This is a genomic window from Rhodomicrobium lacus (genome assembly GCF_003992725.1).
GTDB lineage: Bacteria > Pseudomonadota > Alphaproteobacteria > Rhizobiales > Rhodomicrobiaceae > Rhodomicrobium > Rhodomicrobium lacus.
Genome location: NZ_RZNF01000012.1, coordinates 1,192,474 through 1,297,500 on the forward strand (window position 1 = coordinate 1,192,474; position 105,027 = coordinate 1,297,500).

Here is a 105,027-nt window from a genome sequence, read left to right on the forward strand (position 1 = left end):
CAGCGGGCGGCGGATCGACCGCATCGTGTTCGCCGCGACGAAGGCGGATCACCTGCACCACACGAACCACGACCGGCTCGAGGCGATCCTCGGCCTCATCGCGAAGAAAAGCGCTGCGCGGGCGAATTTCAGCGGCGCGGAGGTGAAGGCGTTCGCGCTCGCGAGCGTCCGCGCGACGGGCGAGGCGGAAGCGCGGCAGGGCAACGACCGGCTGCCATGCATCGTCGGCGTGCCGCTGAAAGGCGAGCGCCTCGGCGCCCGCGTCTTCGACGGCAAGGAGCAACTTGCGATCTTTCCCGGCGACCTGCCGGAAGACCCGGCGCTCGCGCTGTCGCCCGAATGGCTGAAAATGGGACACTCGGCGGCGCATTTCGTGCGTTTCCGGCCGCAACGCCAGCGCGCGCTCGGCTTCGGTGAAAGCCCGGTGCTGTCCCACATCCGGCTCGACCGCGCGTTGAACTTCCTTATCGGCGATAAACTCTCATGACCGGCGAACCGAAAGGCCGCGCGCCCGCGGCATTCAATCTCGACGATCCCAGGCTCTCGGCGGATCTGCCGCTGCGGGATGAAGCGCCCGCGCCCGGGCCGGATGCGCCAAAAGCGCCGCCAGCATCGTCTCGCGTGGAACCCGAACAGAACCGGCCCGCTGCCGCCGCCTCGCAGGGCGCACAGCCGGGCGCGAAGCCGCGCGCTGCCGGGCCGCAGCCGAACGCGGCGGCGCCCGCCCCCGCGCCTTCGGATCAGCCCACCGCAACGACGGCAGAGCCGCCCGAAAAGGCGATCTCGCGTACGCGGAAATGGGGCGGCCTCTTCCTGTCGGCGGTGGGCGGGCTCGTCGTGCTCGCCGTCCTCATCTGGGTGCAGGACACATTCCTGACGCTTCTCGGACGCCAAGACTGGATCGGCTGGGCAGCAACGATCCTGCTGGCGGTCGCCGTCTTCTCCTTCGCCATGATCCTCGCGCGCGAAATCGGGGGACTTGCCCGGCTGTCGGCCATGACGACGGTCCGCAAGCGCGCCGACTCCGCGCTCATGGTCGAAGACACGAAGCAGGCGCGCGTCGCGGCAGGCGAAATCCGCGCGATCTTCGCCGAACGGCGCGAACTCGCCGACGGCCTCGCGCGGCTCAAGAAGCACGAGCGCGACATCATGGACGCGAAGCAGGTTCTGAGCCTGACGGAGCGCGAGCTGCTGGTGCCGCTCGACAAGCTCGCGCGCGTCACCATCGGCTCGTCCGGCCGCCGCGTGCTGACCGTGACGACGCTGTCGCCCGCCGCGATCATCTCGGTCGGTTTCGTCGCCTACGAAAATTTCCGCATGCTCCGAAATCTCGCCTCGATCTATGGCGGTCGGCCCGGCTTCTTCGCGATCCTGAAGCTGATGCGGCTGATCGCGGGACACCTCGCGCTCACGGGCGGCATCGCCTTTACCGACGACATCCTGTCTCAGGTGCTCGGCCACGGACTGACCGCGCGCGTCTCGAAGCGCCTTGGTGAGGGTCTCATCAACGGCGGCTTCACCATGCGCATCGGCCTCGCGGCGGTGGAGGTGCTGCGGCCGCTGCCCTATGTGGAGGCGAAGCAGCCGCGCTTCCGCGAGTTCGTGTCCGAGTTCCTGAAGGTCGGGCACCGCTTCGCGGGGGAGATCACGCCGGAAGGGAAAGAACGAGGGCGAGGCTGAATGCCGCGATGAAAACGCTCGCGCAGGCGGCCAAAGCCAGAGGACGCAGCCCCTTCGCCGCGAGCTTGCGGAAACTTGTTTCGAGCCCCATCGCGCCGAGCGCCATGGTAAGCAGCACCATCGTCAGCGTGCCGAAACCGCCCCGCACCTCCGCCGGAATATCCACTACGCTGCTGAAGAGCGTGAGGGCCACGAAGCCGAGCACGAACCAGGGCATCGGCACCGAGGCACGCGCGCCATCTTCGCCCGCCGAGGCGCGCCGCGGGACGATGAAACCGAGCGTCAGCACGAGAGGAGCCAGCATCATCACGCGGCTCAGCTTGGCTATGGTTCCATACTCGCCCGCTTGCTGGCCGGCCTGGAACGTAGCGGCGACCACCTGGGCGATCTCGTGGATCGACGCGCCCGCCCATAGGCCATAGCTCTGCGGACCCAGGCCGAGCATCGCTGGCAGCATGGGATAGACGAACATTGCGATGGAGCCGAACAACGTGACGCAGGCGACCGCGTAGGCCACGTCTTCGTCATGCGCGTTCGTGACCGTGTTCGTGGCGATGACCGCCGAAGCGCCACAGATTGACGTGCCCGCTGCGATCAGTTCCGCGAGCTTCTGCTCCACGCCGAGCATGCGGCCAAGCCATTTCGTGAAGACAAACGTCGCGACGAGCGATGCTGCTATGATCGCGACACCGGCACCGCCAACTGCCGCGACCTGACCGACCGTGAGTTGAAGGCCGAGAAGCACGATGCCCATGCGCAGCAGCTTGCGCATGGAAAACTGCACACCTTCCCTTGCCCGCGATGGCGTACCGAACAGATTGTGAAACGCCATACCGAGCACGATTGCGAGGATCAGCGGGCTGAAGGTTTTGACGCCCGGAATTTCCCACAGCGCGAAGGACGCGCCCGTGATCGTTCCGACGAGGAACAACCCCGGCCAGATGGTTTGACCGGCGTGATGCCGGAGGCTGCGGTGCAAGCGATGAAAGCGACGCGCTTTGCGCAAATCGCCTTCATCTTGAAATACAATTTCGGTATTCGCCACGATTGACCTCAGGAATTTCCTTAATGGTCGCCCATGCGAAATGATCATTCCAACAAATTGTTGATGTCGTTTTGATCTGAAAATGAGAATGATCAGTGGGAAAGGAGTTTCTACTCGACCAGATCCAGCAGCGCGCGTTCCGCCCGGCTGATACTCCGCTCCTTGTGCCGGGCGACGTAGAACGGGCGTTCCGGTAACGGCAGAGATACAAACGCGAGCGTACCTGCGCTCAGGAGCGGCTCCGCCACAAGGTCGGATATCGCCGCCGCCCCCCGCACCGGCACGGACTGCCGCACACACGGCTTCGTTCGATGGCAGTTCCATCGCCACCTTGAGAGACGTGGAGTCCACACCAAGCCCCCGCAAAGCATCCAGAAAGATCGCGCGCGTGCCGGAGCCCGGCTCACGCATCACCCACGGACCTTGCATCAGATCTTCCGGGGCCACGTTTCGACCACTCCATTCGTGCCGGGGACTGACGACGACCACCAGCCTGTCACCCTTCACAGCCTTCAGCCGCAAGGCCGGATTGTCGATGTTGCCTTCCGCAAAGCCGATATCGGCAAATCCCTCGCTCACAGCCGCAGCCACCTCTTCCGTGTTACCGATTGCAAGCTGGACCGAGACCCCTGGATACGCCACGCGAAAGCGGTGGAGTAACGGCGGCAGCCAGTAATTCGCAATGGTCTGGCTTGCAAACAATGACAAGGTGCCCGCCATGCACCCTGCAAGATCGTGCAGCACGCGTTCTGCTGCGGCGCTTCGCGCGAGCACTGCGCGCGCCTCGGAGAGGAAAAGACGCCCCGCGTCCGTCAGTTCGATGCGCCGTCCGATGCGATGGAAAAGCCGGGTATCATAGCGGGCCTCCAGCGCCGCGATGGCCGCGCTTGCCGCAGACTGGGTGATATGAATCGCCTCGGCTGCGCGCGTCATGTGCTCCCGCTCGGCCACGGCGACGAAAATGCGTAATTGCTCAAGTGTCATGTCAATGCCGCCGCTTTCCGTTGCCGGGCCATTGTATGGTGCTCCCGGAAACAGATACAGCGGCAACGGGGAACGAGGCTGAACCCCGCCCGTTCACTCTCCAAAACGCCGCCCTGCGGTGCACACCGAGGAGAGATTCCAAATGAAACGTTTTCTGATCGCCGTCGCGGCTTTGCTGGTCGCCGCTGGCTTTGCCGCCCCTTCCTTTGCGCAACTTGCGACGCCGAAGCTCACCGCCGACGAGGCATTCATCCGCGAACTGAGTGCGAGCGGCATTTTCGAGATTCAGGCCGCCTACATCGCCTTGCAGAAGTCGAACAACGAGGAGGTGAGGCAGTTCGCGAAAAAAATGGCCGAGGACCACAGCGCCGCCGACGCCAAGCTCAAGGAAACGCTGGCTCAGGCCAATTTGAAGGAGCCTGAGATCAAGATCGATGGGCCGCGCTTGCAGAAGCTTGACTATCTGAAGGTGGCGGACCGCGATTTCGACCGCCAGTATATCCAGTCGGAGCGCGAAGCGCATCGAGACACGGTAAAGCTTCTGGAAAATTACATACAGCGTGGCGACAACGCGCAATTGAAGCAGTTTGCGACCAATCTGCTGCCGACGATCAAGCATCATCTCGAAATGGCCGACACTCTGAGGCCCAGGGAGTCCGCGCGACGCTAGAGCCGGCCGTTGCCGCGCGAAAGACGCCACGCCACGAACAGGAAAAAGCCGCTCTTGGCGGCTTTTTCTATGCGCCGGAAGCCTTGCGTGCGATCAGTTGTTGAAAGCTGAAGCCGGATGTCTTGCCTTGGGGGGCGGGCATCGTGAGGGTAGCACTGACGGAAAGGGATTCGCGCCATGACCTCGCATCCATCCTATCGCCAATCGATCGAAGGCAGTCTCTCCACGAAGATCGGAGACGCCGGGTTGAGCCGGGGGCGCCTTACGCAATGGCTGACGCTGCTCACGCCGCGCTTCAAGGCCCTTGAGGAAGCCGCGCAGGCCGACAGCTTCGCGCATTTCCGCATCCTGAAGGACACCGCCGACATCGAGGAAACCCGCGCGGCCTACGACAAACTCGCTGCGGGCGCGGAAACCGTCGTCATTCTCGGCACGGGCGGTTCGAGCCTCGGCGGCCAGGCGCTTGCGCAGGTCGGCGGCTGGGGCATCCCCGGCGACGGTGGCGATGCGGCGGGCAAGCTGCCCGAACTTCGTTTCTGCGACAACCTCGACTCGCGCTCCTTCACCCGCGGCCTTCTGAGCCTCGACATTCCGAAGACACGCTTCATCGCCATTTCGAAATCAGGCACCACGGGCGAGACGCTGTCGCAGGTGCTGACCGCGTTCAAATTCATCGAGGATGCGGGCCACGGCGCGCTCATCCCGCAGATCTTCCTTGGCGTGACGGAGCCCGCGAAGCCGGGCGTCGCGAATGGCCTGCGCGAGCTTTTCTCCGCGCGCGGCATCCCCCTTCTGCCGCACCCGACCGACATCGGCGGGCGCTATTCGGCGTTCTCGGTCGTCGGCCTTCTGCCCGCGCTCGCGCGTGGTCTCGACGTGGCTGCCTTCCGCGCCGGTGCGCTCGACGTCGTGAAACAGCTCTCCGCCGCCACCATGCCGGAAGACCATCCCGCCGCTGTCGGCGCGGCGCTGTCCATCGGCCTCGCGAAGGATCTCGGCGTCACGAACTCCGTGCTCATGCCGTATTCGGACCGGCTTGAACGTTTCAGCGCGTGGTATGTGCAGCTCTGGGCCGAAAGCCTCGGCAAGAAGGGAGAGGGCACGACCCCCATCGGCACGCTCGGCCCGGTGGATCAGCATAGCCAGCTTCAGCTCTTCATGGACGGCCCAGCGACGCACCTCATGACCATCGTGCGCGTAGCCGAGGCGGAAGGCACGGATCGCGGCCTCACCATCCCGGCGGCACTCGCTGCCGAGGCGGGCGCGCCCTATCTCGCGGAAAAGAGCATCGGCGATCTCGTTGCCGCGCAGCAGAAGGCCATCGTCGACGCGCTCATCGAGGCAAAGCGCCCCGTGCGCACCATCGACGTGCCGAAGCTCGACGAGCGGGCGCTCGGCGCGCTGATGATGCACTTCTTCATCGAGACGATCCTCGCGGGCGACCTCCTCGGCGTCGATCCGTTCGACCAGCCCGCCGTGGAACTCGCCAAGAAGCTCACGCGGCAATATCTCGCCGCCTGACAGGTCCGACGCACGGGGACGAAGGGTGACGATCCGCGAACTGAGCCAGGTCGAAATCAATCGCATCGCCGCGGGCGAGGTGATCGAGCGGCCGGCCAGCGCGGTGAAGGAGCTTGTCGAGAACGCCATCGACGCGGGCGCGACCGCCATCGAGGTGATCGCCGAGAATGGCGGTCTGTCGCTGATCCGCGTCTCCGACGACGGTGTCGGCATGGACGAGGCGGACCTCGCGCTGTGTGTTCGGCGCCACGCCACGTCGAAGCTGCCGACCGGCGATCTCATGGCGATCCGCACGCTCGGCTTTCGCGGCGAGGCGCTGCCGTCGCTCGGTTCGGTCGGCACGCTCTCCATCGTGACGCGCCCGCGCCCATCGACGCGCGGGCATGAAATCGAGGTGCGCGGCGGGGAGACCTCGCCCGTACGCCCCGCCGCCGCACGCCCCGGCACTTGCGTCGAGGTGCGCGACCTGTTCGCAGCCACACCCGCGCGCCTCAAATTCATGAAGTCGGAGCGCGCCGAAAACGCCGCCATCTCCGATGTCGTGAAGCGGCTCGCGCTCGCCTGCCCGCATGTCGGCTTTTCGCTGACGGTGGGCGAACGCGCTTCGCTTCAGCTCGCGCGCGCCGCCGAAGGGGACGAAAACGCGGTCCGCGCCCGTCTCGCGCGCATCATGGGCCGCGAATTCGGCGAAGACGCCGAGCCGGTGCACCTCGAACGCGACGGGCTGGCGCTGACGGGCTACGCCGGGCGGCCGACGCTCAACCGGCCCGACGCATCGCTGCAATATGTGTTCGTGAACGGCAGGCCGGTGAAGGACCGGCTGCTGTTTTCGGCCATTCGCGGCGCTTATGTGGATGTGGTGCCGCGCGGACGCTTTCCGCTGGCGGTGCTGTTCCTCACCGTGCGCGTCGAGGATGTCGACGTGAACGTGCATCCGGCAAAGGCGGAGGTGCGATTTCGCGAGGCGAGCCTCGTGCGCGCGCTCGTCGTCTCGGCGCTGCACGACGCGCTGCGGCGCGCGGGCGCCATGGCGGCGCGGCCAACCGGCGTGCTGACACCCGCTTCCTCTGCGCCGGAGCCGGTGCAATATCGCGCGCCGCTGCGCACCTGGCCGCAAACGCCGTTCTCCCCGGCATATCAGCAGCCGATAGCGGCGCCTCGGGGTGGCCTGGCTGAAGCCGCACTTGCGTTCGATGCCGAGGAGGCAAGCCAGTCATTCGCTGACGGAGCCGCGCGCGAAGCCTCGAACCCCGAACCCGACAATGCGAATTACGAACGCCTCGGCGTGGCGCGGGCGCAACTCCATAACACCTACATCCTCTCCGAGACGCCGCAGGGCGTGATCCTCATAGACCAGCACGCGGCGCATGAGCGTATCGTCTATGAGAAGCTCAAGGCGGCGCTTCTCGGCGGCCGGATCGCGCGGCAATTGCTGCTCATCCCCGAGATCGTGGAGATGTCTGAAGACGATGCCGCGCTCGTCGCCGAGCACGCGGAGGCGATCGCGGGAAGCGGCCTCGCGCTGGAGAGCTTCGGGCCGGGCGCGGTCATCGTTCGCGAAGTACCCGCGCTTCTCGGGCAATGCGATTTGCAGACGCTTGTCCGGGACCTCGCTCACGAACTCAAGGACAACGCGAACACGGTCGAGACGCGGCTGCACGCGATCTGCGCGACCATGGCCTGTCACGGAAGCGTCCGTGCCGGCCGCCCGATGCGGCTCGACGAGATGAATGCGCTTCTGCGCGAGATGGAAACCACGCCGAACGCCGCGCAGTGCAATCACGGTCGCCCGACCTATGTCGAGCTGTCGCGCGGCGACCTCGAACGGCTGTTCGAGCGGCGTTAGCGCCCGTCAAGTCTGATCGAATCGCAGGTCCGGCTGCAAAGAGACCGTCGCGCTTTGCGGGCCGCGATCAGCACGCGATTTGCCTCTTCGTTTGGCCGTTTTCGAACACGACCCGATTGAAGCTTCTCCACACGCAATCAAATCGACGGGAAACGCGGTCGCCGGCGCTTCGAGTGTGTTCTATAGCCGCGCGTGGCATTTGACGAAGGGCCAGCGTGACCTTAGATTTAGCAGGTTTGGAACAAGGACGCGAAGCATGTCGAAGCGGCAAGAGTTGCGCGCGCCCGCCCTCGAATTGAGTCAGGCAAACGGGCTGCGCGAATTGAATGAGCGCTACCGGGAAATCTTCCGGAGCATCGTTGAAACCTATCTCGAAACGGGCGAGCCTGTCGGATCGCGCCATCTGTCGCGCCAGCTGCCGATGACGCTGTCGCCCGCATCCGTGCGCAACGTGATGTCGGATCTTGAGGCTCAGGGGCTGATTTACGCGCCGCATGTCAGCGCGGGCCGCATTCCGACGCAGACGGGCCTGCGCCTGTTCGTCGACGGCCTGCTCGAAGTCGGCAGCATCGAGGAAACCGAGCGCGAGCAGCTCGAACGGCAGCTCTTGCGCGACTATCATCGTGAGCACGCGGTGACCTCTGAAGTTCTGGCCGAGGCGGGCGATCTGCTCTCGGGCCTTTCGCGCTGCGCGGGCGTGGTCCTTGCCGAGAAGCAGGTGAGCCGCCTCAAGCACATCGAATTTGTCAGCCTCGATTCAAAACGCGCGCTGCTTGTGCTGGCGGGCGACGACGGGAGCGTCGAAAACCGCGTGCTGAATTTGCCCGAGGGTCTGCCGCCGCAAGCGCTGGTCGAGGCGACAAACTATCTCAACGCGAAGATCCGCGGCGTGACGCTGCCCGAGGCGCGCCAAAAGATCGAAGGCGAACTCAAGGCGAGACAGGCGGAACTCGACGCACTGACCGCGAAGCTGGTCCGGTCCGGCCTCGCGCAATGGTCTGGCGGACGCGAGGACAATCGCAGCCTGATCGTGCGCGGCCAGTCACGCCTCCTGAACGATCTCAAGGCGGTGGAAGACCTCGAACGCATCCGCCTTCTTTTCGAGGATCTCGAATCGCAAAAGGCGCTGATCCACCTGCTCGACCTTGCGGAAGAAGCCGATGGCGTCCGCATTTTTATCGGTTCCGAGAATAATTTGTTCTCCCTGTCCGGATCTTCCCTGATCGTCGCACCGTTCCAGGATCATGAGCGCAAGATCGTGGGCGTTCTCGGCGTCATCGGTCCCACGCGGCTCAATTACGGCCGCATTATCCCCATGGTTGACTTTACAGCCAAGCTCGTCAGCCGCGTGCTCGCTTGATTATCCCGGCGAAACCGCCGATATAGCTTCAAAAATCGGCGCATCGCAGGTCGAGGATTGCGGCTGATCCTCATCGTAACGGAAACGGCAAAATATCATGAACGATACCCCGGACGGGCCCTCGGACGCGAACGGGCCGGAAAATAACGATTCTCTTGGCCGCGACCAGAACCCGCAAGCCACCGAAGAGCAAGTGAAGGCGCTGGCGCAGATGCTGGCCGAGGCGAGGGCCGAAAACGCGGATCTGCGCGACCGCCACCTGCGCGTCGTCGCCGAGATGGAAAACTATCGCAGGCGCAGCGAGCGCGAAAAGGCGGAAACCGCGAAATACGCCTCGTCCGAGTTTGGCAAGGATGCCATCGTCATCGCCGACAATCTTCGCCGGGCGATCGAAGCCGCGCAAAAGGAAGCGACGGACCAGACTCCGGCTCTCAACACGCTGCTTCAGGGCGTGGAAGTGACGGAACGCGAGCTTCTCAAGGTTTTCGAGCGCCACGGCATCACGCGCTTCGAGCCGCTCGGCGAAAAATTCGATCCGCATACATCGGAGGCGATGATCAAGGTGGACGTGCCCAACGTGCCCGCCGACGTTGTCGTGCAGGTGCTGCAAGCAGGCTACAAGATCGGGGAGCGCGTGTTGCGCCCTGCCGCCGTGATCGTCGCCAAGGGCGGCACCCCGGTCAAGCCGGAGCCTCCCCAGACCGAACATTCGGCTGAACCTGCCGGCGAGGCGCCTTCAGCCGTGCATGCGGGGGCGCATCATGACCATCACGCCGTCGAGCCCGCGCACGAACACGATCCCGATGTTTTCCGCGATCCCACCGGCGCGCCCCTGCGGCGCGACAGGCACGGCGGCGAGAAGCGCTCGTCGTCCGTTACCCAACCCGTGACGGAGAACAGCGGCCCGGCGGGCGTGGACGACCTGATTTCGTCCTTCGGAAAGCGCCTCGAAAACGGAAACTGACACCGCGAGGCGCTGCCTCGCCCCGACGAACCGGCAAGGCGCGGCGATCAATCCGCGCCTTTTCCTTGCGCGGCGACCGCCAGAGCATCGCGCAGACGGCCGCCCGAGCGTTCGAGCAGCGCGCGGGCCTCGTCGAGCGCGCATCCTTGAAGGACAAGCACCGCAAGCTTGATGTTGCCGCCCGTTTGCGAAAGCGCTCCGCGCACGGCGCCCAGATCCTTGCCGGTCAGATGCACGAGCATCTTTTCGCGACGCCCGACAAGCTTCGCATTCACGGCCTGTACCTCGACCATCAGCCCTTCGTAAACGCGGCCGAGCCGGATCATCACCAGCGACGAAAGCATCGCGAGCGTGACGCGTTGCGCGGTGCCCGCGTTCATGCGTGTCGACCCGGCGATGGGCTCCGACCCGGTTTCAAGACAAATCGGGCAATCGGCTTCGGCCAGCAGCGGCGTGCCGGGGTTGTTCGCGATACCCACCGCAAGCGCGCCGAGCTTTTTCGCCTCGCGCAGCGCCGACAGCGTGAACGGCGTCTTGCCGCTGGCGGCAACCGCGACCAGCACATCGTTCGCGCAAATGCCATGCTCGACGCGGATGAGTTCGGCGGCGCGGTGGGTCTCGTCCTCCGCCCCTTCCACGGCCTGCACCATGGCCTCGTCGCCGCCCGCGAGCAGCAACACGAGCCGGTCTTTCGGCCAACTGAAGGTTGGCATGAGTTCCGCGCCGTCCTGCACGGCGAGGCGGCCGGACGTGCCCGCGCCCGCATAAACGAGCCGCCCTCCGCTGGCGAGGCGTTTCTCCATCGCAAGCACCGCGTGGAGGATGTCGCGGCGCGCCGCGCGCACGGCGGCGACCGCGGCAAGCTGGCCCTCGATCATCGCGTCGAGCGCATCGAGCGGCTCCCAGACATCGATACCGGAGAAGCGGGGGGATGGCCGTTCAGTATCCATAACAACCGAAAACGCGTTCAAGTGGCGCTGGACTTTGCATCATGCAACCTTAAATAAGCATGCGTAACAAGGGCATAAAGAGTGAACGTCGAAGTGTTGTTTCTCGCGGTGGACGGCGGCGGCACGAAATGTCTGGCGCGCCTCGCCGATGCGAAAGGCCAGACGCTGGGCGAAGGGCGCTCCGGTCCGGCAAATGTCCGGCGTGGCCTTCCGCAGGCATTCGCGGCCGTCATGGAGGCCACGGCTCAATGTTTCGAGCAAGCGGCGCTCGCGCCCGATTACCGCCGCGTCGTCGCCTGTCTCGCGCTTGCGGGAGCGGGCGAGCCGGACATGCAGGCCGAACTGTCCCGCTTCGCTCACCCCTTCAAGGCCGCGATTTTTACCACGGATTCGCATGCGGCTTGCGTCGGTGCACATCGTGGCGAGGATGGGGGGGTCATCATCGCCGGAACCGGCAGCATCGGTGAGGCCATCGTGCGCGGCGGGCGTCATCGCGTCGGCGGCTGGGGTTTCCCGGTCTCCGACGAGGGCAGCGGCGCATGGCTCGGCCTCGAAACCGTGCGGCGCACGCTTTGGGCGCTGGATGGGCGGGCGTCGGCATCACCCCTGCTCGATGAGGCGGCGAACCGCTTCGGCCATGACCCGAACGCCATCACGCGTTGGGCAAGCGAGGCCGCGCCCGCCGATTTCGGGACGTTCGCGCCGCTCGTATTCCGGCATGCCGGAGAGGGAGACACGGTCGCACGGAAACTTGTTACCTCGGCGGCAGGCCACGTGGAACGAATTGCCGAGGCGCTGCTTGTTTCAGGTGCGAAGAGGCTCGCACTCATGGGCGGTCTCGCGCAGCCCTTCGAGCCGTGGCTGTCTGAGAACATGAAGCGATCGCTGGTTCGCCCCGCCGGCGACGCACTGGACGGCGGGCTGCAACTCGCTCGAAATTCGGTTTCGGGCAGGAGGATTCATGAAACATCCTGAGGTGCCCGACGTGTGCATGGCGCAGGAAATCCGGGAAGCACCGCATGCGGTGAGCCGCCAGCGCGATGCGCTCGCCCGGCCCGTAGAGGAGCTTGCCGCGCGGCTGAGGCGGAAGCCGCCTCGGGTGATCGTCACCTGCGCGCGCGGCAGTTCAGCCCACGCCGCCACCTTCGGCAAGCACCTTTTCGAGCGGTATCTGGGCATTCCCGTAGCTGCCGCCGCGCCGAGCATCGCGAGCGTCTACGGCGGCGAACTGAAGCTGAAGGATCAGCTCTTCCTCGCGATCTCGCAATCGGGAAGCAGCGCCGACATCGTCGCCATGACCGAGGCGGCGCAACGCTCAGGCGCGCTGGCGGTAGCAATCGTCAACGATACCGAGAGCGCGCTCGCCCGCGTAAGCGACATCGTGCTCCCCATGAGCGCCGGGCCGGAACTCTCGGTCGCCGCAACGAAAACCTTTGTCACGACGCTGGCGGCATTGGTTCGTCTTGCGGCGGCATGGAACGGGCATTCGGCGCTCGATGCGGCCGTCGCCCGTCTGCCGGAACGTCTCGCCGCCGCTTCCGATCTGGACTGGAGCGCGGCGCTTCCCGCGCTGGCAGGCGCGCCAAGCCTCGTCACCATCGGGCGCGGGCCGACGCTTGCCATCGCCCGCGAGGCCGCGCTGAAGCTCAAGGAAACGGCCAACCTTCACGCCGAAGCCTTCAGCGGCGCCGAATTTCTGCACGGGCCGGTGGCGCTCGTCTCGCCTGAATATCCGATCCTGATGTTCAACCCGACGGATGAAGCCGCCCCCGGAATGGAAAAGCTCGCCGCCGACCTGCGCGGCAAGGGCACCGCGCTTTTCGCAACCGGCACCGCGGATGACGAAAATTTAATCACCCTGCCGCCGGATCAACCCGAGACCGACGCGGTTTGCCTCATCCAGAGCTTCTACATGATGGCCGTCCGGCTCGCGGAGCGGATCGGAACCGACGTGGACCGCCCCCGCCATCTCCGCAAAATCACAAGCACACGATAATGCTTCGCAAACGATACGCCATAGCTGCTTCCGTCATCTTCGATGGCACGGAAGTTCACAAGGATCGCGCGGTCTTCATGCGAGGCGGGCGCATCCTGGACATCATGCACCCCGGAAATCTGCCCCACGGGGTGCCCGTGCGGGCTCTGCCGGAAGGTGCCTGGCTTGCTCCGGGCTTCATCGATTCGCAGGTGAACGGTGGCGGAGACGTGCTCCTGAACGACGAGCCGGGCGCCGGGGCAATGGCCGCCATCGCGGCGGCGCACCGGAAATACGGGACGACGGGCGTCATGCCGACGCTCATCACGGACGCCCGCCAGAAGATGGTCGATGCGCTCGAAGCCGTAGACCGCGCGGCCACGCTCAATCCGGGGGTGCTTGGGCTTCACCTCGAAGGACCGTTCATCTCGCCGGAAAAGCCGGGCATCCACTGCCGCGACTACATTCGCGAGCCGACGGCTGAGGATCTGGAACTCCTTATCGCGCCGCGCGAGACGGCGACGCTCGTCACACTCGCTCCGGAGCGCGTCGGGGCCGGGGTGATCGCGCGGCTCGCCGACGCGGGCGTGCGTGTCTCGCTCGGCCATTCGATGGCGACCTACGAGCAAACGAAGGCGGCGCTGGATGAAGGGCTGTCCGGCTTCACCCATCTTTTCAACGCGATGCGCCCTCTCGGCGCCCGCGATCCCGGCCCCGTGGCTGCGGCGCTCGAAGCGCCGAACGCATTTTTCGGCATTATCGCGGACGGCGAGCACGTCGCGCCTGCCATGCTGCGGCTCGCGCTTCGCGGTGCCGCGCATCCGATGCTCGTCACCGACGCTATGCCGCCCGTGGGTGGAAAAGAGACGAGTTTCTCGCTGAACGGACAGGACATCAAGCTCAAGGACGGTCGCCTCACCAATGCGGCGGGCACGCTGGCGGGATCGGCGCTCGATATGGCGTCGGCGGTGCGGAACGCGGTGGAGATGCTCGGTACGCCTCTGACGGATGCGCTTCGCTTTGCGTCGACCGAACCGGCTGCATTCCTCGGCTTCGGCGACCGGTTGGGGCGCATTTCGCCCGACTTCCGCGCCGATCTCGTCGCGTTCGATCCGAACGACATGAGAATCCATGAGACGTGGGTGGATGGCCGCTCGACGGACATGCCGACACCCAACCCCGCAGCGTGACTTCTATTCGCTGACGCGGGGAAGCTCGTGCGCCAAGGCGTCCAGCATGTCGCTGACGGTGGCCTCGCTCGTGTTGAGGGTGAGCGAGATTCGCAGCCGTGCGGTCTTTTCCGGCACCGTCGGAGGCCGGATGGCACGGATGTCGTAGCCGTAGCTGCGCATGGCTGCCGCAAGCGCCGTTGCGCGCGTGTCCGCCCCGACGATGACGGGCACGATCTGCGAGCCGCTGCCCTCAATCCCGCAGCGCTCCTTGATGGCGGCGTTTGCGAAGGCGATCAGCCGTGTCAGCTTCTCCCGCCGCTCCGGCTCTTCCTTGCACAGGCGCAGCGCGGCGCGAACGGCGGCGGCGATCAGCGGCGACGGCGCGGTGGAGAAAATGAATGGACGCGAGCAGTTGACCAGATAATTGCGGAGCGTGCGCGACAGGCACACGAGCGCGCCAGCCGAGCCGAGCGCCTTGCCGCAGGTGTGGAGCGAAACGACGTTCTCCCGGCCTTCGAGATGCGCGCCGAGGCCGGCACCGTCCGGCCCGAAGACGCCTGTCGCGTGCGCCTCATCGATCACGAGCACGCCTTCGTTGCGGTCCGCGATAGCGGCGAGGTTGTCGAGCGGCGCGCGGTCGCCATCCATGCTGTAGAGGCTTTCGACCGCGATCCAGGCGCGCCCTTTGCCGCCCCCCGCCCGCCACGCGCGGATGCGATCTTCCACCGCGTTCGCGTCGTTATGCGCGGCTTTTGCGATTTCAGCCTTGCCCGCACGCATGCCGTCATGCGCGCTTGCATGGATCAGCGCATCGTAAACCACAAGGTCGCCGCGTTTGGGCAGCGCCGCGAAGATCGCGTAATTCGCCTGAAAGCCGTTCGAGAAGAACAGCGCGCTTTCCGCGCCGAAGAACTTCGCCGCGTCGGCTTCGAGACTCTCATGTTCGGAGTAATTGCCGCGGAGAAGCCGCGACCCGCCCGCGCCGATGGCAATGCCGCGTTCGAGCGCGGCAAGCACGGCATCCTTCAGTTCATGCGATTCAGCCAGGCCCAGATAGTCGTTTGACGTGAAGTCGTAGCCGGACGGAAGGGTGAGCTGGCGAAGCCGCCCCCGCTCCTCCAACCGTGCCAGCGCGTCTTCATAGGGCCGCAGCATGAACCGTTTCCCGGCCAGCGCACGTTTCGGTGCGATCCTCTCGTTTCAGTTCCATCGGCGACAGGCCGAGCTTTGCAAACAGTTGCGCGTCCGAGCCTTCTTCCGTGTTCTCCGTGGTAAGCAGCGTGTCGCCCATGAAGATCGAGTTCGCGCCCGCAAAGAAGCACAGCGCCTGCGTTTCGTCGCTCATTTCCGCGCGGCCAGCCGAAAGCCGGACCATGGAGCGAGGCATCATGATGCGCGCGAGCGCTATCGTGCGAACGAAGGCGATCGGATCGACGGGCGGCACGTTTTCGAGCGGCGTTCCCTCGACGGGCACGAGCTGATTGATCGGCACGCTCTCCGGGGCCTGCGGCAGGTTCGCAAGCGTAACGAGCATGTCGAAGCGGTCTTCCGGTTCCTCGCCCATGCCGAGAATGCCGCCGCAGCAGATCTTGATGCCCGCCGCGCGCACGCGGTCCAGCGTCTCCAGCCGATCCGCGAAGGTGCGCGTCGTTATGATTTCCTTGTAATAGCGCTCGGACGTATCGATGTTGTGGTTGTAATAGTCGAGCCCGACCGCGGCGAGGCGCTTCGCATGCGCGTCCGACAACATGCCGAGCGTCATGCAGGTTTCGATGCCGAGCGCCTTCACGCCCGTCACCATGGCGCAGATCATGTCGAGATCGCGCTCCTTCGGACTGCGGAAAGCCGCGCCCATGCAGTAGCGCGACGCACCCGCCGCTTTCGCCTTGCGCGCCTCTTCGATGACGCGCTCGACCTCCATGAGCTTCTCTGCCGAAAGCCCGGTCTTGTGATGCGCCGACTGGTTGCAGTAAGCGCAATCCTCCGGGCATCCGCCCGTCTTGATCGACAGAAGGCGGCTTATCTGGACCTTGTTCGGCTCGAAATAGCGGCGGTGCAGGCTGTGAGCCTGAAAGATGAGATCGTTGAACGGCTGGTCGTAAATTTCCTGCGCTTGCGAGCGCGTCCAATCGTGCCGTTCGTCACTGGTGCGGGACACTTGAGGCGAACCCCCTTTTTTGAATTCCCGGCGTTTGTAGCCCTCCTGACCGTCCCGCGCAACAAACCGGGATGACGCGCCGCGCGATCAGGACGCGATCTTGACGGGAACCGTCTCGGCGAAGCGTTGCTTCGACACGCGCTTGTCGAAAACGACGCGCTTGGCGGGAAAGCGAATGGATACCTCGGTACCTTCGCCGGGCGTGCTGTCGACCGTGAGCGTGCCGCCGTGCAGTTCGGTCAGCCGAACCGCGAGCGGAAGGCCGAGCCCCGCTCCCTCATAGCGGCGAGACAGTCCGTTTTCCACTTGCCGGAACAGTTCAAGCGCCTGCCGGATTTCGTCGCAGCTCATACCGATGCCGGTGTCGCGGATCTTGATGCAAAGGCCTCCATCCCATTCGGGTGTCGCGGAAACCACGACGCGGCCGCCCTGAGCGGTAAACTTGATGGCGTTTGAAAGGAGGTTGACGAGGATCTGCTTCAGCTTGCCCTTGTCGCCCCTCAGCACGACGCCCAGATTGCGGGCGGGCGCGGCAAGGAGGACGCCTCCCGCCAGCGCCTGATTTTGCACCGCCAGAAGGCTGCGGTGAATGAGCGTGTCAAGGTTGATCTCATCCTCGTGCAGTTCGAGCTTGCCCGCCTCGATGCGGGTCACGTCGAGAATGTCGTTGACGATGTTGAGAAGGTGCGTGCCCGACTTGTGGATGTCGGCAGCATAGGACGCGTAGCGGTCGATATCGTTGCCGATCATCTTGTCGCGAATGATCTCCGAGAAGCCGAGGATGGCGTTCAGCGGCGTTCGCAGCTCGTGGCTCATATTCGCGAGGAAGGCCGATTTCGCTTCGTTCGCCTGTTCCGCGCGCCTTTTCGCGGCGACGAGTTCCGCGTTGGTCCTGCGGAGCTTCACGCGTTCGTTCGCCAGTTCCTCGCTGATGGAAAGAAGCGCGGCGTGCTCCATCCGCACCTTGTCGCTTTCGCGGTCGAGGGCGCCTTCCTGGGCGACGCGCTTGTTGATCTCACGATTGAGCATGATCGCCATGAAGAACGGGAGGCACAGCGCCGCAAGGCCGAGGCCGACGAAAGTAAGCTCCTGCCGGCGCGCCGGCGCCAGAACCTCATCGCGGCCGACCCCGGATACTATGGTCAGCGGAAGATCCGGAAACTTGCGAAAATGCTGGATGCGAACGATACCGTCAGGGGAGCCGTTTCCCATAAAGTAACCGGTCCGCGCGTCCGCCGAATGGGAAATAACATCAAGCGTCTCGGGACTGAGCGAGGGAAAGGAAATGTCGAGCCCACCGGCTTTCGTATATCGCGCCAAACGCACGCCGTCGGCGCGGATAAGGCTTATGGCCGTCGTTTCGCCCATATGGATCTTGCGATGCAGCGTTGTGAGAAGACTAGGTGTCAGAGACGCAACCACCACGCCCGCGAATTTGCCGTTCTTCTCAAGCCGCAGCGATAACGGGATGACGGCTCTTTCAGACAGTCTGCCGCGGACTGGGGCACCGATATAAAGGTCCGCATCGCCGTCTTTCTGCACTCGAAAATAGTCGCGGTCTGCCAAACTCGGCTCGGCCTGACTGCGGGGAACGGTCGTCGACACGATGTTGCCCTCGGCATCCGTGACGGTGAGGTCGATCGAAGGCGCGCCGTAAACGGGCGCGGCGGACCTTGTTTTTTCGAGATCGAGGGGGGTGCCCCCTTCAAAACTGCGCTTGACCTCGACTGCGGCATTCGCCGCGGCCTCGAAATTGGTGCGGATCTGCTCTTCGAAGCTCGCCGACATATTGGCGGCATCGACCTTGGCGCGCTTCAGCGCGTCATGTCGTTCATTGATGATCGCCTCGCCGACGAGCACGCAGATCGCCACCATGATCGCAAGGCTGAAGGCTACGATCCGATGCTTGGCCTTTCTTGCCGCAGCCCAGCGAGACGCTTCACGCGGCGTAATGGGGCCCGGGTCTTTGGGAATTGATCGCCATATCACGAAAGACGTCCCTAAACTGCCATAAAAATGGGTTAAGTCCGGTAATAGTTTCTCACGCGACAGGTATAGATCATAAAATACAACTTCGATGCGCAAAATCAATCAAGCCATTACCACAAAGTAAATAGCATATCTTGTCATTTAGACAAATAATACAGATCTCTGCCCTTGACCTCAAAGCTGCCGGTCCACGAAAACTGCTTTGATGGAAACAATTGAGGCGCGCCTGGTCTTGCGCGCCTCCTTAAAGGTTACGCAGCGAGCTTGAGCGCCCCGGAGATCTCGGACAGCGTTGCCTTTTCGGCGTCGCTCACCTTCACCCCTCCGAAGCCGAGAAAGTTGCCGCCTTCGGAGGCCGCATCAGCGACTTTCTGGCTTATATGATAAAGCCACTCCTTCACCGCCGGAGCATCCTGCGGCGCTTTCGCTTCTAGGATCGCCGCGACTTCCCGAAGCGTCTCGATGGATTTCGCCTTGAGGACAGAGGCGTCGACGTTTGCGCCGAGCCGCGCCTTGAGAGCTTCCCGCGCGTCGGTGCGACCTTGCGAAGTTTCGAAGTCCTCGACAATCGAGCGGATCAATTCGTTCGGCCCCCGCCGCCCCTCGATCAGGGCCTGACTGGCGGCGAAGCTCTCCTTGACCAGGCCGATAATGCCGTTCGGTTCGGCAGCCGTGACCGCCAGCCCCGAGAGGACGGCGCCATCGAGCAGAGTTTTCCATTCTTCCGGCGTGAAGTCATTTTTCGTGGCCATGTCCGGTCTCTCTTTCCTGAGCGAATAGCGGGATTGGCGAGACGAGAACACGTATTCTCTCGTCCCTCCGGTTATTTCAGGAAACGAGCTTAGCAAAAACAGACGCAGCATAAATAGCGCAGGATTAGTTCGTTTAATATTCGGTATATTATTGCATACCGGTATAACTTATTTGATTGCGCTTTTGGATACAATAAGAGGGCAAGTCTTCGATCGATCAGGAGCTGCGCCTCTTGTCGATAAGCCCGGCCTCGATCGCCACCCGGATCAAGTCGGCGGTGGTTCTGACGTTGAGCCGTTTGAGCGCTCTCGCCCGATGTGCTTCCACGGTTTTCGTGCTGAGGCCAAGAATACGCGCCACACCCTTGTTGGGCTGACCGGAAGCCAGAAGCCCGACGACCTCCCGTTCTCTCGCTGAAAGTTGATCCACGAGCGCCGTGGTCTGGGCCGCGCCCGCCTGCCTGGGAGGCTCCGGGCTCATCGCCCCGCCGGTCCGGATGATTTCGTCCGAAATTCGCCTCAGGCGCAGACTCCCTGCCAGTTTCTTTTCGGAATCATCATGGGAGGGATAGCAATAGATCGTGTAAAGTCTCGATTCCGCATCCCAGGAAATCAGCAGCGACGATTTCTCAACCGGCGAAGCGTCGGTGACGACCGACACCGACGGAAGCGTCAGCTTGCCCGCCGCTTTTTTCTGGAGGGCGGCGATCTTGGGAGCCAGCCCCCTGAATGGAGAGAAGGTGTCGCAAACGGCCGTTCCTGCGGGTAGGCAACTCGCGAGCTTCCCCGTGGAGAAGATCACCGCCTGCCCCGCATCGGCGAGGGCCAATCCAAACCCGCTCTGCTCGAACATGGCCAACGTCGCCGTATCCGTATCGATTTCGGTCATAAGGCAAGCCCCCGCTCAACGCAGTGCCGCGCGATTTCGGCGAACGCGTCAAGCACCAGATATCCCGTCTTCGCGCTGGTCCAGACAAAATCGACGCCGATAGCCGCCGGCATCAGCGTGCTGGCTGGGCTTGTCAGAAGATCGGCCTTGTTCATGACGATCTTGGCAGGACGTCCCGGAAACTCGCGCTCGAAGCCGCCCCAGAGATCTACCGCAGCCTTCTGGGTCAAGGGGCGCGACACGTCGGACACGATGAGCGCACCGGTGGCGCCTTCAGAATAGATGTGGCGATAGATATCCTGCGAATAGTCGCCGTCTATATCCCAGATCAGGAGGTTGACGTCCACGAGCAGGCCGGAGACACGGGCCTTGAGGGTAAAATCGAAAATGTCGACTCCGATTGTCGCTTTGTAGCTTGAATCGAAGGTTCCAAACACGAGGCGCCTCGCGAGCGACGTTTTGCCAACCCCGACTTCGCCCAGCAGTAACAGCTTTATCGCCTTATTCTTCATGAGGCATGCTCGCGTTTAATTTTCCGATCGCGCATACCACTTGGCGCGCCCTGAGGTGGAACCCTCACCGAACCCTTCATAAGATCGTTTAAAGTCAAGCAAGCGTTCAACATAATCCTTTGATTTTCTATGATGTTCCACAACCCTTCCCCTAACGCCCCTAATGTGACATCTAGGGAATTCTCCTTAGTCGACTTGGTAGTGACGGCATGCTCTTTAGGGGTTTCCTTTTGCAGGAGCCCAGTCATGCGCAATAATACGCCGAGCTATATCGTGCTAGCAGAATATCTTGTCGAAGACGAATATTCACGAATTTCTGCCGTGAAGCTGGCTCGGCTGCTTTCGTTTGCTATGGCAGATTTCGAGCAGCTCGGCATGGCGGATTGGAACGAAAAGATCGAGGAGTGCATCAGAGCCTTGATGCTTAGATATAAGCTCAGCCCCGAGGAGCTTTTCCGCGACGCGCGCGATTCGCTTCAATAGCGACCGATCCAAGCGCCCACAGCGACGGTAAGGTAAACAAACGATCTTTTTTTGACCCACGATTTTATGTGGTATTGAATCATATTGCATAGATGCCGGGCAGGTGGGTGACATGCTCTCAGATTCGACCGAGACCGCCGACGACGGGTCGGCGCCGGAAATACTTATCATAAAAGACATCATATTACGCGATCTACGCCGCGCGCACGAAGCGCGCATGGCGGGCATCGAAGAGCGCCTTTCGATGTTTGAGCAGGAGTGCCGCGCTCGGTTCCAGTCCATCGAAAAGCGGATCGACAGCCTTGCGGCGGCGTCCGAGCACTCGCAGAAAGAGGCCCTTTCCGATCTCAGCAAGGCAATCGGCGACATTGCCGGCCGCTTGCGGCTTGAGCGGGCGGCGGACGATGTCGGTTAAGAATGACTACCTCGCGCTCAAGGACGTCCTTTTCGGGCGGGAAAGCGCTGTCCTTGAAGACGTGCGAGCGCTCGTCGCTGCGCACGATCAGAGCATAGGCTCGCCCGAGCAACTTCGCGAAAGCGTTGCAGAAGTCCTGGCGGGTGCCATGCGCTCCGCCGGCATCAGGGACCGTACGGGTCTCGCCACCTCGATGGCGCCTGTCATCATCGACGGCATCCGCAGCGAAATCCGCAACTCCCGCAACGAAATCGTCGACGCGCTTTATCCCATCCTCGGGCGGCTGACGTCTGCCTATGTGATGAGCGCCTTCCGCGATTTCATGGAGCAGACGAACCAGCGCCTGGAAGGAGGGCTGTCGGGCCGTTTCATCTGGCTTCGGCTGTATTGCCTCGTCACCGGCAAGTCTTATGCGAAAGCGCTTCTGCGGCGGCGCACTGCTTTCCGCGTGCAAGAAATCCTGCTGATCGATGCCGAAACCGGCGCGCTCGTCGACTCATGGCAGGCGCCCAATCTCGCCGTAAGCGAGCCTATCGCCAATGACGGACCGCGCGTCACCGGCATGCTCGCCGCCGTGAACAAGTTCGCGTCCGAGGCGCTGAAGGCGAAACGCCAGTCTCTGAAGTCCATCGATCTCGGCGAAGAGCAGCTCTATCTGCGCATGACGGCCAAGATGCTGTTTGTGCTCCGATGCGAGGGATATGCGAGGGCTTCGCTGCTGGATGTCTTGGACAAGACGATCGTCGATGTTCTCGACGTTCAAGAATCGCGCCTCAGCTCGCCCGACCCGTATACCGCCGCGCATTCCGCCCGTGAGACGCTCGCCGCGCTTGCGGACAAGGTGCAGGAAACCCTGACCCGGCGACGGCGCAGGCCGGTATTCGCCATCGCGCTTTATAGCGCGCTCATCCTCGCGATCCTCGCATTTGCGGGCGTTCGATATTGGCAAAGCGAGCGCATGGAAGCGATCCGCGACAGAGCCGCAAGCATCGCGAGCGCGTTTCCGGGCGTGGCGGGCTTCCCCGTGGACGTACGCTTCGACGGCGACGGAAAATCCCTGATTTTGTCGGGTCTGGTGCCGAGCTACGCCATCAAGGAGGGGATCGAAAATCAGGTTTCGAGCCGTGTCACAGAACTGCCCATCAAAAGCCGGCTTCTGGTTCTCCCCGATGCGCACAAGGTCGACGATCTTCAGAACGCGGTCTCAACCGTCATGGACAAACTGGCTGCCATCGAGGCGCGGATCGAAGTCGGAAATGCGAGCCTCGCCGACCTGAAAGCGAGCGTTGCCGAGCAGGGCGAGTCGCTGAAGACGGTGAGCGCTCAGGTGTTTTCGCCGCAGCAGCGCTTCACGGAATGGGCGCGCAGGAACGCCATCTTCTTCGGGGAAGGCACGAAATTCCGAAACCCGGAGATAGCGGGCAGGAAGATAGCGGAACTGGTCCGCATCATGGCCAATTCGGATATCCGCCTGCTTGTCATAGGTTTTACGGACTCTCTTGGCCAGAGCGAACGAAACCAGGAACTCGGCATGGAGCGCGCAAAGGCGGTTGTCGACGAATTGGTCAAGCTCGGTATTGCCGAAGACCGTCTCGCCACTGTAAGCCGCAGAACGGAAACAATCGTCACGAGCGAGACGGGCACCACGAGCAAAAATCGCCGCGTGGAATTCCAGCTCGCTCTCGATGGCGAGTGAAGCACACGGCGTCTTGTTCTGGGCCGCCCTCCTGCCTCTGCCAGATCCTGTCGAGCGAAGAAGGCGCGACACGCTCGCCTGTCAAGCCACGCGCCAACCTCGGTTTTCAGTCGCCGGACCTCGCGCGCGGCAGCGTCACCCCTTGATGAAGGCGAGCAGGTCGGCGTTGATTGTCTCGGCCTCGGTAGTGGGCATGCCGTGCGGAAAGCCCTGATAGGTCTTCAGCGTGCCGTTCTTCAGCAACTTAGCCGAAAGCGGACCCGCGTCGGCATAGGGGACGATCTGGTCGTCCTCGCTGTGCATCACCAGAACCGGCACGGTAATCCTTTTCAGATCCTCGGTGAAATCGGTCTGCGAAAAGGCGACGACACCGTCATAATGTGCCTTCGACCCGCCCATCATGCCTTGCCGCCACCAGTTCCAGATTACACCCTGCAAAGGTTTCGCGCCTGGGCGATTGTAGCCGTAGAACGGTCCCGCCGGGATATCATGGTAGAATTGCGCGCGATTGGCGGCGATCTGCGCCTGAAAACCGTCGAAGACTTCCTTCGGAAGACCGCCCGGATTGGCTTCCGTCTTCACCATGAGGGGCGGCACGGCGCTGATGAGCGCGGCCTTCGAGGCGCGGCTTTCGCCGTGGCGCGCAAGGTAGCGGACCACCTCGCCGCCCCCGGTGGAGTGCCCCACGTGGATGGCATCGCGCAGATCGAGATGCTCGGTCAACGCCGCGAGATCGTCGGCGTAATGATCCATGTCGTGACCTTCGCTCGTCTGGCTTGAACGGCCGTGGCCGCGTCTGTCGTGAGCGATCACCCGGAAGCCCTTGCCGAGAAAGAACAGCAACTGCGCGTCCCAGTCATCCGCAGAAAGCGGCCAGCCATGGCTGAAAACGATGGGCTGACCGGAACCCCAATCCTTGTAATAGATCTCGATGCCGTCTTTTGTTGTGATGGCAGGCATGTGCTTTGATCCCGATTGTGGACGTCCACCGGAGATCACACAGCCCGACTTTAAGTTCCCGCCGCTTGAACCTTGAAGCGAAGAAGGGGCCCAAGCAGCGCTTCAAAATCCGGTGGCCGCCTGCCTTCCCCGGTTGAGCCGGCCGTCGGAACGAGATGAGAGCGGCGACATGAACCTTGAGCCGGGCTCCCCTTGCTCGGGGTGAAGATACAACCATTTTCTATTCCTGGTTGACGCCGCGTTAATTTCGCGCTTCCCTTGGCATACCTTGGGAAGGGCATGAGACATGGATTTTGTAGAAAAGTGCAAACTGCGCCAGGCCGCGCTACGAGATGCCGTGAAGGAAATGGATCAAATTCCCCTATTCGGCGGCGACGAGTTGCAGGCCGCCCGTTTCAAGCAAAACGCGTTGAAGACGATCTCGCTCTACGAGAAGATCATCCACCTCTCCAAGGGCGACACGATCGGTCACGCCTGACGACTGCGACGCGGACGGTGGCGTCACAGCACCGCGCTCGCCGTCAGTTCGACCTCGGATCAGCCTGCGTCAAAGTCGGCATCGATTCGACGCAAGGACAATCGGATCGGCAGCACAATTTTGCAGCGTCGTCAGATCAGGCATGACACGTCAGACTGGCTTTGGCGGTTTGCACCACGACGGTCGGCTTATCCGGGGCGGCACTCCCATCGAGCGTTTCTGACAGGAGTCTCAAAGACCCGCCTTGTCGAGGGCGGAAATCAGCCGTTCCCGATGCTGCGCCACGGCGAACAGGATGGTGGCGACAAGCACCGGCCATCCCACAAAGGGCACATACCTCGCAGCGGTCGCGCTGAGGATGCCTCGGGTAGCCTCCGGGCCGATCGCCTCCTGGATGGCGGGGACCGCTTGCCAGACCGCCGCGAGCCGGGACAGGAGCGTTCTCAATACCTGCGCTGCCAAGGCCCACTCGCCCGAACGGATCAGCGAACCAAGTTGTACGAGTACGTCTTTAAGCGAAAACTGTGCTGCGAGGCTTGCAAGACCGGCTTCATTGATGTCCCGAAGCCCGAATGCGGTCTTGATCACCGCAGCCACGGCCGCGCTGAGGTCATCGCCGGGGGCATCGGAGTTGACGAGGGGGACGACGCCACTTGCCGAGGCTGGCACCAGCGGGATTCCCCGCTCGTTGATTTGCGTGGCGAGGACCGCCTGAGCGGGCTCGACGTAGACTTCCGCCTCGGCCGCGGGAACACCTCCCAACAGGGCGAGCGAGGCGAAAATTCGCTCGTTCAGCCCTTCCAGAACCGACGCGTTCTCCGGCGATAATTTGGCGTATAACGCGAGCGACAGGAGGTTTTCCGCTGCTGCCTTCGCGTCGGCCACGGACAGGATGACGTCTCGACTACGGTCGGAAGACTGCGCTCCCGCCTTGCCTGACAAGATCGGCAGGGTGCTCAGGGCGACACCGATACCAAGCACAGACCGACGATGGAGCATGAATTACCTCCTGCATGCTTCATGAGCCAGCGCACCATGGCAACGGCATGCAGGCAAGGCAAGCCTCAACAGAGGCGTTAACCAGCCTGCGCGGTGAACCCGGCCATCTGTGTCTTGATACTCGCTCCGGCCGGCCGACGCGCAATTCCGCTCTGACCAAGATCGCACCAGGCTTTTTCGATATCGCGCGCGGAAATCCGCTCCCCAAAAAAGACCATGACAATCGTCCGCAGCACGATTTCGATATCGAGACGTAAATTCGCGTTTTGCACGTACCAGACATCCAGCGCCGCCTTGTCGTCCGACGATATATCGCGCCCGCCGATGACCTGAGCCCATCCGGTAAGACCTGGCCTGACCATCAGTCTGGCGCTCTGTGCCTCTGTTTGCTCCCAGTGCAATAGCGGCCTCGGCCCGACGATAGCCATGTCTCCCCGAATGATGTTGAACAATTGCGGAAACTCGTCGAAGCGCAGGCGCCGCATCAAGCTTCCGAGACGCGACACCCGTTCAGCGTCTGACAGCCGAGTGCCGTCTGGATCGTGAGCGGCCTTCATGGTCCGAAATTTGTAGAGCCTTAGAGGCTTGCCGCCGAGACCGGGCCGCTGCTGCCAGAAAAGGACCGGGAATCCGATGCTTGCCGCCACGCACGCAGCCGATACGAGCAGAAAGGGAGAGAGGATAATGAGCGCCGAAAGGGCGAGAAGAAAATCGACGCCGCGCTTGAATTTCCAGTATCTGCGTCTGGCGATCTTCTCCAGCGTCTCCGGGGCGATATGGAAACTGACATTCTGGGAGCCCGAATCCGAGGGGCGCGGCGCCCGGTTCTTTTTGCCATGCGAAACCGCGCCAGGCTTTTCGAGACTGAAGCCGAGATCCTGGACGAGAAATTGCAGCCGAATGCTGCGAGACTGTTCAATGCGAAGCAGCGTTTCGCGTTCCGGGTTGCGCAGAGACTGGACGGGGGAGGCAACCACGATACGGTCGATGGTTATGCCGTGAACTTCCAGATCATCGAGGATGCTCTCCAGTTCCTCCGTTTCTCCCAGTACAGGGTGCGATGCCACGAGCCGACCTACATGCCGATCGGTGCTTCCCACGAGGCCGACGACCCTTACGCGCCCCGGAGCGAGTTCCGACACCGCCTGCAGGTATGCCTCCGTCAGTTTGGAAATTCCCACGACCAGCAACGCGATCTGCGGCGACGGTGAAGCCGGTTGAAGAAAAGCGCCAAAAGCCTTGCGATGCTGCCGAAAGTCATGGCTGATTTTATGCAAGGCACGCGCGCCCACGAGCAACGCTACTCCGAAGATCAGTTGAATGAAGGGCAGTGACCGTGACGTTCCTTCAAGACGATTCCACGCAAAGGTCAAGGCAGTCGCGCCAACGACCGCGGCCGCGACAACCGTCATCACGCGCAGATAGTCCGGACCGCTACTGAACCGCCAGATGGTTCGGTTGACGCCACTGACGGAAAAGGCAACCAGGGACGCGATCGTCGTGGCAAGGAGATAGGGAACGAATTCAAGGAAACGCGGCACGGTAATCTCGAAATTCTCCCTCAGGATGAAAGCAAAAGCGGTCGAAATGCAGAGAAGGCTGACATCCAGAATGAGCAAAAATGGGCGGCACATCGACATAGCTCCACAGATAAACCAAGCGATCACAAGAGGCCGCAAACTACTGAAGCGAACTTGGAATTTGAGCCCTGGCTGCAGGCTCTCGCTCAAATATCAAATTCGAAAACCCCACCTGCCTTTAAAGACTTGCCCGTGGTCCCTGTTATTCCGACCTTTGCTCGCAGCGTGCGGCACCCTGGATGCGCATGTCGAAATCGGATCACGAACTCGCCCCAGTCCTCCGCCAGTCTTCTGGCCAGGCAATCTCGCTGGCCCAAGCCTCTCGCTTCACCTCCCCGCGGGAATGGTGCCGCCCTCGCCGCGGCTTAGGCTTGGGCTGGACCTCGTACGTCGCCGGAACAGCAAGTATCCCGCAGAACAGCGCAAAGATGGCAGCCAGCGCTGTCGTTCTGAGGGGATAGTCCACAATCGAATGGGCTAGCAGCAAGGCGAGGATCACGACCGCAGTCCGGTTCAGCGCCGTCACATCCCGCGCCTCGCCAACCGGAGGCGCCTTCCAGACAGTCCAACTCCGGTTCGAGAACCAAGCCAGGAAAGCCAGGATAACGAATGCACCGATGACGCCGGTTTCAAGAAAGATTTCGGCGAAATCATTATGGGCGCGATTGGCGTACCCCGGGTGGACGTCATCGCTCTTTTCGACCGCACTATACACCGGCACGAAAGAACCTAATCCCGTGCCGAAGGGCAGCGATTTGATCGCCGTTTGGAGCGTTGCACCGGCAAAACGGAGGCGAAGATCGTCGACGAAATCGCCTTCGAAGCGTGTCAGCAGGCGACCGATGCCGAACTGGACTGCAAAAAGCATCGCAATGATTGCGACAGTGGCAACGGCCTGAGACGAGGCTCGATTCTCCCGACCGCCCATATCCTCCCGCGTTCGAGCAGCGAAAAAGATGGCCGCGCCGCCTCCGATCGCCAGCATGGCCAAAAAGAAGCCGGCGCGAGATCTCGCCAACATCACCCCGGTTACCAAAGCGACGAAAGTGAGCGCTATGACCGCCCAAATGAGGAGGCTGGAAGCTGGGGGCCGCGCTCCCACCCTTGGCATCGTCGACCAATAGCCGACAAGCACCAGACTCACCACTATGAGGGCCGCGAAGTGATTGCGGTTCGCGAAGAAACCGACGGCCTCCGTCAGATTTGTGTAACTGTAAAATCGAAGCCCGCTGCCAGGCCCCTGGGCCACTTGAAGGAAGCCAATCACGAGAGACAGGACGCCAAGCCCAAGCACGATCCAGCAGAGCAGGCGTCTTTGCTGAAAATCCAGGCGAACGACCGCGGAAAATACCGCGATTGGCACGAGGAGCGACACAGCGGCTGCCCAGGTTGCCTGCGGCGTCAGCGAAAATGTGTCCCAGGCTGTCGACGGCGCAATACCAGCTGTACCGCTCCGACTGAGTAACTTTTCGCCGCCGGACCAGATATGGAACGGCAAAGGGAAAAGCTGCAGCGCGACAATCGCCAGGGCGGAAAGAAACACGACTGCAATCGCGCGGCGCTGCGCATCCCAGCCGGATCTCTCCATCAACGGCCAGAGCGCTATACACAGTAGCGGAACCGCCGCTGCTTGTGCGACCGCGTCCCCCAGAAAGCCGATACTCGTGCCGCCTCCAAAAAGAACCGCCAGCACCAAGACAGCGACGCAAGACCCGAACAACATCGGAGCACTCCGACGACGGATTACGGGCTGACCCCACCGATGAACTCGTTACCGCTATCGTTGGTCGCCAATGCGACACCGACACCGATGCCGACGCCGAGCGTGGCGCCGATCAGGGGCAGGTTATTTGAAAAGCTTCCCTGTCCGGGAACACCGCCGGCGGGCTGCCCATTCGAAAGGACCGCAACGGTCTGAGATTGCGCAACCCTCTGGATCATGCCGCTGTCGTAGACAATGTCCGCACTGCCCGCGACGGCGCGAATGCGGTCACCCGCAACAACCGGCGACGTCACCGAGACCGGCTGGAACCCGCCTCCGCGATCAACCATCACGGAGCCCTGGATATTCGTCAAAATGGTCGCATGAGCTGCCGTAACCATGAAGACAGTACCGGCAGTTACCACGGTTGACCATTCGACGAGCCTCTTCAGACCGCGCATTTGGCACTTCATAGCATTCTCCAAGATATCGTTCGACGCACTGAAACACCGGAAATCATTATAATGATCATAGGATTTTGACAATTTTATAAATTAGTGGATAAGCTCTTTTTCCAATCGGTGCAGCCAATTAACCACAGATTGCGATTCGGACCGTGCGAGACAATTAAAGATTGTGGAAAACGCGCAATGTTGCACACCGCGTCGCTTGCATAGGTTACGCCGATTGATGCCATTCTCAGTTGCGATCGGCACGAGAGCGTCCGGGATTCAATGCAAGTCTTTTGAAGAACGTAGCGGTGGGTTCGATCCGCGAATGGCGACCGGCGAATTTGGGTAGCGAGTCAAACTATGCAGGATAGCTTCCGGGGTGGAGCCGATGATCGTTCACGCGAGGCTCAAGCGCTCATCCGGGCCGATTCTCACGCAATAGCGACAGCAAGGCTCGGCTATGTGCCCGTTGGATACGGAGCCGAGCCGGAAGAAGAAGAGAAGCTGGCGGTGTCGCTGCGGCGTTACGTCCACCTCCTTCTCAAGCATAAGTTCCTCGTTCTGGGAACCGCTTTCGTATTCTGCGTTCTCGGCACGATTCAGACCTTGATGAAGACGCCTCTTTACGCAGCAAATGTCAGTATTCAGATCGAGAGAGAGGGAGCCAAAATCGTCGAAAGCGGAACGACAAGCCCCACAGAAACGGGCAGCGTCGACTTCCTGCGCACGCAGCACGAGCTTTTGAAAAGCCGGTCCATGGCGGAACGAGTCGTATCCGCACTTAATCTTTACAAGGACGATACATTTTTCAAGCCTCGCGACGTTTCGGCGCTTGGACTTATTACGGGCTACTTCTCGAAAACTCAGACGCTCTCCCCGGCGTCGAAGATAGCGAAGGCCAGCGATATCCTGATCAGCAACGTCACGGTCATGCCGGTTCCCGGCTCACGCCTCGTCGATATCCGCTACCTTGATCCCGATCCGCACCGTGCTCAGATGATAGCGAATGGATATGCAGACGCCTATGTGGCCTCCAATCTGAACCGGCGATTCGAGGCGAACGCTTACGCGAAGACATTTCTTGATGATCAGATCAAGCAACTGCAGATAAGGCTACAGGAATCCGAGCAGGCTTTGATCGATTTCGCCGAGAAAGAGCGGATGGTCGAGGTCAACGATAAAACGTCCATCGCGGAAAACAGTCTCGCCGCCGCGAACGCTGCCGCGGGCCAGCTGATTTCCGAGCGCATCAAGAACGAACAGCTTTGGCGTCAAGTCGAAAGTTCGACTGCCATCAATTTACCCCAGGTCCTTAGCAATCAGGTGATAGACACCCTGCGCGGTCAGCGGAAGGCCTTGGAAACCCAGTATCAGGAGAAGCTGGAGAACTTCAAGCCAAGCTATCCCGAGATGGTTCAAATCTCGAACAAGATCAAGGAGGTGGATCGGCAAATCAATGCCGAGATAAAAACGATTCGGAACTCCTTGAAAGCAGGCTATCAATCATCGCTCGCGCAGGAAAATGAGATGAGGGCGAGAATTGAGGAGCTCCGCACGGAAGTTCTCGATCTCCAGAAAAAAGGCATTCGCTACAATATATTAAAAAGGGAAGTCGACACCAATCGCAATTTGTACAATAGCCTTCTTCAACGTCTCAAGGAGGTCGACATTGCCAGCGGCGTTGGAAGCAACAACATTTTCATCGTAGACAGAGCAATCGCCCCGACCTCTCCTTCCGAGCCGAACCTGAGCCGCGCACTGTTTCTCGCCCTTGGTCTGGGGCTCGTTACCGGCATCGTAATTTCCTGTCTGCTCGAGATGATCGATGATCGCGTGCGGGCCCCCGAGGAGGTGGAACAAATTTCCGGGCTGCCGACCTTGGGCATCATTCCGCGCGATCAATCCGACATGGAATTGAGCGTCGTTATCAAAGACCACCGTTCCCATGTGGCGGAAGCCTACCGGTCCTTCGCGACGGCGCTACAATTCTCCACCGATAGCGGACTGCCGCGCTCGATCGCGGTGACGAGCGCGGGCGCGGGCGAGGGGAAGTCGACGACAGCACTTGCGATGGCCCGTCATTTCGCGCACATCGGTCTGAGAGTTCTGCTGATCGACGCGGATCTCAGGCGGCCATCTCTGCACATCAAGCTGAACCTCGATAATTCGATGGGCTTCAGCAACTATCTGACCGGCGCTTCCATGCCGCCGGATCTGGTGCAAAGGACCGATCACCCCAACCTCGCGTTCATGGCGTCGGGGCCGCTTCCGCCGAACGCCGCCGATCTCCTCAGCGGCCCCCGGGTTTATTCGCTGATATCGCTCGGGTCGGATGTGTTCAATGTCATCATTTTCGACTCGCCTCCGGTATTGGGGCTCGCGGACGCGCAGCTCCTGTCGGGCGCTGCGGCAGCAACCGTTTTCGTCGTGGGCGCTGGCGACAGCAGAAAAGGCGCGCTCCGCGCCGCACTGCGCCGAATGTACATGGCCCGCGTCACTTTACTCGGGACGCTGGTGACAAAGTTCGATCCGAAGACAGTGGGATACGCGTACGGACACGGATACGACTATCAGTACGGGTATCATATGGACACGGAAGACGCAGATCGCAGCACGCAAAAGCCGCAGCTAGCCCGGTATTGACCGATGCGAAGTCCCGATGCCATCGCCGCTGCTCTTGGCATGCTGTCTTATCCACGCATGGCACATAAGGCGCGCCGGTTTCCCTTGCCGAAGGGCATCACGTTCCTTCTCGAAATTGCAGCTGCTGAGCCCGACGCCCTTCGGGAGGCGGTCTCCATCACCGGGCAGTCGGAACCCACGCTCAGGAAAGCAGCCGGTTTCTTCATCGAACAGGTCATGCTCGACGAAAAGGCCGATTACTACCGGATGCTCGGTGCGAGCCCTTCCGCCCCGAACGAAGACATCCGACGGCATATGGCGCTCATCATGCGCTGGCTTCATCCCGACCTGGTGATGGATCACGAGCGGGACGGCGGTTTCAACCGAAGTCTTTACGCGAACCGCGTCATCGCCGCTTGGGACGCCCTCAAGTCGCAATCCCGCCGTTCTGCCTATGATTCGACCCGCCTCAGGGGCGAGCCCGACACCGCACCGCCGAAGCCGAAAGATCGCCAGCCGAGCCTCCAACCTCAGTCGAGTGTCCCGACCGGTTGGCAAGCAATGCGCCCCGATTCCCCGGCACGTCGACGTGCCGCCGGTTTGAGCCAAATTCTTAATCTGTTCGGATTTCGCCTATGAGTAGAAACGTCTCGAACTTCGGGCGCGCAAAGGTATTTCGGGTTGCGATCAACAAACTGTCGCATGTCATCGCGAGTCCAGCCCGGTTTGCGTTTTTCAGCGCGCTCAGCCTTCTTCTCTTCTGGCTGATCGCCACAAAAAGCCTTCCCTATGCCCTGGCACTTAATGATCCCGATCTGGCGTTGCGTCTCAATGCGTCGAACCCCGCTGCCCTCATCGCGAAAGCGGAACGGCTGCGAGTGCAGTTTCTCAACTTGAACCAGGGCAGCAAGACAGGCTCTCGCCTTCCCGAAGCGTCCGAAGATACCATAGGAAAGCTTCCGCCTGCGCGGCAGGCAGGAGCGCCGGAAAGCGTCGATCGTCGCGGCCTGCGTGAGGAAATCCGTTCGCTCGCCTTGCGCACTCTGGAAAATGATCCGCTGAACGCGACGGCATACCGCTTGCTCGGTGAAATCGCCGATACGCCCGATCACGCTCGCATTCTGATGCGGGAGGCCGTTAGACGCTCGCAACGCGAGGCAATTGCACAATTCTGGCTCCTGAACGACAGTTTCCTGCGCAGCGATTTCAAAAGTGCTCTCGGTCACGCGGAAATACTTCTACAAACCCGTCCAGACCTGACCTTGTACGTCTTCAGCTATCTGACGCTTCTCGCTGACGAACCGGAAGGCAGGCGCTTCCTGACTGCCCGACTCGCGCGAAACCCGGCCTGGCGGCAAGGCTTCTTCGAAGCCCTGCCAAAAAACGTGCGCAAGATGGATACGCCGCTGCAGCTGGTGGTCGCCCTGAAGGGAACGGCGAAACCGCTCACCAATCGTGAGATTGCTCCCTATCTGGATGTGCTGATCGAGAAAAACCTCGTCGACGTTGCTTACAATGCCTGGCTTCAATTTCTGCCACAAGCCGAACAGGATACGATTGGCCTTATAACGCATCCCAGTTTCGAGCGTGAGCCGAGTGGCGTTGCTTTCGACTGGATGATTACCCCAGGCACCAACGCGAGCGTCGAATTCGCGCCCCTGTCGCCCGATGCCGGGCACGCCTTGCATTTCAATATGGGAGAGGGGCGCATTCAATTTCCTGTAGTCAGGCAGTTCGTTCTGTTTTCCGCCGGCAGTTACCGGATCGACGGGAAACTCAGGGGCCACATTACCGGCAAACGTGGCCTGCGCTGGCAGATCCGCTGCGCCCACGGCAACCAGCGCATCCTTGGCGAAACGGAACAATTGCTGGGGCGGTCGGAGCAATGGCGGAACTTCGCCTTTTCTTTCGATGTCCCGCGAACGGATGAGTGCAAGGGGCAGATGCTGCGTCTCTACCACGATGCGCGATCCCCGTCCGAAGAGTTCGTATCGGGCGAGGTCTCGTTCGCGGAACTGCGGCTCACGCGTCTCGACGCCACGGAGAGCCTCAGCGCCGAGATGTTCCCCGAGGCTGGTTCACCTGAACCGACCGACGATACCTCGACGTTGCGATGGACCTCCACCGTTGCCGCGCCCAAGTAAACGCCAGTGCAGCCCCGGTTTCTGCCGTCACGCTGCCGTTCCCCTGCTCGGCGCGGTTTGCGCCGATGTCTTCGAGGAGTCTACCTGTACACGCGAAGGGCAAGCTTACCTGATCGCACCGTCCAGCGTCGCAAGGTCATCAAATCTCGTCAGCGGGTCAATCTGCGCCGCTCTCCCCTGCACGTCATTGCGCCGCCGGTGCCACGGGCGCGGGTAAAGCCGGAGCCGCGACGGCCTCAGCAGCAGGCGCGTTAGGCGGTGGCGCGGTGTTTTTCGTGCTCGCCCCTGGAGCCTCGGAGACGAGAGCCACCTTCGTAAACCCGGCGGTACTGATCTGACCCATCACTTCGAGGACTGCCCTATAAGGAAGTTCCTTGTCCGCGCGGACGTGTATCCGGCGGTCGAGCTCGTTTTCGGCGTGGTTCTTCAGCGTGGAAGCAAGCAGGTCGGCGGGTATTTCCTCATTGCCGATGAAGTATTTGCCGCCGGCGTCGATGCTGACAGCGAGCGGCGGCTTCTGGTCGTTGAGCGGCTTCGCCTGCGTCTTGGGCAGATCCACCGGCACGCCGGATGTCATCAGCGGCGCGGCGATCATGAACACGATGAGCAGCACCAGCATGACGTCGACGAGCGGCGTCACATTGATGTCGGTCATCGGCGCGTCGTCGTCCTCGTCGTGGCTACGCAGCGAGGCGCCCATGAGGCTCTCCTTTCGAAAGCTGGCGGGACAGTTCCACGCCGTAGACTTCGATGAATGTTTTCAGGCTTTTCCCGAACTGGGCTATGTTGCCGGTGATGCGGTTGTAGAAGACGACTGCCGGGATCGCCGCCACAAGGCCGAGCGCGGTCGCGAACAGCGCCTCCGCGATGCCCGGGGCGACGACGGCGAGGCTCGTGTTATTCGACGCCGCGATGCCCTGGAAGCTGTTCATGATGCCCCACACAGTGCCGAACAGCCCCACGAAGGGCGAAACGGACCCGATTGTCGCAAGGCTCTGGAGACCGCCCTTGAGCTGGTCCAGCGTGTTCGCGCTGGCGAGTTGACCCACGCGGTGCACACGGTCGAGCAGGCTTTCCTGCTGCGCCGGACTGTTTCGGATATCCGCGGATCGCCTGTTCTCGTCGACCATCGCCTGGTATATGAGCCGCAGGGGATCGGACGGTTTCACACGCAGAAATGCCTCTGAAAGGTCTGAGAGGGGAACGCCATGCGCAAGGCTTCTCAGAAGGGTCTTCGCTCGCCTGTTGAGGATGGCAAGCTGGATGGTTTTCGCCGCGATGATGCCCCATCCCCAGGCCGAAGCCAGGATGAGCAGCCCCATTACCGCCTGAACGACGATGTCGGCCTGCTGGAAGAGTTCCAGCGGCGAGAGAAGATGAGCGGCGCTCGCGGCACCGCCGGAAATGGCTGTATCGGCCATTCGGATTTCCTTCCATGGTTGCAGGTGGCGCGATCACTGGGCTCTGTAGACGATTGCGCCTGAAATCTTGTATGTCCGCGAGCCAAGCGCAGGCGGTGTCGGGAACGGCGCGGAACGCGCCAGGGCTTCCGCTGCGGCGCGATCCATCACGGCGTTGCCGGAGCTTCCTACCGACTTGGAGATGAGTTCCCCGCCTGAGCCGATTACGATTGAATAACTGATGCGAACCGACTGTCCGCGCGAGAGCGCCGACTTCGGGAAGCTTCCGCTCGCGACGCGATTGATCCGCTGGTACACCTTGTTGGCGTAGTCAGTCGGGATCGCGCCCGGCGTCGGCGTGGCGGACCGGGGCTTAGGTTTCGCGACGGGCTTCGGCGGTTCCACCGGCTTGGGCTTGATCTCCTCCTTGACCGGCTCAGGCGGCTTCTCGGGCTCGGGCAGAGGCTCAGGCAACGGCTCCGGCGTGGGTTCCGGAATGGGCTCCGGCTGGGGTTCCGGTTCTGGCGGCGGAGGGGGCTGCTCGGGTTCCTCCGGCGCTGCCGGTTCTTCATAGACCATGTCCACCGGCGCTTCGAGAACAGCGGGTGGCGAGCTGAAGTCGATCGTGAGAAGGGCGGTCAGGGCGGCCACGTAAACGCCAATACCGAGTATGGTCAGCGTTACCGGTGGTCGCCGCGTCCCGATGCCGAGCAGCACGGCTGGAACCGCAGGCGACAACTCCCCTTTCTCCGTAGCGCCAAGCGGCTGGCTATCGTACAGGCTGCCAGTAATTTCAACATTCATGCTCTGAACCCCGATCGGACGAGCCGACCGCTCACGCACGCATCCGCCCTGCGATGTGCCGCCATTTCGTCATCCCTTCCGAAGCACGGCGTGAGCGATCCAGCTTGCCATTTCGTCCGTCGCTATTTGAGGTCGAGCGTGACTGTTTCGATCTTGCCGGTGAACTTGAACGGCACGCTGTAATTGTCGCTGATCGGGGTGCCGAGATCGGCCCCGACATCCAGCGTCTCATGATAATTCGTGAAAAGGTTCGAGATCTTCGCCTCGCCGACAGACGCCCCATTCACGGAAAGGCGAGCCGTTCCCGGCTGGGGGATGCGTCCGAACCCTCGCGCCACCTTGATGAGCGGATTGGACTCGTCGCCATCGACATTGAAATCGAGCGTGACGGTCGCCTTCCCCGGCGGCACCGCGGCGGCCGAGACGATCCGGCCGGTTACGCTTCCGTGTGCGTTCGTCTCGTAGACTGCTCGGCCCTGGTCGTCGAGATAGATGACATAACCGCCGAGATGGCCGCCTTCGGCAATGATCACGCCCTTGGCGCCGGCTTGGGGAATGTCCACTTGCGCCGTGATCGTGTGCGAGCGCGAACCAGTTCTGGGACCGATCAGAACCGGGATGCGGTTTGTGCCCTCACGGAACACAAGCTGCTTCCTTTCGGTCGAGCCGGACGTCAGAAGCGCCGGCACCGGAGCGAGAGGATAGATGTTGGTGCGCTTCGCCTCCTGATCGAAGAGGGCCTGAAGCTCTTTCAGCTTCTCGGGGTTCTCCTTCGCGAGATCGCGCGCCTGGCTATAGTCCTTGTCGAGATTGTAAAGCTCCCACGGATGTTCGCCGATGGGCGTGCCAAACCGCTCGAACGTCTTCCACGGAACGATGTGGCGCGCACCTGCCCACCAGCCATCCTTGTAGATGCCGCGATTGCCGACCGTCTCGAAGATCTGCGTGGTGTGTTTGCTTTTCGCCTTTCCGTCGCTGAAGCTGTCGACGAAGCTCTTGCCCTCAAGTGGCGTCTGCTTCTCCCCGTTCACCTCGTCGGGCGGCGTGATACCGGCGGCCTCATAGATCGTGGGTGCGATGTCCGTGACGTGCCGGAAACCGCCGCGGATCGCGCCCTTGTCGGTGATCTTCGACGGCCATGACACGACCAGCGGATCACGCGTGCCGCCGAGATGCGAGGCGACCTGCTTCGTCCACTGGAACGGTGCGTTCAGGCCCCAGGCCCATGCCGCCGAGTAGTGATTGTAGAAGGAATCGGTGCCCAGCTCGTCGGCCCTTTCAAGCCGTCCCTGGATGCTCACAGGGCTGCCGTCCGCATTGCGAGCGTCGAGCCCCTCGGGACCGCCCTCGGCGCTGGCTCCGTTGTCGCCCACGATGTAGAGAACGAGCGTGTTGTCGCCTTTGCCTTCCTCGCGAATGGCATCGAGCACGCGACCGACTTCGAAATCGGTTTGGGCAAGGAAGCCCGCATAAACCTCGGCCTGTCGTGCCAGCAGCTTTTTCTGCTCGGGCGAAAGGCTATCCCAGGCGGCGATTTCTGCCGGGCGCGGCGTCAATTCGGCGTCGGCCGGGATGATGCCCAGAGCTTTCTCGCGCGCGAAGGTTTCTTCCCGCAGCTTGTCCCACCCCTGATCGAACTTGCCCTTGAACTTGTCGATCCATTCCTGGGAAACGTGGTGCGGTGCATGCGTCGCGCCGGTGGCGAAGTATACGAAGAACGGCTTGTCGGAGGCCGCCGCATCGTGCTGATGCAGCCAGTTGATCGCTTCGTTGGCAAGATCCGTGGTCAGATGGTAGCCCTGTTTCGGGGTGCCCCAAGGCTCCACGGGCGTTGTACCGCGCCAGAGCTTCGGCTGCCACTGGTTGGTCTCGCCGCCCTGAAAGCCGTAGAAGTACTCGAAGCCGCGACTTGTCGGCCAGCGGTCGAACGGACCGGTCGGACCGGCTTCACCGATCGGCGTATTGTGCCATTTGCCAAAAGCGGCGGTCGAATAACCGTTGAGGCGAAGCACCTCGGCGATGGAAGCCGCGCTTTTCGGCCAGCGCGCATTGTAGCCCGGATAGTTGGCGGCAAGCTCCGCGACCGTTCCGAAGCCGACCTGATGATCGTTGCGCCCTGAGAGCAGCGCGGCGCGCGTCGGCGAGCAGAGCGCATTGACGTGGAACTGATTGTAGCGGAGCCCTTCGCTGGCGAGCTTGTCGAGCGCCGGCGTCGGAACGGGACCGCCCGTAACGGATGTCGCTCCAAATCCCACATCGTCGAGCAGAATGAGGACAATATTCGGCGCGCCTTTGGGCGCGGTGACATTTTTCGGCGCGTCGGGTTTCGACTTGTTTGCGTCAGCGTCGACGACCCCAGAAAAGGGTTGCTCGGGTTTCGGCAAAACTTCGGCCGCGATTACATGGCTGCTCATGCCCGCAAGAAGTGCCGCCCCGGCGACGAACCGCCAGGATCTGGATTGACTCATTTGTCTCTCCCAAAAGGACTTCGGAGTTATTCAGATCAAGGGGTATTGCGCCCGCAATCGGTTGTCCGGCATTCCCCACCAGATGCCGCAAAGAGGGGCTTGAAGGCCCCTCTCGCGCTCCTGAAGAGTATGTCGACTATGTCGATAGTCAAAATATTTTTTACGACTGGCGGCGCGCTGAGCGTGCGAAAAAGAAAATAGTTCTACCTGCTATCAATCGTTAAAAATCCCGGCCCTTCTCTGCAACTTGTGCGAGGCTTGAGCCCAAGCATTTTAGACAAAATTCGCACACGGATTTCAGCGGCCTTCCGGCCCTGCTTTCTGCTCCGTGCGGGAACCCGGGTTGTCGGGAGCAAGCTGCGCAAGCGAGCGCGCATGATCCGCCGCTTCCTCGGTGCGGCCGCTCTCCCGCGCGAAACTCACGAGCGCTTCGAGAAGCAGGCGATCCCCCGGATGGCGTCGGCTCGCCTCCCGCAGCACCGCCATGGCGCGAGCACGGTCGCCGTCTTCCCAGAGGGCAAGTCCGTAAGCGTAGTCGAACCGTGGCTCTTCGGGACTGAGGGCCGCCGCGCGCTCAAGCTCGACGCGGGCTTCGGCGCGCCTGCCTTGCCGGATGAGCGTAAGCGCCAGCGCATAGCGCACATCGCCCGCCCCCGGAGCGGACGCGGCGCTTTTCCGGAGTACCCGCTCCGCTTCGCCGTTTCGCCCTTCCGCGCGATAGAGATCGGCCAGCGTAATCGCTCCGGCGGTGAACGACGGATCTTCCTCGATCGCGAATCGCAATGTCGCTTCCGCTTTCTCCGCATCGCCGAGTTCGGCCCACAGAACGCCGAGGTTCAGCGCGCTTTCGGGTCGCTCGGATGCGAGTTGCTCCGCTTCGACCCACTCCTTGAGAGCGCTCCTGAACGGCTCGCTGCGTTCGGCGGGGCTGGCGGAAGCCAGAAGCCGCGCCGCTTCGATCCGCACAGCACGTGCCGGATCGCCGACGACGGGAAAGAGAAGCTCTGAAAGCGTCGCGGGGGGATAGGGCGCCAACCCCCGAACCGCGCCGAGACGTACGAATGGCTCGCTGTCGGCAAGCCCCTTACGGAGCGCTGCAAGCGCCGGAGCACCGGGAAAGCGGGCGAGGAGTGAGAGCGCGGTCGCGCGCGCTATCGGCGGGTTGCCCGGATCTGACACCGTCTCGACAAGAAGCTTCTCCGCTCCGGGAAGCCGTTTGCGGCCAGCATCGAGCGCTTTCGCAAATTTCGAGCCTGTTCTATGGCCGCCACCGCCCCAGCGGTTCAACGCCTCTTCGGACCAATCTGCGCCGCGCTCCGCATGGCATGTGAGGCAGGGATCGGACGATCCCAGCGCCGCTGCTCGGGCCGGTGCGGGAAGCCTGAAGCTGTGATCGTGGCGGACATGAACGCCCATATAGGTGCGCCCCGGCATATGGCAGGTGACACACCGCGCGGCCTCTGACCCCTGCGTGTGACGGTGATGCGAGGAGGTGTCGAAGCGGCTGGCGTCATGGCATTGCGCGCACACGCCGTTGCCTTCCGCCTTGAGGCCGTCGCCATGCGCGCTGTGGCAGTCGGTGCAGACGACGCCCGCATGCGCCATGCGGCTTTGCAGGAATGAGCCGACCTCGAACACTTCATCTCGAAATTGTCCGTCCGCGAAATAGAGCGTGTCGTCCAGCAGCGCCGGGGAGTGGCTGTCGAGGAGAGGCTGGCCGGACGCCCACCCATCGGTCAGGGCTCGGCGTCTGGCATGGCAGGGCGCGCATCGGTCGACCTCCCGATGCCTTGCCGGGCCGACGAAGCGGCGGATGCCTCGTTCGTCGAAATCGCCCCAATAGGCGCCGCGCGCGCCCGAGCCTTCCGGCGCCAACCCCTTGTGCGGGATGGCCGCCGGACGCCCGCTCTCCGCCCACGCGACGTGGCTCGCGCCGGCACCGTGGCACGCTTCGCACGCCACATTGATGTCCGACCAGGTGGTGCTGTAGGTGCGCGTTGCGATGTCGTAGTTCTTGCGCAGGCCCGTGGAATGGCAATCGGCGCACATGCTGTTCCAGGTCTGGTTGCGGCTCGTCCAGTGAAGTGCGTCGCCCGGCTTGATGCCGGCTTCCGGATAAAGGCTGAACCAGCGCTGCCCGCCCTCCGAAGCTGGCCGACTGTCCCACGCGAAGGGGAGAGCCTGATAGCGTCCGTTTCCGAAGGGAACCAGATATTGCTGAAGTGGGAAGACGCCGATGGTGAAAGCGATCGGAAACTCGGCCTGCTTTCCGCTGGCGTCTTCGAGGCGCGCCAACGCCGAAGATTGACGCATGAACGCGACGAAGTCGCCGCCAACTGCTGCCGCGCCACCGAAACCCGCGAGAAGCGTCGAGGGCGACGCCACCTGCAGCGATTTCGCATGAGACGAGCCGGCCCAGTCCCGGCCCTGCGGCTCGTGGCAGGCGACGCATCGCTCCTGCCCGACATATCCCGGCGGGTGCATGCGTGCGATGCCTTCGCCGGCATCGGTCGTCCCGGTCGACTCCAAAGCTACGCCACCGGCCAAAAAGACGGCGAAGATGACGACGATGAAACGGAGTGCCGGATGAAGGCGTTGCATGGCTGCTTTCTTCGTTGGCAGATCGGGCAAAGCCGATCCACCTCATGCGGACGGTCACCTATTGCCACGCTTGCGTCCGGCAGCTTTTTTGTCAATGAAATCGATATATGTCATCATCTATCCGTCAACGTTCCTCGCTCCCGAAACCGCCTGAACGGTTTCATAACGGTCGGAATCCGCTCTAAGGTGTGGCGCCGACTGCCCGGTTTGTACGATTCCCCCACGAACGTTCCCGATCCGTTTGCCAGTCTGCATCCCCGACAACGCCAAAGTGCGCCTTCGGTCGGAGCCGATTATGCGGCGCAGCCATGTCGACGGGTAACGCCTGAACCCCAAGCGTCCGACTTCCGCAACGTGGCCTTCCTGCAACGGTCTTTCGCCGTGAGCTTGTGCTTTCACGAATTTCTGGCGGTCTCCGTCGCGCCCGCGGCTCTCAGAAGCGGAGACCCCATGCGATGGGCATCGCAAGTGGGCGTTTCATCGTAGGGGCACTGGTTCTGGGGGCGTTGTGAGTTTTGGGCAAAAAAGGCGAGGGCGGAGCGCTCCGCCCCGAAAAGCTGCGTGCCTGATGGCCGCAGTCGCGATTGTTGGCGGGATGTCGCCGGAGTTGGGGATTGCCGCTGAAAAGGCGCAGCTTCCCGTCGGGAAAGGCGCAGGAAACACAGTTTCTCCTTCGGCGCCATCTGCCGAGCCGCAGAATTTCGATATCGATGAATTCCGCGTCGATGGGGCTGAAAAGCTTCAGCAAATCGAGGTCGAGGAAGCGATTTATCCGTTTCTTGGCCCCGATCGCACGCCGGCAGACGTCGAGAAGGCGCGCGCTGCTCTCGAAAAGCATTACCACGAGAAAGGCTTTCAGACCGTCAGCGTCAGCATTCCGCCGCAGAACGTTTCAACACGGATTGTGGTGCTCAAGGTTACCGAGGGCAAGGTGGGACGCCTCCGGGTCACCAACTCGAACTACCACGATATTGAGAAGATCAAGAAGAAGGCGCCGTCGCTGAAAGAAGGCACGCTGCCGAACTTCAGTGACGTCACGCAAGACATTATAGCGCTCAACCAGTGGCCGGATCGTCGCGTTACGCCTGTGCTAAGGGCGGGTGTCACGCCCGGTACAGTGGATGTCGATCTCAATGTCGAGGACAAGCTGCCGCTGCATGGCAACGTCGAGTTCAATAACCGAGCTTCCCCCAACACCACGCCAACCAGGATCAATACCACACTCAAATACGATAATCTTTGGCAACGCGGGCATTCGCTGAGCGTCACATATCAGGTAGCTCCCGAGCGTCCAGACGATGCGGAGGTCTTCTCCGGCTCCTATCTGGCGCGCGTTACAGACTGGACCAGCATCCTCGTTTACGGCGTCAAATCGAGCAGCAACATCTCCACGGTGGGTGGCATGACCGTCATTGGGCCCGGCGAAACCGTCGGCGCACGCGCCATTCTGACACTCCCACCGCGCGAGAATTACTTCCATTCCTTTTCAGCGGGCTTCGATTACAAGCACTTCGCGCAGATGACGTTGCTCGAAAAAGAGGGGTTCTCGTCACCGGTCTCGTATGTTCCGTTAAGCGCGACCTATAGCGGAACGCTGCAAACGGACGGCGGCCTGACTCAGTTCAGCATCGGAGCGGTGGGCAATCTCCGCGAATTGAGCAGCGATTGGGAGGAGTTCGCCAATCGGCGCGCATACTCGAATGCCAACTTCTTCCATTTGAACGCCGAACTCTCCCATACCCAAGACATATGGGAAGGGTTCCAGCTCTATGGTCGCGTCAAGGGGCAATATTCCGATAGCCCGATGGTTTCCAGCGAACAGTTCAGCATCGGCGGCGCCGACACCGTTCGCGGCTATCTCGAAAGCCAGGCCATTGTCGACAACGGTGTGGTTGGCTCATTCGAGCTGAGAAGCCCCGACATCGGGGCGATCCTGCAAAGTTACATCAAGGACAGTGCAGGCAAGGATGAGGCTGGCAAAGACCAGCTTCCGTTCACGGTTTTCAACGAGTGGCGGCTGTTCGGTTTCGTCGATGGGGGCGCGGGGTACATCCATAACCCGCTCGCCGAGCAGGAAGCCAACTTCGACCTGTGGAGCTACGGCGTAGGCTCGCGCTTCAAGATTTTCGATCATCTGACTGGCGTGGCGGCCCTCGCCGTGCCGATGACAAACCAGGGCGAAACGCGAAAGGACGGCAAGACCGTCCTCTTCAGCGTAAGCGGCGAATTCTAGAACCGAGGAAAGTTTCCATGTTTTGCAAGAGATTACTCGCGGCAGTTTCGCCAACTCACAAGGCTGGCCTGAGAATGCGCATCGCGCGCCTGAGCTTCGCTATCGCCGCAGCCACCTTGACGCTGACGAACCAGGCGGCAGCATGGTGGAACGACGAATGGACGATGCGCAAGCAGATCACCGTCGATACCAGTGCAAGCGGCGCGAACATTACGGATGCGATCGGAACCAGCCCGGTCCTGATACGCCTCCATGCCGGCAACTTTCGCTTCGCCGCGTCAAAAGCGGATGGCAGCGACCTGCGTTTCGTTGCTGGCGACGACAAGACGCCCCTCAAATATCACATTGAAAGATACGACTCGCTGCTTGGCGAAGGGTTGGTTTGGCTGAATCTTCCGAATGTTCAGCCGGGATCGAAAATTAACGTCTGGCTCTATTATGGAAACCAGAAAGCCCTTGCCGCGCCGGATGCCAAAGGTACTTACGACGCCGATACGGTGCTCGTGTACCACTTCGCCGAGAGGGGCATACCCGCAACCGATTCCTCCGCATGGGCCAACAATTCCCAGGACGCGGGCCAAGCTGCCAACGGGTCTCTCATCGGCTCGGGATTGCGCCTCGACGGCAAAGCAACGCTGACGCTTCCGGCTACGCCGTCGCTCGCGCTGGCGGAAGGCGCCTCCTTCTCCTGGTCTGCGTGGATCAAGCCCGCTGCGCTTCAGCGCAATGCAGCTATCTATAGCCGCAAGGACACCCGAAACGGCGTCGTTATCGGTCTGGATGATGGCGCGCCTTTCGTAGAAATCACGAAGGATGGAGTTGGGCAGCGTTCGTCGGCAGGCGTCCCTGTTGCGCCGGGCGGCTGGCATCACATCGGCGTCTCGGCAACGCCCGGTCTTATCACGCTTTATCTTGACGGCGCTCCTTATGCGACTTTGAACGCGTCTCTTCCCGCTTTGAACGTCGTTGCGAAACTCGGCGGCGATACGGCGATAGCCGTGCCGGCCGTAACGCCTGAGGTCGCGTCTGAACCGGCAGCGGCCGCTCCCGCTGCGGATGGAACGGCGGCAGAAGGAACCGCTACCGCCGAAGCGACTGCGGAAACCACCGCCCCGGCTGCTCCGGTCGTTCCTGCCCCCGTTGCTCCTGCTCCCGTGGCGGCAGCTGGATTCATCGGCGATATCGATGAACTGCAGATCTCCAAGAATGCGCGCGGCGCAGGCTTCATCAAATTCGCTGCCACTCAGCAGGGCCCAGCTCCTTCGAAGCTTCTTTCCTTCAGCGTCGACGAGGAAACGTCGAGCTGGCTGTCGGGCTACTTCGGCATTCTTCTGAAGGCTGTCACGCTCGATGGATGGGTCATCATCGGCTTCCTCGGCCTCATGGCGCTGTTGGGCTGGATCGTGATGATCGAAAAGCACGGCTACCTGAAGCGTCAGAGCCGCGCGAACGACATCTTCTCTCCGGCCTTCCGTAACCTCGGCGAAGACATCACCGCGATGGTCGAGAGGGAGGGGTTGGCCGTGTTGACGGGCGAGAACGCACGCGAGAATGTGAAAAAGCACGCAAAGGCTCGCGCCTACGTGCAAAAGAACTCGTCGCTTTGCAGGCTGTATGAAACCGGCGTCGCCGAAATCCGCAAGTTCGTCCCCGAGGGAGACAACGGGACAACCCTGAACGCGGAAGCGATTGCGTCTATTCGAGCCACGCTGGACGGCTGCGTCATCCGCGAAATGCAGGCGTTGAACCGGCAGATAGTCGTTCTTACGCTATCGATCGCGGGCGGCCCGTTCCTCGGCCTGCTCGGCACGGTCATCGGCGTGATGATTACCTTCGCTTCAATCGCGATGACCGGTGATGTGAACATCAACGCGATAGCGCCTGGCATCGCGGGTGCGCTGATGGCGACGGTTGCAGGTCTCGCCGTCGCGATCCCAGCGCTGTTTGGCTACAATTGGCTGACGCTGCGCATCAAGAACCTGACCTCCGACATGCAAGCCTTCGTCGACGAGTTCGTCGCGAAAATCGCCGTGACATACGGCAAAGGCCGCCCGTCGCCGGTGGTCGCACGCATGGCGGCGGAGTAGCGCCATGCAGGTTCAGGCCGACGACAACAAGCCCTACGACGAGATCAACGTCACGCCGATGCTCGATCTCGCCTACGTGCTGCTCATCATCTTCATCGTGATGACCACGGCGACGGTGCAGGGAATGAAGGTCAATCTTCCAAAGGCGTCCGCTGCTCCGAGCCTCGCTCAGCAGACCACGAAGGCGATCACCGTGGGAAACGACGGCAAGATCTTCCTCGACACCATTCCGGTGACGCTGACGGAACTTGAACAGCGGCTCGTGCAACAGAAGGCTCTCACGCCCGATTTTCCGGTGGTTCTACGTGGCGACGCGCAGACCCAGTACCAGAACGTCATGGATGTGCTGGACCTGCTAGGCCGCCTCAGCATCACGCAGGTTGGTCTTGCAACGAAGCCGCTCGTGAAATGAGGCTCGTCGTGACGATGTCAGAGAAACAGCGCCAGACGGGGGGGTTGTCATGACCGATCCGCGCGATTTGCCCGACGAGAGCAAGGGCGTACACGGCGATCCCTACGGCCAGTTGACTGAAGCTGAAGAGAACGCGCTCGAAAGCGGCGAGCAGTCCTTCGCTCGCAGACATGGACCGGCAATAGCCGTGGGTCTCGGTGCGTTGCTCGTGGGTGCGACCGTGTTCGCGTTATTTCTCTCCGGAGATACGCCGCAAGCTCGAAAGGTGCAGGACTTCACGATCGTCGCCGTTGTGCCGCCTCCTCCGCCGCCTCCTCCGCCGCCCATGCAGCAGCTATCGCCGCCAGAGCAGGAGATGATCGAGCAGCCGAAAATGGTCGAGCCCGAGATCAAGCAGGAGGCGCAGGTTGAAGAACCGAAGGACGCGCCGCCGGAAGCGAGCGACGCGCCGCCTGATGGACCGTTGGGACTGGACCAGGCCGCCGAAGGCCCGGGCGATGCTTTCAATCTCGCTGGCAAGCCGGGAGGCCGGGGCATTCTCGGCGGCGGTGGCGGCGGCAGCCGCTGGGGCTGGTATGCCACCATCGTGCAGCAACAGATCGAGGCCGCTCTCCGACAGAACCCGAAGACGCGCAACGTCATTCTGCAGGTTCAGGTCCGCCTTTGGGCTGACCGGAGCGGCCGCATAGACCGCGTCCAGCTCGTTTCTTCGACGGGCGACGTTGAGGTGGACGCGGCCATCCGCAGCGAAGTGCTACCGGGCATAGCTCTTCGCGAACCGCCACCGTCGGACATGCCGATGCCGATCGTGGCTCGAATTACGGCGCGCCGATCAGGCTGACGGCGGCGCACAGACTACGGGGCAAACGAAATCTGACGGCACTTAATCGATGGGTGGGACTAATGTTTGACGTGAACTCTTTCGCGGGCCGACTGCGAGCGCCGCTCGCAACGGTTTCAATGCTGGCGCTCTGCGTGGCAGGAATGGGACAGGCGCTGGCGCAGAGCTATGCGCCGGGCGGGACCTCTGTCGTCAAGAAAACCGAAGAAAATCCGACAAGTGTATCGAAGAAAAAACCGACGTCATCGAGCGCAACCGTCAATCTGGTAAATGCGCTTGTTGCTCAGGGCGTGCTGAAGCCCGAGCAGGCGGAAGCCTTGATCAAGCAGGCTGAAGACGAGGCCTATGTGTCGCGCGAGGCGGCTAAGGGTGCCACGACGAAGGCCGACGAAGCCGCAAAGGCCGCTTCAGCCGCCGCGTCCGCAGCAAACCCTCCCGGCAGCCGGCGTGTCACCTACGTGCCCGAGGTGGTCAAGCGCGAGTTGCGCGAGGATGTACGCAAGGAAGTGATGGCGAAAGCCGAAAAAGAGGGTTGGGCGTCGCCCGGCAAATACCCGGAATGGGCTTCGCGCGTGCGCGTTTATGGCGACATTCGAGGTCGCTATGAAGGACAGTTTTTTCCTGGAGGCTACAACTCCACCGGGCAGATCTTCGACTTCAACGCGATCAACACCGGTTCGCCTTATGACCTTTCCTCAGGCAACTCTTACTACGCACCGCTGCTGAACACGAGCAAGGACCGGGAGCGCTATCGCCTTCGGGCCCGCATCGGCGCGGAAGCCGATCTCGGAGACGGCTTTACCACAAACATCCGCCTCGCGACGGGTTCGGACAACTCGCCCGTCTCCACCAATCAAACGCTCGGGGGCTCGGGAGGCAATTTTTCGAAATACGCAGTCTGGCTCGACCGCGCGTCGATAAGCTGGGAGCCCTTCAGGCACTCGCGTTTCGCGCCATACGCTGGATATGACCCGCTTGCGAGCCTGACCGGGACCGGAGACGGCTATTACGGTTACAAGGACAGCGCTCCGGAACGGCTGAGTTCGGTTGCGATCACACTCGGTCGTTTCGACAATCCATTCTGGTCCCCCACAGAGCTTGTCTGGGACAGCGACCTTGGTTTCGACGGCGCTTCGATCACGGCCCGCCGTGAAATCGTGCCGGATTTCACACCGTTCCTCGTGGCTGGTGCATTCCCGATCTTCAATACGAGCCTCGATTTTTCGTCGACGCAAACCACCAAGTACGACAGCCAAGACAAATACCTTTTCGGCGCGCAAACCGGCCTGACCTGGCAGGCTACGCAGACTGCCGGGTTGACGGTTGGAGCGGGCCTCTTCGACTTCAGCAACGTGCAGGGACGGCGGTCCAGCGCTTGCTACATTGAAGAAACGAAGGATTGCGACACCGATCATTTGCGGCCTTCATTCGCGCAGAAGGGTAACACATACATAAAGCTGCGCAATGTTCAGCATTCTGATGCAACACTTACCACCGAGCCTCAATATTTCGGGCTCGCAAGCGAATACAGGCCAGCCGTCTTCGCCGGCAGGGTCGATTTCGGCTATTTCCATCCGATAAGCATCCTGCTCGATGGCGAATTCGTCTGGAACACGGCGTTCGACCGTAAAGCTATGGATACGCTCGTCGCTGACGGACAAGTGCAGAACAACCTCAAGAACGGCAGGTACGACGGCGGCAACATCGGCTGGCTCACCCGCCTCACCGTCGGTCACAAGAAGCTCGAAGCCTTCGGGGACTGGAATGTGAATGTCGGTTACAAGTATCTCGAATCCGATGCGACGCTTGATGCTTTCGTCGACAGCGATTTCGGCCTCGGCGGAACAAATTTGAAGGGCTATTTCATCGGCGGCAATTTCGCATTTACCAAAAGCGTCTCCGCCTCGGCGAAGTGGATGAGCGCGGATGCTGTCGGCGGCGCGCCCTATGCTGTCGACGTGGTTCAGGTCGATCTCAACGCGAAGTTCTGACCATGAAAAACTCCCCCGACCGTTCGAAAGCGCAGCTTCCGCTCGCTGTTGTTGCTCTTGCCACCGCAGCGCTCTCTCTGCCCGCGCACGCAGACTCTGAAGTTGATCGGCTGCGCGAGGCTTTGAGAACACTCACGACGCAGGTTCGCTCGCTTGAGGATCAGCGCACCTCAATGCAGGCGCAGCTTACGGAAACGACTCGCGCCCGCGACGCGCTCAAGGCCGATGTGGCCCGGGCCAAGGAAATCGCGAAGAAGGCGGAAGCCGATTATCGCACCGCCGTCAAGGAGTTCAATGAGCGCCTCGAAGAGAGAAACCAGACGCTCGAAAAGTGGAAGGAAGCCTACGCAGAAGCAGCAACGGTTGCGCGGACGAAGGATGCCGAACGCGCGAAATTCGAGACCGATGCAAACAGCTGCAAAGCGAGCATGAAAACCTGCACGCTAAAAAACAAGGAACTCGTAAAAATTGGACGCGAGCTTCTCTATCATTATGAAGGTGTCACATTCGGTGATGTAGTTATCGCAAGAGAGCCGATAGTCGGCTATCGACGCGTTGAAATACAGAGCTTCCTCCAGGAGTTTGGGGACAAGGTTCTGAACCAGAAAGTCGATCCGTGAGGTTACCATGTCGTTTTTTTTACTGTATACACCGAAACGCGACGGGCGAAGCCGCACCGCAGCAATTACGAGCGCTGTGTCTTTCGCCTTTCTCGCCACAATCTTTCCCGCGTGGGCTCAGGCTCCGAAGCCACCGACACCGCCCAAGGCGGTAGCCGCTGCACCTGCCACGCCCCTTACACCGGCGTCGCCCGTTTCGCCCAAGGCATCTGCACCGCGTTCCACTGGCAGCGAAGACGTGGTCGCCCGTATCGGCGATCGCGACATCACCATCTCGGATGTCCGCTCATATCTTGGCGGCCTGAGCGCCTCAGATCAGGCTGAATTGGTAAGCGATCCGGCCCGACTGAACCAAGCGGTCAGGCAGATACTCGCCAGTCAGCTTCTCCTCAAGGAAGCGACCGACAAGAAGTGGCAGGAGCAAGCCGTCGTCACGGCGCAACTCGATCGTCTGCGCGACAATGCAATCGTTGAGACGTATCTTCAGGCCGTCTCGCAGCCTCCGGCGAATTATCCGGACGAAGCCGAGATTCAGAGGGCTTATGACGCGAACAAGACCGCATTTGTCGTCCCTCGCCTTTACCGGATCGCGCAGATTTTCGTCTCTCTTCCGGCAACCGCCGACAAGGCCGCGGAAGAACAGGCGAAAAGGAAGATTGCCGACATTCAGGCCAGGCTGAAGCAGCCGAAGGCGGATTTCGCCGCGATTGCCAATGAGGCGACGGAACAGAACGGCACAGCCGAGCGCGGGGGCGAAATCGGGTGGGTTGCCGAATCGCAATTGCTCCCGGAGATCCGCTCTCAAGTAGCGGGTCTTTCCGAGAGCGGCGTGACCGAAGCGATCAAACTCGCCGACGGCTGGCATATCGTGAAGCTGCTCGAGACCAAACCTTCCGAAACGCGCCCGCTTGCGACTGTCCGCAATCAACTCGTTCAGCGCCTCCGCGCGCAACGCGCGGAGGCGCTTCGTCGCGCTTACATCGCGAAGGTAATCGAACAGAACCGTCTCGTGGTGAACGAACTCGCCCTTACAAGAGTGTTCGACAGTTCGACCGAGACGAAAGCCACGCGTTGACCTTCCCCTTGCCCAGGAGGCGCCGGCCGGCATTGCCGGCCGGCGAATGCCCGGAAAATCACAGGAACCGCCATGACCACGGAAACCCACATCCCTGAAACGAAAAACGATCGGGAAACACAGACGAAAATCTCCGGCCTTGCTCCGGCCGACGCCCTCTTCAGCCTCACGATCGAAACGCTGCGGGAGATTCTCCAGTCGATCGGTTACCGCGTCGAGACGCTGACTGACGGCCAGATCACTTTCTTGCGCTCGGCAACGAACGGACTTCCTTTCGACATACGCCCCGGCAACAGCTTTGCAGGAGCGCCCGACCGTTTCGCAGATGTCGCTTTTCTGGTGCTCTTCGCCGTTCAGGGAACGCTTCCGCTGGATCTCGTCAATGACTGGAACCGGTCGCGTCGTTTCGGCCGATTGTTTCTCGACACGCCCGCGCCGGGTCAAACCTTCCTCGTCTTCTGCCAGGACCTTTCCGTTGCCGGCGGTATCACGCCCGTCCACTTGCGATCTCAGATCGAAATCTGGGATGGTCTCGTGCAGCAGTTCGTTCCCTGGCTCCGCGCGGAAGTCGCAAAGATTGCGCCGTCCGTCGACGGTGTTTCTGCCTCCACGCAGCCCCGGAACGAGGCATGACGCGCGTCAGAGAGACAACCTGCATTCTCCTTGCGGCGGCCCTGACCGGAGTGGCGGCGGACACGAAAGTGAAAGCTGCTGCTCCGGCGTCCGTCACTGCCGGTGCGTCGGCACCGCTATCCTGGCGAGACTTCGCCCGCAAGATTCGCGACGACCTGCAAAAACGGCTCGCGGTCTCCGATGAGCAGACACGGCATGCTTACAATGTGCTGGCGGGTACGGAACGAGTCTCACCGATCATTGCAAAGGTGTGGGTGGACCCAAGCGGCAGCGTCGAGCGCATCGAGTTCGACGGCGTGAGCACGGAAGGCGCAACGGCGCTGCGCTCGATACTTCTGCGTGCTTCCGCTGGCGAGGCGCCGCCTTCCGACCTTCTGCAACCTGTCCTCCTAAAGCTCTCCTTGCCCCATAGCCAGTGAGGCCGTTATGCCGCTTCGCTCAGAACACGGCCCGTCGCCGTTAAGGCTTCCATCCCTGTCTGCGGCAGCCGTCATGGCAACTCATGCTTGCGGTGGGGCAATCGCTTCGGCTGCGGCTGAACCGACTGCCACAGAGACAACAAGAGCGACCGCCAACCGTCCGCCGATGAACCTCGGGGCCATTCGACGTACAGTCTCCTACCAGACGCTGCTGACCTTCATCGAGCGCGAGTCGAAATCCGCAGGCCTTCCGCCGGAAGTTACGGAGGCCGTGATGCATACCGAAAGCGGCTTCAACCCCGACGTCGTTGGGCGGGACGGCGAGATCGGCCTCATGCAGGTGCTTCCCTCCACAGCAAGAATGATGGGCTTCGCAGGCACTCTTGCCGAACTGGCCGTTCCGGAGACAAATATTCACTACGGCGTCGCCTATCTCGCTCGGGCCTGGCGTCTTGCCTCGGGCGATCTCTGCACCGCTACGATGAAATATCGAGCGGGTCATGGTGAGACGCGCTTTTCACATCTGTCCGTCGCCTATTGCCTCAGGGTTCGGACACGGCTTCAGGCTCGCGGCCATCCGGTTGCGGGCGCCGTTCCAATCGCAACGTTCGGGGAGCGCGGGAACTGGCAGCAGCCTCAAATCTTCGGCGGCACCGTCAGACATCCCGATCTTTCTGCCCTGAACGGAGCGCTCGCAGAAACCGTAAATCAGGCGATCGCCATGAAAGCGGCTGCGCAAAGGTAAACAGAAATATCTGCTTTTATTTACACGCATCCGGGCGTTCGATGCGAAGTGGTCGAAAACTCAAACTATATATGTCATAAAACCATTATGTTCGTGGTTTACGAGAAAGCTTGAGTTTAAGCATTCGGTCAAAGCTTGCGCGACCGTGAATTCGGCGAGTTCGGTTCATCATGGGCGGCTTGATTGCGTCAGCGGGCTGGCGGGGATGAGAGCCCTGACTTCGTTTAAAGAAGTGCAAACCCGCGCTTTTCTCGCCTTGTCCTTCGGTATGGCCGCTTCGCTTCTGGCGCCTTTGCATTGCCGGGGCGAAACGTCTGAAGCGTCTTACTCGTTCAGCATCCCCGCCCAACCGCTTGCCAACGCTCTCCTTGCTTTCAGCAAGACGGCGGGTATCGAAATTTACTACAAGGCGGCCCATGCAGACGGCAGCAGATCCACGGCTGTCGAGGGGGAGTATACGCCTAATGAAGCCATGCGCGTCCTCCTGCGCAACACCGGCTTCGAAGCCGTGCGAACCTCTCCCGGAGCGCTGACCATAAAGCCGCAGGCGACGGCATTGGCGCAAACCAAAGGGCTTTCTGTATACGAACCATATTTCGCCAAGGTCCAGCACCGCATTTCGGAGCTTCTCTGTAACGGCACGGCCACAGCCGCCGCCGAAGAAGCCGTTCGCATCTGGATAGCCCCCACGGGATCTGTCATCCGCGCGGAAAGCCCCGGCAAGGAAACGGAAGAAAAGAAGGGCAAGTTGGCCGAGGCGCTGGTGGGACTCGGCATCGGCGCTCCGCCACGCGGCATGCCGCAGCCAATCAACCTCATCGTATTTTCTGACGTCAGGGCAAGACAACCCTGTACCGGCGGCGACCTGCGAGCGACGCAACGATGACAGCGGGAATGCGCGCATGAGTTCGCTGGAGAGGAGGCGATGAACGACGCCAGCAGGGAAACTCTGCGCCAATTCCTCGTCCTCGACTACGATACGCTGAAGACCATTCTCGCGCGTCGGCTCGGCTCGAAGGAACAGGCGGACGAGGCGTTGCAGGACGCTTGGCTCAGACTTGAGAGCTGCGCTCCCAGCGAGCCGGTCAAGCAACCCCGCGCCTATATTCTGCGTATGGCGCGGAATATTGCGCTCAAGCGTGTTTTGGCCGAGCGCAAAACCGTGACCCTCGACGAGGCACTTCTGGCGCTCGACATTGCGGACGATTCCCCGGATCCGGAACGAATCGCAGTGGCGCGGTCGGAGGCAAAATTACTCGACGAGGTGCTGGCGGAGCTGACACCCCGCCGCCGTGCGATTCTGCTGGCGTCACGGGTTGAGCAGATACCTATTCGTGAAATTGCCGCTGCCCTTGAGGTTTCGCAGCGGATGGTTGAAAGGGAACTCAGGGCCGCGTTGATCCACTGCGGCAGACGTCTTGGAAAAAACGTGGTTCAGCGTTTTGGTCCAAGGAACCATCAGGATTAACTTGATCACAAAAATAACGAATGCGGTTCTACCTCTGATGCTTTTGGATCCTGACGATGAGCACCCGACACAGCTGGAATGCGAAGCCTACGGCTTTGTGGTTCGTTTCGTGTCGGGCGAAGCGGGTCCGGAAGACCTTCAGGCATTGAAAGACTGGGTCGCCCTCAGCGCCGACCATCGCGCAGCTTTCATCGAAGCAAGCAGGATCTGGCAAAAGGTTGATCCGACGCAAACGCTTCCAGAGTCCCCAGCGAACGCTGTCAGCGGCCGCCGGGCGGTTACGGTCGAGCGTGCAGCGATCGGGCGGCGCGCGTTCATCGGCGGTGCCCTGGCTGCGTCCGCGGCGGGAACTGTCGGCTTGCTCGGACTTCGCCCGCCTCTCGGCCTCTGGCCGTCTTGGTCTGAACTCGCCTCCGACTATCGAACGCAAGCGGGCGAAAGACGTAACATCGCTTTGGCCGAAAGCGTCACTGTTGAACTGAATACAAGGACGAGCATCGCGCTAAGAAGCTCAGGCGGCGAGCCCCCTCGTCTTGAACTCGTTGAAGGGGAAGCCCTGGTCACTGCGTCGTCGCGGGCTGACGCTCCCGTAACGATATCGGCTTCGGGCGGCGAAGTCGTTGCTTTCAACGGGCGTTTCAACATCCGGCGCAACGATGGCTCGGTGCAAGTAACCTGTCTTGCCGGAACGGTTCAGGTTGCATGCGGCCAGGCGAGCCTCGCGCTGCCCGCCAGCCATCAGGTAGTCTATTCGCCCTCGGGCGTCGGGATTCCGGTTGCAGTGGACGGTGAAACCGTGACGTCTTGGAAAGACGGCTTCATCGTCTTCGACGCCATGCCGATTTCCGACGTCGTCAAGGAACTTAACCGTTATTGCCACAACACCGTGATCCTCACCAACAGCGCTCTCGGGCGCGAGCGGCTCAATGCGAGATTTCGCGTCGAGCACATTGACGGAGTCGTCGGGCAGATCGAAAAAATCTTCGGCGCGCATTCGACACAGTTGCCCGGCGGCATCATTCTGCTTGGCTGAGCATCTTTTTTGACATTGCAGCTTCGGTTCCAGTCTCGTCGGCGGATCAACAAGGTTGAGAGATGCTGAATTCTCAGCCTTACCCCCCTACGAGAGACCCGCCATGTCTGTTAGCTCCGTCTCGCCCTCCGCCTTGTCCTGCATCCGATCGCGTCGTGTGGCGCTTTTTGCCGGCGTGAGCATGCTTGCGCTCATGGCAGGAAACCCCGCGCTCGCGCGTCCGCTTACCGGCTCAACATCGGCTACCGACGCAGCGGCGGCGGCTACAGCGGCCGCAGCCGCTTCCTCCCAGGCAGCCGCGACCGCGACGCAGAATTCTCTTCTGAAGGCGACGCAAGCAATTCAGGCGATGCGAGCCGCGCAAGCAGCTGCGCGCGCCGCGGCATCGGGCGGCACCGTGGCGAACGGGCTTGTTACCGGCGGCCTCGTTCCAGATTCGGGGCTTCTTGCACCCGGCGTCGCAGCTCCGGTGACAACTTGGGTAAACGCGAAGACCCCGGTGCAGACCACAGGAAGCGATGGCTCGGTCGCCGTCGACATTACACAGACGGACTCCCGGGCGATCCTCAACTGGCAGAGTTTCAATGTCGGCAGCGATACGACGCTGACGTTCAACCAGGAGTCTAGCGGCACGGCAGTCACGCTTGGCAAGGGCGATACCAGCTGGATTGCACTCAACCGCGTCAGCAATTCCATCGCGCCAAGCCAGATCCTCGGGCAGATCAAGGCTGACGGGACAATTCTCGTCATCAATCAGAACGGCATCATTTTCGGCGCGGGAAGCCAGATCAACGTCCACTCGCTGATTGCTTCCACGATCGAAATCGGCCGTTCGACCGACGGCAGCGTGCAACGAACCATCGCCCAGCGCAACGCCGACTTTCTGGAGTACGGGCTGACGGGCTCCGCCAATACCTCTGGAAATTCTACTACGACCTTCTCCGGTACGACCGATCCTGCCGCGGCACCGAGCGATGCCACAATCAAGGTGGAGGCCGGCGCCACCATCACCAGCGATAGCAAGGGCATGATCCTGCTGATGGCGCCGACGGTAAACAACGCGGGCTGGCTGTCGGCGGCCGACGGACAGGTGAGCCTTGTCGGCGTGAACGGGCTGAACGGATCCGTATACCTGGCGGCTTCGGACGGCAGCGACTCCGCCCAAGATCCCTATGTGCGCGGCTATCTTGTCTCATCCGCCTACGGCACCGTGATGAACAGCGGCCTTATCGAAGCGGAACGCGGCTATATCAGCCTCGGCAATTCCTACGCGACGGTAACAAATTCCGGCATCCTTCGAGCGACGACGAGCGTCTCGGCCAACGGCACGATCGACCTGATTGGCGACAAAATCACGCTTGCGCCGGGCAGCCTCATTTTCGTCGGCGCCGACGAAAACGGCGAGACGATCCCGCAGAGCGAGGATTCCCTTTCGGCCTTCAAAACCTCGCAAGTGAGGATTGGCACCTATTACTCGACTATAGCGATGCAATCGGGCGCGATGATCGTGGCTCCGTCCGGCGACGTCACCATCGGGCAGGAAGCCGGCGATACGCTCAACGACGCGGCGCTGTCGGTTTTGTATGGCGGCTCCTATGTTACCAAGGTGGGCAGCATCGTCATCGAGGACGGCGCGACGATCGATGTTGCCGGACTGAAGAACGTACCGGTCTCGCTGTCGAGCTACAATCTGGAAATTCTTCTGAAAGGCAACGAGCTTGCCGATTCGGGGGGCTACCAGACCAGCGCGTTGAACGGCGAGACTGTCTGGATCGACGCGCGCCTGTCCGGCGTGCGCGAGGACGGCGTTGCCTGGATCGGCTCGCCGCTGATATCCGCAGCGTCCTATTATGAGGCGGTGGGTGTGACGGCAGCCCAACTCATGACGAAGGGCGGCAATGTTGTCCTCGGCACCAATGGCGGCGTCACGTCTTCCGGCCTGGTTCCGAGCGTCACGGTGAAGTCGGGCGCCGTAATCGATATTTCCGGTGGCTGGGTCACCTATGAGGCGGGCTTCGTAAAGACGTCGAAGCTCGTGACAAGCTCGGGCGCACTTGTGGACATCGGCAGCGCCAGCCTTTCCGATACCTATGTTGCCGTGGTCGATGGCAGCTACACGGTGACGAATGATCGTTGGGGCACGACCGATTCATATTGGACCCCGCTGGCGAGGAATTCCACCTATACCGCCTCTTACACCGAGGGCCGCGACGCCGGAACGCTGACCATCAAGTCTGCTCAGGTAACGTATGACGGCGCCCTGTACGCTACCGCGTATGCGGGCTCACGTCAGATTGCAGAGGGTACCGTTGGCACCGGAACGTCTTCGGTCTACGGCGATCTGCGTAACGTGCAGGCGGCCGCCTCGGAACTCCCCGCGGGCGGCTTGCTGTTCATTCAGGAGATCGGCGAAGGCAGCACCAGCGGCTTGGGCGCAGGCGGCGACATCGTCGTGGTAGCCGCAACGGATTACGCGGCCAGGAACGGAACGACGGTGCTGTCGGATCAGCTTCTGTCCGGGTCCGGCCTCTCGCAGGTTTCGCTCTGGACCAGCGGCTCGATTACGGTTGATGAGAAAGCGACGGTCAGTCTTGCCGCAGGCGGCGTGTTCGATGCCTATTCAGGGCGTTCAATAACAATCGCGGGCACCGTGACGGCCGCGGGCGGCACCATCCTTCTCGAAACGGCAAACGTGGGCGCGAAGGGGTCCGTCTTCAATTCGGCGGACGACGCTCTTGTGCCGGGGTCGTTCGACATTACAGTGACCGGCACCCTGTCCGTAGCGGGACTCTGGGTGAATGACTGGGGCACATCCGATATTTCCGGGCCCGCCTATCTCGACGGCGGCACGATTGCCATGGTGTCCGCCGCGAGCGTGACCGACCAGAAGCTCTACGATCTGACGGGTGCCGTTACCTCCTCGACCGACGTCTCCGGCAGTATCCTGCTCGCCGATGCAAAGCTGATAGATCTTTCCGGCGGCGGTCGGGTGAAGACGCATGGTACGCTCGACCTGTCAGGAACCGGCGGCAATATCGCGCTCATCAATCAGTCGGCCTTCTATCAGACTGAGAATGTCGTCTGGGGCGTCGATGTCTTGCACCAGTATTTCGGGCAACTGAGCGGGTTCCGCGCCAATTACGAGTATGCCGCCGGATATTGGGCGCAGACGCCGATCAATCCTACAGAGCTCACCTCGACGGTCCAGTTCAACCCGGACAGCATCCGCGCGGCCGGATTTGCGGGCGGCGGCACGTTCACGCTTTGGGCCCCGGACGTGAAGTTCGGTAGCGGCTCGGCCGATGATACGGCCCTCGCCACCGCGCTGCCGCTCGACTTCTTCCAGAAAGGGTTCTCGACTTACGACATCACCTCCTACAAGACGCTGCTGATTGAGAATACTTTCGTCGACGCAACGGGGGCAAGCCTTGGCGGAAACAATGCGCTTCTTGGAACTCAGACTTTCACGGTCAAGGCCGACGAAACGCTGACGCTATCTCAGGCGCTGCTGCCCGGCATCCTGACCAGCGAACAAGCGGCCGCGCTTCGCAAACTCTCGACCGGCGGGGATATCAATACGATCCTTACCGCCTCCGTGCCGACGGACACCTGGGATCAGAGGGCTGTCAATCTGAAGCTCGACGGCATGGTGGAGCTTAAGGTGGAAGCAGGTGGCACCATCGTCGCCGCGCCAGCCGCCACGCTGACGGTTGCGAAGCTTCTCAACGAGGGCACGATCCGCCTGCCGGGCGGCAGCATCGCGCAGTCGCAGACATTGCCGAGCGTTTTCTCGGGCTACGAAACCATCTATGCGGTCAAGTCGCTCGATGATGTGTTCACGGTCTCGAACGACGGCACCATCGTCGAGACGGCTGCGTCCAGGATTGCCGGCAAGACAAACGCAGTCGTTGCAATGAACGGGATGGTCTATCTCCTCGGCGACCTCGGCGAGGATGACGGCGTCGTTCTTGCCACCGGCAGTGTGACGGACCTTTCGGGCGTGAGCGTCATCAACCCGCGCGGCACAAACGCCGCCGGTGTAGTCGACTCTTCGGTCCGGACCGGGATCGTCTACGACGCCGGCTCGATCGTGCTCGCGAGCGCATCCACGTCCACGACAAATTTTTACCGCGACTCCTATATGCCGTCGCTCAAGAGCACCGCCGACACCTTCCGGCCGGGCCTGGAACTGACCATCGCGGCTGGGGCTAGCGTCGCCCTCGACGGCACGTCCGACACTTATCGCGAGGCCCTTACGAGCACTACTTCAGGCAGCCTCGGCACCGGGTTGGCCACTGCGCTGACCGCCAGGGAGGTGTGGAGCGACGCGGGCGCGATCTCGGCACCGAACGGCTTCACGATTTCCTCAGCAGCGAATCTCAGCGCAAAGGGGGGCAATTCCTCAGCGGAAGGCGGCATTCTCGAACTCGCCGATGTCGTTCTGACGCAATCGATTGCCGACAGCAGGGGAGAACTTGCCGCCAACCAGATCATGTCAGCCGGCTTCACCACGCTCGCTTCGCTCGGCACTCTCGGTTCACAGGGCGATGTTAGCCTCGAACTCGGAAAGGCGTTGTTTGTCGCCTCGCGACCGTATGACAGCGGAAGCACCCTCACCACGCCGAATACCGGCAACGCCAATGCGGTGGTCGTGAGTGCGGGCGGCCATCTTTCCATCACGGCTCCCTATATCGGGCTCATCAGCTCAATGGATGTGCTGACGAGCACCACGACCGGGACAGTGGCGGATAATAAAGTCACGTTGAACGCGACGAAGGCGTTCGACATCACGGGCGCCGTGCTGTTCGACCGTTCGGTAGCCTCGACAGAGCTGATCAGCGGCGGCGACCTCCGCATGACAGGCGTGCAGGACTACAAGATCACCTATCTCGGTTACACGACCGATGTCGGAACCGCCTTGACTTCGTTGCTTCACGTGAATGGCAATCTCTCGATCACGGCGGCCCAAGTTTACCCGACTACCGGAACGACAGCGACGATCAAGACGGGCCAAGCCGATGGCACCATCACCTTTGCGCGCTCGACCTCGGATTTGCCCGATGCGCCGTATTCGGCGGGCGCAAGCCTCACCGTGTCGGCCGCGACCATCATTCAGGGTGGCGTGATCCGGGTACCGCTCGGCAGTCTGACGCTCGCGGCAACAGGAAGCCTGACGCTGGCCGACGGCTCCTACACCGAGGTTTCGGCCAACGGCCTGATAATCCCCTACGGTACGACCACCGATGGGGTGGAATGGTACTTCACCCCGACCGGCAGTTCCGCACTCAAAGCCGCGCCGGAGAAAGTTCTCACCCTCAGGGGGACCGACATCACGGTCTCGTCCGGAGCGGTAGTGAACGTTTCGGGCGGCGGCGACGTGACGGCCTACGAATTCTCCGCCGGTACAGGCGGCTCGCGCGACGTGCTCAGCTCGACCAACGAGGATGCCTACACGAGCACCAACGGCTGCACCTATGCCGGTTGCATGCAGGCCTATGCCATCGTGCCCGGTCTGTCGGATGCCGCCGTGGCGGCCTACGATCCGGTCTATTCTCAGGGCTATTCCGAACTGTCGTCTGTTTCGGGCGTCGGCAGCCGCGTGCTGCTCGACATCGGCTACGGCCTGCAATGGTACACGCTTCTGCCCGCGAAATATGCGACGCTCGAAGGCGGCGTGCTCGTGGTCCGGCAAACGGCCTCGACATCGCTCACGCTTGGCAGCTCATACACGCGTGCCGACGGCACTTTGCTCACCGTCGGCTCCTACGGCAACGCACTATCGGGCTCGTCGCAGTCGGCGACCTACCTCTTCGCAGTCCAAAGCCAGGACGTCTATGAGAAGTATTCCTCAATCGCGCTGACATCGGGCAACACCTATTTCACCGAACTCGCGGACGACGCGGGCACCACGGTGTCTGCGCTGCCAACCGACGCCGGGCAACTGGTGTTGAACGCCAGCAACACGCTTGTGATCGATGCGGCGCTGAAATCCGCTGCTGCGGAAGGCGGGCGCGGCGCCAAGGTCGACATCGCTGGCACCAAGATTTCCATCGTTTCCGAGCTGCCGGGAACCCCGACGGCCGGCACGCTGACAATCACCGCATCGAGCCTGAGCAACCTCGGCGCCGAAAGTCTTCTGATCGGCGCCACCCGCACCGATAATGAGGACGACACGACCACGCTGTCTGTGAGCGCCAGCTCGATCACGGTCGCCAACGACACAGCCCACGCCATTTCGGCGGGGGAAATCGTGATGGCCTCCACCGGATCGATCACGATCGCCGACGGCTCGGCGATCATCGCCACCGGCGAGATGGCCGATAATCGCGCCGGCGTCTATGTGCTTGGAGAGAACTCGACGCTCGGCACCGGCGCACTCATCCGGGTCGCAAACGGACCTGAACGGCTGACGAGCCGCACCAACTTTACCACTTCTGCAACGCTCGCGGTCGGCGCCGCCACCCTGTCGGGAACCTCGGTGATGCTCGACTCGTCTGGCACCATGAGCATTTCGAACAGTCTCTCGCTTAAGAATACGACTTCGGTCGCGCTCGGCGCCGGCCGCATCGGCCTCGGCATCACGGATGCAAGCTACACTGGCGTGGTGGTTACCCCGGAGATGCAAGCGATCCTGACGCAGAACGGCGGCCAGCTCACGCTGCGCTCGCAATCCTCGATCGACTTCGCCGACGGCACTTATCAGTTCGGCAAGCTCAAGCTCGACGCATCGATCCTCACCGGCACCCAGGGTGGCGCCGTCAAGGTCGTTGCGGACACCGTGACCCTCGGCAATTCCGGCACGGCGGGCTACACGTGCAGCGGCTGCGCCGCCAATGCCGGAACGCTCGCCATCGAGGCGGACGAGTTCCTGTTCTCCGGCGGGCTGATGGCGACGACGGCCACCACTGTCGACGTAGACGCTCTACTCTCGTACGATACGGTCGTCACCGTCCCGGCCGGAACCTATTTCTCGGACACGCAGTATTTCCTGCAAGACACCCGCATCGTGCTGCAGGCCGGCATCTACGTCGCGCTTTACGCCGGCACCGGGGTCATCACGCCGACCGCGGCGGCGACGGGTACCGAGATCGCGCCGGGCACCGAGATCAAGATCGCCGGCGCGCCCTATACCTTGGTGCCTGGTAGCTACGTCCTGGCGGGTGACACGACCTATGCTACGGTTTACGACTCTTCCGTCGCATCGAACGGCAAGCTCGCAGCGGGGAGCACCGTATCCTTCTCCAACTCGCCGGACGTCGCCCTCCCGACCGGCACGGCGGTCAAAACAGACTATATTTATGGGCAGACCACGACGGACTATTTCAGCGGCGGCGTCACGCTGACGGCGGCAAACGGCGTCTATGTCACCGGCCAGAGCGCCGGGTTCAGCGCCGGCTCGGCGGCGCTCACGCTGCACACGCCCTATGTCGGCGACCGCTCGTCGGGCAGCAGCGCGGTGCCGGACCTCACCCTCGCCACCACCGGTGCGCTCGTGATCGACAACGCCGCCGCGGCGGCGCTCGATATCACCAGCCTCGGCGGCATCCCCGGCACCTCGCTGACCATCACGGGCGGCTCGGTGGCGATCAGCGGCACCACGGTGCATGCCACCGGCGGACTGGTCCAGGTGACGTCGGCGAGCGGCATCACGCTCGCGGGCGGCGCGGTGGTCGAGGCGCCGGGCTATTCCGGCCGCTATGGCGATGCCACGGACTCGACCACGGCGTCGTCGGGTGGCGGCACGGTGCGGCTCACCGCGACGGCCGGCGATATCACGCTGGGGGCGGGGACCCTGGTCTCGGTGGCGGGCGATGACGGCGACGCTGGCCGGCTGGAGCTCTCCGCCGTCGCCGGCGCTGTCACCTTTGGCGGCACCATCGACGGCAGGGCGGGCACCGATGGCGAGGGCGGCACCTTCGCACTGGAAACCCGCGGCGCCATCGACCTTGTCACGCTCAATGCGATGGTCAGCACCTACGGCTTCACCGGCGGCTTCGAGGTGCACACTCATTCCGGCGATCTCGATCTCGCGGCTGGGCAGACGCTCAAATCCGGTTCGGTGGTGCTCACCGCCGACGGCGGCTTTGTCACCATCTCCGGCACCATCGACACCTCCGGCGTCAACGGCGGCAACATTGAATTGTGGGGCAACAAGGGCGTCACGCTGACCTCGACCGCGAGGCTCGACGCCCACGCCGACGGATACGAATCCACCGATCCGCGCCAGGCGTCCGCTGGCGACATCACCCTCGGCACCGACTTCATCACCGGCACTACCTCCACCAGCACCGACGGGGCGATCTCCGGCACCAGCGGCACCATCACCATCGCGGCTGGAGCCAAGATCGACCTGTCCGCCAAGAATACGAGCAACCGCGTCATCGAACTCGAAAGCGGCCTCGGCTATTACTACGTCGAAGGCGACACCGGCGGCACGCTGCGGCTGCGCGCGCCGGTGTACAAGGACGCCAACGGCAAGCAGACCGTGGACGTCGACGTCGCCTCGGCGTCCTCGGTGGTCGGGGCCGAGAGCGTGGTGCTCGAAGGCTTCCGCCGCTGGGATCTCCTGACCGTCGCTAAGAGCGGCAGCTACAAGGGGGTGACCTACAGCGGGGCCAATGTCACGCTCAATGCCTCCACCAACGCCGACACCTGGACGACGACCTGCACCAGCGCCGGCACCTGCACCCTCGGCGCCACGGTGGCGTCGGGCCTCAATTTCCTCAGCGACCGCGACTGGACCGGCGCGCACGAGACGGTGGTGAGCTTCGTCCAGGACCTCGATCTGTCGGCGGCCTATTCCAAGCTCGGCGGGCTCGCGGTGCTGACGGATTCCTCCGGGAGCTCGATCTTCAGCGTCTCGCCCGGCGTCGATCTGGTCAACTCCGGCAACATCACGCTCGCCTCGAACTGGAATCTCGGGGCCGGCGCCGTGGACACCACCAGCGCCTTCGCCGCCGGCCTGATGAAGTTCGATGCAGCCCTGAGCGCGCTCTATGTCGTCTCGGGCCAGGAAGACGCCCTGCTCGCGAACTATACCTCGATGATCTACCGCACCGGCGGCAAGGTCGGCGGCGGTGCGCCGACGGTGAACCTGCGGGCCAGTGGCTCGATCACGAGCACCTACCGCATCAGCGACGGCACCTTCCAGTTCCAGGACACCTCCAACAGCACCTACCGGGCCCTGACCTCGGCCGCCGCCGGCTCCGGCGGCGTGTACGTGCCTGTGGTCTATGTCGACTGCACCTACAGATGCACGAATACGTCCAACCTTCTGTACACGGGAGATTGGACAGCGGGCAATTCCGTGGCCCCGGCATCGCAGAACGTGCTGCAGATGAGCCTCGATCTGGGCATTAGTTATGCGTGGGGCGAAGTCGGAAAGAACTACTATGCGACGAGCGGTGGGGCGAAGCCGACGGCGGCGCCCTATTCAGCCACCGCGAACAGCCCGGCCGCCACCGGCACCAACGATCCGTTCGAGAACGCCGTTCCGTTTGTCGAAGGCGTCTCATCCTCGACATTCCGCCTTGTCAGCGGCGCCGATCTCACAAGCACGGCGCCGCTGAGCGTGACGAAAAGCGCGACACCGGTGACGACCAACATGACCCTGTCGGGGTCGGTCTCCTATTCCTATTCGTCCGGCGGTGTTCAGCTCACCTTCAACAACTCCGAAATCCTGATCGGCGGGACGAACCAGGTCACGGTGGGTGCCACTGCGACTGTCACGCCGACCACCGATGCCGAAGCCTTCCTGAACGCCTACCTCGCCGCGTATCCGGGCGTCACGCGAAACACCTATGTCTATGTCGTTTTCCCGTCCAATTATTCGGCGAGCAATTCGACCTGGGGATACTATTTGGCCATCAAGCAGATGGCGGATTGGCTGGCGGCGAACGGCGACGGCAACTATTCGTTCTACCAGGCGACCGCTTCAAGACCGTTCGGTTATGGCGCGAACATGCCGCTATGGCTCGCCGTCAGGCTCTACGCCGAGGTGATCGCACCGAACTGGACGACGTGGATCACCTACACGAGCGCGGCAGGGACGAAATACACGCCCGCAGTGTCGCAAACCACCGGCGGCTCGACCGTCACGGTGACCAGCGGCAATTTCGTGCGCACCGGCACCGGCGACATTGAAATCGCCTCGGCCAGCAACGTGATCCTCACCAATAACCTGGCTTCCAGCAGCGCCGCTGCTGCGGAAAAAATCTACACAGTCGGACAGCGCGTCACCACGCCGACCGCAACCGCCACCGACGTCCTGACCGGCGATGCGGTGACGGTCGACCTGACCGGGCTGCAGACCGCGAGCGGGCTCTATCTCACCAATGGCGGCGACATCTCGATCAGCGCCGGGTGGGACGTGATCGGCCGCAGCGGCAGCATCCTCGCCGAGACACTCCTCGACTCCACCGGGAAGGTCAACATCCTCAACCTCAACAGCTCGGTGCGGCCAGCTTGGTTGAGCGGCGAATCCTCGGATGGCGCGAACCAGTACGTCGTCCTCTCCGGTCTCACCACCGGGGTGGCTGCGCTCGCCGGCGGCGACATCACCATCGAGGCCGGCCGCGACGTCGACGACGTGCCGGTGCTGGCGACCTCGGCGATCCGCACCGTCACCGTCACCAACGCCGACGGCACCACGGCCAAGGGCGTGCAGTTCCTCGGCGACAGCGACGTCACCATGGCGGCCGGGCGCGACATCCTCGGTGGGCTCGCCTATGTCACGTCTGGCAGCATCACGCTCGATGCCGTCCGCGACATCAGGGCCGCCGGCGGCAGTCTTCTGATCGGCACCGCCTCTAATACCAAGAATTACACCGTCGACCGCTCGACGCGGCTGCGCCTGATCAACGCCACCGCCAGCGCCACCGCCGGCCGCGACGCCAGCATCGCCTGGGCCGGCGCGCTGCCTTTCTCCGGCAGTTACGGCCAATGGGTCACGCCGGTGTCGAGTCTGAAGGTCATCGCCGGCGGCGATCTGGCCTATGACGTTTGGCGCACCAGCGATATCTCTTATCTCGACGGCGTGGTGGTGCCCGGCGATATCACCCTTGCAGCGCTCTCTGGAAATCTGACGTTCGGCAATTCCGGCAGTAATGGCTCCGAGAACGCTTTCCTGTTCATGGAGCCGGTGGCGGATGGCAATCTGGTGCTGGTCGCCGGCGGCGACATCGGCGCCGTCACCATCTCGATGGAGGATTCCGATCCGGTGAACCTGCCGGGGCCGTTCTTCACGCGGTATTTTTATAGTTGGGCCGGTTCGTCGGGGACATCGCTGCGCGCGCTGATCTTCCCGACCGTGACGTCGGAGACCACCGAGGCGTGGCTCAGGCTTTATCATAGTGAGGACATCACCCATCTCGGCGACAGCGACCCCGTCTTCATCGCGGCGGGGGGCGACATCACCGACGTCGCCCTGTCGTTGCCAAAGGCAGCGCGCATCACAGCCGGGGGCGACATCGTCAACATGATGTTCTTCGGCCAGAATCTGTCGGCGACCGACGTCACCCGGATCGCAGCAGGTGGCGACATCACGGCCACCTCGACGCTGCTCAAGAATACCGTCGGCGGCCAGGAGGCGGTGACGCGACCGACGCTGCAGGGCAACACCTTCGTGATCGGCGGGCCGGGCTCGTTCTTCCTGGAGGCAGGCGGCGACATCGGGCCGTTCCTCAACTCGGCGACGGTGACGATCCGCACCGGTAATATCAACGACGGCTACCGCTATACGACCTACGACTACGGCGGTGGCGTGCTGTCGGTGGGCTATGATTGGAATCCCTGGCTGAAGACCATCGTGAACGAGGCAGGCGGTGGCGCAGACCTCTACGTGATGTTCGGCCTCGGCGCGATCGGTCCCGATTACACTGCTTTTCGCGAGAAATACGTCAACCCGGCCAATGTCGGATCGCTGACTTGGGAGGGCTATTCCACCGAGCTTCTGACCTGGATGAAGGAGCGCCACGCCAATCTCCTGCTTTCGACCTTTGGAACTACCGATGTCAGCGAGACCCAGGCCTACGCTGCCTTCGTCGGCCTCCCGGCGAGCGAACAGCACGTGTTCCTGCTGTCGGAGGTCTACTTCAACGAGCTTGAGCAGGTGGCCGTGACCTCGAGCGCGTCCTACCTGAAATACAGCCGTGGCTACGAAGCGGTGAACACGCTTTTCCCTGCGGCGAACGGTTACACGGCGAACAGCCTTGAAGGTGGTGCGGTCGATACAGATCGGGTGCACACTGGCGATCTGGACCTGCGCCTTGCCACGTTGCAAACTACGCGCGGCGGCGATATCCGCTTGCTGGGCCCCGGCGGCGACATCATCGCTGGCTCGGTGGTGCGCACCTCGACACAGGCCGCGCGGCGCAACTACGTCACCAACACCTACGGCGGCATGGCCGGCATGTCGTGGGGGTCGACAGCCTTGACGGCGAGTGCGATCGACTCGATCCCGACCGGGCTGGAGGGTATTCTCACCCTGCGCGGCGGCTCGATCTCATCCTTCACCGACGGCAGCCTGGTGCTCAACCAGAGCCGCCTCTTCACCCAAGATGGCGGCGACATCATCGCGTGGTCGTCGAACGGCGACCTCAATGCCGGGCAGGGGCCAAAGACCTCGGCCAACTTCCCGCCGATCAGCGTGATCTTCGACTGGAACCTTTTCGGTGAAGTGGACGAGCAGGCGGGCGTTGCGGGTGCCGGTATCGCCGCGTTCCAGCCCTCGGTCGAAGAAAAAGCGCCAGACGTCTATCTGCTGGCGCCCCGTGGCACCGTCGATGCTGGCGACGCAGGCGTGCGCGTGGCCGGAAATCTCAGTATTGCCGCCCTGAACGTCATCAACGCCGACAACTTCCAGGTTTCGGGCAGCGCGGCAGGTGTGCCTGTCGTTCAGGCGCCGAACGTATCGGGATTGTCCGAAGCGTCGAACGCGGCAGGTCAAACGGCACAAACTGCCCAGCCATCGCAGAACCAGGGTGCAGGGGCTTCGACGATCATCATCGTGGAGGTTCTCGGCTTTGGCGGCGGCGACGGGACCACCCCCTCCAGAGACGACATGGAGACGGCGCGAAGGGCTCATCAATCTGAATTGCAGAACCCGGCCAGCCGCGTTCAGGTTCTGGCTGCGGGGGAACTCAGCGAACAAGAACGGCGGGATCTGATCGAGCGAAAGCGCAGAGAGATGGAACGGCATTGAGCCTCGGAGGGGGCAAGCTACACGCAGGCCCTTTATCCCGCAAGCATCGCGGCCGCCGCGGTCCAAGACAGGGGGAAGCTCGCTACCGTCGCGGCCGCCTTTCAACTCAAATCTCCATAGCGCTTCCTCGAGGGCTTTCAGACGCCGACCGGGCCGAAGAAGGTCTGCGCGCATGCATCCGGCCGCCATCTGAACCCATCACGGAATCGGCCTTCACCCGAGGATCGGAGCGTCGATACGGGCAGGTCCGCTAAGGGTCCAGACTGTGTAAAAAGTCGAAGCGTGCTACGATTCCGACGGTGATTTGCAGGGGATCGCTGGATGAAGCGCTTTGTCGAGGGGACGGACCGCAGTCAGAGCACCTTGTTTCCGGAGTGCTTGGAGGACTGGATCGGCGAGGACAATCCTGTTCGCGTAGTCGATGTTTTCGTTGATGGTCTCGATATGGCCAGTCTTGGCTTCGATGGCGTAAGCCGGGAAGCGGCGGGCCGCCCCGCTTATCATCCCGCCATGCTGCTCAAGCTTTACATCTACGGTTATCTGAACCGCGTGCAGTCGGGCCGCCGGCTTGAGCGCGAAGCAGGCCGCAACGTCGAGGTGATGTGGCTGACTGGGCGGCTTGCGCCTGATCACAAAACCATCGCCGATTTCCGCAAGGACAATGGCCCGGCCATTCGCAAGGTCTGCTCCCAGTTTGTTGTCCTGTGCCGGAAGATGGGGCTGTTCACCGAGGCGGTTGTCGCCATCGACGGCAGTAAGTTCAAGGCCGTGAACAACCGCGACAGGAATTTCACCAAGAACAAGATGGCGAGGCGCATGGCGCAAATCGGGAGAGCGTCGCCCGCTATCTGCAGCAGCTCGACAGCGCGGACCGGCAAGAGCCTTCGATGGCGCGCGAGACCAAGACCGCGCGGCTCAAGGACAAGATTGCAATCCTGAAACAGGAGATGCAGCGCCTGTCGAAGCTCGAAGCGCAGATGTTGGAAGCGCCCGATCAGCAGATTTCGCTGACCGATCCCGATGCGAGGTCAATGAAGACGAGCGGCCGGGGCACGGGCATGGTGGGCTATAACGTGCAGACGGCGGTCGAGACCAGGCATCACCTCATCGTGGCGCATGAGGTCACCAACACAGGTCACGACCACGAACAGCTTTTTTCCATGGCGATGAAGGCCAAGGAGGCGCTGGAGGCGGAGCGCCTGGAGGTTGTCGCAGACCGGGGCTACTTTGAAAGCGAACAGATCTTGGCCTGCGAGGAGGCCGGCATCGCCGTCACTTTGCCGAAGGCTCATACGTCGAACAACAGGCTCAGGGGCATGTTCGTCAAGGCTGACTTCCGTTATGTGGCGGCTGAGGATGTCTATATTTGCCCGGCCGGCGAGAGCCTCAAATACTATTTCAGCACTCAAGAGCGCGGCCTCACCTTGCGGCGTTACTGGACCAACGTTTGCGCCGCCTGCTCGATCAAGGCGCGCTGCACATCAGGGGTCCAACGCCGGATCACCCGCTGGGAGCACGAACACGTTCTGGAAACTGTCCAGCAAAGGCTCGACGAGAACCCGCAGATGATGCGTGTCAGGCGGGAGACTTCGGAGCATCCCTTTGGGACGCTGAAATCCTGGATGGGCGCCACCCACTTTCTGACAAGGACGATGAAGAAGGTAGCGTCCGAAATGGCGCTGCACGTGCTGGCCCATAATCTGAAGCGGGTGATGAACATACTTGGGGCCGGCCCGCTGATGGCCGCGATCAGGGCCTGAACGACCTAGATCCGCCTTTACGCGCCAACGGAAGGCGTCTGCAACTCTCCTAAGCCCTCGCGCATCGTTTCACAGGCTCTTTCAGAAAGAGAACTTCGACCCAAAACCGGGACTTTCCACACAGCCAGGGTCGAGAGCGGAAATACCGCACGGGACAAAGCGCGCCTGCATTACAACTATTTCCAGAAGTTAAGGTCAGCCAAGCTAAGCGCCACGCCGATCCTGATCCGTCTTCCGGCCACCACGGGATACCCTACACCTATAGCTGAATAGCGAGCGCATGCGGTCTGGAACGACGCCATTCAGCGCGGTGAAGATTCACGGTGTGCTCTGCGATCAGTCTGATGTCGGGAGGAGCATAGTCTGATTCAGGGCCTGGCAAGGCGCAGCAGCCGGAAGGCCTCTTTCCCGCAACTTTCGTGGTGCGAACGCCACAGGTTCCGCGTAAAAGCCGCTCGTCATCGAGCTGTCACATGCCCGCATAGCGCCGAGCGTATCTGCCCTTGTGCGGAATCCAAGATCCGCTTTTGGGCACAAGGGCTACTAAAAATGACCTTCCAGTCATCGCGCCGTTTCGGCGCATTCATGAGCACGGCTGCGCTTGCCATCGCCGCCGCTGCATTTTCCTCGCCGGCGGCCGCTGCCGATGCTCCCGCCGCTAACGTGACGGTGGCAAATGTCAACGTCCTCAATCTCCTTTCGCCGTTCCTCAGCCTGAACGGCACGGACATCGGCCACCAGACGCTGGCGCTTAATCTGAGCCAGACCGTCGCCGTCAACAACAACGCGGCAAGCGTCGCCGTCCTCAACGGTCATAAAGACACGCTGACGGTGGAAGAACTCGCCATCAGCGACAAGAACCTTTTCGGCAGCGTCTCGAATTCGATCACCATCTATTCGTACGATAGCGCAACGCAAAAGGTTTCCACGACCACGAAGGGCGGCTATGGCGTTGCCGCGAACCTTGCCGGCGGCTTACCCGCCACGCAGGGGACTATCGGTAACGGCCTGAACCCCGTCCAGGCGGTCGGCGGTTACGGCTCGGCTCTCGGCGCTGCCTATCAAGCGGGCGTCGGCACCAATACGAGCGGCACCACGATCACGCTCGCCAATGTGCCGATGAAAAATACCGCCTCCCTGCTGACGACGGCCTACAGCTTCACGAGCAGCGACGCGGGTGTTGCCAAGGCCTATTTCGCCAACGGGTCAGTTTCGACCAACAGCCCCACGCTGGCCGCTACTGCTGCGGTCGCGCCTGCGGGCTACACGCTGCCGGCCGGCAGCGGAATACGTGCTGCCTCTTCAAGTGTTTACGATACGGAATACGTAACGAATGGGGCCTATGTCACTTCGAACAACGGCACGATCATCGATAAGCCGTCCTACGGCGATGCGCGCCCGGTTCAGGTTTCGGCCGATATCAACGGCTTCGACCCGACCGCGCTGACTGGCCTCGCGACGAACCCGGCCTTCCCGAGCGGTCACACCACCTACGCCTACACCGACTCGATCCTGCTCGGCATGCTCGTGCCCGAGCGCTTCGACAGCATGCTGTTGCGGGCTTCGGAATACGCGAACAGCCGCATCGTTCTCGGCGTGCATTATGCACTCGACATCATAGCGAGCCGCTCATTCGTGCAGTATGAATTGGCGCAACTCCTGACTGCAACCGATCCGGCTTACCAGAATACCAACACCGTCGGCAGCACGACCGCGCTCAATTTCCAGCAGACCTTTGCGAACGCGTATAGTGATCGATCTACACTTCTCAGCCTCGTGAACTCGCAGAACGGCACGTCGTTCACGAGCATTGCCGATGTCGTGAAAAGCTCCCTCACGACGGCAAATGATCCCTACGCTTATTCCGCCGAGAACGCGGCCACCTACCGGGCGCGCCTGACCTATGGCCTGCCTACCACGGCTATCGCGAAGGAACTTACCGACACGCATGGCAAGGATGCCTCCATCTTGCTCGTGACGGTCTATGGTGGCGACAGCACGGCAGCAAAGACGATCGAAGGGCTTATCGGCACCTCGACGACAGGCGGAATCTACGGCAACCTTTCGACTGACACGATCAAGCAGATCATTGCCAACACCGAAGTTGATGCAATCACGGCCTTCGTCGGCACAGATCTCAGCTACTGGTCGCGCATCAATCTCTACGATGCCGCGAACTACTTCATCGATCCGAAGGGCATTACGACGAAGCTTCTTCTCGCCAGCGGCGACAAGCTGAACGTTCCGGTGACGGTCGGCAATGGCGGCGTGTTCGGCGGTTCGGGCACGGTGACCGGTGATGTCACCATCAAGAGCGGCGGCGCGTTCGGCGCGAAGGGCAGCGGCACGACGTCCTATCAAGGCCTTACCGTCAATGGCACGACCGATTTCAAGGCTGGCTCCAAGGTTCAGCTGACGGGCGTCTTCCTGCCGGGCACGACCTATACTCTGCTGAACAGCACCGCGATCGACTACAATGGCTCCAAGCTTCCGGCCGGGGCTGTTTCGTCGATTTCCGTCGACACCTCCTCCAGCGGCAACCTGATGACCTTGTTTACCGGCAAGCTGTCGGTGGTCGGCGATCCGCAATTGCAGGTAATACTTCAATCTCACTTTGCGAATGCCGCTCAAACTCAAAATCAGAAGTCCGTTGCTTCGGCCATAGATACAGCGGGTAACGCGGGTAACTTCGGCACAACCGGCGCACAATTCCTGAACGCGCTTATCGCCAACAACACCGTCGCGACCGCCCCGTCGGCGTTCACTTCGCTCGGCGGCGAGGGGATTACCGGCCAGCAGCAGACAGCGCTCAACGCGGGCAACCTGTTCGTGACCACGGTGCTAGGCCAGGCCACTTTCTGGGCTGACGACCGCCGCAACGACGTGTTCGGCCTTAAGGACGGCGGCTCCGCGTCCCTCAAGGACGAGCCTGGCTATGAAGGCGCAATCGCCAGCCGCGGCCGTATCTGGGCAAGCGGTTTCGGCCAGTACGCCACGCTCGACGGCGAGACAGGCGTCGGCAGTGCGGACCTGTCGAACCACACCTCGGGCGTTGCGGGCGGTATCGACTACCAAGCTACCAAAAACCTGCTCGTCGGCATCGCGGGCGGCTTCTCGAACTCGAACTTCTCCGTTAACGACCGCGCTACGACCGGCGTCAGCGAAGGCGGCCACATCGCTCTCTACAGCCGGGCGACCTGGGGCAACTTCTACGGCGCAAGCACGATCGCTTACGGCCATTTCGACAACAAGACGACCCGCTTCGTCGACGGCCTTGGTAGCGTTGACAAGCTGCGCGGCACTTTCTCCAGCGATGAGTGGATCTCCCGCTTCGAGGCTGGCTATAAATACAACGCGGGCGGCGTGACGGTGACGCCGTTTGCTGGCTACCAACTTGCGCAGCTCTCGAACGACGCCTTCTCTGAGACCGGCGTCGGCTCGAACCTCGCGGCGCTCCGCGTGAGCTCGGTGGACATCGATTCGGATAAGGCTTTCCTTGGCATTCAGATCGACACGAAGACGACGCTCAACGAAAGCTGGGTGCTGACGCCTTATGCTCGCGTATCGTGGGAGCATGAGTTCAATGCCGACCGCTACAACAAGGCGTCGTTCATTGCGCTGCCGGGTTCGACCTTCCGGATTGACGGCGCTTCGGCGGCGGAAGACGTGGCGCGCGTGAATGCTGGCTTCAAGCTCGACATCTCGAAGGACGTGGCGGTGTTCGCTGCCTTCGACGGCGAGTTTTCGGAGCGCGGCGAGAGCTACGCCGGGACGGGTGGCGTGCGCATTCGCTGGTAAGCATCGGCAAGGGTTCTATAGCGAAGGCGGCGAGACATCTCGCCGCCAGACTGCTGACAAAGCTCTCGCGTTGGCGAGATCTTTTTGATTCAGTTGGGGCATGCTGAAGAAACCGGTTCCCCAACAGACGACGCTTGAGATGGTGAGCATCGAAGGATTGGTCCCGAAGGACCACCTTCTGCGCAGGATCGAAGCGGCGGTCGACTTTTCCTTCATCCGCGACCGGGTTGCGGGTCTCTACTGCGCCGATAACGGCCGCCCCGCTCTCGATCCCGTCCTGATGTTCAAGGCCTTGTTCATCGGCTATCTGTTCGGGGTTCGCTCGGAGCGCCGGCTCGTGCGCGAGATCGAGGTCAATGTCGCCTATCGCTGGTTTCTGGGGCTGAAGCTCACCGATCCGGTGTTCGACGCTTCGACGCTGTCGCAGAACCGGCGGCGGCGCTATCGCGACGCCTCGGTCGCTCAGGACATTTTCGACGCCATCGTCGAGCAAGCGATCCGCCACGGTCTGGTCGACGGGACCGCACTTTACACCGACTCCACGCATCTGAAGGCGAACGCCAACAAGAACCGCTTCGACATGGCGAGGGTCGCGAAGTCGCGCGCCGACTACTGGGATGCGCTGGACGCGGCCATCGACGAGGACCGGCTCGCCCATGGAAAGAAGCCTTTGAAAGACAAGCCGCGCGAGCCCGCTGTCAAGGAGACCAAGGTCAGCCGAAAGGCGTTTGCCTACGACAAGGACCTCGACGCCTATCGCTGCCCGCACGGAGAGCTTCTGCCCTACGCCACCACGGACCGCGCGGCCTACCGCCATTATAAAAGCGATCCCGCTGTCTGCAGGGCCTGCCCGCTTATCGCCTCTTGCACCGCCAACGCCAAGGCGGAACGCACGATCACCCGCCACGTCTGGGCCGAGGCGCGCGAGAAAGCCGACAGCCATCGCCTCACCGCCTGGGGCAAGGCCGTCTACAAGCGCCGAAAGGAAACCGTGGAGCGCTCCTTCGCCGACGCCAAGCAGCTCTTCGGCCCCCGCTACGCCCGCTTTCGCGGCCTGATCAAGGTCTCATGCCAATGCCTGCTCGCCGCCGCAGCGCAGAACATGAAAAAGATCGCCCTGGCGCTCGCGAAACCGGCGCCCATGCCGGCGTAAGCGGGCAAACGTCTTTCCAGGCCCCCTTCATCCCCCCCTCAAAAAGCCAACCAACAAAAAACCCCGCCAAAATGACGGGGTTTGTCAGCAGTCTGGCGGCGAGACATCTCGCCGCCTTTTTTTGTGTGGACCGAAACGGCTGACTCGAAACCAATGGCGGCGTTTGTGCAGTTGAACTCCGGAGATCAAATCGCTTTTGTCCTCTCGCAGTTGGAACGCCACGCGAGCACTGCCGCTTGCCCTTCAGGAAGGGACGTCCCTGCCAACAACCCGAAAGGCAGCAAACGGCCTTTTCGAACGAACCAGAAATCGAACGCCTGCTGCCGCGAAGGCGAAAGAAGTCTACCCCTGCGGGGAGCGAAAATCGGCTCGTCGCGCCGATGAACTGCGCTCGACAGGAAGCGCCGCGACAAGCGCGAGTGTGGTCACGCGCCGCCGGTCGCGAGGCGAAATGCCAACGCGGCGGAAGCTATCGGCGCGCAGTTCGCGGAAAAGCGCGCGAGCTTCGTCCGTGCGCAGGAGCGCCAGCGGGCGGGACGTGTTCACGGTCGCCTCGATCACCAGGCATCCGGCACCCCCCTATAGGCAGCGGTCGCCAGGGCAAGCAGGCGCGTGCCTGCAAGGCGTGCTTCAAATGTGTCCTCTTGCCCCAAGTCGAGCCAATAGCAAGCGGTCGCGAACGCATCGATATCGTGCGCATCAAGCTGCGTTCGATAATGATTGATCATGATTTTGCACTCGATGAAGGAAGGGTGCTCGCGATCCTTTCGAGTTTCGCGGCAAGCTCGCGGCGTACCGCGTCGGGATCAATCATGGTGACCGAGCCGGACAATTCGACACGAGACGGCGCAAAGAAGCGCGTGAGCTGCCCAAGCGCAACCAGCTGATGCTTCAAGGTCGGCTTGTCCGCGATCGGAGCGAACGCGATCTCGGCAAGTCGACCGATCACGCGCTCAGCCGTGACCTCTGCGGATGCCGCGACACGAGTGCGTGCCTCCCCGATGATCGCCTGGATGCGCGGATCGCCAAGGAGGCGCGTAGCCGTGTTTGCCGAACTCTTTTCAGTATACCCGGCGCGCATCGCCGCCGCCTTTCCATCGGCATCGATGACATATTCCGATGCGAAGCGAAGTGCCCGCTCGGTCAAAGGCGACGAAGCGGGCGGCTATCGCCGTCGTAGCCGCGCTGTAGATGACATACCGTGCTGCAGGCAAGACCAAGCGCGCGCGGCTTGATCAAGGGAGTAACCAACTGAGCGACGCCACAACGCGAAAGATTTCTTGTTCATATTTTAACAAATGAAACAACATTGATACAGAATAACACGAATCAAAACGCTACCTTGAAAGGCGGTGTCAAAATCGGACCCGCTTACGGAGGCGTTCGGATTCCTGCCGCCCCAACCGGCCGTCACCCGTCGGCCGACGACACCACGCGCGTGCGGGCTCGCTTGCAATGGAATAAAACAGAACGCCATCTGCGCTTCACCCGTCGTGCTAGGCCTCCTTCAGGCGGTTGATAAGCCAGCGGCCTGCGGGGCCGGGTGGGGCATCGGTGCGGTAAGTGGCGTACATCGGCATGATGAAGTTGGCGCCATCGGCATCCTGAAGCTCGATTTCGACAAGCTCGCCTTCCGCGAGGTCTCGTTCGACCATATCGAAAGGCATGCTGCCCCAGCCGAGCCCCTCGCGCAGAAACGCGTGCTTGGCGCTCATGTCCGCCAGTCGCCAGTTGCGTGGAGACAGAACGTTGAATTCCTGCCCTTCCGACAGGTCCGTGCGATCGGTCAGCACGAGTTGCAGATGATCGGCCAGCATGCAGCGCGGTATCGGGCCATGAAACGCGGCAAGCGCATGCCGGGGCGAGGTGACGACCACCATCCGCACCCCGAGAAGACGCTCGCGCAAAAGCTCCGGCCGCTCCAGCGTGAGAGAGCCCATCACGCCGAGCGCACACTGGCGCGACAAGACGGCTTTGGCGACGCCGCCGAGCGCTTCGACGTAAAGCCGGAGCGACGTTCCGGGAAAGACGGTGCCGAATAGGGCGGCAACCTTTGTCAGCACACGCATCGGAAACATCACGTCCACGACAACCGACAGTTCGGGCTCCAGCCCGGCGGCCATCCCTTTCGCCCTCGCCTTGAGCGAGTCCGTCGCTCGCAGGATGCCTTTCGCGTCCGCCAGAAGAATCCGTCCCTGGTCGGTCAGCACCGGATAACGACCGCTCCGGTCAAACAGCGCCACGCCAAGCTGCGCCTCAAGATTGAGGATGGTCTGGCTGATCACCGACTGAGCGCGATTGAGCCGCCTGCCGGCAGCGGAAAAGCTTCCCTCCTCGGCGGCGGCGATGAACAGACGCAATTGGTCGAGCGAGAGAGTGTCCAGCATACCTATCCGACTGAGCGATATTACTTATCGAAATATATAGCCTATTCCGCTGGATTTCATCCTCTATCTTAACAGTCACGTCATCCGGCGCCAGCCGCATGCAACCGATCTCGGAAGGAATTCAGCCTTGAAACTCCTGCACATCGATTCAAGCGTTCTCGGGCAGCATTCTGTCTCCCGCGCGCTATCGGCCGAAACCGTCGCGCGCCAGCGCGCGCTCCATCCAGGCATCGAGGTGGTCTATCGCGACCTCGTCGCAGAGCCGCTGCTGCATCTGTCACCGGCTCACATTGCGGTTTTCCAGGGTGCGGCGCCAGAGAACGACACGCTTGCAGCCGACATCGCCGATGGCGCGAAACTTCTCGACACCGTTTTTGAGGCGAGCGTCCTCGTCATCGGCGCGCCCATGTACAATTTCGGGATTTCGAGCCAGCTCAAGGCGTGGGTCGACCGCATCCTCATCGCGGGCCGCACCTTCCGCTATACGGCCGAGGGTCCGGAAGGTCTTCTGCCGGGCGGCAAAAAAGCCTTCATCGTCTCATCGCGAGGCGGCTCCTATGGACAGAAGGCGGCCGATCATCAGGAAGACCATTTGAAGATCGCCCTTGGCTTCATCGGCATCACCGACATCTCCATCATCCGAGCCGAGAACATCAGCCGCGGTGCGGATGCGCGCGAGGCCGCGCTCGCCGCCGCGCGCGAAGAAATTTCCTCTCTTGCTGCCTGAAACGTCAAACAAAAGGTAAGACCGAACCATGAAAATCAGCCGAAAATTTCTAGCCGCAGCGTTCGTCGCCCTGCCGATGCTCTCGCTTCAGGCTTCCGCCCAAGCTCCGGCCGAGGTCGCACCGGCGGCCGTTCAGGAAGGGACGTACACGGTCGAAGCCAGCCACACCCGCGTGCTTTTCGCCGTGTCGCATATGGGCTTTTCGACCTGGTATGGCGAGTTTACCGGCGTCTCCGGCAAGCTCACCCTCGCGCCCGCATCCATCGAAAAAAGTTCGCTCGATATCCGTATCCCGACGAAATCCGTCTCCACCAGCAACGCCAAGCTCGACGGCGAACTGAAGGCCGCCGACTGGTTCGACGCCGCGAAATTCCCGGAAATCACTTTCAAGGCGAAGCAGATCGAACGGACGGGCGACCGCACCGCGAAGGTGACGGGCGACCTGACGTTCCACGGCGTGACGAAGCCCGTGACGCTCGATGCGGTGTTCAACGGTGCCGGAACGAACCCGATCAACAAGCAGTACACGGTAGGCTTCGAGGCGACCGGCGCCATCAAGCGCAGCGATTTCGGCGTGAAGACTTACGTGCCCCTCATCGGCGACGACGTGAAGATCATTATCAGCGCCGCTTTCGAGCGGAATGGCGGGGCCGGTTTGTGATCGCAGCCTGACAGGCCGACGCCACTCTCCATGGAAGCCTCGGCGAGAAACTGAAGAGGCGGCGATTGCTCGCCGCCTCTTCAACGTGTTCTGCAAGCACCCGCTCGCTCTCCGCGAGCGTTCAATCCGTCAGGCCGCGCCGTTATCGTCGGCCAGTCTGACCGGTTTGGCGCTGGTTGTGTATCTCTCCGCTTCGTTCAAGCTGGCCTGTGCGAGAATAGCCATAATCTGGCGCGTTGTGGCCCCCGGGCTTCCGCCATCGAATGATGCCGCTTCCCGAAGATCTCTGTTTAGAAGACGGTTTCAAGAATCGTTCGCACGTCGGTTTTTGGCGGTGCGCCGAAGAGCCTGCGATACTCGCGATTGAACTGGGTAACACTTTCATAGCCGACGCGAAGCGCCGCGCTGCCCGCGTCCAGTCGATCGGCTATCATCAATCTGCGCGCCTCATGGAGACGCAGATGTTTCTGGTATTGGAGAGGGCTCATCGCCGTTAGCGCGCGGAAATGATGGTGCAAGGTGGATTCGCCCATGCCGGCAATGCTCGCCAACGCCTCGATGCGGATCGGCTGGTCGAAATTGTCGCGCAGCCACCTGATTGCGGTCGAGACGCGGTTGGTTTGCGTACCCACTTGGATTGCATGCCTCAATCGGCTGCCAACCGGCCCCGTCACAATCCGGTAGATGACTTCTCGCTGAAGGGAGCGCGCCAGGATGGGAATGTCACCTGGGTGAGCCAACAAGTCGATCAACCGCATCGCGGCGCTTGCCAGTTCCGGTGTCACCGGCCCGACAGCCATGCCGGATCCGTTGGCCTCCGGTACGTATCCAAGCTGATCAACCTCGGCAATCAGGTCTCGCGCCAGGTCGAGATCTATGTCCAGCTTGAACGCAACATAGGGGGTCGATGCGCTCGCATTGAGCACTTGGACAATGGTCGGTAGGCCGACGGCTGTCAGGAGGAAATGATCCTGATCGTAGAGATAGGTCTCATCCCCCACGACAACGCGCTTCATTCCTTTAATGATGAACGCGAAGGACGGTTCGTAGAGCGAAGAATCAGGCTGCATCGGCGACGCGCGCCGATGCAGGGAGAGGCCGGGAATGGCAGTGGCAAGAGATCCGTCATGCGGAAGGTATCGTTCAACAAGCTCGCGCATCCGGTGACGCGCGCGTTCAATCTCTTCCGTTGCCGTGACAGCTGCCGCATGCATGAATGCCCACTCCACTCCCCCTGCGGCTCCAGCCTCTATGTCTGTTGCCTAAAAGTCCGTTGACAGGACCGTATCCTTCCATCGTTCGATATTCTCCGCAAGCATTGCGGATTTATTGTTGAATACAGCATAGGCATCAGAGCCCGCTGCGAGCCAAACGGGAGGCTTTTCCGCTCTCACCAACGCAAGCATTGCCGCAGCAAACTTCCTTGGGTCGCCAATCTGCTGATGATTGTTGGCGTCAAGCGCCTGCCGATGCTGGGCGGAAGCGGCTTCATAGTCTTCAATTACAAAATCGCCATAGCGCACGGAACTGCCATCGAGAAAGTCAGTCCGGAAGCGGCCGGGATAGACACAGGTCACCCTGATGCCGAACAGGGCCACCTCGTGGGCAAGGCCTTCCGACCAACCGGACACCGCGTGTTTGGTGGCGCAATAGACCGACGAGCCTTCAAAGCCTTGCATACCGGCGATCGACGATATCGTGATGATATGACCGGAGCGCTGCGCCCGCATGATCGGCAAAACGGCCCGTGTGACATCGAACACGCCGAAAACGTTGGTGGCGAACTGCCGCGACACGGTTTGCGGGGCGATCTCCTCGAACGCGCCAAGCTGACCATAACCAGCATTGTTGACAAGAACGTCGATCCGACCGAACCGCGCCTTCGCCGCGCTCACAGCTTCATCGACCGCCGTGTGGTTTGTGACATCGAGAGGGATCGTCTGGAGCCTGTCGGCAAAGCCCACCAAGGCCTCATCGATCTGCTGTGGGCTGCGTGCCGTGGCGATGACGGCATCGCCAGCTTCAAGGGCGGCGCGCGCAATTTCCAGGCCGAGACCACGATTGGTCCCGGTGATAAACCAGGTTTTCATAGGGTAATTCCATCATCGATTGGACTTCAGCGCATCCCGCGCCAACTCCAAGCATTTTATGGCCTACCCCCCGCTCCAGCTAGAAACGGTCCTGCCTGTTTCTTGCCCGATCCTGTCGATCACAAATGCTAAAAAAGGGCGCTTCAGCTTGCGATGAAGCACCCTTCCGTCGTAACGGCTGAAACTCAGGAGAGATTTAGAGGGCTATAGCGTAGATATCGTTCTCATCATCACCCTCGTGGTGCGCCAGCGCGCTCAGGCACCGGAATTCCAAGCCATTCCTTATAGAACGTGTCGATATCCGGTTCGAAATCGTGGATGACGGGATACCACGGCGTGGGCGCCTCGACATCGTGAAGCGTGCCGCATTCGGGGCAGAAATATTCGCGCAACACCTGCCATGAAGGCGTCGGCGCCATAAGTCGCGGATAGATCTGCTCAAGCTTCTGCGGCGTGTCGCGCACATTGACAAGCGCGTGGAGTTTCCAGTTTTCCTTCCAGTCGCAAAAATCGTGACCGCATTCGCAGCGGGTTTTCCACTCCTTCGTGTCTTGCCGCTGGACGATGTAAAGCTTCGGGCCGAGCGGCAGGACGATGCGATCCTGCCACGAGAGGCGCTCCTGAAGGATGTCGACATAGGTGGCGAAGCGCTCCGCATCCTTCGGCATCGAAAGCATCTGGTGGAGCGTGTCGTGATCGATGCGGCCGTCGATGAGATCGGCGATCTTGGCGCGTGTGTAAGACATGGCGTTTCCTCGATTTCTTATAAGGTTGGGGGCGCGCCGGCGGAGGGCACCGGCGCGCGTTCGGCTGCTATTCCTCGACGAACTGGACGAGCTTCACATCCGGCAGTTCGGACAGATCCATCGAGTATTTCGAGCCGTAATGAGGAATGTCGAGTTCGTCTTCGGTGAGCTGCCAGCTATCCGGCAGATCCCAGAAGGACCGGAAGTCTTTCTCGAACTTCGGCCCAAGCGTGAACGATGCGGAGAACATCTGCTTGACGTGATCGCCCGCGCCGGTCTTCGCAAGGATCTTCTCGCGCTCGGTCTTGACCCACTCCTTCACCGGCACGGCACCGGCGATGCGATCCTTGCGGATCGCCTTGCGTTTTGCGTCCGTCGCCGCCGCGTCGATGGCATAGATGCCCGCCGCATCTGACGAGACCACAACACCATAGACGCGCTCGGCAAAGCGTTCGAGCAGGTAGCCGCCGTTCAGATCGTCGACGACGCTCTGCGGGTCGCGGTCGAGCGGGTCGCCGAAGCCGGGGCCGCCTCGCATGTAGTTGAGGTAGAGGTCGTAGTCGGAGAACATCTCCTCCGTGGTGATCGCCTGCTTGTCGCGCTTGATCACTGCGCCCTTGATGAGATCGTCCCACACCGGGTTTTCCGGGTCGGTATCGCCGCCGAACGGGATCGGCTTGCCCTCCTCGATGAGCGCCTTGATGCCGGTCTTGTGCGCCGCGAAGCGATAGCCCGATGCCGCCGGATAGCCGCCCATGAGCCCCCAGTCGGACGAGATGTGACCGTTGCCCATGAAGAACATGGTCCAGTCCTTCGCATTCCAGACGAGACGCAAGCTCTCGAAACCGCAGCCGCCGCGATACTTGCCCGCGCCGCCCGAGTTCGACTTGATCTGACGGCCGAGATAGAGAAGCGGCTCGGCCAGCTCCCAGATCTCCATGTCGCCCATGTCGCCTTCGGGGTTCCAGATGGCGGCGGCGTGGCTGAGACCGTCGCCGACCGCCGTCGCACCCGTTCCGTTCGCCGCGCACTCGAACGAGTTCACCGCGTGGATCTCGTCATACTGGTTGAAGCCGCCGCCCTGGAGCCAGTTCGAGGTGTTGGCGTTGCCCGCGTTCACCTCTTCCAGATAGCCGCGCCCGAAGTAAGAGCGAGACAGGCCGCGCCACAGCGCCGTCCACGACGAGACGAGGAAGTGCCATGAGTAGGCGAAGGCGACGCGCCGGTCGTCCGGGTTCATCCACGTGCCTTTCGGCAGGCGAAATTCGGTGCCGTAGGCGGCGCCGTCGTTGATCATCTCGGACGGGATGAGCGTTTGCGTCATCATCACCCAGATGCCCGAGGTGAAGCTTACCTGATGGGCGTTATAGGTGTGCCAGCCCCAGCGCGATGAGCCTTCGAAATCGAGCCGCCACGTGCCGTCGCCACGGATCGTGATTTCAGACGGCGTGTGCATGATGGAATCGACCTTCGCGAAGTCGGACGGCACGCGGACGTCCTCATGCGCATAGGGCACGTCCACAAAGCCTACCTGACGGTACTTGCCGGGGATGGTCATCGCCTTGATGCGATTCTGAAGCCCGCGCCGCCCGTGCTCCACGGCCTCGTAAGAGAACTTCCAGAACGCATCGATGCCTTCTTCCGCGATGACCTCCTCGACGAGCTTGCGGATCATGTGGCAGCCCGCGATGCGCGTGCGCTCGTCGAGCATCCAGTAGCGCGTCGTGCGCACCATACGCTGGCTCTCATGCAGCCAGTCGCGGAACAGCGTGTCGTTCTCGCCCACCTTTCGGCAGGTGACGGAATAGCCGTCGCCGAAGCGCTGGACCTGGCCCGTACACATGGAGCCGGGGCCGACCGCGCCCGTGTCGATCACATGCGTGACGCCGCCGACCCAGCCGACGAGTTCGCCCTCCCAGAAGATCGGCACGATCGTGTGGATGTCGCACGGATGCACGTTCCCGATCAGGCAGTCGTTGTTGCAGAAGATGTCCTTGTCGCGGACGCCGGGATTACTCTCCCAGTCGTTCTCGATCATGTATTTGATCGCCGCGCCCATCGTGCCGACGTGGATGATGATGCCGGTGGAGGTCAGGATCGAGTCGCCCGCCGCGTTGTAGAGCGTGAAGCAAAGCTCGCCCTCCTGCTCCACGATGGGCGATGCCGCAATCTTCTTCGCCGTCTCGCGGGCATCCACCACACCGGCGCGAAGCCTTGAGAACAGCTTGTTGTAGAGGATCGGCTCGCTGTCGCGCAGCTCCATTTGCTGGAGGCCGGCATAGTGCTTCGTCAGCCGCGTGGCCTCCATCAGGCGGTCGCGATGCTGCTTCAGCGTCTCGCCGCCGCGAACGATGCCGCGTGTCGCCGTCTTGAAGTCCGATGTCTTTACATTGAGGTTCATGACGTTTCGTCCCTGTTCGATCTTTTTTGCTCGGGGGAATCCGGGCGATTGCCGCCCGGTCCGCTCTCAGACTTCCTTCAGGTGAAACAGCCGGTGGCCGTCGAGGAAGGTCTCGAAGCCGTCGGGGACGACGAACGTCGTCGCGTCGGATTCGATGATCGCCGGGCCCGTGACGCGATTGCCCGGAAGGAGCGCCTCCATCTTGTAGAGCTGCGCGTCGACCCACCGCTTCTTGCGATAGAATTTGCGCGTGCCGATTTTGGCTTCCTCGGGCGGCGTGTCGCCGTGGAGCGTATCGACCGGGATCTTCGGCTTCTGGATCGGCACTGTGCCGCGCATGATCGCGCCCGTGACGGAATAGCCAAGCTCGGGCGAGCGGGCGCTTTCCGAGTAGACGCGGCCATAGGTGGCGTTATAGGCGTCCACCATCGCGTTCCAGTCTTCGGCGGTCGAAGCGGACTTGATCGGGCTTTCGATTTCGAGGTCGTTCAACTGACCGCGATACTGCATGCGGTAGCCCGGTTGCAGCGTGACCTTGTCCGCCTCGTAGCCGTTCAGGCGGAACTCTTCGAGCACGTTGCGGGTCAGTTCGTCCCACGCCTCCTGAAGCACAGCCGCGGCCTTGGCCCGATCCTCGTCCGACGCATCCGGCGCGAGGTTGATGTCGAGCGACTTGTCGTAGCGGTATTCGAAATCCGCCGCCGCGCAGCCGAAGGCCGAGAAGCCCGCCGCCCACGCCGGAACGATCACGTCCTCGAAGCCGAGCCCTTCCGTGTAGCCGTAGGTGTGGACCGGCCCCGCGCCGCCATAGGAGAAGCACACGAAGCTGGCCGGGGAATACCCCTTGCCGGAGATCATCGCGCGCAGATAGTCGCGAAGGTCGCTGTCGAGCAGCTCGATCACGCCCGCCGCCGCATCCTCGACCGAAAGGCCGAGAGGATCGGCGACCTGCTTCTTGATCGCATCGACCGAGCGCTGGCGGTCGAGCTTGATCGCGCCGCCGAGGAAGTTGTCGGGGTTCAGGTAGCCGAGCACCATGTGGCAGTCCGAAACCGTCACCGTCTCGATGCCGCTGTCCGCCCAGCACACGCCGACGCGATAGCCCGCAGAGTCCGGGCCGAGCTTGATCGCCTTCGTATAAGGATCGAGACGGATGAAAGAACCCGCGCCCGCGCCGACCGAATCCATCGCCACGAGCGGCAACGACAGCACGAGCCGCGCCATGTCGGGATCGTTCTTGATCGTCAGTTCGCCCTGCGTGATGAGCGCCACGTCGAACGAGGTTCCGCCGATGTCCGAACACGCGATGTTGTTGTAGCCCAGCACTTCGCCGAGATACTTCGCGCCGATCACCCCGCCGATGGGCCCGGAAACGATGGTGCGGGCGAGTTCCTTCGCCTTCCATGAAATCGTGCCGCCATGCGTGGCCATGACGCGGAAGTCGAATTTCGTGCCCTGATCCTTGAAGGCGTCGGAAATCTTCTTGAGCGTTTGCCGGGACGGTTCGGCCGCATAGCCTTCAAGGATGGTGGTGTTGGTGCGATGGCTCTCCTTGCGGACGGGGTAATAATCGGCTGATGCGAAGACGGGAATTTTCTTGCCGCTCTTGGCCACCTCTTCGATGACGATGTCGCGGACGCGGCGCTCGTGCGAAGAGTTCTTGTAGGAGTGCAGCAAGCTGATGACGATGCCTTCCACATCCTGCGCGATCAGCTCCTGCGCCGCTCGCCGCGCGGACTCTTCGCGAAGCGGGATGACCACCGTGCCCGACATATCGATGCGCTCGACCACGCCGCGCGTGAGCTGACGGGGAACGAGCGGCGGGTCATAGCGATGCGTGTTGAGGTGGATGCGGTCTTCGTAGGCGTAACCGAGGTGAGACTGGACGGCGCGGCCCATGCGGTGGAAGTCTTCCATGCCCGCGTTCACGATCAGCCCGCATTTGAGGCCCTTCCGCTGCACCACGCGGTTCAACATCGCGGTGCCGGAATAGACGCCGGTGTGAAGCTGGCTCAGCGCTTCCTCAAGCTCCATGTTCCAGAGCGACAGGCCGTCCCGGCTGGAGTTGATGAGGCCGATGGCTTCGTTTTCGGGGGTGGACTGCGCCTTGCCGACGACAAACTCGCCGTTCGCGTCGACGAAAAAAGTATCGGTCATGGTGCCGCCGGCGTCGATGCCGAGCACCTGCACGCTTCTCAGGTTCCGTACAGCTAAATTCACTCTGACCTCCCTTTCGCTCGGCGTCTTCGCGCCGATGCCACTTCTTTCGCAGGGAGCATGCCAGAATGTCGCACCACGACGCGGCATAGGCGGAACAACGGCTTACCGCATCTGCTCAGCCCGTTTTCGGCGTCCGCTAACGTCCGGCGCGGCGTCCGGGCCGACCGTCCGAACAGCGGAGGAACGGCAAGACCCGGACGGCAAAACGCAACGACGGCAGCTTTGCAGCCGCCGCCCGCGCGGGTGCTGAAAATGGGAAGCGCGTCAGTCTTCGGGCGAGCGCAAGACGCCGTATTTCGCAAGCCGCACATAAAGCGTCGAGCGCGCGATGCCGAGACGGCGGGCCGCTTCGGTAAGGTTGCCGCCGCATGCTTCGACTTCCGCAAGGATGGCCTCGCGCTCCGGCGTCTTCATGCCACGCCGGGGCGGGAGGACGGTTAAAGGCTTTGCGGCAGCTTCCGGTTCCGCGCCTGCCGCGCGGGAAGCCTTGTCGCACAGGCGCATTTCCAGCGGGAGATGCTCGACGTCGATCTTGTCGGTTTCGCAAAGCGCAAGAACCGCGTCGATCACGTTGCGCAGCTCGCGGACATTGCCCGGCCACCCGTAGAGGCGAAACAGCATCAGAGCGTCGTCCGAGAAAGAAGGCGATGGGCGACCGAGCCGCGCCGCCGTTCTTGCGGCGAAGCGCTCGGCGAGAACGAGCACATCGTCGCCCCGTTCCCGCAACGGCGGAATGCGAAGGCGCGCGGCGGCAATCCGATAGAACAGGTCGCGCCGGAAGCGCCCCGCGCCCACCTCCTCCATCAGGTCGCGATTCGTCATGGACACGAGCCGGATGGAAACGGGGCGGCCCTCGTGATCGCCGACGCGATAAACGATTCCGTCTTCCAGCACGCGCAGCAGATAGGACTGCAGGTCCATCGGCATTTCGCCTATTTCGTCGAGGCAGAGGATGCCGCCGTCGGCCTTCTCGATCTTGCCCGGCCTGCCATTGCCGTCCGCGCCCGTGAACGCACCTTTCACATAGCCGAACAGTTCGCTCGCGATGAGGTCGCGCGCCATGCCGCCGCAGTTCACCGGCACGAAGGGGCCGCTTGCGCATGCGCTCGCCGCCTTGATCGCGCGGGCGAACAACTCCTTGCCGACGCCCGTTTCGCCCTCGATCAGCACCGGCAGCGGGTTCGCGGCCAGCTTCCGCGCGCGCTCGCGAATATCGCGCATCACGGCGCTTTCGCCCGCGATCTCGTCAAACGCATCGGCGGCGGCCCGCGGCGCGCGGGCGACGGCCGGGCTCGCGGGAATGCTGCGCTTGCCGAGCAGCACGATCAAACAACCGGCGACTTCGCCTTCATCCTTCACGATTTCGAGGCCCGCATTGGGAAAGCGGTCGCGGCAATTGCGCTCCCACGCTTCGGCGGAAGCAGAACCGATGATGCGGCGAAGCACGTGAGGCAGATCGTCAGGCGAAGCGGTATCGATCTTGCGCACCGCGGTTTCGGTGGAATGGACGAGGTAGCCTCGCCGGTCGATCACAAGGATATCTTCGCTGAGCCACGTCGACCGCTTGGAAAGCAGATGACGCAGCAAAATCTCGTGGTCGAGCTTCGCGGCCTTTTCAAGCGTCGCTTCAATCTCCCTGCCGATGGCGGCCGCCAGCGCAAGACTTTGCGGATTGAAGGTCGCCACGGGACCGGAGATGTCGACTGCGCCCAGCAGTTCGCCATCGAGGGGATGATGCACGGGGGCGGCGGCGCAACTCCAGCGCTGGACGTCCTCGCAGAAGTGCTCGGCTCCCGTCACCTTCACCGGGCGCTGCTCTGCGAGCGCGGTGCCGATGGCGTTCGTGCCGATGGCGTTCTCTTGCCACGCTCCGCCCGTTTGCAGCGCGTTGCCCTTGCCCTGTTCGACCACGCGGCCGTCCCCGGCGGTTTCGAGGACAAAGCCCGTTCGATCCGCGAGAATCATCATGCTCGCGGCATCGCGCAACATCTCGCGCGAGCGTTCGAGCGCCTGACGCGAAGCTGCGAGGAAAGCCGCATTCAACGACCGCCTTCGGAAGATTTCCGCCTCGTCCGCCAGCGGAGCGCGCAACAAGGCTGTGCCGACACCGAAGGACCGCGATCGCTCCCATGAAGCGGCGATGGCGCGCGGCAGAACGCACGCCTTGCGACCGTGTTGCTGAAACTCCTCCCATGCCAGGCGTATCGCACGCTGATTCATGACCCTGTCTCCGGCGGGGCGAACGTTGTCGTTCAGGCAGGGACGCTTTTTTCAGCGGAGCGACATTTCCACGGCGGATGGGGCGCGGACATGGATGTTTGCCGCGCGCGTCGCTCATGTCTCATGATCTTTTCGATCACGAAGTCCCTTTTGCGTTTCCTGCAAGCGGACTTCTTTTCGATCCGCTTCAACCAAAAGAGTAGGGCGAGCAATCTTATTACGCAAGCCCGCTGCATGAGCGGCCAGCAATGGCGTGGCTGCCCAGCCCCGGGATGTAAAATATACTAAAATTATAAAAATACCGGAATTTGTGCGTGTGGCCGCCCGATCCATCGCGTCAAAGGTTGCGGCCAGCAATGGCTTTCTAAAACACAAATCCAGTCAACACAGCAAATCCATAAATCATTGAAAATATATATTGATGCCGGAATTCGTCAATTATAGAAATTCTGGAGTTGATATCGTTCATCGAAGCAACCAATGGCTGCTGGCGCGAGAAAATATCGCGTCAATAGCGCCGTGAACTGGATTATGGTGACGCGAATAATGCCATCGATAGATCAATTTTCTTCCGGAGCAAGGAAATGCCTGACGGCATTTTTCCTGAGCCTGGTCCCGGCAGTGATGCTTTGCGTAGCCGCCGGAAACGCGCTGGCGGACCCCATTGTCATCCGCATCGGTTATCCGGGGCTCGGCGTCGACAACAGGCCGTTTGCCTACGGCGGGATCGCCTCGGTGGCTCACGCTGAGCGATATATCGAAAAAGAATTCGAGAACGATCCGGATATCAAGGTGGAATGGACGCTGTTCCGCGGAGCCGGCCCGGCCGTAAACGAGGCGTTTGCCTCCGGTCAGCTCGACTTCTCCGCTGGATTGGGCGACCTGCCGGCGATCGTGCATCGATCAAACGGCATCAAGACCAAGTGGCTCGCACAGTCGGATGTTCATACGCCCATCTTTCTCGCCGTGCGGAAAGGGGTGGGCATCAATGGTGTCGATGATCTCGTCGGCAGAAAGATTGCCCAGTTCCGAGGAACGAACCTTCAGCTCGCGGCGGATCGGGTACTCGCCGCGCACGGCCTGACCGAAAAGAATGTGAAGTTCGTCAATCTCGATTTTGCGGGCGCATTTGCGGCCATACTTTCCGGCAATATCGACGGCGCTTTCGGGGGTGTCGAAGTTCTTGAACTGAAGCGTCGCGGTATCATCGAAATTCCGTACGACACCAAAAATGACAAGCCTGAATTCAGCCGCGCTGCCGGGCTCTATGTAACCGAGGAGTTTGAAGCCAAGCATCCCGAACTCGTGCAGCGCGTGGTGAATGCCTATATCCGCGCCGCCCGCTGGGGAGCGGACGAGGCCAATCGCGAGGCTCTCTATGAAGTCTACGCCAAATCAGGCATTCCGACTGAAAGTTTCCGCGAGTATTTTTCGGGCCAAAAGCTTGCTGATCGGCTCAATCCCCTCATCGACGATTTCGTAGTCGAGCGCTACCGCGATCAGACGCGCCGCGCTCTCGACTATGGACTTCTGCGCAAACCGGTAGAGGTCGAAAGCTGGATCGACCGCCGCTATCTTGAGCGCGCGCTTGCCGAACAACACCTCGAAACCTACTGGCCGAGGTCCAGGGCAGACGGTACGAAGCTGACCGAAGCGGCGTCATCGGCTGACGGTAAAGCCCAGCAACGATGAAACCGGGTTCCTACCTCCTTGGATTGATCGTTCCCGCTGGTCTTCTCGCAGCGTGGGCGGCAGCGGCCCGGTATGGACTGCTGCCTGCCCAGATCCTGCCGGACCCCGCGTTCGTCGCGCAGACGATCGGTGAGACGCTGGCGAGCGGTGAACTTTGGATGCACCTCTCCGCCAGCCTCCAGCGCATCGCTGTCGGCTTTGCGTTCGGCTCGGCCGCAGGACTGCTGTGCGGGGCCGCGATCGGTGCATCGTCGACGCTTCGAGAACTGTTCCGAACGCCCTTTCTCGTCCTCACTCAGCTCCACGCGCTTGCGATGCTGCCGCTCATCGTACTGATGTTCGGCATCGACGAAGAGATGAAGCTTTTCGTCATCGCCTGGGCGACATTCGTTCCAGTCGTGCTGAACGCCGCGCAGGGCATCCGCGAGGTTTCGTCCGAATGGGTCGAAGTCGGTCGGGTGCTCGGATTTGACCCCTGGTATCAGGCCACCCGCATCGTTCTGCCGGCTGCGGCTCCGTCGATCTTCACGGGCATCAGAGAGGGACTTGCAAACGCCTGGCAAGCGCTGATCCTGGCTGAACTGTTCGCGTCCAGCGAAGGGCTTGGCTACCTGATCGTCTGGGGACGCCAGCTCTTTCAGCTCGACCTCGTGCTGACCGCCATTGCAACGATTGCGCTGGTCGGCCTCCTTCTCAACAGCGTGCTGGGGATTGCCGAACGCCGGTTATACCGCTGGCGTGGAGGCGTCGCATGAAGATCCACGCTTCCTCGCTCAAACCATATGCCATCCTCGTGGGCACGCTGGCGGTATGGCAAGCCGCCACGTTTCTCGAACTGACAGATCCGAATTTCCTGCCATCGCCCAAAGCCGTGCTCGCGCGGGCATGGATCGAAATCGAAAAAGGCACGCTTACCGCCGACGTGGCCGCGACGCTCACGCGGCACATTCAGGGGTTCGCGATCGGCATCTGCGCGGCACTCGCCTTCGGGCTTCTGCTCGGCTTGTCGAAACTCGCAAACCAGCTTCTTGGACCGCTGTTCCTGGGCTTCAGGCAAATCGCGCTCTTTGCCTGGGTTCCGCTCCTGTCGCTGTGGTTCGGCGGCAATGAAGCGGGCAAGATCGCCTTTATCGCCGTTGCCGCTTTCACGCCGATGGTCGTAAGCACCTGGCGTGGAACGCGCGAAATTTCTCCGGCGCACCATGAACTCGCCGCGGTGCTGACCCTTGGCCGCCTCGACTACGTTCGGCTGATCGCGTTGCCAAGCGCGCTGCCGCAGGTGCTGACCGGGCTCCGCAGCGCACTCATCGCCTCCTGGCTCGCGACTGTCGGCGCGGAACTGTTCCTCAACGTCGCTCCCGGTCTCGGCGGCCGCCTCAATGAAGGCCGTGAAACCTTCCAGATGGATCTGCTGCTCGCCATGCTCCTCGTGCTGGTCTGCATCGGCATGATTTATCAGCGCATGGCCGACGCCGGGGAAATGAAGCTGCTGAAACGGAGAACAGCCTGATGACTACGCTGAGTAATCCAGCCACGTTCCGCCGTGTCGCGCTCGAGCTTGCAAACTTCAGCCGCACCTTCGATGTCGCCGGCAGCAGGTTCACCGCTGTGCAGGAGGTATCGCTGACGGTCCGCGAGGGCGAGTTTGTCGCCTTCGTCGGAGCATCGGGATGCGGAAAGTCGACCCTTCTCAGGGCGATCGTCGGTCTCGATACCGGCTTCGAGGGAAGCATCAGGATCGACGGCAAAGCTGTTGATGGCCCCGGCCTCGACCGCGGTATCGTCTTTCAGGAGCACCGCCTTCTGCCCTGGCTTACAGTCGAGGCGAATGTCGGGGCGGCTCTCCGCAGAAGCGGCCTGAACAGCAGAGAGCGCAAGCAGCGCATCGCCGAACAGCTTGAACTCGTGGGTCTGTCGCCCTTCTCTCAAGCCTATCCTGCGCAACTCTCCGGCGGCATGGCGCAGCGGGTTGCGATCGCCCGCGCACTCGTCACGCGCCCGCGCTTTCTGCTGCTGGACGAGCCGCTCGGAGCGCTGGACGCGCTGACCCGCCTCAGACTTCAGGGCGAACTGGCCCGGCTCATCCGTCACGAGGGCACGACGGCGTTGCTCGTGACCCACGACGTGGACGAAGCCGTGACCCTCGCCGACAGGATCGTCGTGATGAAGCCCCATCCGGGGCGCGTCGCGCAGATCCTCGAAGTTCCTCGCCATGCGATCCGCGACCGCTCATCCCCCGCCTTCTTGCGAACGCGGGACGAAGTATTGGGGCTTCTGGGAGTCCCGGTGCTCGTCGAGGAACCCGATGCCGCCCGCGACCGCCCGGCCGAACTCCAGACGGCCTGACATCAAAATCCCGCAAACAAAGGAGTAGCGCAGCATGACAGAAAAACGGTCCCCCCTGCCGAAATCGAAGCTGTGGGAAGAACTGAAGCTCAAGGCCGAACTCGGCATTCACGGTGTCGCCATCACGAAACAGGCACTTGATTTCGTTAGGCCCGCTGAACTGGCCCAGGAGCAGGTTCACAACCTGTTCGAGATGGATTTCTTCGTCCACGATTTCGAGCTTCCTTCGGGCTACGATCTTCCCGGAGGCATCTCGGTTCCATTCCGCTGGAATCCCAATTCGGCCAACATCATCGATCTCGATGGGAACCGTACCATTATCACCAACAAGGGCCACGAAGTGGCGGAAGTGCGCTTTCACAAGCGCCCCGGTTTTTATGGCCTGAAGACTTCCGATGGTCAGGAAATGGGGACCATCGGGGCTTTGTATCGCCATCGCGCGCTGTTTTTCGCATATAGCAACGAGTGTTCCTACAAGGATCGCGGCGAAGATTGCGCCTTCTGCAATATCAACCACACCAAGGACGTTTACGGCGAGAAGAAGGGGATCTTCTGGAAGACACCTCGCCAGATCGGTGAAGTGGCCGCAGCGGCCTTCGCGGAAAACGCCGTCGATCACCTGACGGTCAGCGGCGGCATCATCCCCGAGCGGCGCGAACTCGAATATTATCTCGACGTAGCCGAGGCGATTCAGGAGCACACCGGCCTGCAGGATTTCAACGGCACCGCCGTCGTCGCCGCGCCGCTCGACCTGCGCCAGATCGACCGCTTCCGCGAAGCGGGCTATCGCACGACCGCGATGAACATCGAGCTGTGGGACAAGGGCTTCTACGAAACCATTTGCCCCGGCAAGGCGCGGACTAGCGGCGGCTGGGATCACTGGCTCCACGCTTTGAAATATGCCGTCGGCGTGTTCGGCCACGGGGCCGTGCGCTCGAACATGGTTGCGGGCATCGAACCGAAGAAAAGGACGCTGGAAGGGCTTGAGCACCTCGCCGCTTCGGGCGTCGTCGGCACGTTCTCGGTGTGGTGCCCCAATCCCGGCTCCGAGCTGGAAGGGCATCGCTCGCCCGTCCCCGAGTGGTACATCGATCTCGCGTTTCAGACGACGGCGATCTGGAAGAAGAACGGTTTCACCTTCCAGCAGGTCTGCGACTGCAACGCCTCGAACGATTCGCTTCAGCACGACATCTGGCGCATCGAGGACGATCTTCTTCCGTCGCTGCAGGAAAGCCGGCTCGAACTCGCCTGACGAGGGAGTGGCGGTGGCACGCGTCATGGGCAAGACTGAAGACGGCTCGCGGGCATTCCGCGTGCCGCTCCACTGGCTTTTCATCGTGGCAGGCGCAACGAGCGGGATCGCTTTCGGCATCCTTTCGGTGGCGCTGCCGGTCTATGCGTTGAAACTCGGCGCCAGCGCAGCGGAGACGGGGCTTCTGCGCGCGGCGACTGGGCTCGGCATGCTGATTGCCGTGCTTCCGGCAGGCATGGCGGTAGACCGCTTCGGCGTCGGGCGTGTGTTTCTCCTGGCGAGCGCCGCGAACGCGGCCTGCGTGGGGTTTTGCGCGCTCGCACCATCGGTCGATGCTCTCGGGCTCGCCATGATGGGCGAGGCTTTCACGCGCGCTTTCGTTTTCGCGGCGCTCGCGTCCGCCTTTCTCCACGCGTTGCCGCTCATCGGTCTTCACCGGGCTGGATGGAACAAGGCCGCCATATCGCTCGGCATCAGCTTTTTCGGCCCGTTTCTCGGTGGCGCGCTCATGTGGTGCGTGCCCTTCGAAGGCGTCTTTGCGATCGCTGCGGTCATGATGTGCTCGGCCAACTTGCCGCTGCGCTTCATTCCGGTGCCGGAGCCGGCACAAGGAAATGAGCACCGCCGCGCCATCGGTAGCCGGTTCGCAGAAAGGCGCGTCTCGCTCGCGTCGTTGTTGCGCGCGCCCGGCGTTCCGGCCTGCCTTGCAGCCGAGACGCTGATAACGGCCGTTTTTGCGTCTTTCGCAACGTTCATCGTCGTCCTCGCCGTGACGGAACGCGGGCTGGCGGCGACCGAAGCGGCGTGGATCGCGGGCGTGGAGGGCGCGGCCTATATCGCAACCTCTTTCCTTGCCGGGGCGTGGATTCAGCGCTTCGCTTTCCCGGTGGCGCTTGGCGTGGGGACGGCGGTCATCGTCCCTTCGCTCGCGGGGATCGCCTTCGCGGAAGGCTTCGCCCTTCTCTTCGTTTTCGCGACAACCCTGGGCCTCGGCATCGGTCTTATGACGCTCGTCATCACGATGCGAGCCGGGACGCTGCCCGGTGCGAAAGGCGAGATAAGCTCTCTCTTCATGACCGCCACGGGCCTCGGAGGGATGGTCGGACCCGCTTTTGCCGGGGCAATGGCCGCGGCCTTTGGCACGCCTGCGGTCTTTCTCTCCTTCATGCCGCTCTTCATCGCCCTCTTGGCCGTCACGGCCATTCCAGCCCGCACACCTCGTATTCCAAGCCTTATTCCGTCGGAGGAAAAGTGACCCACGCGCCGAAACACATCGCGATCTATGGCAAGGGCGGCATTGGCAAGTCCACCACAACGTCGAACATCAGCGCGGCGCTCGCCGAATCCGGCCGACGCGTCATTCAGGTCGGCTGCGATCCCAAGGCCGACTCCACGACGATCCTTCGCGGCGGCGCGGACCTGCCGACCGTGCTCGACACGCTTCGCGAACACAGCCGCACCACGCTCGAGTCGATTTCCGCAATCGGCTTCGGCGGCGTGCTCTGCATCGAGGCGGGGGGCCCGGTTCCGGGCGTGGGCTGCGCGGGGCGCGGCATCAGCGCGGCGATCGATCTCCTTTATGAACTCGACGTGTTCGAGACCTTCAGACCGGATGTCGTCCTCTACGACGTCCTCGGCGACGTCGTATGTGGCGGCTTCGCCGTCCCTATCCGCGATGGCATCGCGAGCAAGGCTTTCGTGGTGACTTCGTCCGACTTCATGGCGATCTTTGCCGCGAACAACCTCTTCAAGGCCATCCAGAAATACGCGCCAACCGGAGGCGCGCGCCTCGGCGGCATCATCGCGAACGGTCTTCAGGCTTCCTACGCGCGCCCGCTCGTCGACGATTTCGCCGCGCGCACGGGCACGCGCGTGGTCGGTTACGTGCCTCGCTCGCTCACGGTGGCGCAGGGCGAGCTTTACGGTCAGACCGTGATTGAAAGCGCGCCAGCTTCCGAACAGGCCGACATTTATAGGGCCGTGGCGCGCGCCATCGTGGACGACGAAGAAACGACGATTCCGCATCCTCTCGCCGATCCCGACCTGAAAAGCTGGGCGCGCCAATGGGGCGACCGGGCCTTCGCCGAGGAGAAGAAGCTGGTGTCTGCCGGGGGCCTTGTCTGATGGCACGTCGCCCCGGCCTTGTTATTCGCGAAAAGCGGCTGAACGGGATCGGCGCATGGCTTGGCTCATCGTCGCCGATCCTTGCCGAATTCGCCTCGGGCGACGCCGCACAACGCGTGCGCACCTTCTCGGAGACCGCGCCGGACGATGTGACGGCGGCACTCAGCTTCCTTGGCGCCATCGAGGGCGCGGCAATCGTGGTCCATGCGCCCCGTGGATGTGCGGCGGCGGCGCTCGCACAAAAGGGCGCTGCAGCTTTCGCCGTGACGGGCCTCGACCAGCGGGACACCATAATCGGCTCGGGCGAAGCCCTCGCGCGCACCATCCGCTCGCTTGTCGAACGTCACCGGCCATGGGTCGTGTTCGTCATCGGCGGGCCGGTCGTCGCCATCAACAGCGACGACATCCGAAGCGTCGCCGCTGAATTGACCGAGACCCTCGGCATCCCTGTCCTGCAGGTGCAGACGGACGGTTTCCGCTCGCGCATCGCCGCCACCGGTTACGACGCCGCAACGAAGGTGGCTCTGGCGCTGGCGTCGGCGCCTTTCGCTCTTGGACGCGAGGACGTGGTGAATGTCATCGCGCTCGATGCGCGCGTCGGCGACGGCATCGCCACGCTGCTTGAGCCGCTCGGGCTTCGGGCGAATCTCCTGCCGGGCGGAGCGAACGCCGCAAGCTTCGAACTCGCGGGGAAGGCGCTTCTTTCCGTGCCTTTCGATGGCGACGCGGGCACGGCTTTTGCCCAAGGTTTGGCTGAATCGGCGGGCGTGCCGTTGCTGTTACTGCCGCCGCCCATCGGGCTTTCGGCAACGAGAGCATGGAGCGAGGCTGTGGCCGCAGCCACCGGACGAAGCGCGCGGCTGCAAGCCGATCACACTGAAGCCGAGCGGGTGCTCGAAGGAGCGCGCGTCCATGTCGCCCTGTCGCCCGCATTTGCCTTTGCCGCCGCCGGGCTGGTGGAGGAACTTGGCGGCGCGATCTCGGCCCTGACGATCGACTATCTGGACAAGGCGCATCTCCCCGCAGCAAAAGCCTTCGCGGATCGATGGCCCGAAGCGACGCTCCATGTGGCAGCCGGGCAACCCTTTGAAATCGCTAATTTTCTGTCGAAAACAAACCCGGACCTCTTCATCGGGCCGCCTCCGCTTGCGGCGGTTGCGAGCCAGGCCGGTATCGCCGCGTTTGGCGTGGCTCCTCACCGGCTCATCGGCGCGGGGGGGGCCGAATGGCTCGCGAACAAGGCGCGGAACGCGCTCGCCAACCGCGCGTTTGCCGCGCGCCTCGCGGGTAGCCGTTCCTCATACGCAAGCGGCTGGTATCGCCGCAGTGCCGACTGGCACATCAAGCAGGAAGTTCGCTGATGGCTCATCCAATCGAATGTCCCGGCGAAGGCTGCGCGCTTCACGGGGCCATTTACGCCGCCCTGGCCGTGCGGGGCGCAATTCCCATTGTTCACGGCCCGGCCGGATGCGGTTATCAGGCAGCGCTTGCCGCGCCACTGGCGGGGTGGCTCGATCCTGGCGGCATCGCCGTTCCATCGACGAACCTTTACGAGAAGCAGGTTGTCTTCGGGGGCACGGCGCGGCTTCGCGAAGAGATCAAGAACGCGGTGAAGGTGGCCGACGGCGCGCTTTACGCGGTGCTGAGCACCTGTCCGACCGAGATGATCGGCGACGACATTCCCGCCATGGCGAAGGAAGCGCGGGCGCAGGGCTTTCCGGTGATCGATGTGCCATCGGCCGGCTTTCGCGGCGCCGTGCGGGCGGGATACGTGGAATTTCTAAAGGCTGTTATCGGCTCCGGCCTCGTCGTCGACAAAGGCGCGCGCGATCAGACGCTTGTAAACGTGTTCGGGCTGGTGCCGGGCGCGGACGCGGCATGGGTGGGCGAGATCGAGGAATGGTCGCGGCTTCTCGCCGGGATAGGCCTTCGCGCGAATGAGGTTTTCGGTCCCTCCGGCGGGGTGGCGGATCTTCGGCGCGTCGGCGACGCGGCGCTGACGCTCGTTCTTTCGTCGGCGGGCCGCGGACCGGCGGAGGATATTCAGCAAAGGTTCGGCGTGCCGTGGTTCGAAGCGAGCGCGCTTCCCGTCGGCGCGCTCGCGACGGCCGATCTGTTGCGAAGGATCGGCGACCTTGCGGGGCGTCCGCGCGATGATGTCGAGACGTTCGCCGCCTCCGAACGCGAACGCGAGAACTGGTTCCTCGAAAGGTTGTCGCACGCCTATCACGCGCTCGATCTGCAACGCAGCTTCGCTCTTGTGACAACCGGTTCGCGGTCGGCGGGGCTTTCCGCCTTCCTTACAGGAACGCTCGGATGGCTGCCCCGGCTCGTCGTCGTGGCCGAACCGCTCGCGCCAGACGAAAAAGCGCGGCTCGTTCCCGAAATCGAAAAGGCAGCCCCCGGCGCCGAGGTCATTTTCGTAGAGAGTGCGGGCGAGATAGCGGATGCCATCGCGGCGGCGAAACCGGAGATTATTCTGGCGCGCACCATCGAGGCGGGCGTCGCGTCGCGGCTTGGCGTGCCGCTCGTACAGATTTCCACTCCGGTCTCAGACAGGATAGTACTCGATACGCCGCTATCGGGCTCGCGAGGCGCCCTTGCGCTGATCGAGGCAATCGGCGGCGCAATCCTGCGCCAATAGAATTGCGACCTTCCGCCGGCTGCCGCCTCGCCATCGAAACGGCCGGAAGCGTCAAAGACGACGCCAGGGCGAACCGTGTTTCTTCGGGACTGAGAGCTGCCGCGCTCAGGTTAGACGCGTGTTTCGGTGCGCCGGCCCTGCCGGATGAGCGTGGGCGCCAGCGCATGGCGCGCCTCTCAGTCGGCAGAAAGCAGGACAGGGTAGGCCGCTGAAATCCGTGTGCGAATTTTCCCGGAAATGCTTCGGCTCAAGCCTTACACAAGCTGCGAAGAAGATCGGGATTGTTAACGAGTGATGGTGGGTAGAACTATTTTCTCTTCCGCACTCTCTGCTTGTCGAGTGCCAAAAAAATATTTTGACTATCGACATGGTGTACTTACTCTTCGGGAGTGCAGTAAGGCCTTCAAGCCCTGTTCGCGGCATCCGGTGGAGGGATGCCGGATTGCAGGCGCATAGGCCCGCGCTGCATGCGGGGCGGGCCTCGAGATCAGAAAAGATCCCTGCGGTGACGGGCATCCCGTTGGGGTTCTTGCCGGTTGCAAAACAGGCTTTGCAACTGGTGCGTGCATCACTCCGGGTGGGTGATGAATTGAGTTGAACCCGGCGTGGGTTCATTGGGCAAGTGGGTGGGAAAACATGATAGTAAGACAGTCGCCCTCGGCTGAGGGGCGGAATTTTCGCGTGCGCTTCTTGAAGCGTGGAGTCTTGTGCAGCGGTGCGCTCGCTCTCGGCATCGGCGTTTCGTCAACGGCGCTTCTGGCACAGGAACAGGCATCTTCCACCGGCCAGAGCGGTACGGCAAGCACCGCGACGCCAGCCACCGCAGGGGGAACAACTGCGCCAGCGGCAGGAGGCCAGACGGCAGCGGTGGGCGCCACCGCGACGATTCAGGACGTCATCGTGACGACCCGCCTTCGCGAGGAAGAGTTGCAGGAGGTGCCGGTTCCCGTCACCGCTGTCACCGGCGAAACGCTCGACCGCGAACATGAAAGAACCGTGAAAGACTTCGCCGATAAGGTCCCGTCGCTCACCGTCGTCGCGCCGAACCCTCGTAACACCAGCGTCGCCATTCGCGGCATCGGCAAGACCTACGCAAGCGACGCGCTCGAAGCAAGCGTGGGCGTCATCGTCGACGGCGTCGTGGCGACGATCCCTGGCCAGACATGGGGCGATTACGGCGACATCCAGCAGATCGAAGTCGCGCGCGGACCGCAGGGCACGCTGCTTGGCAAGAACACCACGCTCGGCGCGCTGAACATCACCTCCAAGGCACCGACTTTCGAACCGGAAAGGGAAGTCGAGGTGACTGTCGGCTCGCGCGACCTTTTCATCACGAAGGCGGCGGCGAGCGGCCCGGTCATCGACAATACGCTGGCCTATCGCGCATCGGTCTATTTCGACCGGCAGGACGGCTTCATAGACAACACGCTGAACGATACCAGCTACAACGGCCAGAACCGCTGGGGCGCGAAGCTGCAGTTCCTCTATACGCCGACCGAGAACATCACCAACCGAACGATTCTCGATCACGCCGAGTCGAAAGAACAGACGCTGGTCCTGCAGCGCCTTAGCGATCCAAAATACTACAGCGACAACGGAGCACTGCGAACAGGAACCTACACGCAGCGCCTGGCGACCTTCAGCATTACTCCAACCTTCGACGCGTTCAACTCGGTCCAACTCAATCAGCAGGAGCCGGTTTATAGCTCCGGCAACGGGATTTCGACGCAGACGGACTGGAAGCTCGACAACGGCTACACGCTCACGTCGATCACGGCTTACCGCGATTACCATTTCAGTGCGCAGAACGACCAGGATTACACGAACCTTTCGGTTGCCTATGCGGGCTATCTCGTCGATTCGTGGCAGGGTTCGCAGGAACTGCGCCTGACGTCGCCGAAGAACGTCGACGTGCTCGGGCAGAAGTTCGATTACACGGTGGGGCTTTATGCGCTTCGCAGCGAAGTCACCTCAACGCTGCGCACTGATTTCGGCTCCGATGCCGCCAAATACCTCTACTACGGTACTCCCTTGGCCGGCTCTTCGGCGCTTCTCGACGGCGTAAAAGTCCGCGCGGCCGAGCATCCGGATACGACGAGTCTTGCGGCATACGGCCAGACCACATGGCATGCGACGAGTGCTCTCGACCTGACACTTGGCGTTCGTAATACCTACGAGGAAAAGGATAACTGGGGCCGGAAGTGGTACACCGGCGGCGCCACGCTGAACCCAACCTATGAGGCATACCGCAATCAGGTCGTCGGCCTCTACAGCACCACTCCGGGTGTCTATAACACCAATCCGGTTCAGGGAAAGGCGATCTACGCAGACTCCTGGTCATGGCTCGTAAACCCCAGCTACAAGTTCACCGATGATATTCTCGGGTATGTCTCCGCGAGCTACGGCGAAAAATCCGGCGCTGTGCAATTCAATACCACCACGGGCCTCCCACAGAACGTGTTGCCGGAGGAGGTGAACGATTACGAAATCGGCCTCAAGACGACCTTCTTCGACAAGAAGCTCACCCTCAACCCCAACCTTTATTATACGGAGGTCGCCAACTATCAGGCACTGCTCGCTACGCTGAATGCATCACAGACTGTCTATGTTTCATATCTCGGCAATATCCCCGGCGTGAGGCTTCGCGGCGTCGAAATCGAGGGCAGCTACGACACGCCGATCGACGGGTTGAGGCTCACTTTCGGCGGTGCTTACAACGATGCGATCTACACCGACTTCAAGAACGCGCCTTGCGCCGGTGACCTGTCCTACGCGCGAACCCAGAGTTGCGATCTGACAGACAAGCGATTGGCTGCCGCACCGCGATGGAGCGGCAATGTCGGCGCCACCTACTCGCGCTCGGTGTGGGATGGCTATACAGGCTATGTCTGGGCGAGCGAAACTCTGCGCTCCGGGGCCTATCTCGACACCAGTCTCTCGAAGCTGGCCTGGCAGGACGGCTTTGGACTTACCAATCTGGGCATCGGGATAACCCCCGACGACAAGGCTTGGGATCTCTCCCTGTGGGGCAAGAACATCTTCGATAAGCAATACTACACCTCCATAACGAGTGCGACCTCGACCGGCGCACCGGTCATCGGCTCGGTCGGCGATCCGCGCGTGATCGGCGTCACGCTCCGCGCGAAGCTGTAAGATTCCACTTACGGGGAACGGCGCCTCACTTGTGGTGAGGCGCAAGCGTTGCGCCGCTCGCCGATGTAATATTCAAACCGCTCCGTCTGCACCGCCAGCGGCGGGCGCAGGTGAGGGGCCTGAGATCGGCATGTATCGTTCACAGGGCGATACATGCCGTACCGGCGTCGACGGCAGCGCAAATCAATGCTTCGATCGCATCGTTCGACCGGTCGTGTCAGGCGGACGTCTCTTCCACGCTGATTGTCAGGCTGCCCGGCGTGGATCGCCCGGTCAGCCTGACATTCTTATCGAAACAGTGCCGCTGTTTGCAGAAGCGTCATGTAGGTGCCCCAGGCGATCGGAATGCCGACCGCCGTCCACGCCAGCAGCGCCGGCACGGAAAAGCCGCCGCGTCCGATGCAGAACGATCCGTGCGGCTCCGCCATAGCGCCGCGGCGCTTGGCTGCGAAATAAGCGTCCTCCTGCTCCTTCGACATATACCATTTCTCCGCGACCGGCCGCACGAGCAGGTTCGCGATGAGACCGAGGACGAGAAAGCTCGCCAGAATGTACATCGTGAAGTCGTAGACCTGCGCGCGGGGAACGCCCGCACTGATCTGCGCCTCGCGGATGTAGTTGACGACGACCGGGCCGACGATGCCCGCTGCCGCCCAGGCGGTGAGCAGTCGCCCGTGGGATCGCGCCGACATAATGTGTACCGAAGATGTCGGCGAGATAGCTGGCAGCGTGGCGAACCCGCCGCCATACATCGACAGGATCGGGCAGAAGATGCCGACGAACAGCACCTGACTGCCGGAATGGGCCGCCATCGGAGCTGAAGCGTAAAGCGCGATGCCGAGCACGAAGAAATCCGACAGCGACGCCCAGACGAAACGCCCGCCGATGTTGAAGGTGGAAAGCAGTCCCGCCAAGCCCGCTGCAGATCGCGGCGATCTGCGTCTTCTGCGGCAGCGTCAGCAAATTTGCCTGCGAAGATCTCCTGAGGCATCGGCGACGCCATGCCGATGACGGCGATGCCAGCCGAGAAAGCCAGAACTTCGTGCGGCTTTTTCGGCAAGCGCTCGCATGCGCCATGGCCGGCAGTTTCACGCGGGGCTGCGGATTTTGGCGCTGTGAGGGCAGTGGGCAGCCTGCGGGACGCAGCGCGATCACACTCCATTCCAGCGAGCATTGGCGTTATGCCAACGCAAAAAGCCCCGCTGGGGGCGAGGCTTTTTTGTGTATAGGGGATTTGGTTTGATATCCTTTGTATGCCTGGCGACGACCTACTCTCCCACGGTGTAGTACCATCGGCGCAGGAACGTTTCACGGTCGAGTTCGAGATGGGATCGAGTGGGGGCGTTCCGCTATAATCACCAGGCAAACGAAGGATATCGGGGAGGGCCGAGTTTTGCGGCTCGGCTTTTTTCTCGGAATGATCTGGATTTGGTCTTTTCGTCAACTCACCTGACGGTGAGCATTGACTAATGAGAGCGATGAAGCCGATCGAACTATTAGTACTGGTAAGCTCCACACATTGCTGTGCTTCCACACCCAGCCTATCAACGTGGTCGTCTTCCACGGTTCTCAAGGGAGAACTTGTTTCGAGGCGAGTTTCCCGCTTAGATGCTTTCAGCGGTTATCTCTTCAACACTTAGCTACCCTGCACTGCGGCTGGCGCCACAACAGGTCCACCAGAGGTGTGTCCATCCCGGTCCTCTCGTACTAAGGACAGCTCCTCTCAATTCTCCTACACCCACGGCAGATAGGGACCGAACTGTCTCACGACGTTCTGAACCCAGCTCACGTACCGCTTTAATTGGCGAACAGCCAAACCCTTGGGACCTGCTCCAGCCCCAGGATGCGATGAGCCGACATCGAGGTGCCAAACAACCCCGTCGATATGGACTCTTGGGGGTCATCAGCCTGTTATCCCCGGCGTACCTTTTATCCGTTGAGCGATGGCCCTTCCACACAGGACCACCGGATCACTATGACCGACTTTCGTCTCTGCTCGACTTGTGGGTCTCGCAGTCAGGCAGGCTTATGCCATTGCACTCGACAGCTGATTTCCGACCAGCTTGAGCCTACCGTCGCACGCCTCCGTTACTCTTTGGGAGGCGACCGCCCCAGTCAAACTACCCACCACACACTGTCCCGGAACCGGATAACGGTCCGCGGTTAGATATCCATAATCGCAAGGGTGGTATTTCAAGGGTGACTCCACAGAACCTGGCGGCCCTGCTTCATAGTCTCCCACCTATCCTACACATGCAATCACGAATACCAGTGTGAAGCTATAGTAAAGGTGCACGGGGTCTTTCCGTCTAACCGCAGGAACCCCGCATCTTCACGGGGAATTCAATTTCACTGAGTCTGCGTTGGAGACAGTGGGGAAGTCGTTACGCCATTCGTGCAGGTCGGAACTTACCCGACAAGGAATTTCGCTACCTTAGGACCGTTATAGTTACGGCCGCCGTTTACTGGGGCTTCAATTCGGAGCTTGCACCCCTCCTCTTAACCTTCCAGCACCGGGCAGGCGTCAGACCCTATACGTCGCCTCGCGGCTTCGCAGAGCCCTGTGTTTTTGGTAAACAGTCGCCACCCCCTGGTCTGTGCCCCCTGCAAATGCTTGCGCAAAAGCAGGGCCCTCTTATCCCGAAGTTACGAGGGTAATTTGCCGAGTTCCTTCAACGCAGTTCTCTCAAGCGCCTTGGTATGCTCTACCAGTCCACCTGTGTCGGTTTAGGGTACGGTCGTTTGGGGGGCTATTTCCTGGAACTGCTTCACGGCCGAACCAATCCGTTAAGGTTCGACAATTTACGCAATCCGTCACCATCCCCTGGCTGCAGAATATTAACTGCATTCCCATCGACTACGGCTTTCGCCCTCGTCTTAGGAGCCGGCTAACCCTGCGCAGATTAACTTTACGCAGGAACCCTTGGACTTTCGGCGAGAGTGTCTCTCACACTCTTTATCGTTACTCATGTCAGCATTCGCACTTCCAATACCTCCAGCATGCCTCACGGCACACCTTCACCGGCTTATGGAACGCTCCGCTACCGCGACACTTGCGTGTCACCCGCAACTTCGGTGCGTGGCTTAATCCCCGTTACATTTTCGGCGCAAGAACCCTTATCTAGACCAGTGAGCTGTTACGCTTTCTTTAAATGATGGCTGCTTCTAAGCCAACATCCTGGTTGTTTTGGGGTTTTCACATCCTTTCCAACTTAGCCACGACTTGGGGACCTTAATTGGCGGTCAGGGCTGTTTCCCTTTTCACGACGGACCTTAGCACCCGCCGTGTGTCTGCCGGACAAGACATTCCAGTATTCGGAGTTTGGTTAGGTTTGGTAATCCGGTAAGGACCCCTAGCCCATCCAGTGCTCTACCCCTGGAAGCATACATCCGACGCTCTACCTAAATAGATTTCGCGGAGAACCAGCTATTTCCGAGTTTGATTGGCCTTTCACCCCTATGCACAAGTCATCCCCGACTTTTTCAACAGGCGTGGGTTCGGCCCTCCAGTGAGTGTTACCTCACTTTCAGCCTGCTCATGCATAGATCACCCGGTTTCGGGTCTAATCCAACGAACTGAACGCCCTGTTCAGACTCGCTTTCGCTGCGCCTACACCTATCGGT

73 protein-coding genes, 2 rRNA genes and 3 pseudogenes (2 of these 78 cut by a window edge) are annotated in these 105,027 nt (G+C 61.8%); 46 read left to right on the forward strand and 32 right to left on the reverse strand.

The window, feature by feature from the left end:
- On the forward strand, positions 1 to 487 hold the end of the coding sequence (locus tag EK416_RS14990) for a YcjX family GTP-binding protein (protein WP_127078877.1). Its footprint begins 983 nt before the window's first position; the window shows 487 of its 1,470 coding nt (coding positions 984-1,470); its start codon lies off the left edge, out of view; it ends in the stop codon at positions 485 to 487.
- A complete protein-coding gene (locus EK416_RS14995; protein ID WP_127078879.1) occupies positions 484 to 1,680 on the forward strand; it encodes a YcjF family protein in 1,197 nt (398 codons plus the stop codon). The genes EK416_RS14990 and EK416_RS14995 overlap by 4 nt, the downstream gene beginning before the upstream one ends.
- On the opposite strand, the gene EK416_RS15000 is transcribed toward EK416_RS14995, so the two are convergent.
- Both EK416_RS15000 and EK416_RS15005 read right to left on the reverse strand, forming a co-directional pair.
- On the reverse strand, positions 1,646 to 2,725 hold the full coding sequence (locus EK416_RS15000) for a YeiH family protein (protein ID WP_127078881.1): 1,080 nt from the start codon (positions 2,723 to 2,725) through the stop codon (positions 1,646 to 1,648). The genes EK416_RS14995 and EK416_RS15000 overlap by 35 nt on opposite strands.
- Positions 2,726 to 2,835: 110 nt before the next feature.
- Positions 2,836 to 3,709: pseudogene (locus tag EK416_RS15005) on the reverse strand (LysR substrate-binding domain-containing protein).
- A gap of 142 nt (positions 3,710 to 3,851) precedes the next feature.
- On the opposite strand from EK416_RS15005, the gene EK416_RS15010 reads away from it, so the two are divergent.
- The 5 genes from EK416_RS15010 (at position 3,852) to grpE (ending at position 10,070) form a co-directional block, all read left to right on the forward strand.
- Complete coding sequence (locus EK416_RS15010) at positions 3,852 to 4,379, forward strand: DUF4142 domain-containing protein (RefSeq protein WP_127078883.1); 528 nt, start codon at positions 3,852 to 3,854, stop codon at positions 4,377 to 4,379.
- 177 nt (positions 4,380 to 4,556) lie between these two features.
- Positions 4,557 to 5,900, forward strand: coding sequence for a glucose-6-phosphate isomerase (locus EK416_RS15015; protein WP_127078885.1), 1,344 nt, complete (start codon positions 4,557 to 4,559; stop codon positions 5,898 to 5,900).
- A 25-nt stretch (positions 5,901 to 5,925) separates the two neighbouring features.
- A complete protein-coding gene (gene mutL / locus EK416_RS15020) occupies positions 5,926 to 7,746 on the forward strand; it encodes a DNA mismatch repair endonuclease MutL (protein ID WP_127078887.1) in 1,821 nt (606 codons plus the stop codon).
- A gap of 256 nt (positions 7,747 to 8,002) precedes the next feature.
- On the forward strand, positions 8,003 to 9,106 hold the full coding sequence (gene hrcA / locus EK416_RS15025; RefSeq protein ID WP_181952145.1) for a heat-inducible transcriptional repressor HrcA: 1,104 nt from the start codon (positions 8,003 to 8,005) through the stop codon (positions 9,104 to 9,106).
- 97 nt (positions 9,107 to 9,203) lie between these two features.
- Positions 9,204 to 10,070: a nucleotide exchange factor GrpE gene (grpE, locus tag EK416_RS15030; RefSeq protein WP_127078889.1), complete on the forward strand. Its 867-nt coding sequence runs from the start codon at positions 9,204 to 9,206 to the stop codon at positions 10,068 to 10,070.
- A 47-nt stretch (positions 10,071 to 10,117) separates the two neighbouring features.
- Here grpE and EK416_RS15035 read toward each other — a convergent pair whose 3' ends face one another.
- On the reverse strand, positions 10,118 to 11,020 hold the full coding sequence (locus tag EK416_RS15035) for an N-acetylmuramic acid 6-phosphate etherase (protein WP_127078891.1): 903 nt from the start codon (positions 11,018 to 11,020) through the stop codon (positions 10,118 to 10,120).
- 81 nt (positions 11,021 to 11,101) lie between these two features.
- On the opposite strand from EK416_RS15035, the gene EK416_RS15040 reads away from it, so the two are divergent.
- Genes EK416_RS15040 through nagA form a run of 3 tightly spaced genes read left to right on the forward strand, consistent with a single transcriptional unit; the run spans position 11,102 to position 14,185 of the window.
- The gene (locus EK416_RS15040; protein WP_127078894.1) at positions 11,102 to 11,995 is read left to right on the forward strand and encodes a glucosamine kinase nucleotide-binding domain-containing protein; all 894 of its coding nucleotides are present in this window, start codon (positions 11,102 to 11,104) and stop codon (positions 11,993 to 11,995) included.
- A complete protein-coding gene (locus tag EK416_RS15045) occupies positions 11,982 to 13,016 on the forward strand; it encodes an SIS domain-containing protein (protein WP_127078896.1) in 1,035 nt (344 codons plus the stop codon). Before EK416_RS15040 ends, EK416_RS15045 begins: the two co-directional genes overlap by 14 nt.
- Positions 13,016 to 14,185 (forward strand): N-acetylglucosamine-6-phosphate deacetylase, encoded by a 1,170-nt coding sequence (gene nagA / locus EK416_RS15050; RefSeq protein WP_127078898.1) that lies wholly within the window; start codon positions 13,016 to 13,018, stop codon positions 14,183 to 14,185. Before EK416_RS15045 ends, nagA begins: the two co-directional genes overlap by 1 nt.
- 3 nt (positions 14,186 to 14,188) lie before the next feature.
- Here the strand turns inward: nagA and EK416_RS15055 are convergent, their stop codons facing one another.
- The 6 genes from EK416_RS15055 to EK416_RS15080 all read right to left on the reverse strand — a co-directional run bounded on the left by EK416_RS15055 (position 14,189) and on the right by EK416_RS15080 (position 20,467).
- Positions 14,189 to 15,322, reverse strand: coding sequence for an 8-amino-7-oxononanoate synthase (locus EK416_RS15055; RefSeq protein ID WP_127078900.1), 1,134 nt, complete (start codon positions 15,320 to 15,322; stop codon positions 14,189 to 14,191).
- Complete coding sequence (gene bioB, locus EK416_RS15060) at positions 15,306 to 16,325, reverse strand: biotin synthase BioB (RefSeq protein WP_127078902.1); 1,020 nt, start codon at positions 16,323 to 16,325, stop codon at positions 15,306 to 15,308. The genes EK416_RS15055 and bioB overlap by 17 nt, the downstream gene beginning before the upstream one ends.
- A gap of 87 nt (positions 16,326 to 16,412) precedes the next feature.
- Complete coding sequence (locus tag EK416_RS15065) at positions 16,413 to 18,314, reverse strand: sensor histidine kinase (RefSeq protein WP_127078904.1); 1,902 nt, start codon at positions 18,312 to 18,314, stop codon at positions 16,413 to 16,415.
- A 251-nt stretch (positions 18,315 to 18,565) separates the two neighbouring features.
- On the reverse strand, positions 18,566 to 19,066 hold the full coding sequence (locus tag EK416_RS15070) for a hypothetical protein (protein WP_127078906.1): 501 nt from the start codon (positions 19,064 to 19,066) through the stop codon (positions 18,566 to 18,568).
- 217 nt (positions 19,067 to 19,283) lie between these two features.
- Positions 19,284 to 19,955, reverse strand: a complete 672-nt coding sequence (locus EK416_RS15075) for a response regulator transcription factor (protein ID WP_127078908.1) — start codon at positions 19,953 to 19,955, stop codon at positions 19,284 to 19,286.
- Complete coding sequence (locus EK416_RS15080; RefSeq protein WP_127078910.1) at positions 19,952 to 20,467, reverse strand: Rab family GTPase; 516 nt, start codon at positions 20,465 to 20,467, stop codon at positions 19,952 to 19,954. Before EK416_RS15080 ends, EK416_RS15075 begins: the two co-directional genes overlap by 4 nt.
- A gap of 246 nt (positions 20,468 to 20,713) precedes the next feature.
- Between EK416_RS15080 and EK416_RS15085 the strand changes: the two genes are divergently transcribed.
- The 3 genes from EK416_RS15085 to EK416_RS15095 all read left to right on the forward strand — a co-directional run bounded on the left by EK416_RS15085 (position 20,714) and on the right by EK416_RS15095 (position 23,061).
- A complete protein-coding gene (locus tag EK416_RS15085) occupies positions 20,714 to 20,950 on the forward strand; it encodes a hypothetical protein (protein ID WP_127078912.1) in 237 nt (78 codons plus the stop codon).
- 112 nt (positions 20,951 to 21,062) lie between these two features.
- Positions 21,063 to 21,365 carry a hypothetical protein gene (locus tag EK416_RS15090; RefSeq protein WP_127078914.1) on the forward strand — a complete coding sequence of 101 codons (303 nt, stop codon included), beginning with the start codon at positions 21,063 to 21,065 and terminating at the stop codon, positions 21,363 to 21,365.
- Positions 21,355 to 23,061: an OmpA family protein gene (locus EK416_RS15095; protein ID WP_127078916.1), complete on the forward strand. Its 1,707-nt coding sequence runs from the start codon at positions 21,355 to 21,357 to the stop codon at positions 23,059 to 23,061. The genes EK416_RS15090 and EK416_RS15095 overlap by 11 nt, the downstream gene beginning before the upstream one ends.
- 135 nt (positions 23,062 to 23,196) lie before the next feature.
- On the opposite strand, the gene EK416_RS15100 is transcribed toward EK416_RS15095, so the two are convergent.
- Positions 23,197 to 24,021 (reverse strand): alpha/beta fold hydrolase, encoded by an 825-nt coding sequence (locus EK416_RS15100; protein ID WP_127078918.1) that lies wholly within the window; start codon positions 24,019 to 24,021, stop codon positions 23,197 to 23,199.
- A 286-nt stretch (positions 24,022 to 24,307) separates the two neighbouring features.
- Here EK416_RS15100 and EK416_RS15105 point away from each other — a divergent pair, with 286 nt between their 5' ends.
- A complete protein-coding gene (locus EK416_RS15105; protein WP_127078920.1) occupies positions 24,308 to 24,499 on the forward strand; it encodes a hypothetical protein in 192 nt (63 codons plus the stop codon).
- A gap of 231 nt (positions 24,500 to 24,730) precedes the next feature.
- Here the strand turns inward: EK416_RS15105 and EK416_RS15110 are convergent, their stop codons facing one another.
- The 4 genes from EK416_RS15110 to EK416_RS15125 all read right to left on the reverse strand — a co-directional run bounded on the left by EK416_RS15110 (position 24,731) and on the right by EK416_RS15125 (position 29,241).
- Positions 24,731 to 25,498 carry a hypothetical protein gene (locus EK416_RS15110; RefSeq protein ID WP_127078922.1) on the reverse strand — a complete coding sequence of 256 codons (768 nt, stop codon included), beginning with the start codon at positions 25,496 to 25,498 and terminating at the stop codon, positions 24,731 to 24,733.
- A 77-nt stretch (positions 25,499 to 25,575) separates the two neighbouring features.
- Positions 25,576 to 27,228 (reverse strand): sugar transferase, encoded by a 1,653-nt coding sequence (locus tag EK416_RS15115; protein ID WP_245434070.1) that lies wholly within the window; start codon positions 27,226 to 27,228, stop codon positions 25,576 to 25,578.
- Between the two features lie 109 nt (positions 27,229 to 27,337).
- Positions 27,338 to 28,801 carry an O-antigen ligase family protein gene (locus tag EK416_RS15120; protein WP_127078924.1) on the reverse strand — a complete coding sequence of 488 codons (1,464 nt, stop codon included), beginning with the start codon at positions 28,799 to 28,801 and terminating at the stop codon, positions 27,338 to 27,340.
- A gap of 20 nt (positions 28,802 to 28,821) precedes the next feature.
- Entirely contained in the window at positions 28,822 to 29,241 is a 420-nt protein-coding gene (locus EK416_RS15125; protein WP_127078926.1) for a hypothetical protein, read from the reverse strand.
- A 351-nt stretch (positions 29,242 to 29,592) separates the two neighbouring features.
- On the opposite strand from EK416_RS15125, the gene EK416_RS15130 reads away from it, so the two are divergent.
- The 3 genes from EK416_RS15130 (at position 29,593) to EK416_RS15140 (ending at position 33,998) form a co-directional block, all read left to right on the forward strand.
- Positions 29,593 to 31,875 carry a GumC family protein gene (locus EK416_RS15130; RefSeq protein ID WP_127078928.1) on the forward strand — a complete coding sequence of 761 codons (2,283 nt, stop codon included), beginning with the start codon at positions 29,593 to 29,595 and terminating at the stop codon, positions 31,873 to 31,875.
- Between the two features lie 84 nt (positions 31,876 to 31,959).
- Complete coding sequence (locus EK416_RS15135; RefSeq protein WP_127078930.1) at positions 31,960 to 32,493, forward strand: J domain-containing protein; 534 nt, start codon at positions 31,960 to 31,962, stop codon at positions 32,491 to 32,493.
- A gap of 395 nt (positions 32,494 to 32,888) precedes the next feature.
- A complete protein-coding gene (locus tag EK416_RS15140; protein WP_127078932.1) occupies positions 32,889 to 33,998 on the forward strand; it encodes a tetratricopeptide repeat protein in 1,110 nt (369 codons plus the stop codon).
- A gap of 184 nt (positions 33,999 to 34,182) precedes the next feature.
- On the opposite strand, the gene EK416_RS15145 is transcribed toward EK416_RS15140, so the two are convergent.
- The 5 genes from EK416_RS15145 to EK416_RS15165 all read right to left on the reverse strand — a co-directional run bounded on the left by EK416_RS15145 (position 34,183) and on the right by EK416_RS15165 (position 41,271).
- Entirely contained in the window at positions 34,183 to 34,698 is a 516-nt protein-coding gene (locus EK416_RS15145; protein ID WP_127078934.1) for an ExbD/TolR family protein, read from the reverse strand.
- A complete protein-coding gene (locus EK416_RS15150) occupies positions 34,679 to 35,419 on the reverse strand; it encodes a MotA/TolQ/ExbB proton channel family protein (RefSeq protein ID WP_127078936.1) in 741 nt (246 codons plus the stop codon). The genes EK416_RS15145 and EK416_RS15150 overlap by 20 nt, the downstream gene beginning before the upstream one ends.
- A 33-nt stretch (positions 35,420 to 35,452) precedes the next feature.
- A complete protein-coding gene (locus EK416_RS15155; RefSeq protein WP_127078938.1) occupies positions 35,453 to 36,202 on the reverse strand; it encodes a cell envelope integrity TolA family protein in 750 nt (249 codons plus the stop codon).
- A gap of 122 nt (positions 36,203 to 36,324) precedes the next feature.
- Entirely contained in the window at positions 36,325 to 38,670 is a 2,346-nt protein-coding gene (locus tag EK416_RS15160; protein WP_127078940.1) for an arylsulfatase, read from the reverse strand.
- A gap of 297 nt (positions 38,671 to 38,967) precedes the next feature.
- Complete coding sequence (locus EK416_RS15165) at positions 38,968 to 41,271, reverse strand: tetratricopeptide repeat protein (protein WP_127078942.1); 2,304 nt, start codon at positions 41,269 to 41,271, stop codon at positions 38,968 to 38,970.
- A gap of 568 nt (positions 41,272 to 41,839) precedes the next feature.
- Between EK416_RS15165 and EK416_RS15170 the strand changes: the two genes are divergently transcribed.
- From EK416_RS15170 to EK416_RS15250, 17 genes and pseudogenes are all read left to right on the forward strand, one after another.
- Positions 41,840 to 43,504 (forward strand): ShlB/FhaC/HecB family hemolysin secretion/activation protein, encoded by a 1,665-nt coding sequence (locus tag EK416_RS15170; protein ID WP_127078944.1) that lies wholly within the window; start codon positions 41,840 to 41,842, stop codon positions 43,502 to 43,504.
- Between the two features lie 74 nt (positions 43,505 to 43,578).
- On the forward strand, positions 43,579 to 45,591 hold the full coding sequence (locus EK416_RS15175; protein WP_245434071.1) for a DUF2341 domain-containing protein: 2,013 nt from the start codon (positions 43,579 to 43,581) through the stop codon (positions 45,589 to 45,591).
- Between the two features lie 4 nt (positions 45,592 to 45,595).
- On the forward strand, positions 45,596 to 46,003 hold the full coding sequence (locus EK416_RS15180; RefSeq protein WP_127078948.1) for an ExbD/TolR family protein: 408 nt from the start codon (positions 45,596 to 45,598) through the stop codon (positions 46,001 to 46,003).
- Between the two features lie 49 nt (positions 46,004 to 46,052).
- Positions 46,053 to 46,844, forward strand: a complete 792-nt coding sequence (locus EK416_RS15185; RefSeq protein WP_127078950.1) for a TonB C-terminal domain-containing protein — start codon at positions 46,053 to 46,055, stop codon at positions 46,842 to 46,844.
- A gap of 62 nt (positions 46,845 to 46,906) precedes the next feature.
- Complete coding sequence (locus EK416_RS15190; protein ID WP_127078952.1) at positions 46,907 to 48,835, forward strand: putative porin; 1,929 nt, start codon at positions 46,907 to 46,909, stop codon at positions 48,833 to 48,835.
- On the forward strand, positions 48,757 to 49,455 hold the full coding sequence (locus EK416_RS15195; RefSeq protein ID WP_245434072.1) for a coiled-coil domain-containing protein: 699 nt from the start codon (positions 48,757 to 48,759) through the stop codon (positions 49,453 to 49,455). Before EK416_RS15190 ends, EK416_RS15195 begins: the two co-directional genes overlap by 79 nt.
- Positions 49,456 to 49,462: 7 nt before the next feature.
- A complete protein-coding gene (locus tag EK416_RS15200; RefSeq protein ID WP_127078954.1) occupies positions 49,463 to 50,530 on the forward strand; it encodes a peptidylprolyl isomerase in 1,068 nt (355 codons plus the stop codon).
- A 72-nt stretch (positions 50,531 to 50,602) separates the two neighbouring features.
- The gene (locus EK416_RS15205) at positions 50,603 to 51,163 is read left to right on the forward strand and encodes a YbjN domain-containing protein (RefSeq protein ID WP_127078956.1); all 561 of its coding nucleotides are present in this window, start codon (positions 50,603 to 50,605) and stop codon (positions 51,161 to 51,163) included.
- Positions 51,160 to 51,582, forward strand: a complete 423-nt coding sequence (locus tag EK416_RS15210) for a hypothetical protein (protein WP_127078958.1) — start codon at positions 51,160 to 51,162, stop codon at positions 51,580 to 51,582. Before EK416_RS15205 ends, EK416_RS15210 begins: the two co-directional genes overlap by 4 nt.
- A 73-nt stretch (positions 51,583 to 51,655) precedes the next feature.
- Entirely contained in the window at positions 51,656 to 52,327 is a 672-nt protein-coding gene (locus tag EK416_RS15215; protein WP_127078960.1) for a lytic transglycosylase domain-containing protein, read from the forward strand.
- Positions 52,328 to 52,532: 205 nt separating this feature from the next.
- The gene (locus EK416_RS15220; protein ID WP_127078962.1) at positions 52,533 to 53,213 is read left to right on the forward strand and encodes an STN domain-containing protein; all 681 of its coding nucleotides are present in this window, start codon (positions 52,533 to 52,535) and stop codon (positions 53,211 to 53,213) included.
- Positions 53,214 to 53,252: 39 nt separating this feature from the next.
- Entirely contained in the window at positions 53,253 to 53,795 is a 543-nt protein-coding gene (locus EK416_RS15225; protein ID WP_127078964.1) for an RNA polymerase sigma factor, read from the forward strand.
- Positions 53,796 to 53,832: 37 nt separating this feature from the next.
- Entirely contained in the window at positions 53,833 to 54,828 is a 996-nt protein-coding gene (locus EK416_RS15230; RefSeq protein ID WP_127078966.1) for a FecR family protein, read from the forward strand.
- 103 nt (positions 54,829 to 54,931) lie between these two features.
- The gene (locus tag EK416_RS15235) at positions 54,932 to 68,029 is read left to right on the forward strand and encodes a filamentous haemagglutinin family protein (RefSeq protein ID WP_127078968.1); all 13,098 of its coding nucleotides are present in this window, start codon (positions 54,932 to 54,934) and stop codon (positions 68,027 to 68,029) included.
- Positions 68,030 to 68,350: 321 nt separating this feature from the next.
- Positions 68,351 to 69,789: pseudogene (locus EK416_RS15240) on the forward strand (IS1182 family transposase).
- A 549-nt stretch (positions 69,790 to 70,338) separates the two neighbouring features.
- Complete coding sequence (locus tag EK416_RS15245; protein WP_127078970.1) at positions 70,339 to 73,587, forward strand: autotransporter family protein; 3,249 nt, start codon at positions 70,339 to 70,341, stop codon at positions 73,585 to 73,587.
- A gap of 100 nt (positions 73,588 to 73,687) precedes the next feature.
- Complete coding sequence (locus tag EK416_RS15250; RefSeq protein WP_127078972.1) at positions 73,688 to 74,740, forward strand: transposase; 1,053 nt, start codon at positions 73,688 to 73,690, stop codon at positions 74,738 to 74,740.
- Positions 74,741 to 75,082: 342 nt separating this feature from the next.
- Here EK416_RS15250 and EK416_RS15255 read toward each other — a convergent pair whose 3' ends face one another.
- The 4 genes from EK416_RS15255 to EK416_RS15265 all read right to left on the reverse strand — a co-directional run bounded on the left by EK416_RS15255 (position 75,083) and on the right by EK416_RS15265 (position 77,127).
- Positions 75,083 to 75,286 carry a hypothetical protein gene (locus tag EK416_RS15255; RefSeq protein ID WP_164730051.1) on the reverse strand — a complete coding sequence of 68 codons (204 nt, stop codon included), beginning with the start codon at positions 75,284 to 75,286 and terminating at the stop codon, positions 75,083 to 75,085.
- Positions 75,287 to 75,297: 11 nt separating this feature from the next.
- Positions 75,298 to 75,468, reverse strand: coding sequence for a hypothetical protein (locus EK416_RS17780; RefSeq protein WP_164730052.1), 171 nt, complete (start codon positions 75,466 to 75,468; stop codon positions 75,298 to 75,300).
- Entirely contained in the window at positions 75,465 to 75,887 is a 423-nt protein-coding gene (locus EK416_RS15260) for a terminase small subunit (RefSeq protein WP_127078976.1), read from the reverse strand. Before EK416_RS15260 ends, EK416_RS17780 begins: the two co-directional genes overlap by 4 nt.
- 349 nt (positions 75,888 to 76,236) lie before the next feature.
- Entirely contained in the window at positions 76,237 to 77,127 is an 891-nt protein-coding gene (locus tag EK416_RS15265; RefSeq protein WP_127078978.1) for a LysR family transcriptional regulator, read from the reverse strand.
- Between the two features lie 127 nt (positions 77,128 to 77,254).
- Between EK416_RS15265 and EK416_RS15270 the strand changes: the two genes are divergently transcribed.
- Together EK416_RS15270 and EK416_RS15275 are read left to right on the forward strand one after the other, a co-directional pair.
- On the forward strand, positions 77,255 to 77,854 hold the full coding sequence (locus EK416_RS15270) for an FMN-dependent NADH-azoreductase (protein ID WP_127078980.1): 600 nt from the start codon (positions 77,255 to 77,257) through the stop codon (positions 77,852 to 77,854).
- Between the two features lie 28 nt (positions 77,855 to 77,882).
- On the forward strand, positions 77,883 to 78,515 hold the full coding sequence (locus tag EK416_RS15275; protein ID WP_127078982.1) for a YceI family protein: 633 nt from the start codon (positions 77,883 to 77,885) through the stop codon (positions 78,513 to 78,515).
- A gap of 290 nt (positions 78,516 to 78,805) precedes the next feature.
- Here the strand turns inward: EK416_RS15275 and EK416_RS15280 are convergent, their stop codons facing one another.
- From EK416_RS15280 to EK416_RS15305, 6 genes are all read right to left on the reverse strand, one after another.
- Positions 78,806 to 79,729: an AraC family transcriptional regulator gene (locus EK416_RS15280; RefSeq protein WP_127078984.1), complete on the reverse strand. Its 924-nt coding sequence runs from the start codon at positions 79,727 to 79,729 to the stop codon at positions 78,806 to 78,808.
- A 48-nt stretch (positions 79,730 to 79,777) separates the two neighbouring features.
- Positions 79,778 to 80,605 (reverse strand): oxidoreductase, encoded by an 828-nt coding sequence (locus EK416_RS15285; protein ID WP_127078986.1) that lies wholly within the window; start codon positions 80,603 to 80,605, stop codon positions 79,778 to 79,780.
- Positions 80,606 to 80,835: 230 nt separating this feature from the next.
- Entirely contained in the window at positions 80,836 to 81,351 is a 516-nt protein-coding gene (locus tag EK416_RS15290) for an acetone carboxylase subunit gamma (protein WP_127078988.1), read from the reverse strand.
- A 67-nt stretch (positions 81,352 to 81,418) separates the two neighbouring features.
- The gene (locus EK416_RS15295) at positions 81,419 to 83,752 is read right to left on the reverse strand and encodes a hydantoinase B/oxoprolinase family protein (protein WP_127078990.1); all 2,334 of its coding nucleotides are present in this window, start codon (positions 83,750 to 83,752) and stop codon (positions 81,419 to 81,421) included.
- 66 nt (positions 83,753 to 83,818) lie between these two features.
- Positions 83,819 to 85,972 carry a hydantoinase/oxoprolinase family protein gene (locus EK416_RS15300; RefSeq protein ID WP_127078992.1) on the reverse strand — a complete coding sequence of 718 codons (2,154 nt, stop codon included), beginning with the start codon at positions 85,970 to 85,972 and terminating at the stop codon, positions 83,819 to 83,821.
- A gap of 264 nt (positions 85,973 to 86,236) precedes the next feature.
- Positions 86,237 to 88,192, reverse strand: coding sequence for a sigma-54-dependent Fis family transcriptional regulator (locus tag EK416_RS15305; RefSeq protein ID WP_127078994.1), 1,956 nt, complete (start codon positions 88,190 to 88,192; stop codon positions 86,237 to 86,239).
- A 480-nt stretch (positions 88,193 to 88,672) separates the two neighbouring features.
- Between EK416_RS15305 and EK416_RS15310 the strand changes: the two genes are divergently transcribed.
- The 10 genes from EK416_RS15310 to EK416_RS15355 all read left to right on the forward strand — a co-directional run bounded on the left by EK416_RS15310 (position 88,673) and on the right by EK416_RS15355 (position 101,403).
- The gene (locus EK416_RS15310) at positions 88,673 to 89,884 is read left to right on the forward strand and encodes an ABC transporter substrate-binding protein (protein ID WP_245434073.1); all 1,212 of its coding nucleotides are present in this window, start codon (positions 88,673 to 88,675) and stop codon (positions 89,882 to 89,884) included.
- Entirely contained in the window at positions 89,881 to 90,639 is a 759-nt protein-coding gene (locus EK416_RS15315) for an ABC transporter permease (RefSeq protein ID WP_127079002.1), read from the forward strand. Before EK416_RS15310 ends, EK416_RS15315 begins: the two co-directional genes overlap by 4 nt.
- Entirely contained in the window at positions 90,636 to 91,394 is a 759-nt protein-coding gene (locus EK416_RS15320; RefSeq protein ID WP_127079004.1) for an ABC transporter permease, read from the forward strand. Before EK416_RS15315 ends, EK416_RS15320 begins: the two co-directional genes overlap by 4 nt.
- Positions 91,394 to 92,230: an ABC transporter ATP-binding protein gene (locus EK416_RS15325; RefSeq protein ID WP_127079006.1), complete on the forward strand. Its 837-nt coding sequence runs from the start codon at positions 91,394 to 91,396 to the stop codon at positions 92,228 to 92,230. Before EK416_RS15320 ends, EK416_RS15325 begins: the two co-directional genes overlap by 1 nt.
- Before the next feature lie 34 nt (positions 92,231 to 92,264).
- Positions 92,265 to 93,482, forward strand: coding sequence for a radical SAM protein (locus EK416_RS15330; RefSeq protein WP_127079008.1), 1,218 nt, complete (start codon positions 92,265 to 92,267; stop codon positions 93,480 to 93,482).
- A 13-nt stretch (positions 93,483 to 93,495) separates the two neighbouring features.
- Positions 93,496 to 94,737 carry an MFS transporter gene (locus EK416_RS15335; protein ID WP_127079010.1) on the forward strand — a complete coding sequence of 414 codons (1,242 nt, stop codon included), beginning with the start codon at positions 93,496 to 93,498 and terminating at the stop codon, positions 94,735 to 94,737.
- Entirely contained in the window at positions 94,734 to 95,606 is an 873-nt protein-coding gene (locus EK416_RS15340; RefSeq protein WP_127079012.1) for a nucleotide-binding protein, read from the forward strand. Before EK416_RS15335 ends, EK416_RS15340 begins: the two co-directional genes overlap by 4 nt.
- On the forward strand, positions 95,606 to 96,967 hold the full coding sequence (locus EK416_RS15345) for a nitrogenase component 1 (RefSeq protein ID WP_164730053.1): 1,362 nt from the start codon (positions 95,606 to 95,608) through the stop codon (positions 96,965 to 96,967). Before EK416_RS15340 ends, EK416_RS15345 begins: the two co-directional genes overlap by 1 nt.
- The gene (locus EK416_RS15350) at positions 96,967 to 98,250 is read left to right on the forward strand and encodes a nitrogenase component 1 (RefSeq protein ID WP_127079016.1); all 1,284 of its coding nucleotides are present in this window, start codon (positions 96,967 to 96,969) and stop codon (positions 98,248 to 98,250) included. The genes EK416_RS15345 and EK416_RS15350 overlap by 1 nt, the downstream gene beginning before the upstream one ends.
- Before the next feature lie 705 nt (positions 98,251 to 98,955).
- On the forward strand, positions 98,956 to 101,403 hold the full coding sequence (locus EK416_RS15355) for a TonB-dependent receptor (RefSeq protein ID WP_245434074.1): 2,448 nt from the start codon (positions 98,956 to 98,958) through the stop codon (positions 101,401 to 101,403).
- 287 nt (positions 101,404 to 101,690) lie between these two features.
- On the opposite strand, the pseudogene EK416_RS15360 reads toward EK416_RS15355, so the two are convergent.
- The 3 genes and pseudogenes from EK416_RS15360 to EK416_RS15370 all read right to left on the reverse strand — a co-directional run.
- Positions 101,691 to 102,439: pseudogene (locus tag EK416_RS15360) on the reverse strand (MFS transporter small subunit); the annotation flags it as partial.
- 219 nt (positions 102,440 to 102,658) lie between these two features.
- A 5S ribosomal RNA gene (rrf, locus tag EK416_RS15365) occupies positions 102,659 to 102,766 on the reverse strand.
- Between the two features lie 112 nt (positions 102,767 to 102,878).
- Positions 102,879 to 105,027 (reverse strand): 23S ribosomal RNA (locus EK416_RS15370); it runs 653 nt beyond the window's last position.

What these genes read in the sequence shown, in the direction of transcription:
- EK416_RS15055 (WP_127078900.1), bottom strand. Translation starts at nt 15,322, where the DNA reads ATGCTGCGGCCCTATGAAGACGCGCTGGCACGGTTGGAGGAGCGGGGG.
- EK416_RS15110 (WP_127078922.1), bottom strand. Translation starts at nt 25,498, where the DNA reads ATGCTCCATCGTCGGTCTGTGCTTGGTATCGGTGTCGCCCTGAGCACC.
- EK416_RS15265 (WP_127078978.1), bottom strand. Translation starts at nt 77,127, where the DNA reads ATGCTGGACACTCTCTCGCTCGACCAATTGCGTCTGTTCATCGCCGCC.
- EK416_RS15185 (WP_127078950.1), top strand. Translation starts at nt 46,053, where the DNA reads ATGACCGATCCGCGCGATTTGCCCGACGAGAGCAAGGGCGTACACGGC.
- EK416_RS15310 (WP_245434073.1), top strand. Translation starts at nt 88,673, where the DNA reads ATGGCTGCTGGCGCGAGAAAATATCGCGTCAATAGCGCCGTGAACTGG.
- EK416_RS15155 (WP_127078938.1), bottom strand. Translation starts at nt 36,202, where the DNA reads ATGAATGTTGAAATTACTGGCAGCCTGTACGATAGCCAGCCGCTTGGC.
- EK416_RS15315 (WP_127079002.1), top strand. Translation starts at nt 89,881, where the DNA reads ATGAAACCGGGTTCCTACCTCCTTGGATTGATCGTTCCCGCTGGTCTT.
- EK416_RS15080 (WP_127078910.1), bottom strand. Translation starts at nt 20,467, where the DNA reads ATGAAGAATAAGGCGATAAAGCTGTTACTGCTGGGCGAAGTCGGGGTT.
- EK416_RS15150 (WP_127078936.1), bottom strand. Translation starts at nt 35,419, where the DNA reads ATGGCCGATACAGCCATTTCCGGCGGTGCCGCGAGCGCCGCTCATCTT.
- EK416_RS15215 (WP_127078960.1), top strand. Translation starts at nt 51,656, where the DNA reads ATGGCAACTCATGCTTGCGGTGGGGCAATCGCTTCGGCTGCGGCTGAA.
- EK416_RS15095 (WP_127078916.1), top strand. Translation starts at nt 21,355, where the DNA reads ATGTCGGTTAAGAATGACTACCTCGCGCTCAAGGACGTCCTTTTCGGG.
- EK416_RS15245 (WP_127078970.1), top strand. Translation starts at nt 70,339, where the DNA reads ATGACCTTCCAGTCATCGCGCCGTTTCGGCGCATTCATGAGCACGGCT.
- EK416_RS15035 (WP_127078891.1), bottom strand. Translation starts at nt 11,020, where the DNA reads ATGGATACTGAACGGCCATCCCCCCGCTTCTCCGGTATCGATGTCTGG.
- EK416_RS15320 (WP_127079004.1), top strand. Translation starts at nt 90,636, where the DNA reads ATGAAGATCCACGCTTCCTCGCTCAAACCATATGCCATCCTCGTGGGC.
- EK416_RS15145 (WP_127078934.1), bottom strand. Translation starts at nt 34,698, where the DNA reads ATGGGCGCCTCGCTGCGTAGCCACGACGAGGACGACGACGCGCCGATG.
- EK416_RS15330 (WP_127079008.1), top strand. Translation starts at nt 92,265, where the DNA reads ATGACAGAAAAACGGTCCCCCCTGCCGAAATCGAAGCTGTGGGAAGAA.
- EK416_RS15295 (WP_127078990.1), bottom strand. Translation starts at nt 83,752, where the DNA reads ATGAACCTCAATGTAAAGACATCGGACTTCAAGACGGCGACACGCGGC.
- EK416_RS15290 (WP_127078988.1), bottom strand. Translation starts at nt 81,351, where the DNA reads ATGTCTTACACACGCGCCAAGATCGCCGATCTCATCGACGGCCGCATC.
- EK416_RS15090 (WP_127078914.1), top strand. Translation starts at nt 21,063, where the DNA reads ATGCTCTCAGATTCGACCGAGACCGCCGACGACGGGTCGGCGCCGGAA.
- EK416_RS15170 (WP_127078944.1), top strand. Translation starts at nt 41,840, where the DNA reads ATGGCCGCAGTCGCGATTGTTGGCGGGATGTCGCCGGAGTTGGGGATT.
- EK416_RS15120 (WP_127078924.1), bottom strand. Translation starts at nt 28,801, where the DNA reads ATGTTGTTCGGGTCTTGCGTCGCTGTCTTGGTGCTGGCGGTTCTTTTT.
- EK416_RS15220 (WP_127078962.1), top strand. Translation starts at nt 52,533, where the DNA reads ATGAGAGCCCTGACTTCGTTTAAAGAAGTGCAAACCCGCGCTTTTCTC.
- EK416_RS15130 (WP_127078928.1), top strand. Translation starts at nt 29,593, where the DNA reads ATGCAGGATAGCTTCCGGGGTGGAGCCGATGATCGTTCACGCGAGGCT.
- EK416_RS15100 (WP_127078918.1), bottom strand. Translation starts at nt 24,021, where the DNA reads ATGCCTGCCATCACAACAAAAGACGGCATCGAGATCTATTACAAGGAT.
- EK416_RS15285 (WP_127078986.1), bottom strand. Translation starts at nt 80,605, where the DNA reads ATGAAAACCTGGTTTATCACCGGGACCAATCGTGGTCTCGGCCTGGAA.
- EK416_RS15275 (WP_127078982.1), top strand. Translation starts at nt 77,883, where the DNA reads ATGAAAATCAGCCGAAAATTTCTAGCCGCAGCGTTCGTCGCCCTGCCG.
- EK416_RS17780 (WP_164730052.1), bottom strand. Translation starts at nt 75,468, where the DNA reads ATGATCAATCATTATCGAACGCAGCTTGATGCGCACGATATCGATGCG.
- EK416_RS15075 (WP_127078908.1), bottom strand. Translation starts at nt 19,955, where the DNA reads ATGACCGAAATCGATACGGATACGGCGACGTTGGCCATGTTCGAGCAG.
- EK416_RS15250 (WP_127078972.1), top strand. Translation starts at nt 73,688, where the DNA reads ATGCTGAAGAAACCGGTTCCCCAACAGACGACGCTTGAGATGGTGAGC.
- hrcA (WP_181952145.1), top strand. Translation starts at nt 8,003, where the DNA reads ATGTCGAAGCGGCAAGAGTTGCGCGCGCCCGCCCTCGAATTGAGTCAG.
- EK416_RS15345 (WP_164730053.1), top strand. Translation starts at nt 95,606, where the DNA reads ATGGCACGTCGCCCCGGCCTTGTTATTCGCGAAAAGCGGCTGAACGGG.
- EK416_RS15210 (WP_127078958.1), top strand. Translation starts at nt 51,160, where the DNA reads ATGACGCGCGTCAGAGAGACAACCTGCATTCTCCTTGCGGCGGCCCTG.
- EK416_RS15165 (WP_127078942.1), bottom strand. Translation starts at nt 41,271, where the DNA reads ATGCAACGCCTTCATCCGGCACTCCGTTTCATCGTCGTCATCTTCGCC.
- EK416_RS15125 (WP_127078926.1), bottom strand. Translation starts at nt 29,241, where the DNA reads ATGCGCGGTCTGAAGAGGCTCGTCGAATGGTCAACCGTGGTAACTGCC.
- EK416_RS15180 (WP_127078948.1), top strand. Translation starts at nt 45,596, where the DNA reads ATGCAGGTTCAGGCCGACGACAACAAGCCCTACGACGAGATCAACGTC.
- EK416_RS15070 (WP_127078906.1), bottom strand. Translation starts at nt 19,066, where the DNA reads ATGGCCACGAAAAATGACTTCACGCCGGAAGAATGGAAAACTCTGCTC.
- EK416_RS15205 (WP_127078956.1), top strand. Translation starts at nt 50,603, where the DNA reads ATGACCACGGAAACCCACATCCCTGAAACGAAAAACGATCGGGAAACA.
- grpE (WP_127078889.1), top strand. Translation starts at nt 9,204, where the DNA reads ATGAACGATACCCCGGACGGGCCCTCGGACGCGAACGGGCCGGAAAAT.
- EK416_RS15175 (WP_245434071.1), top strand. Translation starts at nt 43,579, where the DNA reads ATGCGCATCGCGCGCCTGAGCTTCGCTATCGCCGCAGCCACCTTGACG.
- EK416_RS15105 (WP_127078920.1), top strand. Translation starts at nt 24,308, where the DNA reads ATGGATTTTGTAGAAAAGTGCAAACTGCGCCAGGCCGCGCTACGAGAT.
- EK416_RS15200 (WP_127078954.1), top strand. Translation starts at nt 49,463, where the DNA reads ATGTCGTTTTTTTTACTGTATACACCGAAACGCGACGGGCGAAGCCGC.
- EK416_RS15225 (WP_127078964.1), top strand. Translation starts at nt 53,253, where the DNA reads ATGAACGACGCCAGCAGGGAAACTCTGCGCCAATTCCTCGTCCTCGAC.
- EK416_RS15045 (WP_127078896.1), top strand. Translation starts at nt 11,982, where the DNA reads ATGAAACATCCTGAGGTGCCCGACGTGTGCATGGCGCAGGAAATCCGG.
- EK416_RS15280 (WP_127078984.1), bottom strand. Translation starts at nt 79,729, where the DNA reads ATGCATGCGGCAGCTGTCACGGCAACGGAAGAGATTGAACGCGCGCGT.
- EK416_RS15350 (WP_127079016.1), top strand. Translation starts at nt 96,967, where the DNA reads ATGGCTCATCCAATCGAATGTCCCGGCGAAGGCTGCGCGCTTCACGGG.
- EK416_RS15160 (WP_127078940.1), bottom strand. Translation starts at nt 38,670, where the DNA reads ATGAGTCAATCCAGATCCTGGCGGTTCGTCGCCGGGGCGGCACTTCTT.
- EK416_RS15085 (WP_127078912.1), top strand. Translation starts at nt 20,714, where the DNA reads ATGCGCAATAATACGCCGAGCTATATCGTGCTAGCAGAATATCTTGTC.
- EK416_RS15015 (WP_127078885.1), top strand. Translation starts at nt 4,557, where the DNA reads ATGACCTCGCATCCATCCTATCGCCAATCGATCGAAGGCAGTCTCTCC.
- EK416_RS15230 (WP_127078966.1), top strand. Translation starts at nt 53,833, where the DNA reads ATGCTTTTGGATCCTGACGATGAGCACCCGACACAGCTGGAATGCGAA.
- EK416_RS15325 (WP_127079006.1), top strand. Translation starts at nt 91,394, where the DNA reads ATGACTACGCTGAGTAATCCAGCCACGTTCCGCCGTGTCGCGCTCGAG.
- EK416_RS15190 (WP_127078952.1), top strand. Translation starts at nt 46,907, where the DNA reads ATGTTTGACGTGAACTCTTTCGCGGGCCGACTGCGAGCGCCGCTCGCA.
- EK416_RS15305 (WP_127078994.1), bottom strand. Translation starts at nt 88,192, where the DNA reads ATGAATCAGCGTGCGATACGCCTGGCATGGGAGGAGTTTCAGCAACAC.
- nagA (WP_127078898.1), top strand. Translation starts at nt 13,016, where the DNA reads ATGCTTCGCAAACGATACGCCATAGCTGCTTCCGTCATCTTCGATGGC.
- EK416_RS15010 (WP_127078883.1), top strand. Translation starts at nt 3,852, where the DNA reads ATGAAACGTTTTCTGATCGCCGTCGCGGCTTTGCTGGTCGCCGCTGGC.
- EK416_RS14995 (WP_127078879.1), top strand. Translation starts at nt 484, where the DNA reads ATGACCGGCGAACCGAAAGGCCGCGCGCCCGCGGCATTCAATCTCGAC.
- EK416_RS15235 (WP_127078968.1), top strand. Translation starts at nt 54,932, where the DNA reads ATGTCTGTTAGCTCCGTCTCGCCCTCCGCCTTGTCCTGCATCCGATCG.